122 protein-coding genes and 3 tRNA genes (2 of these 125 only partly in view) are annotated in these 114,798 nt (G+C 36.0%); 55 read left to right on the plus strand and 70 right to left on the minus strand.

The window, feature by feature from the left end:
* The 5 genes from BBI01_RS15560 to BBI01_RS15580 form a co-directional block, all read left to right on the plus strand.
* Window positions 1–187: the 3' portion of a uroporphyrinogen decarboxylase gene (locus BBI01_RS15560; RefSeq protein ID WP_065395570.1), read on the plus strand. It extends 38 nt beyond the left edge of the window; 187 of the gene's 225 nt are visible here — the last part of the coding sequence; the start codon falls outside the window, past its left edge; the stop codon is at window positions 185–187.
* Window positions 187–1,287, plus strand: a complete 1,101-nt coding sequence (locus tag BBI01_RS15565) for a glycosyltransferase family 4 protein (RefSeq protein ID WP_065395571.1) — start codon at window positions 187–189, stop codon at window positions 1,285–1,287. Before BBI01_RS15560 ends, BBI01_RS15565 begins: the two co-directional genes overlap by 1 nt.
* 104 nt (window positions 1,288–1,391) lie before the next feature.
* On the plus strand, window positions 1,392–1,811 hold the full coding sequence (locus tag BBI01_RS15570; RefSeq protein ID WP_065395572.1) for a SufE family protein: 420 nt from the start codon (window positions 1,392–1,394) through the stop codon (window positions 1,809–1,811).
* Between the two features lie 2 nt (window positions 1,812–1,813).
* Window positions 1,814–2,782, plus strand: a complete 969-nt coding sequence (locus tag BBI01_RS15575; RefSeq protein ID WP_228394018.1) for a glycosyltransferase family 9 protein — start codon at window positions 1,814–1,816, stop codon at window positions 2,780–2,782.
* Window position 2,783: 1 nt separating this feature from the next.
* Window positions 2,784–3,701 (plus strand): glycosyltransferase family 2 protein, encoded by a 918-nt coding sequence (locus tag BBI01_RS15580; protein WP_065395573.1) that lies wholly within the window; start codon window positions 2,784–2,786, stop codon window positions 3,699–3,701.
* Window positions 3,702–3,765: 64 nt separating this feature from the next.
* On the opposite strand, the gene BBI01_RS15585 is transcribed toward BBI01_RS15580, so the two are convergent.
* From BBI01_RS15585 to BBI01_RS15600, 4 genes are all read right to left on the minus strand, one after another.
* Window positions 3,766–3,840 (minus strand) — tRNA-Val (locus BBI01_RS15585).
* 33 nt (window positions 3,841–3,873) lie between these two features.
* A tRNA-Val gene (locus BBI01_RS15590) sits at window positions 3,874–3,948 on the minus strand.
* Between the two features lie 33 nt (window positions 3,949–3,981).
* Window positions 3,982–4,056 (minus strand) — tRNA-Val (locus tag BBI01_RS15595).
* 49 nt (window positions 4,057–4,105) lie between these two features.
* Window positions 4,106–5,350, minus strand: coding sequence for a bifunctional folylpolyglutamate synthase/dihydrofolate synthase (locus tag BBI01_RS15600; RefSeq protein ID WP_065395574.1), 1,245 nt, complete (start codon window positions 5,348–5,350; stop codon window positions 4,106–4,108).
* Between the two features lie 96 nt (window positions 5,351–5,446).
* On the opposite strand from BBI01_RS15600, the gene BBI01_RS15605 reads away from it, so the two are divergent.
* Genes BBI01_RS15605 through BBI01_RS15625 form a run of 5 tightly spaced genes read left to right on the plus strand, consistent with a single transcriptional unit; the run spans window position 5,447 to window position 9,649 of the window.
* Complete coding sequence (locus BBI01_RS15605) at window positions 5,447–6,772, plus strand: TolC family protein (RefSeq protein WP_065395575.1); 1,326 nt, start codon at window positions 5,447–5,449, stop codon at window positions 6,770–6,772.
* Between the two features lies 1 nt (window position 6,773).
* Complete coding sequence (locus tag BBI01_RS15610) at window positions 6,774–7,364, plus strand: SprT-like domain-containing protein (protein WP_065395576.1); 591 nt, start codon at window positions 6,774–6,776, stop codon at window positions 7,362–7,364.
* A gap of 2 nt (window positions 7,365–7,366) precedes the next feature.
* Window positions 7,367–8,449 carry a mannose-1-phosphate guanylyltransferase gene (locus BBI01_RS15615; protein ID WP_228394019.1) on the plus strand — a complete coding sequence of 361 codons (1,083 nt, stop codon included), beginning with the start codon at window positions 7,367–7,369 and terminating at the stop codon, window positions 8,447–8,449.
* Window positions 8,450–8,481: 32 nt separating this feature from the next.
* Window positions 8,482–9,147 carry a hypothetical protein gene (locus tag BBI01_RS15620; RefSeq protein WP_065395577.1) on the plus strand — a complete coding sequence of 222 codons (666 nt, stop codon included), beginning with the start codon at window positions 8,482–8,484 and terminating at the stop codon, window positions 9,145–9,147.
* Entirely contained in the window at window positions 9,116–9,649 is a 534-nt protein-coding gene (locus BBI01_RS15625; RefSeq protein ID WP_065395578.1) for a GNAT family N-acetyltransferase, read from the plus strand. Before BBI01_RS15620 ends, BBI01_RS15625 begins: the two co-directional genes overlap by 32 nt.
* Before the next feature lie 77 nt (window positions 9,650–9,726).
* On the opposite strand, the gene bcp is transcribed toward BBI01_RS15625, so the two are convergent.
* Window positions 9,727–10,176 (minus strand): thioredoxin-dependent thiol peroxidase, encoded by a 450-nt coding sequence (gene bcp, locus BBI01_RS15630; RefSeq protein ID WP_065395579.1) that lies wholly within the window; start codon window positions 10,174–10,176, stop codon window positions 9,727–9,729.
* A 33-nt stretch (window positions 10,177–10,209) separates the two neighbouring features.
* On the opposite strand from bcp, the gene BBI01_RS15635 reads away from it, so the two are divergent.
* Entirely contained in the window at window positions 10,210–10,830 is a 621-nt protein-coding gene (locus tag BBI01_RS15635; protein ID WP_065395580.1) for an endonuclease III domain-containing protein, read from the plus strand.
* Window positions 10,831–10,915: 85 nt separating this feature from the next.
* Here the strand turns inward: BBI01_RS15635 and BBI01_RS15640 are convergent, their stop codons facing one another.
* Entirely contained in the window at window positions 10,916–11,362 is a 447-nt protein-coding gene (locus BBI01_RS15640; protein ID WP_185114359.1) for a DinB family protein, read from the minus strand.
* Window positions 11,363–11,433: 71 nt separating this feature from the next.
* Window positions 11,434–13,230 carry a DUF885 domain-containing protein gene (locus tag BBI01_RS15645; protein WP_065395581.1) on the minus strand — a complete coding sequence of 599 codons (1,797 nt, stop codon included), beginning with the start codon at window positions 13,228–13,230 and terminating at the stop codon, window positions 11,434–11,436.
* A 170-nt stretch (window positions 13,231–13,400) separates the two neighbouring features.
* On the opposite strand from BBI01_RS15645, the gene BBI01_RS15650 reads away from it, so the two are divergent.
* From BBI01_RS15650 to BBI01_RS15665, 4 genes are all read left to right on the plus strand, one after another.
* A complete protein-coding gene (locus BBI01_RS15650) occupies window positions 13,401–13,862 on the plus strand; it encodes a hypothetical protein (protein WP_065395582.1) in 462 nt (153 codons plus the stop codon).
* A gap of 176 nt (window positions 13,863–14,038) precedes the next feature.
* Complete coding sequence (locus BBI01_RS15655; protein WP_065395583.1) at window positions 14,039–14,743, plus strand: MotA/TolQ/ExbB proton channel family protein; 705 nt, start codon at window positions 14,039–14,041, stop codon at window positions 14,741–14,743.
* A 12-nt stretch (window positions 14,744–14,755) separates the two neighbouring features.
* On the plus strand, window positions 14,756–15,154 hold the full coding sequence (locus tag BBI01_RS15660) for an ExbD/TolR family protein (protein ID WP_065395584.1): 399 nt from the start codon (window positions 14,756–14,758) through the stop codon (window positions 15,152–15,154).
* A gap of 24 nt (window positions 15,155–15,178) precedes the next feature.
* Window positions 15,179–16,069: a ferric siderophore ABC transporter substrate-binding protein gene (locus BBI01_RS15665; protein ID WP_065395585.1), complete on the plus strand. Its 891-nt coding sequence runs from the start codon at window positions 15,179–15,181 to the stop codon at window positions 16,067–16,069.
* Between the two features lie 15 nt (window positions 16,070–16,084).
* Here BBI01_RS15665 and BBI01_RS15670 read toward each other — a convergent pair whose 3' ends face one another.
* The 10 genes from BBI01_RS15670 to BBI01_RS15715 form a co-directional block, all read right to left on the minus strand.
* Window positions 16,085–16,477, minus strand: coding sequence for a hypothetical protein (locus tag BBI01_RS15670; protein WP_065395586.1), 393 nt, complete (start codon window positions 16,475–16,477; stop codon window positions 16,085–16,087).
* A 57-nt stretch (window positions 16,478–16,534) separates the two neighbouring features.
* Window positions 16,535–16,900: a four helix bundle protein gene (locus tag BBI01_RS15675; protein WP_065395587.1), complete on the minus strand. Its 366-nt coding sequence runs from the start codon at window positions 16,898–16,900 to the stop codon at window positions 16,535–16,537.
* 48 nt (window positions 16,901–16,948) lie between these two features.
* A complete protein-coding gene (locus BBI01_RS15680) occupies window positions 16,949–18,352 on the minus strand; it encodes a nucleoside recognition domain-containing protein (protein WP_065395588.1) in 1,404 nt (467 codons plus the stop codon).
* 315 nt (window positions 18,353–18,667) lie between these two features.
* Window positions 18,668–19,177 carry a DUF6973 domain-containing protein gene (locus BBI01_RS15685; RefSeq protein ID WP_065395589.1) on the minus strand — a complete coding sequence of 170 codons (510 nt, stop codon included), beginning with the start codon at window positions 19,175–19,177 and terminating at the stop codon, window positions 18,668–18,670.
* Window positions 19,178–19,231: 54 nt separating this feature from the next.
* The gene (accD, locus tag BBI01_RS15690) at window positions 19,232–20,086 is read right to left on the minus strand and encodes an acetyl-CoA carboxylase, carboxyltransferase subunit beta (RefSeq protein WP_065395590.1); all 855 of its coding nucleotides are present in this window, start codon (window positions 20,084–20,086) and stop codon (window positions 19,232–19,234) included.
* A 90-nt stretch (window positions 20,087–20,176) separates the two neighbouring features.
* Window positions 20,177–21,247 carry a class II fructose-bisphosphate aldolase gene (gene fbaA / locus BBI01_RS15695; protein ID WP_065395591.1) on the minus strand — a complete coding sequence of 357 codons (1,071 nt, stop codon included), beginning with the start codon at window positions 21,245–21,247 and terminating at the stop codon, window positions 20,177–20,179.
* Window positions 21,248–21,316: 69 nt separating this feature from the next.
* A complete protein-coding gene (locus BBI01_RS15700; RefSeq protein ID WP_065395592.1) occupies window positions 21,317–22,183 on the minus strand; it encodes an NAD kinase in 867 nt (288 codons plus the stop codon).
* A 1-nt stretch (window position 22,184) separates the two neighbouring features.
* Window positions 22,185–22,838 carry a CBS domain-containing protein gene (locus BBI01_RS15705; protein WP_065395593.1) on the minus strand — a complete coding sequence of 218 codons (654 nt, stop codon included), beginning with the start codon at window positions 22,836–22,838 and terminating at the stop codon, window positions 22,185–22,187.
* Between the two features lie 187 nt (window positions 22,839–23,025).
* Entirely contained in the window at window positions 23,026–23,556 is a 531-nt protein-coding gene (locus BBI01_RS15710) for an RNA methyltransferase (protein ID WP_065395594.1), read from the minus strand.
* 205 nt (window positions 23,557–23,761) lie between these two features.
* Window positions 23,762–24,658: a bestrophin family protein gene (locus tag BBI01_RS15715; RefSeq protein ID WP_228394020.1), complete on the minus strand. Its 897-nt coding sequence runs from the start codon at window positions 24,656–24,658 to the stop codon at window positions 23,762–23,764.
* Between the two features lie 234 nt (window positions 24,659–24,892).
* On the opposite strand from BBI01_RS15715, the gene BBI01_RS15720 reads away from it, so the two are divergent.
* Window positions 24,893–25,768: a cupin-like domain-containing protein gene (locus BBI01_RS15720; protein WP_065395984.1), complete on the plus strand. Its 876-nt coding sequence runs from the start codon at window positions 24,893–24,895 to the stop codon at window positions 25,766–25,768.
* Window positions 25,769–25,870: 102 nt separating this feature from the next.
* On the opposite strand, the gene BBI01_RS15725 is transcribed toward BBI01_RS15720, so the two are convergent.
* Window positions 25,871–26,401 (minus strand): GNAT family N-acetyltransferase, encoded by a 531-nt coding sequence (locus BBI01_RS15725; RefSeq protein WP_065395596.1) that lies wholly within the window; start codon window positions 26,399–26,401, stop codon window positions 25,871–25,873.
* A gap of 125 nt (window positions 26,402–26,526) precedes the next feature.
* On the opposite strand from BBI01_RS15725, the gene mutS reads away from it, so the two are divergent.
* Entirely contained in the window at window positions 26,527–29,115 is a 2,589-nt protein-coding gene (gene mutS, locus BBI01_RS15730; RefSeq protein WP_065395597.1) for a DNA mismatch repair protein MutS, read from the plus strand.
* A 40-nt stretch (window positions 29,116–29,155) separates the two neighbouring features.
* Here the strand turns inward: mutS and BBI01_RS22860 are convergent, their stop codons facing one another.
* The 4 genes from BBI01_RS22860 to BBI01_RS22870 all read right to left on the minus strand — a co-directional run bounded on the left by BBI01_RS22860 (window position 29,156) and on the right by BBI01_RS22870 (window position 29,997).
* Complete coding sequence (locus BBI01_RS22860) at window positions 29,156–29,311, minus strand: hypothetical protein (RefSeq protein WP_165602262.1); 156 nt, start codon at window positions 29,309–29,311, stop codon at window positions 29,156–29,158.
* 21 nt (window positions 29,312–29,332) lie between these two features.
* Window positions 29,333–29,497 carry a bacteriocin gene (locus BBI01_RS22575; protein ID WP_123862157.1) on the minus strand — a complete coding sequence of 55 codons (165 nt, stop codon included), beginning with the start codon at window positions 29,495–29,497 and terminating at the stop codon, window positions 29,333–29,335.
* A gap of 149 nt (window positions 29,498–29,646) precedes the next feature.
* On the minus strand, window positions 29,647–29,802 hold the full coding sequence (locus tag BBI01_RS22865) for a hypothetical protein (protein WP_165602263.1): 156 nt from the start codon (window positions 29,800–29,802) through the stop codon (window positions 29,647–29,649).
* Window positions 29,803–29,841: 39 nt separating this feature from the next.
* A complete protein-coding gene (locus tag BBI01_RS22870) occupies window positions 29,842–29,997 on the minus strand; it encodes a hypothetical protein (protein ID WP_165602264.1) in 156 nt (51 codons plus the stop codon).
* A 265-nt stretch (window positions 29,998–30,262) separates the two neighbouring features.
* Here BBI01_RS22870 and BBI01_RS15735 point away from each other — a divergent pair, with 265 nt between their 5' ends.
* From BBI01_RS15735 to BBI01_RS15750, 4 genes are all read left to right on the plus strand, one after another.
* Window positions 30,263–30,556, plus strand: a complete 294-nt coding sequence (locus BBI01_RS15735) for a hypothetical protein (RefSeq protein WP_065395598.1) — start codon at window positions 30,263–30,265, stop codon at window positions 30,554–30,556.
* 75 nt (window positions 30,557–30,631) lie between these two features.
* Window positions 30,632–31,120, plus strand: a complete 489-nt coding sequence (locus BBI01_RS15740) for a TlpA disulfide reductase family protein (RefSeq protein ID WP_065395599.1) — start codon at window positions 30,632–30,634, stop codon at window positions 31,118–31,120.
* Window positions 31,121–31,127: 7 nt separating this feature from the next.
* Window positions 31,128–31,784 (plus strand): thioredoxin family protein, encoded by a 657-nt coding sequence (locus BBI01_RS15745; RefSeq protein WP_065395985.1) that lies wholly within the window; start codon window positions 31,128–31,130, stop codon window positions 31,782–31,784.
* Window positions 31,785–31,859: 75 nt separating this feature from the next.
* On the plus strand, window positions 31,860–32,237 hold the full coding sequence (locus BBI01_RS15750) for a ribosomal maturation YjgA family protein (protein WP_065395600.1): 378 nt from the start codon (window positions 31,860–31,862) through the stop codon (window positions 32,235–32,237).
* On the opposite strand, the gene BBI01_RS15755 is transcribed toward BBI01_RS15750, so the two are convergent.
* Both BBI01_RS15755 and BBI01_RS15760 read right to left on the minus strand, forming a co-directional pair.
* Entirely contained in the window at window positions 32,234–32,665 is a 432-nt protein-coding gene (locus BBI01_RS15755; RefSeq protein WP_065395601.1) for an energy transducer TonB, read from the minus strand. The genes BBI01_RS15750 and BBI01_RS15755 overlap by 4 nt on opposite strands.
* Window positions 32,666–32,679: 14 nt before the next feature.
* Complete coding sequence (locus BBI01_RS15760; protein ID WP_065395602.1) at window positions 32,680–33,882, minus strand: BaiN/RdsA family NAD(P)/FAD-dependent oxidoreductase; 1,203 nt, start codon at window positions 33,880–33,882, stop codon at window positions 32,680–32,682.
* Window positions 33,883–33,998: 116 nt separating this feature from the next.
* Here BBI01_RS15760 and BBI01_RS15765 point away from each other — a divergent pair, with 116 nt between their 5' ends.
* From BBI01_RS15765 to BBI01_RS15785, 5 genes are all read left to right on the plus strand, one after another.
* Window positions 33,999–34,493, plus strand: a complete 495-nt coding sequence (locus tag BBI01_RS15765) for an acyl-CoA thioesterase (RefSeq protein WP_065395603.1) — start codon at window positions 33,999–34,001, stop codon at window positions 34,491–34,493.
* A gap of 87 nt (window positions 34,494–34,580) precedes the next feature.
* On the plus strand, window positions 34,581–35,633 hold the full coding sequence (gene thiL, locus BBI01_RS15770) for a thiamine-phosphate kinase (protein WP_065395604.1): 1,053 nt from the start codon (window positions 34,581–34,583) through the stop codon (window positions 35,631–35,633).
* Window positions 35,634–35,731: 98 nt separating this feature from the next.
* Window positions 35,732–36,553 carry a helix-turn-helix domain-containing protein gene (locus BBI01_RS15775; protein ID WP_065395605.1) on the plus strand — a complete coding sequence of 274 codons (822 nt, stop codon included), beginning with the start codon at window positions 35,732–35,734 and terminating at the stop codon, window positions 36,551–36,553.
* Window positions 36,554–36,720: 167 nt separating this feature from the next.
* Window positions 36,721–37,917 (plus strand): multidrug effflux MFS transporter, encoded by a 1,197-nt coding sequence (locus BBI01_RS15780; RefSeq protein ID WP_083190127.1) that lies wholly within the window; start codon window positions 36,721–36,723, stop codon window positions 37,915–37,917.
* Window positions 37,918–38,041: 124 nt separating this feature from the next.
* On the plus strand, window positions 38,042–38,950 hold the full coding sequence (locus BBI01_RS15785) for a DUF6268 family outer membrane beta-barrel protein (RefSeq protein ID WP_065395607.1): 909 nt from the start codon (window positions 38,042–38,044) through the stop codon (window positions 38,948–38,950).
* Window positions 38,951–39,034: 84 nt separating this feature from the next.
* Here BBI01_RS15785 and BBI01_RS15790 read toward each other — a convergent pair whose 3' ends face one another.
* The 5 genes from BBI01_RS15790 to pepT form a co-directional block, all read right to left on the minus strand.
* Window positions 39,035–39,769, minus strand: a complete 735-nt coding sequence (locus tag BBI01_RS15790) for a LytR/AlgR family response regulator transcription factor (protein WP_065395608.1) — start codon at window positions 39,767–39,769, stop codon at window positions 39,035–39,037.
* Window positions 39,759–40,610, minus strand: a complete 852-nt coding sequence (locus tag BBI01_RS15795; protein WP_228394021.1) for a sensor histidine kinase — start codon at window positions 40,608–40,610, stop codon at window positions 39,759–39,761. Before BBI01_RS15795 ends, BBI01_RS15790 begins: the two co-directional genes overlap by 11 nt.
* Before the next feature lie 284 nt (window positions 40,611–40,894).
* Entirely contained in the window at window positions 40,895–41,491 is a 597-nt protein-coding gene (locus BBI01_RS15800; protein WP_065395610.1) for a porin family protein, read from the minus strand.
* 191 nt (window positions 41,492–41,682) lie between these two features.
* Window positions 41,683–42,249, minus strand: a complete 567-nt coding sequence (locus BBI01_RS15805; protein WP_123862158.1) for an energy transducer TonB — start codon at window positions 42,247–42,249, stop codon at window positions 41,683–41,685.
* Window positions 42,250–42,254: 5 nt separating this feature from the next.
* Window positions 42,255–43,502, minus strand: coding sequence for a peptidase T (pepT, locus tag BBI01_RS15810; protein WP_065395986.1), 1,248 nt, complete (start codon window positions 43,500–43,502; stop codon window positions 42,255–42,257).
* Between the two features lie 189 nt (window positions 43,503–43,691).
* Between pepT and BBI01_RS15815 the strand changes: the two genes are divergently transcribed.
* Entirely contained in the window at window positions 43,692–44,540 is an 849-nt protein-coding gene (locus tag BBI01_RS15815; protein WP_065395612.1) for a hydroxymethylglutaryl-CoA lyase, read from the plus strand.
* A gap of 29 nt (window positions 44,541–44,569) precedes the next feature.
* The gene (locus BBI01_RS15820) at window positions 44,570–45,406 is read left to right on the plus strand and encodes a sulfurtransferase (RefSeq protein ID WP_065395613.1); all 837 of its coding nucleotides are present in this window, start codon (window positions 44,570–44,572) and stop codon (window positions 45,404–45,406) included.
* 47 nt (window positions 45,407–45,453) lie between these two features.
* On the opposite strand, the gene BBI01_RS15825 is transcribed toward BBI01_RS15820, so the two are convergent.
* The 4 genes from BBI01_RS15825 to BBI01_RS15840 are packed head-to-tail and all read right to left on the minus strand — an operon-like array spanning window position 45,454 to window position 47,355.
* Complete coding sequence (locus tag BBI01_RS15825) at window positions 45,454–45,780, minus strand: SUF system Fe-S cluster assembly protein (RefSeq protein WP_065395614.1); 327 nt, start codon at window positions 45,778–45,780, stop codon at window positions 45,454–45,456.
* A 3-nt stretch (window positions 45,781–45,783) separates the two neighbouring features.
* Complete coding sequence (locus BBI01_RS15830; protein WP_065395615.1) at window positions 45,784–46,485, minus strand: 3'-5' exonuclease; 702 nt, start codon at window positions 46,483–46,485, stop codon at window positions 45,784–45,786.
* Between the two features lie 16 nt (window positions 46,486–46,501).
* Complete coding sequence (locus BBI01_RS15835) at window positions 46,502–46,849, minus strand: tRNA-binding protein (protein ID WP_065395616.1); 348 nt, start codon at window positions 46,847–46,849, stop codon at window positions 46,502–46,504.
* Window positions 46,846–47,355 carry a hypothetical protein gene (locus BBI01_RS15840; RefSeq protein WP_065395617.1) on the minus strand — a complete coding sequence of 170 codons (510 nt, stop codon included), beginning with the start codon at window positions 47,353–47,355 and terminating at the stop codon, window positions 46,846–46,848. Before BBI01_RS15840 ends, BBI01_RS15835 begins: the two co-directional genes overlap by 4 nt.
* Before the next feature lie 217 nt (window positions 47,356–47,572).
* Here BBI01_RS15840 and BBI01_RS15845 point away from each other — a divergent pair, with 217 nt between their 5' ends.
* A complete protein-coding gene (locus BBI01_RS15845; RefSeq protein WP_065395618.1) occupies window positions 47,573–48,442 on the plus strand; it encodes an ATP-grasp domain-containing protein in 870 nt (289 codons plus the stop codon).
* 191 nt (window positions 48,443–48,633) lie between these two features.
* Here the strand turns inward: BBI01_RS15845 and BBI01_RS15850 are convergent, their stop codons facing one another.
* A complete protein-coding gene (locus BBI01_RS15850) occupies window positions 48,634–49,458 on the minus strand; it encodes a universal stress protein (protein ID WP_065395619.1) in 825 nt (274 codons plus the stop codon).
* 289 nt (window positions 49,459–49,747) lie between these two features.
* Here BBI01_RS15850 and BBI01_RS15855 point away from each other — a divergent pair, with 289 nt between their 5' ends.
* From BBI01_RS15855 to BBI01_RS15900, 10 genes are all read left to right on the plus strand, one after another.
* A complete protein-coding gene (locus tag BBI01_RS15855; protein ID WP_228394022.1) occupies window positions 49,748–50,806 on the plus strand; it encodes a sensor histidine kinase in 1,059 nt (352 codons plus the stop codon).
* Window positions 50,803–51,567, plus strand: coding sequence for a LytR/AlgR family response regulator transcription factor (locus BBI01_RS15860; protein WP_065395621.1), 765 nt, complete (start codon window positions 50,803–50,805; stop codon window positions 51,565–51,567). Before BBI01_RS15855 ends, BBI01_RS15860 begins: the two co-directional genes overlap by 4 nt.
* A gap of 395 nt (window positions 51,568–51,962) precedes the next feature.
* Window positions 51,963–53,084 carry an efflux RND transporter periplasmic adaptor subunit gene (locus BBI01_RS15865; RefSeq protein ID WP_065395622.1) on the plus strand — a complete coding sequence of 374 codons (1,122 nt, stop codon included), beginning with the start codon at window positions 51,963–51,965 and terminating at the stop codon, window positions 53,082–53,084.
* A gap of 29 nt (window positions 53,085–53,113) precedes the next feature.
* Window positions 53,114–56,272, plus strand: coding sequence for an efflux RND transporter permease subunit (locus BBI01_RS15870; protein ID WP_065395623.1), 3,159 nt, complete (start codon window positions 53,114–53,116; stop codon window positions 56,270–56,272).
* Entirely contained in the window at window positions 56,259–57,674 is a 1,416-nt protein-coding gene (locus BBI01_RS15875) for an efflux transporter outer membrane subunit (RefSeq protein ID WP_065395624.1), read from the plus strand. The genes BBI01_RS15870 and BBI01_RS15875 overlap by 14 nt, the downstream gene beginning before the upstream one ends.
* A 248-nt stretch (window positions 57,675–57,922) precedes the next feature.
* Window positions 57,923–58,498, plus strand: coding sequence for a DUF4840 domain-containing protein (locus BBI01_RS15880; protein ID WP_065395625.1), 576 nt, complete (start codon window positions 57,923–57,925; stop codon window positions 58,496–58,498).
* Window positions 58,499–58,592: 94 nt separating this feature from the next.
* Window positions 58,593–59,159, plus strand: coding sequence for an RNA polymerase sigma factor (locus tag BBI01_RS15885; protein ID WP_065395626.1), 567 nt, complete (start codon window positions 58,593–58,595; stop codon window positions 59,157–59,159).
* The gene (locus BBI01_RS15890; protein WP_065395627.1) at window positions 59,152–60,549 is read left to right on the plus strand and encodes a porin family protein; all 1,398 of its coding nucleotides are present in this window, start codon (window positions 59,152–59,154) and stop codon (window positions 60,547–60,549) included. The genes BBI01_RS15885 and BBI01_RS15890 overlap by 8 nt, the downstream gene beginning before the upstream one ends.
* 29 nt (window positions 60,550–60,578) lie before the next feature.
* Window positions 60,579–61,544: a T9SS type A sorting domain-containing protein gene (locus tag BBI01_RS15895; RefSeq protein ID WP_065395628.1), complete on the plus strand. Its 966-nt coding sequence runs from the start codon at window positions 60,579–60,581 to the stop codon at window positions 61,542–61,544.
* A 167-nt stretch (window positions 61,545–61,711) separates the two neighbouring features.
* Window positions 61,712–61,939: a hypothetical protein gene (locus BBI01_RS15900; protein ID WP_065395629.1), complete on the plus strand. Its 228-nt coding sequence runs from the start codon at window positions 61,712–61,714 to the stop codon at window positions 61,937–61,939.
* 79 nt (window positions 61,940–62,018) lie between these two features.
* Here BBI01_RS15900 and BBI01_RS15905 read toward each other — a convergent pair whose 3' ends face one another.
* From BBI01_RS15905 to BBI01_RS15965, 13 genes are all read right to left on the minus strand, one after another.
* Window positions 62,019–62,594 carry a Crp/Fnr family transcriptional regulator gene (locus BBI01_RS15905; protein WP_065395630.1) on the minus strand — a complete coding sequence of 192 codons (576 nt, stop codon included), beginning with the start codon at window positions 62,592–62,594 and terminating at the stop codon, window positions 62,019–62,021.
* Between the two features lie 10 nt (window positions 62,595–62,604).
* On the minus strand, window positions 62,605–63,285 hold the full coding sequence (locus BBI01_RS15910) for a siderophore-interacting protein (protein ID WP_065395631.1): 681 nt from the start codon (window positions 63,283–63,285) through the stop codon (window positions 62,605–62,607).
* Between the two features lie 44 nt (window positions 63,286–63,329).
* A complete protein-coding gene (locus BBI01_RS15915; RefSeq protein WP_228394023.1) occupies window positions 63,330–64,883 on the minus strand; it encodes a DHA2 family efflux MFS transporter permease subunit in 1,554 nt (517 codons plus the stop codon).
* 6 nt (window positions 64,884–64,889) lie between these two features.
* Entirely contained in the window at window positions 64,890–65,948 is a 1,059-nt protein-coding gene (locus tag BBI01_RS15920) for an HlyD family secretion protein (protein WP_228394024.1), read from the minus strand.
* An 8-nt stretch (window positions 65,949–65,956) separates the two neighbouring features.
* Window positions 65,957–67,303: a TolC family protein gene (locus BBI01_RS15925; protein ID WP_065395633.1), complete on the minus strand. Its 1,347-nt coding sequence runs from the start codon at window positions 67,301–67,303 to the stop codon at window positions 65,957–65,959.
* Between the two features lie 72 nt (window positions 67,304–67,375).
* Entirely contained in the window at window positions 67,376–67,813 is a 438-nt protein-coding gene (locus BBI01_RS15930; protein ID WP_065395634.1) for a universal stress protein, read from the minus strand.
* An 84-nt stretch (window positions 67,814–67,897) separates the two neighbouring features.
* Entirely contained in the window at window positions 67,898–68,650 is a 753-nt protein-coding gene (locus BBI01_RS15935) for a siderophore-interacting protein (RefSeq protein WP_065395635.1), read from the minus strand.
* Window positions 68,651–68,662: 12 nt separating this feature from the next.
* Window positions 68,663–69,337, minus strand: coding sequence for a 3,4-dihydroxy-2-butanone-4-phosphate synthase (gene ribB / locus BBI01_RS15940; protein WP_065395636.1), 675 nt, complete (start codon window positions 69,335–69,337; stop codon window positions 68,663–68,665).
* 168 nt (window positions 69,338–69,505) lie between these two features.
* Window positions 69,506–71,104 carry a Na+/H+ antiporter gene (locus tag BBI01_RS15945; RefSeq protein ID WP_065395637.1) on the minus strand — a complete coding sequence of 533 codons (1,599 nt, stop codon included), beginning with the start codon at window positions 71,102–71,104 and terminating at the stop codon, window positions 69,506–69,508.
* Between the two features lie 148 nt (window positions 71,105–71,252).
* Window positions 71,253–71,804, minus strand: coding sequence for a hypothetical protein (locus tag BBI01_RS15950; RefSeq protein WP_123862159.1), 552 nt, complete (start codon window positions 71,802–71,804; stop codon window positions 71,253–71,255).
* Between the two features lie 6 nt (window positions 71,805–71,810).
* Window positions 71,811–72,635 carry a hypothetical protein gene (locus BBI01_RS15955; RefSeq protein ID WP_065395639.1) on the minus strand — a complete coding sequence of 275 codons (825 nt, stop codon included), beginning with the start codon at window positions 72,633–72,635 and terminating at the stop codon, window positions 71,811–71,813.
* A 28-nt stretch (window positions 72,636–72,663) separates the two neighbouring features.
* Window positions 72,664–73,857, minus strand: a complete 1,194-nt coding sequence (locus BBI01_RS15960; RefSeq protein ID WP_065395640.1) for a LicD family protein — start codon at window positions 73,855–73,857, stop codon at window positions 72,664–72,666.
* Window positions 73,841–74,536 carry a 2-C-methyl-D-erythritol 4-phosphate cytidylyltransferase gene (locus tag BBI01_RS15965; RefSeq protein WP_065395641.1) on the minus strand — a complete coding sequence of 232 codons (696 nt, stop codon included), beginning with the start codon at window positions 74,534–74,536 and terminating at the stop codon, window positions 73,841–73,843. The genes BBI01_RS15960 and BBI01_RS15965 overlap by 17 nt, the downstream gene beginning before the upstream one ends.
* A gap of 148 nt (window positions 74,537–74,684) precedes the next feature.
* On the opposite strand from BBI01_RS15965, the gene BBI01_RS15970 reads away from it, so the two are divergent.
* The 4 genes from BBI01_RS15970 (at window position 74,685) to BBI01_RS15985 (ending at window position 80,928) form a co-directional block, all read left to right on the plus strand.
* Window positions 74,685–76,904 carry a peptidase domain-containing ABC transporter gene (locus tag BBI01_RS15970; RefSeq protein ID WP_065395642.1) on the plus strand — a complete coding sequence of 740 codons (2,220 nt, stop codon included), beginning with the start codon at window positions 74,685–74,687 and terminating at the stop codon, window positions 76,902–76,904.
* A complete protein-coding gene (locus BBI01_RS15975) occupies window positions 76,864–78,165 on the plus strand; it encodes an HlyD family secretion protein (RefSeq protein ID WP_065395643.1) in 1,302 nt (433 codons plus the stop codon). The genes BBI01_RS15970 and BBI01_RS15975 overlap by 41 nt, the downstream gene beginning before the upstream one ends.
* Window positions 78,166–78,214: 49 nt before the next feature.
* Window positions 78,215–79,174, plus strand: coding sequence for a hypothetical protein (locus BBI01_RS15980; protein WP_065395644.1), 960 nt, complete (start codon window positions 78,215–78,217; stop codon window positions 79,172–79,174).
* 218 nt (window positions 79,175–79,392) lie between these two features.
* Entirely contained in the window at window positions 79,393–80,928 is a 1,536-nt protein-coding gene (locus BBI01_RS15985; protein ID WP_065395645.1) for a YifB family Mg chelatase-like AAA ATPase, read from the plus strand.
* 24 nt (window positions 80,929–80,952) lie between these two features.
* On the opposite strand, the gene BBI01_RS15990 is transcribed toward BBI01_RS15985, so the two are convergent.
* Together BBI01_RS15990 and BBI01_RS15995 are read right to left on the minus strand one after the other, a co-directional pair.
* Complete coding sequence (locus BBI01_RS15990) at window positions 80,953–81,429, minus strand: YdeI/OmpD-associated family protein (RefSeq protein ID WP_065395646.1); 477 nt, start codon at window positions 81,427–81,429, stop codon at window positions 80,953–80,955.
* A gap of 78 nt (window positions 81,430–81,507) precedes the next feature.
* Window positions 81,508–83,715, minus strand: coding sequence for a S46 family peptidase (locus BBI01_RS15995; protein ID WP_065395647.1), 2,208 nt, complete (start codon window positions 83,713–83,715; stop codon window positions 81,508–81,510).
* 86 nt (window positions 83,716–83,801) lie between these two features.
* Here BBI01_RS15995 and BBI01_RS16000 point away from each other — a divergent pair, with 86 nt between their 5' ends.
* Window positions 83,802–84,239, plus strand: a complete 438-nt coding sequence (locus BBI01_RS16000) for an META domain-containing protein (RefSeq protein ID WP_065395988.1) — start codon at window positions 83,802–83,804, stop codon at window positions 84,237–84,239.
* A 109-nt stretch (window positions 84,240–84,348) separates the two neighbouring features.
* On the opposite strand, the gene BBI01_RS16005 is transcribed toward BBI01_RS16000, so the two are convergent.
* The 4 genes from BBI01_RS16005 to BBI01_RS16020 all read right to left on the minus strand — a co-directional run bounded on the left by BBI01_RS16005 (window position 84,349) and on the right by BBI01_RS16020 (window position 88,645).
* Window positions 84,349–84,762: a hypothetical protein gene (locus BBI01_RS16005; RefSeq protein WP_065395648.1), complete on the minus strand. Its 414-nt coding sequence runs from the start codon at window positions 84,760–84,762 to the stop codon at window positions 84,349–84,351.
* Window positions 84,763–84,768: 6 nt separating this feature from the next.
* Window positions 84,769–87,291 carry a beta strand repeat-containing protein gene (locus tag BBI01_RS16010; protein WP_065395649.1) on the minus strand — a complete coding sequence of 841 codons (2,523 nt, stop codon included), beginning with the start codon at window positions 87,289–87,291 and terminating at the stop codon, window positions 84,769–84,771.
* A gap of 5 nt (window positions 87,292–87,296) precedes the next feature.
* Entirely contained in the window at window positions 87,297–87,773 is a 477-nt protein-coding gene (locus BBI01_RS16015; protein ID WP_065395650.1) for a T9SS type A sorting domain-containing protein, read from the minus strand.
* A gap of 164 nt (window positions 87,774–87,937) precedes the next feature.
* Complete coding sequence (locus BBI01_RS16020) at window positions 87,938–88,645, minus strand: LytR/AlgR family response regulator transcription factor (protein ID WP_065395651.1); 708 nt, start codon at window positions 88,643–88,645, stop codon at window positions 87,938–87,940.
* Between the two features lie 195 nt (window positions 88,646–88,840).
* Between BBI01_RS16020 and hflX the strand changes: the two genes are divergently transcribed.
* The 6 genes from hflX to BBI01_RS16050 all read left to right on the plus strand — a co-directional run bounded on the left by hflX (window position 88,841) and on the right by BBI01_RS16050 (window position 94,207).
* On the plus strand, window positions 88,841–90,064 hold the full coding sequence (gene hflX / locus BBI01_RS16025) for a GTPase HflX (protein ID WP_065395652.1): 1,224 nt from the start codon (window positions 88,841–88,843) through the stop codon (window positions 90,062–90,064).
* Window positions 90,064–90,699: a DUF4919 domain-containing protein gene (locus BBI01_RS16030; RefSeq protein WP_065395653.1), complete on the plus strand. Its 636-nt coding sequence runs from the start codon at window positions 90,064–90,066 to the stop codon at window positions 90,697–90,699. The genes hflX and BBI01_RS16030 overlap by 1 nt, the downstream gene beginning before the upstream one ends.
* Window positions 90,700–90,715: 16 nt before the next feature.
* The gene (locus BBI01_RS16035; protein ID WP_065395654.1) at window positions 90,716–91,996 is read left to right on the plus strand and encodes a cation:proton antiporter; all 1,281 of its coding nucleotides are present in this window, start codon (window positions 90,716–90,718) and stop codon (window positions 91,994–91,996) included.
* A 25-nt stretch (window positions 91,997–92,021) separates the two neighbouring features.
* A complete protein-coding gene (locus BBI01_RS16040) occupies window positions 92,022–92,741 on the plus strand; it encodes a DNA alkylation repair protein (protein WP_065395655.1) in 720 nt (239 codons plus the stop codon).
* Window positions 92,741–93,070, plus strand: coding sequence for a DUF6122 family protein (locus BBI01_RS23100; RefSeq protein WP_228394033.1), 330 nt, complete (start codon window positions 92,741–92,743; stop codon window positions 93,068–93,070). The genes BBI01_RS16040 and BBI01_RS23100 overlap by 1 nt, the downstream gene beginning before the upstream one ends.
* Window positions 93,071–93,136: 66 nt before the next feature.
* A complete protein-coding gene (locus BBI01_RS16050) occupies window positions 93,137–94,207 on the plus strand; it encodes a calcium:cation antiporter (RefSeq protein WP_065395657.1) in 1,071 nt (356 codons plus the stop codon).
* Between the two features lie 80 nt (window positions 94,208–94,287).
* On the opposite strand, the gene BBI01_RS16055 is transcribed toward BBI01_RS16050, so the two are convergent.
* Together BBI01_RS16055 and BBI01_RS16060 are read right to left on the minus strand one after the other, a co-directional pair.
* Window positions 94,288–94,701 carry a fascin domain-containing protein gene (locus BBI01_RS16055; protein ID WP_065395658.1) on the minus strand — a complete coding sequence of 138 codons (414 nt, stop codon included), beginning with the start codon at window positions 94,699–94,701 and terminating at the stop codon, window positions 94,288–94,290.
* 301 nt (window positions 94,702–95,002) lie between these two features.
* The gene (locus BBI01_RS16060; protein ID WP_065395659.1) at window positions 95,003–95,383 is read right to left on the minus strand and encodes a group III truncated hemoglobin; all 381 of its coding nucleotides are present in this window, start codon (window positions 95,381–95,383) and stop codon (window positions 95,003–95,005) included.
* Window positions 95,384–95,484: 101 nt separating this feature from the next.
* Between BBI01_RS16060 and BBI01_RS16065 the strand changes: the two genes are divergently transcribed.
* Window positions 95,485–95,973 (plus strand): YkgJ family cysteine cluster protein, encoded by a 489-nt coding sequence (locus tag BBI01_RS16065; RefSeq protein WP_065395660.1) that lies wholly within the window; start codon window positions 95,485–95,487, stop codon window positions 95,971–95,973.
* 249 nt (window positions 95,974–96,222) lie between these two features.
* Window positions 96,223–96,525, plus strand: a complete 303-nt coding sequence (locus BBI01_RS16070; protein ID WP_065395661.1) for a RodZ family helix-turn-helix domain-containing protein — start codon at window positions 96,223–96,225, stop codon at window positions 96,523–96,525.
* 45 nt (window positions 96,526–96,570) lie between these two features.
* On the opposite strand, the gene BBI01_RS16075 is transcribed toward BBI01_RS16070, so the two are convergent.
* The 4 genes from BBI01_RS16075 to BBI01_RS16090 form a co-directional block, all read right to left on the minus strand.
* The gene (locus tag BBI01_RS16075) at window positions 96,571–96,939 is read right to left on the minus strand and encodes an iron chaperone (RefSeq protein ID WP_083190128.1); all 369 of its coding nucleotides are present in this window, start codon (window positions 96,937–96,939) and stop codon (window positions 96,571–96,573) included.
* 131 nt (window positions 96,940–97,070) lie between these two features.
* Window positions 97,071–98,429, minus strand: a complete 1,359-nt coding sequence (gdhA, locus tag BBI01_RS16080) for an NADP-specific glutamate dehydrogenase (protein ID WP_065395663.1) — start codon at window positions 98,427–98,429, stop codon at window positions 97,071–97,073.
* A 190-nt stretch (window positions 98,430–98,619) separates the two neighbouring features.
* Window positions 98,620–99,729 (minus strand): DNA-processing protein DprA, encoded by a 1,110-nt coding sequence (dprA, locus tag BBI01_RS16085; RefSeq protein ID WP_065395664.1) that lies wholly within the window; start codon window positions 99,727–99,729, stop codon window positions 98,620–98,622.
* A 34-nt stretch (window positions 99,730–99,763) separates the two neighbouring features.
* A complete protein-coding gene (locus BBI01_RS16090; RefSeq protein ID WP_065395665.1) occupies window positions 99,764–100,531 on the minus strand; it encodes a rhomboid family intramembrane serine protease in 768 nt (255 codons plus the stop codon).
* 251 nt (window positions 100,532–100,782) lie between these two features.
* Between BBI01_RS16090 and BBI01_RS16095 the strand changes: the two genes are divergently transcribed.
* Both BBI01_RS16095 and BBI01_RS16100 read left to right on the plus strand, forming a co-directional pair.
* Window positions 100,783–101,709 (plus strand): DUF3078 domain-containing protein, encoded by a 927-nt coding sequence (locus tag BBI01_RS16095; protein ID WP_065395666.1) that lies wholly within the window; start codon window positions 100,783–100,785, stop codon window positions 101,707–101,709.
* A 227-nt stretch (window positions 101,710–101,936) separates the two neighbouring features.
* Window positions 101,937–102,860, plus strand: coding sequence for a DUF3078 domain-containing protein (locus BBI01_RS16100; protein WP_065395667.1), 924 nt, complete (start codon window positions 101,937–101,939; stop codon window positions 102,858–102,860).
* 68 nt (window positions 102,861–102,928) lie between these two features.
* Here the strand turns inward: BBI01_RS16100 and sufD are convergent, their stop codons facing one another.
* The 5 genes from sufD to BBI01_RS16125 form a co-directional block, all read right to left on the minus strand.
* Window positions 102,929–104,236, minus strand: coding sequence for a Fe-S cluster assembly protein SufD (sufD, locus tag BBI01_RS16105; protein ID WP_065395989.1), 1,308 nt, complete (start codon window positions 104,234–104,236; stop codon window positions 102,929–102,931).
* 165 nt (window positions 104,237–104,401) lie between these two features.
* On the minus strand, window positions 104,402–105,145 hold the full coding sequence (gene sufC, locus BBI01_RS16110; RefSeq protein WP_065395668.1) for a Fe-S cluster assembly ATPase SufC: 744 nt from the start codon (window positions 105,143–105,145) through the stop codon (window positions 104,402–104,404).
* A 30-nt stretch (window positions 105,146–105,175) separates the two neighbouring features.
* Window positions 105,176–105,586 (minus strand): hydroxyisourate hydrolase, encoded by a 411-nt coding sequence (uraH, locus tag BBI01_RS16115; RefSeq protein WP_065395669.1) that lies wholly within the window; start codon window positions 105,584–105,586, stop codon window positions 105,176–105,178.
* Window positions 105,587–105,608: 22 nt separating this feature from the next.
* Window positions 105,609–107,057, minus strand: coding sequence for a Fe-S cluster assembly protein SufB (gene sufB, locus BBI01_RS16120; protein WP_065395670.1), 1,449 nt, complete (start codon window positions 107,055–107,057; stop codon window positions 105,609–105,611).
* Window positions 107,058–107,124: 67 nt separating this feature from the next.
* The gene (locus BBI01_RS16125; protein WP_047098035.1) at window positions 107,125–107,454 is read right to left on the minus strand and encodes a HesB/IscA family protein; all 330 of its coding nucleotides are present in this window, start codon (window positions 107,452–107,454) and stop codon (window positions 107,125–107,127) included.
* 145 nt (window positions 107,455–107,599) lie between these two features.
* On the opposite strand from BBI01_RS16125, the gene BBI01_RS16130 reads away from it, so the two are divergent.
* Window positions 107,600–108,448, plus strand: coding sequence for a GLPGLI family protein (locus tag BBI01_RS16130; protein ID WP_065395671.1), 849 nt, complete (start codon window positions 107,600–107,602; stop codon window positions 108,446–108,448).
* Window positions 108,449–108,503: 55 nt separating this feature from the next.
* Here the strand turns inward: BBI01_RS16130 and ypfJ are convergent, their stop codons facing one another.
* The 6 genes from ypfJ to BBI01_RS16160 form a co-directional block, all read right to left on the minus strand.
* A complete protein-coding gene (gene ypfJ / locus BBI01_RS16135) occupies window positions 108,504–109,361 on the minus strand; it encodes a KPN_02809 family neutral zinc metallopeptidase (RefSeq protein WP_065395672.1) in 858 nt (285 codons plus the stop codon).
* 128 nt (window positions 109,362–109,489) lie between these two features.
* A complete protein-coding gene (locus BBI01_RS16140) occupies window positions 109,490–111,568 on the minus strand; it encodes an LTA synthase family protein (RefSeq protein WP_065395673.1) in 2,079 nt (692 codons plus the stop codon).
* 213 nt (window positions 111,569–111,781) lie between these two features.
* A complete protein-coding gene (ribH, locus tag BBI01_RS16145; RefSeq protein ID WP_065395674.1) occupies window positions 111,782–112,300 on the minus strand; it encodes a 6,7-dimethyl-8-ribityllumazine synthase in 519 nt (172 codons plus the stop codon).
* A gap of 3 nt (window positions 112,301–112,303) precedes the next feature.
* On the minus strand, window positions 112,304–113,011 hold the full coding sequence (locus BBI01_RS16150; protein ID WP_065395675.1) for a YfgM family protein: 708 nt from the start codon (window positions 113,009–113,011) through the stop codon (window positions 112,304–112,306).
* A gap of 206 nt (window positions 113,012–113,217) precedes the next feature.
* The gene (locus tag BBI01_RS16155; protein ID WP_065395676.1) at window positions 113,218–113,754 is read right to left on the minus strand and encodes an adenine phosphoribosyltransferase; all 537 of its coding nucleotides are present in this window, start codon (window positions 113,752–113,754) and stop codon (window positions 113,218–113,220) included.
* Window positions 113,755–114,798: the 3' portion of an NTF2-like N-terminal transpeptidase gene (locus BBI01_RS16160; RefSeq protein ID WP_065395677.1), read on the minus strand. It continues 162 nt past the right edge of the window; only the last 1,044 of its 1,206 coding nucleotides appear in the window; its start codon lies off the right edge, out of view — the gene reads right to left on this strand; it ends in the stop codon at window positions 113,755–113,757.

Genomic DNA, 114,798 nt, shown 5'->3' on the forward strand with positions numbered 1-114,798 from the left:
CTCAGTTTTTATCGTATTGAGTTTCATATTGAAAGATGTAAGAAAAATCAGAGTCGTTAATATGATCGGGTGTATCTGTTTTGTCATTTATGGCTTCTTTAGCGGACCATTGTGGCCGGTTATCATCCCGAACGGACTTATCTGCTTTATTCAAATCTATCATTTATTGCTTGGTAAAAAAGCTTGATGAAGAAAAAAATAATTACATCTGCCTTCAGTAATTTGTATACAGATCAGCGTATTGAAAAGGTTTGCCATACTCTTTATAGAAACGGATATGATATAGAACTTATTGGAAATGACTGGAAAGGAGCGAAAGAAATGCAGCGTCCTTATCCCTTCTCACGTATTCATTTAATTTCAAAAAGCCTGAAAACAGCTTATTTTGAATTTAATTGGAAGCTGTACCATGAGTTGATCAAAAAAGCAGACCGTAATACAATTCTTCACGCAAATGATGTAGATGCATTATATCCAAATTATCTTATTGCCAAAAAACTAAACATTCCGTTGGTTTTTGATAGCCATGAAATCTTTTCAGAAATGCCTGCGATTCAGGGCAAAATGTCACAAAAATTGTGGCGTTATGTCGAAAAAACTGTCATTCCGGATCTGAAATGGATGATCACAGCAAGTGGAAGCTATGCAAAATGGTTTCAAAAAAGCTATGGAATTCTGCCGGTTGTTGTTCAGAATGCACCAAGAAGATTAGATACTAGTATTGATATTCCTGAAAATAATCCTAAAATACTTTTGTATCAAGGAGCGATCAATCCATTTAGAGGGATAGATAAAGTGATTATGGCTATGCATCACCTTGAAGGTGTTATTTTAAAGATAGCTGGTGATGGTCCAAGAAAACAGGAATTTGAAGCCCTTGTGATGAAGGAAAACCTTCAGCATAAAGTTCAGTTTTTGGGAAAATTGATGCCTGAAGATCTGAGAAACGTTACATTGACAGCAGATTGTGGAATGAGTATTGAAGAAAACGGGGGAGATAGTTACCTTTATTCGTTACCAAACAAAGTTTTGGACTGTATTCAGGCTCGTGTTCCTTTGATTCTGTCAAGCCTTCCCGAAATGCAGAATATAAAAAGTCAATTTGATGTTGGCGAAATCATTAAAGATCACCAACCGGAAAATATTGCAGCAGCTGTTAGACAAGTTTTAACCAAAGGGAGAATCAATTATAAATCTGAATTGGAAAAAGCATCTAGGTTTCTTTGCTGGGAAAATGAAGAAATAAAGCTGTTAGAGGTTTTTCAGAAAGCATCTGACACACTATAGGAGTATTCTTTAAGGTGATGATATTTGCTCAAGTAGACTTATGGTTTACTGCTGAATGTCTAAAGCATAATTTCTTATCTTTGCACAAAGAAATTTGATTTAAAATGACCATTAAAGAAAAACAGCAGGAAATAATCGACGAATTTGCGTTTCTTGATGACTGGGAGCAGAAATACGAATACATCATTGACCTTGGAAAGGAGCTGAAGGGGCTTTCTGAAGATAAGAAAACAGATGATAACCTGATTAAAGGCTGCCAAAGTAAAGTATGGATCGACGCTGAATTTAAAGACGGTAAACTTTTCTTTAATGCAGATTCTGACGGAATTTTACCCAAAGGTATTGTTTCACTTTTGGTGAGTATTTACAGTGGACATTCTACTCAGGAAATCCTTGATTCTGATTTTGAATTTATCTCTGAGATCGGATTACAGGAATTTCTTTCACCATCAAGAGCCAATGGATTGATGGCAATGACTAAGCAAATCAAATTTTACGCAGTAGCCTATCAACTGAAATCATAACTGTGACTAGAATTTTAGCATATCGTTTTTCTGCATTTGGAGATGTTGCGATGACAGTTCCTGTTTTTAAGGAATTTCTTGAGCAAAACCCAGGTGTGGAGATTGTCATGGTATCCAGAAAAAACTTTGAAGCTTTATTTGCAGGAATTCCTAATGTTATATTTAAAGGAATTAACCTTGATGATTATAAAGGTTTTTTTGGATTAAGAAGGTTGAGTAACGAATTGATAAAGGAGTTTAATCCTCATTACGTTGCTAATCTTCATGATGTGATCAGAACCAAAATTTTGGATAGATTATATCGAAGAAAAGGATTAAAAGTTTTTAAAATAAATAAAGGAAAAGAGGAAAAAGAACACCTCACTGATGTATGGAATCTGGATAAAGTTCAATTGAAAAAAACAGTTGAGCGTTATGCTGATGTGTTTAGAGAAATGGGTTTTAAGATAGAATTATCTCATCAGCTCAGACCAATCTCCAATAATAAATCAGGTATAGGTTTTGCTCCTTTTGCCCAACATAAAGGAAAAATGCTTCCTCTTGAAAAGTCCTTTGAATTAGCTCGTATTTTAGCTCAAAAACATACAATATACTTCTTTGGGGGAGGAAAAAAAGAAACGGAAACCCTTGAAAAATGGGAAAGTTTGATTCCCAATACTAAAAGTCTTTCCGGAAAGCTAAGTCTTACTGAAGAACTTCAGAAAATTTCAGAATTGGAAGCGATGATCTCCATGGATTCTGCCAATATGCACCTTGCCAGCCTTGTGGGAACAAGATGTGTTTCTATTTGGTGTGCTACACATCCTTATGCCGGATTTTTAGGGTTCGGGCAGAAAGAAGAAGATGTAGTTCAGGTAAAGGATCTTTCCTGTAGGCCATGCTCTGTTTTTGGAGATAAAGAATGTTACAGGGGAGATTGGGCTTGTCTTGAAGAATTTACCATCCAAAAAGTCATAGAGAAAATCCGATGAAATGAAGCTTTCTATCTGCATTCCTGTCTATAATTTCGACGTTCGTGAATTGGTTTTTGATTTAAAAAGAGAAATTGAAAACGAAGGGATTGATGCGGAAATTATTTTGATTGATGATGCTTCAAAAGATAGCTTTAAAGAGATTAACCAAAGTTTAAAGAATACTGTTCATCATTTTATTTTTCTTGAAAAAAATATTGGACGTTCCCGTATCCGTAATCATTTTCTGACGTTTTCAACAGGAGAATATCTGTTATTTCTAGATTGTGACGGAAAAGTTGTTGGTAAAAACTTTCTGAAAGATTATATTCAATTTATACAAAATAACCCACAAACAGAAGTTATGTACGGAGGTAGAACGGTTTCCGGATATTTACCTGATCCTGACCATTACTTAAGATGGAAATTTGCTGTAGAAAGAGAAAACCTTCCTGTTGAATCACGCATAACGAAGCCTTACTTAAGTTTTCAGACTAATAATTTTGTGATCCGTAAAGATATATTGGAAAAGAATTGCTTTAATCCTGAATTTCAAAAATATGGATATGAAGACCTTCTTTTTGCAATGGATTTAAAGACTGATAATATAAAGATTGATCATATTGATAATCCGATTTTTAATAATGATCTGGAGAGTAATGTCATTTATCTGGAAAAAGTAGAGGAGTCGGTGGAAAGTTTATCTCATATGCTAAAGGACGAAATACTGAGATCAAAACTGTCAGAGGTAAAACTGGTGAAGATATATAATAAGCTGGCAAATTCGCCTCTAAAATTCATTTTAAATATTTTCTTTAATATGAGAGGGGAGAGTATAAAAAGGAAGCTTTCTAAAGGAAATGTGAGTCTTCGCTATCTGGATATATATAAACTAGGGCTTCTTTTCAGGCAGATGAGTAAGGGGAAAAGTGATAATTAAGAGTTTAAAAAAAAATTGAGCTTTAGAAATAAAAAAATCTCTCAGAAATCTGAGAGATTTTTTGTGGGTCCTGAGGGATTCGAACCCCCGACCCTCTGGGTGTAAACCAGATGCTCTGAACCAACTGAGCTAAGAACCCGAATTTTTTTGAAAGGTTTCGTTTCCTTTTCTGTGGGTCCTGAGGGATTCGAACCCCCGACCCTCTGGGTGTAAACCAGATGCTCTGAACCAACTGAGCTAAGAACCCGAATTTTTTTAAAAGGTTTCGTTTCCTTTCTTGTGGGTCCTGAGGGATTCGAACCCCCGACCCTCTGGGTGTAAACCAGATGCTCTGAACCAACTGAGCTAAGAACCCTCTAGACTTTGAGGTCGTTTTCTCGTTTAGAGTGGTGCAAATATACAACTTATTCTTTAAACTCTAAATTTTTTTCTAAAAAATCTCCAACAACAAAGTTACTTCCGCCAATAAAAATCATTTCTTCGCTCGTACATTGTTCTTTTGCAGACAGATACGCTTCTTGTACGGAGTTGAAAATTTTATAAAAAATTTTCGCTTCCTGAAGTAAATTTTCGTAATCTTCGGGGTGTCTTCCCCTGTTGATGGATGGTTTGGCAAAATAAAACTCAGAATTTTCCGGAAGCAATTCCATTACTTCATCTATTTTTTTATCATTTACAAACCCCAAAATGATGTGCTTGTGTTTATCAATTGAATTTAATTGGGAAAAAACATACTCAAGCCCTGCTTGATTATGCCCCGTATCACAAATCGTAAGCGGGTCTTTTGAAAATTCAAACCAACGCCCGATGAATCCTGTATTTTTATGTACATTCAATAATCCGTTTTCAATATGTTCATTTGGAATGTTTACCTGAAGTTTCTTCAATTCTTCAATAATAGCAAGCACTACCCGGATATTTTTTTTCTGGTAATTTCCTTTTAAATCAGAAGAAAGATCTGTCTGAAGTAGGGTAGCATCAATAAAAGGAGCGTTTTCATGAATCGCTTTTTCTTTAATAATGTTTTTTACCACTTCATTTTCATCTCCGGAAATAATAGGGATATTCTTCTTAATGATTCCTGCTTTTTCCATTGCAATTTCTTCTATAGTATCTCCTAAAATGTTCTGGTGATCAAGTTGAACATTTGTAATTGCAGAAACCAAAGGATTGATAATATTGGTTGAATCTAACCTTCCGCCTAAGCCTACTTCAATAATGGCAAAATCAACTTTCTGATGATAAAAATATTCAAACGCCATGATGGTGGTAAACTCAAAGAACGACGGACGAATATCTTCCGGGATATTTTTAAGTTTTTGAATAAAATCAAAGACAAATTCTTTATTACAATTTTTTCCATTGACCTTAATTCGCTCGGTAAAATCTATAAGATGGGGAGAATTGTATAGTCCCACTTTATAGCCTGCTTCCTGAAGGACTGAAGCAAGCATATTACTTGAAGAACCCTTTCCGTTTGTTCCTCCGATATGAATACACTTTATTTTATCCTGAGGGTTTCCAAAATATGCGCAAAGCTTAGTAATATTGTCAAGCCCGGGTTTGTAGGCTTTTTGCCCATCTATTTGATAGTTGGGCATCTGTACGAAAAGCCAGTCAATAGCCTCCTGATATTGTTCATTTGTCATGATACAAAATTCTCAAAAGTTTTATGAAAAAAAAACAATTTTTTTCAATCTGTAACTTTTTTATATTTACTTCGTCTAATAGGGAAAAATCTTAACATGAAAAAAACTTGGATTATCGTTTTCGGATTAGCTTGCTTGAGCATGAATGCTCAAAAGAAATGGTCCTTAAAAGAATGTGTAAGCTATGCGGTGGAGCATAATCTCCAGGTTATCCAAAATCAATATACTAAGCAGAATCAAGATTATAACCTTAAAGCTGCCAGGAAAGAGTATCTACCTTCTGTATCAGGAAGTGTATCAAACGGAGTAAGTTTTGGGCAGGCATCATTGGGAGCCGGAAGTTTTAGGAATGATAGATTTAATAACAGCGTAGGAGTAGGTGCAGATATTTTAATTTATAATAACGGAAGACTGGAAAAGAATGTAAGAAAACTTCAGTTTGATGTAGAAGCTAGCCAATACGATATTGAAGCAATTAAAAATGATATCTCTGTACAAATTGCGCAGCAATATCTTACAGCTTTATTAAACAAAGAAATTGTTAAGATTTCTCAAAGCGCTGTGGAAAATGCTAAAAAGCAATATGACAGAGCAAAGATTACCACACAGGTTGGGACAACAGCTCAGACTGTTTTGGCTGAAGCAGAGGCTGCATTGGCTAGAGAAAAACAAAATCTTAAAACAGCAGAAGTTAATGTAGGAAGAGCATTATTTGCTATTGTTCAGCTTCTACAGCTTCCGGATTATAAAGATTTTGATGTAGAAAACGTAGATGTTCCCGAACAGTTGGATTCACAGTTGGTAACCACAGATGAGGTTCTTACAAAAGCTTATGATTTACAACCCCAAATAAAAGCTGCAGAAAGCAGAATAAGATCTGCTGAAGCACAAACAGAAGTAAGTAAAACAGCTTTTTGGCCTACATTGTCAGCAAGTGCAGGGCTTTCTACATTCTATAACAATATATTAAACGGAGGTCCGGTAAGTAGTAATCAGGACGGATTTTTTAAACAATATAAAGATCAGTTTGGACAAAATGTAGGGTTATCCCTTAATATTCCTATTTTTAATAAAGGAAAAACAAAATTGCAGGTAGAGCAATCCAGGCTGAATGAAAGTGTAAGTAAGATTACCCTTGAACAGCAGAAACAATCTGTAAGACAGAATATTCAGAAGGCACAGTTTGATGCTGATGCCAACTATGAATCATATCTTGCTGCAGTAGAGGCAGAAAAGAGTTCAAAATTAGCTCTTGACTTTGCTGATAAGAGCTATACTGCAGGTAAAACAACGATTTATGACGTAAATGTTGCCAGAAATAATTATGCAAATGCACAGGGATCAGTAGCGCAGGCAAAATATAATTATCTTTTTAGTCTTAAACTATTGAATTTCTATGCAGGAATTCCATTAAGTTTGTAAGATGTCTATTCAATCATTAGAAAAATATTTACCTCAAAATACACTTAAATATTTAAGAATTTGGTTTTCAGATTACTATATTCACATAAAAGTCACGAGAAACAGAAATTCTAAACTGGGAGATTACAGAAAGCTCCCGGATAATTCGCATGAAATTACGGTAAACTCAACGCTTACCCCACAACTTTTTTTCTTTGTGCTTACCCATGAACTGGCACATTTGATTGCTTTTGAAAAATATGGAAGGAAAATCTCTCCTCATGGTAATGAGTGGAAAGAAACCTTTAGAAATATGCTTATCGAAAGCCTTGAAGTATATGATGAAGATCTGAAACCCATCATCGTAAAATTCTCAAAATCCCCTAAGGCAAATTTCATGGCTAGCCCTGATTTGGTAAGATATTTTCATACTGAAAAACAAGATGATAGCCTTCGGTTTATTGAAGAACTTAAGAAAGGCGAATTTTTTATATACCGCAACGAAAAGTATTTATTGGAAGGTCTGATTAAAAAAAACTATCTTTGTAAGAACCTGGCTACTGGAAGGAAGTATTCTTTCAAGCCTTTAGCAAGGGTAGAAAAATGTAGCTAAGAATGTTAAAATCAGATAGATACTGTGTAATAATGGCGGGTGGAATCGGCAGCCGGTTCTGGCCGATGAGTACACAGAAATTTCCGAAGCAGTTTCAGGATATTTTAGGAACAGGACGTACAATGATTCAGCAAACCTATGACAGAATCAGCAAGGTTATTCCTAAAGAACAGATATTTGTAATTACAAATAAAGAATACGTGGCGCTGTCTCATCAGCAGCTTCCGGAAATTCCTGAAGAAAATATTGTAGGTGAACCTCTGATGAAAAATACAGCGGCTTGTAACCTGTATATGGCAAATAAGATCGCTGAAATTAATCCAAATGCTACTATGATCGTTCTTCCGGCAGATCATTTGATTTTAAAGGAAGATGTATTTTTAGAAAAAGTAGAAGTTGCTTTTGATCTGGCTTCTAAGCATGAATATTTGGTAACATTAGGAATTACTCCTACAAGACCTGATACAGGATATGGATATATTCAGTTTGTAGAAAAGAAAAATTCTGAATATTTCAAAGTAAAAACTTTTACAGAAAAACCGATTCTTGAAATTGCTCAAAGCTTTTTAGAAAGTGGCGATTTCCTTTGGAATGCAGGTATTTTTATCTGGAGTGTAAAAAGTATTCATCATGCATTTGAGATGTATCTGCCAGAAATGATGCAGCATTTTATGGCATGTGAATATAATTCTGAAAAAGAAAATAACTGTATAGAGCTTATTTATCCTAAAGTTCAGAAAATATCTATTGACAACGGAATTTTAGAAAAAGCGAAGAACGTTTATGTTATTCCATCAGATCTTGGATGGAGTGATTTAGGAACATGGACTTCCGTTTATGAGAATACAGAAAAGGATAAAAATGGAAATGCTGTAAAACTGAAACATCTTCTTGCATATAATTCAAAGGGAAATATTATCCGTTTAAAAAATAACAATAAGGCTGTTATCATCGACGGTCTTGAAAACTTTATTGTGGTAGATACAGATAAGGCTCTTCTGATCTGCCCTAGAGATAATGACCAACTTATCAAAGACTATGTTCTTGATCTGAAGAATTTTAAGAAAGGAGATAAGTTTATGTAATATTTGGTATCTTTTATGCTTATTTTTAGGCTATGATTAAAATTACACTCCGATTAACGACTCTTACTCTCTTACTTTTTTCAGTTCTGGGTTACGCTCAGGAGAAAAAGAAGTTTTCAAGTATTCCGAATATTTTACAAAAAATAAGCCCTGATGACAGAGTCGATTCCTGGGTTTTAGTATATAATAATTACGGAAAAGGAGAGGAGATAAAAACATCAGGAGGTAAATTGAATTATACCCCTCAGTTTTCCGGATTTAATTTATTTCCAAGCGAGGACAGTTTTTATTATATCGCTTATTCTTTAGGAGGAAAAATCAATTACGTTATAGATGTAGAGGCACTTAAGAAGTTTGTAGGAAAGATAGATAATCCTCAGGAAGCTGCAATAATATTGACCGCAGACGGTTATATGGTTGATGAAGAATTCAAAGATCTTGCAGGTAATTATCATGAAGATCAATCGAATTACTACCTGGATCTTGGAAAAGTAACATCAAAAGAATGTCCTTATCAGAAAACACATTATACATTAACGGTAAATAAGTCTAACGGGCTTGTAACCAATGTAAAAGATAATGGAACTTATATTGAACTTTACAATAAAAAATGTGCTAATAACCCGAGACTTTTAAAAGTCGAGAAAAAAGAAGAACCAAAAAAAGATGAGCCTAAAAAAACACCAAAGCGCAGATAATACTTATGAAACTGAGCGTTTAATACTTCGTCCAATGTCTGCTGAAGACAGAGATTTTGTTTTTGAACTCTATAACAGACCGAAATTTATTCAACATATTGGCAACAGAAATGTGAATAGCGTTGAAGACGCAGAGAATTATATTCTGAATAGATTTGCTCCACAGATTGAAAGACTGGGATATGGAAACTATCTTTTAGTGACTAAGGATAACAATGAAAAAATAGGAGCTGTAGGAATTTTTGAAAGAGAAGGGCTTGATGTAGTAGATATCGGATATTCTTTACTGGAAGAATTTGAAGGAAAAGGTTATGCTTTTGAAGCTGCTCAAAAGGTAAAATCAATAGGAATGGATAATTTCGGATTATCTAAAATATCTGCAATTATTTCAAAAGAAAACGTTTCTTCACAAAAACTGATTGAAAAATTGGGATTAAAATTTAAAAAGCATGTAACGCTTCCGGGAGAAACCGAAGAATTAAACTATTACGAAACAGAATAATAAAAAATATTCACAAATAGCACCATCTATTTATTAGTGTTATTTGTGAATACTTTTATGTTATTTGTGTTTAAAAACTATCCTTCCAGGATCTGATCAGCAGCTGTTTTTGAAGTTACTTTTTCAATCACTCTTGTACAGATTCCGTTTTCATCAAAGATAAAAGTAGTTCTTACAATTCCCATATAGGTTTTGCCAAATGTTTTTTTCTCCTTCCAAACGCCAAATTTTTCAATAATATCACGATTTTCATCAGCGATAAGGTCATAAGGAAAAGCGAACTTGCTGTGGAAGTTTTTCTGCTTCTTTATAGTATCTCCACTCACTCCCAATAGTTGAAATCCTGCTTTCTCAAGCATCGAATAATTATCACCTAGATTACATGCTTCCACTGTACATGTAGGAGTACTGGCTTGCGGATAAAAGAAAACAACCAGCTTTTTCCCGATTAATTGTGAGGAGGTTACTGTTTCTCCATCCTGATTGAATCCTTCAAATTCAGGTAATTTGTCTCCAACTTTCAGCATAATGATTTATTTTTGTTCAAATTTAAGGGTAAAATGACAAAAAAGCAAAGAGCGGAACTCGTTCAGATAGAATTGGATAAATTATATCCTACCACACCTATTCCGTTGGATCATACCGATCCTTATACGCTGATGGTGGCAGTAGCACTTTCTGCACAAACGACAGATAAAAAAGTAAATGAAGTTACCCCAAATCTTTTCGAAGTGGCTGGAACCCCACAGAGAATGGCAAAGCTGGAAGAATTTCAGATTAAGGAACTCATTAAAGAAATAGGATTATCCAATACCAAAGCCAAAAATCTGAAGAGAATGGCTGAACTTTTACTGGAGAGGCACAACGGCATTGTTCCTCAGACTTATGAGGAATTAGAGGCACTTCCAGGTGTAGGGCATAAGACTGCTTCAGTAGTGATGAGCCAAGGTTTCGGATTCCCTGCGTTTCCGGTAGATACTCACATCCATCGTCTGATGACCCAATGGAAACTGACTTCTGGTAAAAACGTGGTGGAAACAGAGAAAGATGCTAAGAAATTATTCCCTGAAGAGGTATGGAATAAACTGCATCTTAAGATTATTTTTTACGGTAGAGAATATTCTCCGGCGAGAGGAAAAGGGGAGAAGGATTTTATTACTAAAATGATGTTTGAGAAGTAAAAACCTGATGTTTTACCGAGCAAAATTCCCCTTCTTTGAAGGGGTGGATTTTTGCGCAGCAAAAAGACGGGGTAGTTTATAAGGATTATATATCCAATAATCTTCTATGATAATTGATCTGTCCCAAGTGATAATCTAAATGAGATATCAGGTGAATCAGAAAATAATCTGTAGTCATTGTATCCTCAAAAACTATAAGCGGATATTCTTTTTTCAGATCTTCTTCCGTTAATTGGTTAAGTGCAATATCTATCATTTTGATAGTTGCTTCAATTTTTTCTATCAATTCTGTTCTTGGAACGTCTTTTAATGAAAATTCAAGCTCCCTATGCCTTATATAACTTGTATTTCCGAGTTGTCCTCCTATAAAATGATTAAGATTTCCAATCAAATGAAGACATAGATTTCCCGCAGAATTGGAAATGTTTTTGTCAATCTTCCAAAGGTTTTCTTCGTTTTGATAAGCTTCGATTTCAATTTTTAATTTATTTAAATCCCTATCATAAAGAGATTTTAATGATTCAGTTATCATTGTGATTGTTTTTATGGTAAGTTTATTCAATAAAAAAAGGGACATTATGCTGCCCCATTTATATATCAATATTATTTTTGTTTTTTAGCCCAAAGCTCCATCTTTCTGTTCAAAACATCTAATGGAAGACATCCTTGGCTTAATATTTCATCGTGGAAGTTTGCCAGATTAAATTTATTTCCAAGTTCTTTCTGATATTTCTCTCTAAGTTCTCGGATTCTTAAAGACCCTATTTTATATCCTAAAGCTTGTCCCGGCATTGCCATATATCTTTCTACTTCAGCTACACCAGCCGCTTCATCATAAGAAATATTACTTAGGAAATACTTAATAGCTTCCTCTCTCGTCATTTTTCCGGTATGTAAACCTGTATCCACCACCAATCTTACTGCTCTCAGCATCTGATCGCTTAAATAACCCATTTTTTGATAAGGATCTGTATATAATCCAAATTCAGGACCTAAAGTCTCACAATAATGTGCCCAGCCTTCACCATATGCACCAAACCAACCGAATCTCATGAATTTTGGGAGCTTGGTATTTTCCTGTTGTAAGGAAACCTGATAATGATGCCCCGGAATAGCCTCGTGTAAGAAAAGAGATTCCATTCCCGAAGTAACATTGAACTTGGTAGGATCTGGAAGCGGAACATAGAATATACCTGCTCTTTTTCCATCAGGAGTTCCCGGAATATATTCGGCACTGGCACTTGCTTCTCTGAATTTTTCTGTTTGTCTGATCTCGAATTTGGTTTTCGGGGTTACATTAAACATTGTTTTCAGTTTCGGAGTGATCTTAGTGAGAATGCTGTTAAATCCATCTAAAACCTCTTTAGAAGTCTTGTAGGTCATCGCCTTTGGATCTGTTTTTACAAAAGTGATAAATTCTTCCAATGTTCCCTTAAAACCAACTTGCTGCTTTACCTTTTCCATCTCTGCGCGAAGCATTGCTACTTGCTGCAACCCGATTTTATTGATTTCTTCAGGAGATTTCTTTGTAGTCGTCCAGTTTTTTACATAATAGCTGTAAATTTCATTTCCGTTGGGAAGACTGTTATATCCGTCCGTATCACGCCCTTTTGGCAAATATTCTTTTTCCAGGAAAGTACCCATTTTGGTATAAGCCGGAATTATTTTTTTAGTAATAGCGTCTTTGTAAAGTGCTGAAAATTTATCCTTCTGAGCCTGAGTAAAGTTTTTTGGAAAACTCTTAATAGGTCCATAGAAAATGTTTTTATCCATATCTGAAGTCGTGATCTCCTCGGCTTTCATTTGAGGAATCATTTTGACAATCAGTTTTTTAGGAAGAACGATTTTATTGTTAATTCCTTCACGGAAATTTTCAGTAGCGGCATCCATCCATTCAGGGAATTTTTCCATTCTTTTTAGCCAATCGCTGTAATCTTTTTCAGTTTTGAAAGGCTGGCTTCCTTGTCCGCTTCCATATAACGGGAAATTTAAAGGCAGACCTCCGAACTGTGTGAAAGGAATGTATTCCGGATGATAGGCATAAGCTTCAATTTTATCTTTCAAAGTATAATCCAGCACATCATAAACCACTTTATCTTCATCAGATAGAGCTTTATAGTCTACATTGTCTAATTGCTTTTGTACCGAATTGTAAAAACCAATCTCTCCAGATATAAAATCTTTATCAATATTGATGGGAAGCTGATCATTGTATCTTAGGTCTCCCTGAGCTGTAGCATCTAAAGGATAGAGCTTAAGATATTGCTCGTAATAATTGGATGCAATAGAATCCAGGTTAGTAGGCGTTACCTTGGTAAGAGGAGAATCGGATTTTTTGCACGAGGCAAGACCCACTATTAATCCCAGCCCCAGAATACTTTTCGATATAATACTTTTCATTTTCAGAATCTTTATGATAACAAAAGTAAGTATTATTGGGAGATTCATACTCATTGGCAGTATTGATTTTAAAAAAATTATTTTCAAAATCCTTTTCACTTTAAATCAATTTTTTATCTTTGTCTAAAACGTTTAACAATCATATTATTACAGTTCTTTTTTAAGAAAAAATGAAAGGGATTTTAAAAATTTACCATCCGGACGAAACGCTAAAATACAATATTAGAAATACTTATTGTAAAGCAGTTTACAGCAACCAGCAACATTTTTTAGAGGTTGAAATTATTACGGATGACAGTTTGGATCACGTAGATGATGATTCATTACAGTACAACTTTCCTCAGCTTTCACTTGAGGTCTTCGATTTCCCAATAGATACGGCGGAAATAGAAGGAAAAACATTCAAAATCAATGATTCTGATGAAGACTCCTATACAGAGGTAGACCTTTTTGATGATGAAGATGCCTATGTGTATGATAATGAGCTTCTTTTTGAGAAAAATGAAGAAGGAGAGCTTCAGGTAATCTGGAAGGGAACCATTGACGATTTCTACACCGGATCAGATACACCGATTCCTTTTAGGTTAAAATGTGAATTCGGGCAGGATGATATCGAGGTAGACGAAGATTAAGAACAGTCTCCCATCTTTTTATAAAATCAAATTTCTTTTCAAAATTTCTTTTTGGAAAGAAATTTGCTGTTTGGTAATTCTAACAAAATTTAAGTTGTTTTTAAGCAATTTTTAAGATATCAATTCATAATATTCCACTACATTTGTCGTTGAAACTTTAATAAAATTCACATTTAATGCTGTTAACGGAACTTTCTCAGATTTTATTTGCACAAATCACTACGCCTGCAGTTGCCGCAGACAATTTAGAATTTTCATTTTGGAAAATCATGTTCCACGGGGGAGCTTTCGCTAAAATAGTGATGGTGACCGTATTATTGCTTGGAGTATTTTCCCTGTACCTGTTTTTTGAAAGGTTTTTCTTTATTAAAAGACTTACATCAAAGACAGATTCGAACTTCATGAATAATATTGAAGATTTTATCAAAGAAGGGAAGATAGAAGCAGCGGCTGACTATTGTAAAACACAGAACTCTCCAGAAGGTAGAATCCTTGAAAAAGGAATTTCAAGACTTGGGCGTCCTGTTTCTGATATTGTAAGTGCTATGGAGTCACAGGCACAGGTAGAAGTTGCCAATATGGAAAAAAACCTGAACCTTTTGGCGGTAGTTCCAAGTATTGCGCCAATGTTAGGACTTTTGGGAACGGTAATCGGGATGATTATCGCATTCTTCAACCTTTCTCATGCCACAGGATCTTTCTCTCCAAAAACACTTTCTGAAGGTATTTATACTGCGTTGGGACAAACAGCGGTAGGTCTTGCTGTAGCAATTCCAGCGAATTTCTGTTATAATATTCTTTTAACAAGAATTGACAAGTTTGTGTTGAAAGCACAGAATATGTCAGGAGAATTTTTAGATCTTATCAACAAACCTTTATAAATCTGTCTTAAGATGAAAATTCAGAGAAGAAATAAAGCCAATCCGGAATTCAGTTTAGCAGCGATGACAGATGTTATCCTGTTGATGCTGATCTTCTTTATGATCACATCTTCAGCAGCCAATCAAAGTGCTATTGATGTGAATCTGCCGAAAGCCGGGGCTGTGGATGATAATATTCCTAATCCCGTCATCGTAAGTATTAAGCCGGACGGATCTTACTTTGTAGATGATAACCCTGTGAATAAAGGTGAATTGGAACAGATTATTGTAGATAAATTAACCAATCAGACTAATAAATCCTTCACAATCAGAGCGGACGAAAATACAATGCATAAAGATGTGGTTTTTGCAATGGAAATTGCTGAAAAGCATAAGTTTAACATTGCAATAGCAACCGTTAAGGATAAATAATAAATAGTAAGAATCATTTTTCAGATGAGAAGCTATACTGCAAACAAAAACGAAGAAAACCGAGACAGAATAAAAAGTGCTTTACTTTCTATTCTGATTTGGTGTGCTGTTTTGCTTTTTGTTTTTTATTATAAATTAAAACCTGAGCTGGATAAAGAACCTGAAGTGGTTACTACGATGCTTGTAAATTTCGGAGATAACAGAAACGGAAACGGTGTTGAAGAACCAGCCGAACAGCCGGGAAGTTTAGCTGCGGCTACAGAAGAAGTTACTCCAGATCCGGTAGAAGTACCAGCTCCTGAAACGAAAACAGAGATCAAACCAGAACCTGTTCCAGTACCGGAACCAAAGAAAGTTGAGGTTAAAGAAAAGGTAGTTACAGGAAACAATACCAAAAACACAGTTCCTAAAAAAGAAGAATCTAAAAAAGCTGAAAAAAAGGAAGCTACAAGTACAAGTGCTTCTAAAAATACTAAAAAGGCAGGTGCAACGACCGCCAATTCCAAAACAGGAAACGGAGACGGAAAAGGGAATGCAGCCATAGGAAATCTAATCAAAGGAAGAGGAACAAAAGCAGGAAGCCAGGGTACAGGAACCGGAATTGGTAATGCGGGAGATCCTTTAGGGGGTGATGGAAATGGAGACAGTAAAGTAGGTATCGACAGAAAATTGGTTGGATATATTCCGGGTACAATGGGAAGAGGAGGAGCCCAGCCATCTCATAGTTGTACTGCAAGCGGATCTATTACTGTTGCTTATACAGTAGATAAAGCTGGAAATGTAGTGTCAGCGAGAAGAGCGGGAGGAGTTTCAGATCCTTGTGTGGCATCTACCTCTGTAGCATGGGTGAAGAAATATGTAAAGGCAGAGAAAGCCAATGTATCTTCCACCGGAACTTATAAAATAACATTCTAAAAATATAAAAGCACTTTATTCAAGTGCTTTTTTTAATTCGGTGATTCTATTGATGATCGGAAGCGCAAATATGCCACTGGTCTGGAGATACAGTTCATAAAACGTTTTTGCCTTATCCTGAAAGTCTTTATCTTGTGCTTCTCTGCTCTTGAAGTAAAAGAGATTACCAAGCATTTCATAATAGTCTTTACGGTCTCTTTCCTGTCTTTCATTTACAAGAGCAATCATCTCTTCCTTAGACATTGAGGACACTTCTGTGAAATTCATTTTGAAAATATCTCTCATTAAAGTATCAAAATCCAGCTCTTTCTGCATTAAACTTTCTTCCGGTTTATCCAGGATAAGCTTTTCCAATGCCTGGCTTAGCTGGCGTATAAGTCTTAATGTAAATTCTTTATCTGTAATCATAATGGGTAATTTTGTTGCTAGTTGCTAGTTGCTAGTTGCTAGTTGCTAGTTATTGGGTTATGTACGCCAATTTAGCTGAACGTATTTTATAAAGTTATTTATTTTTCCTCCTAATAGATTGTATTGTTCAGATTTCTCTTTAAATTTTGAGCTCAATTCTGGGTAAAGCCTTGTGATTTTTGATAAGTGACATACAGTTTCATCACAACTTGCCTGAGAGTACGTCAGGAATTTAACAAAATCTCCTTTATAGTTATTTCTTCCATAGCCTTCTGCAATATTTGTAACAACTGAGTCTGCTGAGCGCCTTAATTGACTGCCAAGTTCATATAGTTCATATTTTGGTAGTTGCAGTGACAGTTGATGTGTTTCAATAAACAATTCAAAAGCAATATTGTAAATATCAAGTTTGTTGTAGCTCATATATCATTTTTAGTGGTAAAAACTAGCAACTGACAACCAGAAACTAAATTAAGCAAAGAATAAATAAGCCAACGCAATAGAAGTAATAATACCCACTAAATCGGCAAGAAGCATAGCAATTACCGTGTATCTTGTATTTTTAACAGCTACAGCTCCAAAATATACTGCAATGACATAAAACGTCGTATCTGAGCTTCCTTGAAGTACTGCAGCCAGCTTACCCTGAAAACTATCTGCCCCGAAAGTTGCCATAGTGTCTACCATCATTCCTCTGGCTCCTGAACCGGATAAAGGTTTAATGAGCGCAGTTGGAAGACCATCTACAAATCTTGGATCCAGATGAGCAACATTGGCGATCCATTTCATTCCGTCAATAATAACATCAAAAACACCTGATGTTCTCAATAATGAAATAGCGATCAGCATTCCAACCAGATAAGGAATAATCTTTACACAGGTAGTAAAGCCTTCTTTAGCACCTTCAATAAAGGCATCAAAAACGTTGATCTTTTTATAAACAGCTCCAAGTACAATGGCAAGAAAAATAAAGAGAATAAGCCCGTTACTTAATACCTTACTGAAGTCATCAAGTTCGTCTTTGCTTAACTGTACCAAATAAACTACCAGTAATCCGATAATCGCTGAAATTCCTCCTACATAAGCAATAACAACCGGACGAAGAAGATTGATCTTCTGATAAAGGGATACAATGATCATCGCTGCCAGTGTTGCGGCAAAAGTGGCAATCATACAAGGCAGAAAAATATCTGTGGGTGTTTTAGAACCCATTGATGCTCTGATAGCAATGATAGATACTGGAATAAGTGTCATTCCGCCCGCGTGAAGACACAGGAACATGATCTGTGAATTACTGGCGGTATCTTTATTAGGGTTTAAAGTCTGCAGGCTTTCCATTGCTTTTAATCCGAACGGAGTAGCAGCATTATCCAATCCCAGAAGGTTGGCACTGAAGTTCATCAGCATATGCCCGAAAGCCGGATGATTTTTTGGAATGTCTGGAAATAATTTTGAGAAAAAAGGTTGAATCAATCGACTTAAAAGATTAATTCCGCCTGCTTTTTCCGCAATACTCATGAATCCCATGAATAAGGTCATGATTCCAATTAGCCCAAGACATATTTTTACCGCAGTTTCTGAAGTTCCGATAACACCATCTGCTTCCTGTACACGGTAAACTGCTACATTTTGTTTTAAAGAATCTGTTTTATAGTGAATTCTGCTGTCTGCAAAATCATTTTTCTTCATCAGACTGTCCTTCACAACAGGAGAGAGGGCGTTCATCGGTTGAGTCGCGATCTTCACCGTATCACCACCTTTTCCAACAACCATATCATTGAATATGGTTTTGTAATGACTTGATGAAATGTATTTTATACTGGCAATGGCAATGGCAATGATAATGAATGCCGACCAAATTCTGCTGAGAACCATTTGATTGATTTAATTGTTTAAACTTATCAAAAATACTTTAAACCACAAAAGCTACAAAAGAATTAAGCATTTAAGTTTTTGAGTAGTGACGTGAATTCTGTTGATAATAGTCTCAAGCTTTTGAAAATCATTTGTTTTAACGCAATGTTCGCAATGATTTATTTTATGATGTAGATTTTCCGTTCGCAGCGGCGTTAGCACTTAGCAAAGAACACTAATTAGAGCACGTTGCTGAATGAAATGCCTTTGCACTCAAAAAATATGCATAAAGTTTTATAACACCTTTGCGTATTCTTAGCGTTAAAGAAAATATACTTAGTCTTCTAAATAAACAAGATATCCTTCAAAATCATCATCCAGATTTTTTAAGACTTTAGCATCATCCATTTTTTTGACTAATCCATCTACAAAAAAGCTTTTTTCAAAGAATTGACGGTGGATTCCGGGTAAAAGCTCCATAAAATAATCCATGCCAAGCTTATTGTTGTGAAGATCCATTTTAGTTTCCAGAGGTTTATTAGGAAACAATTCTTCGTGAAGATCCGTCATTCTTTTGCAGAAGTCTAATGCTTTTTCAGGTGAGGAAATTTTACAGCAATACATCATAATAAAGCAGCACCAGAGAGCATGTCTGAAAGCATTTCCAATTCCGTTATTGGAGGCTGTTGCAGGGAATTTTGTCTGTGCAATCGTGAATGCTTTTACGGTAGCATGAAAACTCAGTATGGCAAATAGAGGATGGGGAAGAACCAACGACAAAAGACGCATGATCTTTTTAAAGCTCATACTTCTGATGGTATTGAAAAAAATCTTAAAAGTTCTCATAAATAAAAATCTCTCCCCAATTAGAGAGAGATTGTATTGTTTTTGTTACAGGTGCTATGCTTTTACGGCTAATAAATTAACAGTTTTAGCAACAGTATCCTGAATTTCTGTTCTCTTCACAATAAAGTCAACAAATCCTTTTTCCTGTAAGAATTCAGAAGTCTGGAATCCTTCAGGTAAGTCTCTACCGATCGTTTCACGGATAACTCTTGGTCCCGCAAAACCGATAAGAGCTCCCGGCTCTGCCATGATGATATCAGCAGTCATCGCGAAAGATGCTGTAATTCCACCAAAAGTCGGGTCACAAAGGTAAGCAATGTATAAAAGTCCCGCTTCTGAAAGCTGAGCCAGTTTAGCCTGTACTTTAGCCAACTGCATCAAAGAGTAAGTAGCTTCCTGCATTCTTGCTCCTCCGGACTGACAAATGATCATATACGGAAGTTTGTGCTTAATACAGTAATCAATAGCTCTTTTGATCTTTTCACCCATTACAGAACCTAAAGATCCGCCAATAAAAGCAAAGTCCATACAAGAAACTACCATTTCAGTTCCTTTTACAGTTCCTACAGCATTTCTGATGGAGTCTGTAAGCTTAGTTTTTGCTTTTACTTCTTTTAAACGGTCTTTATAAGGTTTTGTATCCTTAAAGTTTAAGATATCAATACTTTCAACATTGGCATCCAGTTCGGTAAATTTACCACCGTCAAAAAGGATGTCAAAAAATTCAGCACTTCCTATTCTCACATGAAACCCATCTTCAGGAGAAACATAGTTATTTCTCTTTAATTCATCATGTTCCACAACTTTTCCGGATGGAGTCTGATGCCAAAGACCTTTGGGAACGTCCTTTTTCTCATCAGTAGAAGTGGTAATGTTTTTTGCTTTTCTTTTAAACCAGTCGAATGCCATTTTTAATTGTATTAATGTATAAATGTAAAATGTATCAATGTAAATGCACTCTTTAGGAATACTTTTTATATTGATACAAATGTACAGTTCTTATTTTAAAGTATTTACGTTATTTAAATCTTCAAATGCTTGTACCAATCTTGTAGAGAAAGTATCTTCACCTTTTCTTACCCAAACTCTTGGGTCATAGAATTTCTTGTTAGGTTTTTCTTCTCCTTCAGGGTTTCCGATTTGAGTTCTTAAATATTCAACATTGTTAACCATATAATCTCTAACACCTTCTGTATATGCAAACTGAAGGTCAGTATCAATATTCATTTTGATTACTCCATAGTCAATTGCCTCTCTGATTTCTTCCAAAGTAGATCCTGAACCTCCGTGGAATACAAAGTTGATTGGCTTATCAGCTGTTCCGAATTTCTCCTGAACATATTTCTGAGAGTTATCAAGGATTTTCGGTGTAAGAACCACGTTTCCTGGCTTGTAAACTCCGTGTACGTTACCAAATGCCGCTGCAATAGTAAAGTTATCAGAAATAGCTTTTAGTTTTTCATAAGTATACGCTACGTCTTCAGGTTGAGTATATAGTTTAGAGTTATCAACGTCTGAGTTGTCAACACCATCTTCTTCACCACCAGTTACCCCGATTTCTACTTCAAGAGTCATCTGAAGCTTAGCCATTCTTTCGAAATATTTAGCTGAAATCTCAAGGTTTTCTTCTAAAGATTCTTCAGAAAGATCCAGCATGTGAGAAGAGTAAAGAGATTTTCCTGTCTGCTTGAAAAATTCTTCGTTAGCATCCATTAATCCATCGATCCAAGGAAGTAATTTCTTTGCACAGTGGTCTGTGTGAAGAATTACAGTTGCTCCGTAAGCTTCTGCAAGAGTGTGAATGTGTTTTGCTCCTGCGATAGCTCCTAAGATTGCAGACTTTTGTCCGTCATTGCTTAATCCTTTCCCTGCATTGAAAGCAGCACCTCCGTTTGAAAACTGAATAATTACAGGAGAGTTTAATTTCGCTGCAGTTTCCATTGTAGCATTTACGTTGCTTGATCCAATTACGTTTACTGCCGGTAATGCAAATTTGTTTTCTTTAGCATACTGAAAAATATCAGTAACTAACTGACCTGTGGCAACTCCTGCCGGAAAAATTCTGCTCATGTTTTACTTTTTATTATAAATTTATTAGGTGTTTAATTTCGTGTAAAGGTAATCATTTTTAAGAAATCATTAATTTCTTTTGTCGCGTCCCCAAAGTAGCTTCTGACGGATGGTTTCGTAGAAACTCAAATTGTTGGGCTGTACCAGAAGAAGCTGAAAGTCTGCTTTCCTGATAATAATTTCCTTATCTGTTTCAATATGAATAAGTCTGGAGTCTAACGAAAGTGAGTATTGTGAAACACGGCTTTCAACTCTGAACTTTATTTCTACCTTGTCATTTACCACTAAAGGCCTCACGTTCAGGTTGTGAGGTGCGATAGGAGTGATGACGAAGTTTTCGTTATTGGGCGAAATGATAGGACCTCCACAACTTAAAGAATAAGCTGTAGAACCTGTAGGTGTTGAAATAATAACTCCGTCTCCCCAGAACACATTTAGAAACTCATTGTTGATATAAGAATCTACTGTGATCATAGATGTTGTTTCTTTTCTGGAAACGGTTACATCATTCAATGCGTAAGGAAAAAATCCTTCCAGGTTTGGAGAAACTACTTCGATTACTGAACGACGGCTGGTTTTTACATCACCTTTTAAAATAGAATCAAGCTCTTTAAAAGCTTCTTCTTTTGTGAAAAATGCTAAAAATCCAAGTCTTCCGGTGTTGACACCAACTACAGGAATCTCAAGATCTTCAATAAACGTTAAAGAATTTACAATAGTTCCGTCTCCACCAAAGGTAAAGAACAGGTCTACTTCTTTGTCTATAAGGTCCTGTTTATTATTGAAAGTTTCGAATATTTTCGAAAACTGAAGGGCTTCAGCCATTTCATCGTACAGAACAGATTTTACACCTCTGGTTTCAAGTTCAGAGATAAACTTGCTTAAATATAAAAAAGTATCAAGATCTTTTTTCTGAGAATAGATAGCTGCCTTCATGTTATATTTCTATGAATTTTTGGAAAAAACCGAATCGGTCCTTAAACAGATCGGTTCTCTCATCAGAATAGTATTTTTCTACAATTCTGTAATCATACCGTTCAAAAGTTGCGTCTATCGAGGCTAGATTTTCATTGCCGATCTTTATGGTAACATGAATGACTTCATCAGACATAAAGCTTATAAAACCACCATAAAACTTAGAATTGTTACCTTCAACAATATTCGCGATTTCCGTCATGGAATATTTTCTGGCAGGAGTTTCTACAGTAAGAATAGCTCCGGATTCTGAAAATAAAGGATAACGGGAAAGGTCCTGGAAAATGTCTTCACAGGTAATATAGCCGAGATATTTTTCATTCTTATTGATCACTGGGATCACATTAGAATTGAAAGTATAAAACAGGCGGATACTATCCATGATATTATTATCTTCCAGAATGGCAAATCGCTCAATCTGATGCTCAAGATCCTTCAAAGTTCCTCCATCTTCTTCATACAGGAAGTCTTTGGCAAGTGCTCCGTAAAAATGATGGGATTTTTTGATGAAAACATGAGAATATCCGAAGTCCTCCAATGTATTTCTTGCCGATTCTATTGAATCCGACAGGCTAAAACATGGGAAATCTTTTGAGATATAGTCCTTGATAAACATTGTGCTAATTTATAAAAAATTAAATGAAACTGTTTCTGAAAACACGACTTTTTTTGAGTTTAAATAAAAAAAGTGACTTCAAAATTTGTTTGTAAAGAAAAAAAAGGTACCTTTGTCGCCTTTCATTTTTACTTTTTATTAGATTTATTTCAAACTGCACTGTCTACTAATGACATATGCAGTTTTTTTATTTTAGGGCTTTTGCAAATTCCCACATCACAATTCCCGCGCATACACTTACGTTAAGGGAATGCTTTGTTCCAAGCTGTGGAATTTCCAAAAATACATCAATATTGGGCAGTACTTCATCACTGATTCCTTCTACTTCATTTCCTAAAATAAGAGCATATTTTTTTGATCTGTCAATAGCGAAATCGGTGATCAGCTCGCTGCTGGTAGTCTGCTCGATTCCTATAATCTCATAACCTTTGCTTTTCAGATCTGAAATTGCAGTGTTTGTATCTGCTTCATGATACCAGTCTACACTTTCCGTAGCTCCTAATGCTGCTTTGTGAATTTCACGATGGGGTGGTTGCGGTGTAATTCCGCAAAGAATGATCTTTTCAATTAAAAAGGCATCTGCCGTTCTGAAGGCCGCACCTACGTTGTGCATACTTCTGATATTGTCTAAAATGATGACCAACGGAATTTTTTCAACTTTCTTAAATGTTTCTACATCTATTCTGTTAAGTTCTTCCAATTTTAGTTTCTGTACCAATGTATTATTTTGTTGAGATTAATTTTCCGTCTTTGTAGACCTCTGTTTTTTCAATGTTTCCGTTTTCACGATATAGGTTCTGTTGCCATTTCGTTTTTCAATGGCAAGTTGGTTTTATGTAATATTATATCAAAAGTAGTAAAATACTTATACTTAAGCTCAAAATATTCTAAGAAAAAATAATTCCTTTTGTTTCTATGGAATTTTATTTTTTGCTCATAATCTGATGAACGTTTTTCTCAATATTCTGAGCTAATGTTTCCATTGGAATATCATTCTCATCGTTGTTAAATGGATCCTCTATTTCTTCAGCAATAAGCTCAAGACTCATTAAAACATAGTATACAAAAACCGTAAGAGGAATCATGAAAAGGCCAATAGTGATTACGTAAGCAATGGGAAGAGCAAATACATAAAGAATAATGAATTTCTTAATAAATGATGAGTAAGAATAGGGAATAGGTGTATTCTTAATTCTTTCACAGCCGCCACATACTTCAAGAAATCCGGAAAGTTGAGTATCCAAATACAACATTTCAACCTCTGTGATTTTTCCTTCTTTTTTTAATTGATTAAGCTTGTGGGTCAGGAGAATGATAATTTCACTCGGTCCGTGGTTCTTTAATGTTTTCTCAATCTCAGAATAGTCTTCATCCAAAGCAAGTCGTGTAGATTCCTTAGAAAGGTGTTTAGCTAAAAAGTGAGGGAAATATTTTAAATACCTTGCAATCTGTTCTGTATCCTGACGGTTTTCTCCAAGAATAGTATTGATTTTTATGGCAAAATTTCGGGTGTCATTCACCAGTTTTCCCCAAAGTTTTCTTCCTTCCCACCATCTGTCATATGCCGTATTGGTCCTGAAAACAAGAAGCAAGGAAAGCACAAAACCAAGCAAAGAATGAATCATTCCAACATTACTGATTCCGGACTTTGCTGTAAGGTGAAAATATTCTACTTCTAAATATTGAATTCCCCACGAATAAAGTCCTACCATGATCATGCTTGGAAACAGGATTTTCAGGGTATCACTTTTGTGTAAACTGAACAGTATTTTAAGGAAATGTTTGGTATTGTAGGCTCTCATAAATTCACTTAATACCACAAATATAAATTTTTCAGAATAAAGTAGGGAAGCCTGAAACTTGAAGAGGGAAGCTATTGAAACCGAAAAATAAATTTAGGTTTTTCATAAAAAGATTTTTATGAAATGATGCATAGAGGTTTATATACAAATAGTAATTTCCTGCCTCTTTCTTCCAACTTCCATGCTTTTTGTCTTAATTTTCGCTGTTTTCAAAAAAAATATTATTTTTATTTCACATTAAATACAAAATACATGATCCTCGAAAACGTAGATGTAGTCAATGATATCAGTAAAGAAGATTTTCAGAAGAGTTATTTCAAGAAGCAGAAGCCGCTTCTCATTAAGAATTTTGCAAGCCGCTGGGATGCTTTTGATAAATGGAATCTTGCTTATATCCGTGAGAAAGCGGGCGATCAGGAAGTTCCGTTGTATGACAATAAACCTGCAGATGCTGCTAAAAGTTCGGATGCTCCGGTAGCTAATATGAAGATGAAGGATTATATTGATACGATAAAAAGCAAACCCTCAGATCTTCGTATTTTTTTCTACATCATTACAGACAGACTTCCGGAATTACTTAAAAACTTTACATATCCTGATCTGGGAATGAAGTTTTTCAAAAGACTTCCTACTTTATTTTTCGGTGGAAGTGATGCACATGTTCTGATGCATTATGATGTAGATCTTGGTGACTTTATGCATATTCATTTTGAGGGAAAAAAGAGAATTTTATTATTTGATCAGGAGCAGTCTCCGTTCTTATACAAAGTTCCTCTCTCTGTACATACCATTTACGATCTGGATTATGAAAATCCCGACTATGAAAAATTCCCGGCACTCCAATACGCAAAAGGTTATGAAATTTTCATGGAACATGGGGATGCTCTTTTTATTCCTGGGGCATTCTGGCATTTCAACAGATATCTTGAACCTGGTTTTTCATTATCATTAAGAGCTTTGCCCAATAAGCCATCAGTTTTTGCTAATATGCTGTATCACGTTTTTATTATGAGATACACAGATAAGCTGATGCGTAAACTTTTTAAAGCGAAGTGGATAAATTATAAACAAAAATGGGCTTATAAAAAAAGCACAGAGGCTTTGGAAAAGTATTTGAAATCAGAATGATAGGGGGTAATCATTTTAACAGGAAAACGCTAATTGAAACGTCTTTGTGCACAAAGAATATGAAGAATCAATATTGATTGTCTTTGCTTTTTAGCGTTAAATTTACCTATTAATGAGTCCGAAAATTGTAGCATCTACAAATTTGCCTTTTTCAAAAAAATAATCCTTTAAAGTTCCTTCTTCCTGGAAGTTTAATGAGGTTAAAAGTTTTTCGGAGGAAATATTGGCTGGATCAATAAAAGCATCTACCCGATGTAATCTCATACTTTCAAAACCAAATGTAAGAATAGGAAGAATAGCTTCTTTCATATAGGATTTCTGCCAGAAAAGAGGGTTCAATTCGTATCCTATTTCCGCTCTGAAATGTTCAGGAAACCAATTGTGATAGCCACATGTACCAATCACTTTTTTTTCCGATTTTAATTCTAATGCCCAGCGGAATCCTTTTCCTTTTTCAAACTCTTTATTGAAGTGTTGGATGATTTGCTGTGCATCTTCGGATGTTTTGAAAGTTTCAAGGTCATAATATTCCATTACTTTATCTTGCGAAAAATACTCAAAAAGATCTTCAGTATCGTTTAGCGTAAGCTGTCGTAAAATAAGCCTTTCAGTTTGTAAAACAGGAAATTCCATGGATTTGATTTTATGGTGAAAATACGATTAATTCCTGATAGGGAAAAGTTTATTTAAGGATAAAACCGGCAAACAATTCCCCAACCCTGAATTTATTTTTCTAAATTTGGAGCTCATTTTTTAATATGGCAAAATCGAAGAAGGAAACTCCGTTAATGACTCAGTACAACACCATCAAGGCAAAATATCCTGATGCACTTTTACTATTCAGAGTAGGAGATTTTTATGAAACTTTTGGGCAGGATGCAGTGAGAACATCTCAAATATTGGGTATCGTTCTTACCAAAAGAAATAATGGTGAAGGAAGTGTAGAGCTTGCAGGATTTCCGCATCATTCCATAGACTCCTATCTTCCGAAGCTGGTAAGAGCCGGGATGAGAGTCGCGATCTGTGATCAGCTTGAAGACCCGAAAATGGTGAAAGGAATTGTGAAAAGAGGAGTTACAGAACTGGTAACACCGGGAGTAACATTCAATGATCAGGTTTTAAATTCCAAGAAAAATAACTTCTTACTTTCCTTACACAAAGAGAAGGAAAAATATGGAATTGCTTTAGTTGATATTTCAACAGGAGAATTTTTGGTAAGCGAAGGAAACCTTGAAAAGCTCTTGCATATTGTCAATACCTTTGATCCGAGCGAGATTATTTTCCAGAGAAGCGTACAGATTCCGGAACAAATCAAGAATAAAAATGCCTTTAAACTTGAAGATTGGGCTTTTCAATACAATTTTGCCTACGAAAAACTGACCAGCCATTTTAAAACAAATTCTTTAAAAGGGTTTGGAGTGGAAAATCTTCCATTGGCTATCACTGCTGCCGGAGCTATTTTTGCCTATCTGGTTGAAGATACACATCATAATTTACTTTCGCATATTACAAGGCTTCAGGTTATTCCACAGGAAGATTACCTGATGATGGATAATTTTACGTTGAGAAACCTTGAGATCGTTTATCCAAGCAATCCACAAGGAAAATCTTTACTGGATATTATCGATAAAACATCTACTCCTATGGGAGGAAGATTATTGAGAAGAAGAATTATTCTTCCTTTAAAATCTGTGGACGAAATTTCCAGAAGACTTTCCCTGATTGATTTCCTTAACGAAAATGATCACCTGAAATATGAAATCGGACAATTATTAAAGTCTATTTCTGACCTTGATCGTTTAATGGGGAAACTTGCTGCAGAAAAAATTTCTCCAAAAGAATTAGGGTATCTTCGCCAAAGCTTGATCAATATTCATAAAATCAAAGCTTTATTGCATCCTCATGCTGATGTTTTGGCTTGGCTTGAGCCATTATTTGACCTTGAAGAACTGATTAATTTCTTACAAAATCGTCTTAATGAAGAGCTTCCGGTGAGTATTGCCAAAGGAAATGTTATTAAAGACGGGGTATCGGAAGAATTAGACAGATTGAGAAATCTTCAGAGCAAAGGACGTGGATTTTTGGATGAAATGTGCCAGAGAGAGATCGAAAGAACAGGAATCACAAGCCTTAAAATTGATTTTAATAACGTTTTCGGATATTATATTGAAGTCCGAAATACACATAAAGATAAAGTGCCTTCAGATTGGGTAAGAAAACAAACCCTTGTGAATGCAGAGCGATACATTACCGAGGAATTAAAAGAATACGAAAACCAGATTCTGGGTGCTGAGGAAAAAATAGGTGTTCTTGAAAATGAGCTTTATAGAAATGTATGTTCAGAAACAATGGTTTATATAGATCAGATTCAAGGGAACTCAAATATCATTGCACAACTGGACGTTGCAGCCGGTCTATCAGAACTGGCGGTTTCAGAAAGCTATACAAAACCTATCCTGAATGATGGTTATGCAATTGATCTGAAAGAAGCAAGACACCCCATCATCGAAAATGCTCTTCCCTTGGGAGAAAAGTATATACCGAACGATATTTTCCTGGATAAAGACTCTCAACAGATTATCATGGTTACAGGTCCTAACATGGCGGGTAAATCAGCGATTCTGCGTCAGACTGCAATTGTTTGTCTTTTGGCTCAGATTGGAAGTTTCGTTCCTGCTAAACATGCGGAAATCGGACTTTTGGATAAGATCTTTACTAGAGTAGGAGCTACCGATAATATTTCTGCAGGAGAATCTACTTTTATGGTAGAAATGAATGAAGCCGCGAATATTTTGAACAATATTTCAGAACGAAGCCTTATTCTTCTGGATGAAATTGGACGTGGAACTTCTACTTATGACGGAGTTTCGATTGCATGGGCTATCGCAGAATATCTTCATCAGCATACTACTCAGGCAAAAACTTTATTTGCCACACATTATCATGAGCTGAATGAAATGACTGTGAACTTTGAACGAGTGAAAAATTTCCATGTTTCTATTCAGGAAAATAAAGGGAATATCATTTTTATGAGAAAGCTTGTTCCGGGGGGTAGTGAACACAGTTTTGGTATCCATGTGGCGAAGCTGGCGGGAATGCCTTCAAAAGTAGTGAACAGAGCAAATGAAATCCTTAAAACGCTTGAAGCGAGCAGAACGCAGGATGGAGGTACATCAGAGAATATCAAAAGAGTGACTGAAGAGAATATGCAGCTTTCTTTCTTTCAATTGGATGATCCGGTTTTAGAAAATATCCGTGAAGAATTAAAGAAGATAGATATTAATACTTTAACGCCTATCGAAGCTTTGATGAAGCTGAATACGATAAAAAAAATGATTGGAGGATAATCCAATCATTTTTCTTTTTATAGGGTTTAAAAACATGTAATTAGCAACAATAACCATCTTTACCTCTCGGTCCGATGATAAGAAAATGACTTACTCCTCTGAGTTTGCATAAACCTTCTGCACAGTTGGCAGCACCTCCGTTAATCTCTTTTAACTCAGCCTTCGTGAGCTTTCTTTTTTGAATATTGTTTTTCATATTGCTTTGGTTAGGTTGTTATTAACAGCAAAGTCCATCCTGGATGCCGGGAACCCCTGAGCGTTCTTCGCCAGTATAGCGGTCTGTACAGCTTATTACTCTTGGGCAGACAGGTCTGAATCCGCCACTGATCTCTTTCAGCTCATTTTTAGTAAGCTTTCTTTTTTGTGTGTCTGATTTTTTCATAATAATTTTAATTTGGTGAATGAGGTATGTTTTATAAACGTAATTTATTGTAATGTTGGATTTTGTGTTGCTTGATGTAATGTTGGATTTGCTGTAAAAACAAAAATGATTGAAGATTACTCTTCAACCATTTTCTATATCGTTATTTACTAGCAGCAATATCCGTTTTTGTCGCCGGCACCAAGTTGCCATTCTTCAAATTCTCCTGTACGACAGAATCCTTCAAAGCAAAGTCTACCACTACCGTTGACTTCTTTCAACTCTTTTTTAGTCAGTTTTTTCTTTTGAATGTTTGATTTTCTCATAATAATTTGGTTTTAAATTTGAGATTTTATGATGTTGGATTAGCAGCAACGTCCGCCTTCTCCGATAAGACCCGGCTCAAGCAATCCTGAATCCGCTATGCAGAAACCAGCACGGCATCTTATACCAGCACCACCATTAATTTCTTTTAATTCTGTTTTTGTCAATTTTCTTTTTTTGTTCTCTGAATTTTTCATGATTTTTTTATTTAGTTTATACGAATATACAAGAAAGTTTTAATAAATCTATAATTGGTGAAAAGTTTAACAGTTGATTATTCTCTGTTTTGTGAAAAATAAAACATTTTTTCCTTTTGTAATAAGTATTTGTATTGTAGATGATTGTACTTTATTGTTGTAAGAGATATTGAACTTGTTATTTTTGTATTGCCTTTACGATGTATAATAGGATTTTATACCAATAAATCTAAAATCGTATCTTTCGAATTAATAAAAACCAATCATGAAAAAAATATTTTTAGTATCCTTATTAATTTCATTATCCTCATGCAATAAAGCTGCAAAAGAAAGGGAAGAACAAAGAATCCATGATTCTGTAGCAGTGGTATATAAAGCGTATATGGATTCATTAGCAATAGTTAAGAGACGTAATGATTCTATTAAAAAAATAGAGGAAGAGTTTGACAAAACACACCCTAGACCAGCAGGATCAAGATATTGTGTTAACGGAACAATGGTTCATGTTGGAAGAGCTCCTGTTTCTAAATCAAAAACGAAATCAAAAAGTAATAAATAAACATCTTTCACTAAATTTTCAGTGTGAGAATGATTAGGTAGCTTTCTGAATTACAATTATTTATTAATTTTGAATATGAAGAATTTATTAAAAAGCTTGGTTGTTTTGCTATTTTTCTCAGTTTGTAATGCACAACAGACAGATGTTTCAGTTTTGAAATATGAAGAGCTGGAAAAACGTATTCAGGAAGAAAAGGGCAAGATTCTTGTGGTTAACTTTTGGGCTACAACCTGTGCGCCTTGTGTGAAAGAACTTCCTCATTTTATGGAAATCAATAATAAATACAAAGAAAATGCAAACTTTAAAATGATTTTGGTTTCTCTGGACAGGCTTGTAGATAAAGAAAGAGTTTTGAAATTTATTAAAAATAAAGATCTTACCGCTGAGGTTCTTCTGTTGGATGATATTAAAAGCATGAATACCTGGATTCCGCGTTTTGAAAAAGACTGGGATGGAAACATTCCGGTAACTTTATTTTATAAGAGCGCAGAAAAAGTATACTTTAATGATGGTGAGATGAGTAAAGAAGATCTTGAGAAAAAAATTACTGAAAATTTACAATAACAATATTATGAAAAATCTGAAAATTTTAGCAACTGCTCTTATTGCCGGGCTGGGGATGTTAAGCTTTACATCAGTAAATAACGACGAAAATAAACCTCAGAAAGAAATAACCGCTGTTGCAAAAGGATACGAAGTAGGAGATGAAGCCACGGATTTTAAACTAAAAAATATCGATGGTAAAATGGTTTCGTTGAGCGATTTTAAAACAGCAAAAGGATTTATCGTGATATTTACCTGTAATCACTGCCCTTATGCTAAGAAATATGAAGACAGAATCATTGAGTTGGACAAAAAATATAAGAGTCAGGGATATCCTGTAATCGCCATCAATCCGAATGACCCTAATGCACAACCAGAAGATGGCTATAAGCAGATGATTGAAAGGGCAAAGCAGAAAGGCTTTACATTTCCTTATCTGGTGGATGAAGGACAGAAAATCTATCCACAGTATGGAGCAACAAAAACACCACACGTGTTTATCCTGCAAAAAGAAAACGGTAAAAATATCGTGAAATACATTGGAGCTATTGATAATAATTATGACAATCCGAATGATGTATCAGAATATTACGCTCAGGATGCTGTAAATTCCTTGATAAAAGGAGAACCGGTGAAAACCACAAAAAGTGTTACTATCGGATGTACAATCAAAGTAAAGAAATAATATATTTGCCAAATAACAATCGGTATTCTTCTGAATACCGATTTTTTATGCCCAAAATCGAATAAAAACAATCCCATGAAATTCCAATTTAGCCTGAAATATTTCCTGATCTCTATTTTTATTTTCCTGATCGAAGTCCTGATTGCAACTAAACTGAAAGATGTCTTCTTTGTACGCGCTTATCTTGGGGATGTAATTGTCGTAATGCTTCTTTACACTTTGATTAAGAGTTTTTTCAGCGTAAATAATGAAAAACTTATCCTTGGAATTTTAATTTTTTCCTGCCTCTTGGAGTTTGCACAATACTTTAATATTGCAGAAAAGTTAGGCTTCCGAAAGGGAAGCCTGATGTATATTATTATTGGAAATTCATTCTCGTGGATTGACATCCTGTGTTATGCGGTGGGATGTCTGTTGCTTTATCTTTTTGTAAGGCTTAAACCAAAGTTTTAATTAAGTAAAAAAACTAAAGGCTGTCTCATTACCGCTCTTACCGGAGCACCGTTTTTTTCAGCAGGAGTCCATTTTTTATTGATCTTTTTCAAGGCTCTCAGAAATTCTTCTTTGACAACATCATTTTGGGAAGATTCTATCGCAAACTGTTTCATTACACCGTCTGTATCTACAATAAAAGTAGCCGTAGCCTCAGCTCTTTTAATGTTTAAGCTGGCAGGAACAGAGGTGCGGAAATACCTGAGAACCTCTTGTGTAAAAGCTGCATGCCCACCAGGAAACTCTGGATTTTTAAAGGTCCTTGCAGAATCAGCTACCGGAATGCTTGAAGGTTCTTTTTGAGCAGAAACAGACACTGAACATAGGAATGCACTAACAAAAATTATTGCCAGAAATCCCTTATATAGAATTGAATTATTTGTTTTCATAAATATTTTACTTTCTATAAGCTATTCAAATCCTGTGCTATAAGCCATCCTTCACTCCAGCATGCCTGGAAATTGAAACCACCCGTCACAGCATCTATATTTAAAACTTCACCGGCAATATAAAAATTAGGAAGAAGTTTTGAAGACATATTTTTGAAGTTAATTTCTTTTAAATCAACACCTCCGGCTGTTACAAACTCATCTTTAAAGGTAGACTTTCCTGTAACCTGGAATTTTTTTCTGCAAAGATTCTCAAGAATTTTCTGCATTTCCTTTCCTGAAATATGGGCAACCTGTTTATTAAGATCAACCTTTGAAATCTCAAGAATTTTCTGCCAGAACCTGTTCGTAATATCAAAAATCTTAGATTGCCCGATCGTTTTCTTAGGATTATTCTGTTTAAACGATTGAAAAGCTTCTTCTGCTTCGTCTATATCAATTGAAACGAAATTAACCTCTATTTCAAAGTTGTATTTAAGTTTTGCAAGACTTATCGCTTCCCATGCAGAAATTTTCAAAACGGCAGGACCGGAAAGTCCCCAGTGAGTAATCAGTAAAGGTCCGCTTTCCTCTGTTTTCAGTTTAGGAATAGAAATACCCGCATTTTCAAAACTTGTCCCAGGAAGATCTTTTAGCAAATCATCTTTGATATTGAATGTGAAAAGAGAAGGCACCAGATCTACAATTTTATGTCCCAGATTTTCAACCATTTTTAAAGATTTGGGGGAACTTCCGGTCGTGTAAACGATGTAATCCGCTTCAAAATCTCCGGAATTGGTTTTTACAAGATATTTTTCATCCTGTTTCTCAATCTCTTTTACCGTACATTTTGTTTTTACTGTGACATTTTTCTTCTGAGTTTCATTCAAAAAAGTATTGATGATGGTCTGTGAAGAATTGCTTTCCGGAAAAGTTCTGTTGTCATTTTCTATTTTTAATGGGACATTGCGTTGGTCAAACCATTCCATAGTATCTCCCGGCTGAAATTTGGTAAAAACACTTAATAGTTCTTTGTTTCCACGAGGATAAAACTGTACCAGTTCTCTGGGATCAAAGCATGCGTGGGTGACATTACATCTGCCTCCTCCCGAGATTTTTACTTTCTGAAGTACGTCAGAGTTCTGTTCTAAAATCGTAATTGTGTATTTCTTTTCGTCAAGGTTGGATGCGCAGAAAAAGCCTGCAGCACCGCCTCCGATAATAATGATCTGTTTCATGTATATTGTAATCCTATGCTGAAGATTATTTTTTCAAAAGTACAATTTTTATAAACCATCTTATTTGAGTATTTTTGAAGATTATTATTTTTAATGATACCAAAAACGATTTTCATATGACTTTCTACCATAAATTTGAAGTGCGATGGAGCGATCTTGATGCCAACAAGCACTTAGCTAATTCATCGTATGTACAATATTGTGCACAAGCCAGAATGGCTTTTATGACCAAAGAGAAAATGGGAGTTACCCAGCTAAGCAGATGGGGAATCGGTCCTGTTATTCTGCATGAAAGGTATTCTTTCTTCAAAGAGATCTATGCAGATCAGACGGTAATTGTAAGTGTGGAAATAGACGGATGTTCAGATGATTCATCCATCTATCGTTTCGTTCACAAATTCTATACGCCGGATGGAGTACATTGTGCGACTTCTGAAGCAACCGGAGTTTGGATTGATATGATGCTTAGAAAAATGACAACTCCACCAGATGATGTAGTGGAAGCAATGAATAAATATAAAACCCCGGAAACAGTAGTGCTATCGAAAGAAGATTTCAAAAAACTTCCTTTCCACCCACACAATATTGATCCGGAGGAATTTACAAAGTAATTCAAAGTTTAAAGTTCAGGGTTCAATGTTATGAAAGACTTTAAGGTCACGAATACGTTTTACATTGCACATTAATACAACAAAAATATGTTTGAAGATAAATCACAGGAGCTGACGCCCATTTCAAAATTAGGAGAATTCGGTCTTATTAAGCATTTGACTGAAAGTTTTCCGTTATCCAATGAATCTTCGGTGCTTGGAGTAGGAGATGACGCGGCAGTTATTAATCCTGACAATAAAAAAGTGGTTCTTACAACCGATGTTTTGGCAGAAGGTGTACATTTCAATCTTGGATATGTTCCGTTAAAGCATTTAGGCTATAAAGCTGTGGTTGTGAACCTGAGTGATATAGCAGCAATGAATGCTGTTCCTACACAAATTTTGGTTTCTCTTGCTGTTTCCAACCGTTTTCCGGTAGAAGCTCTGGAAGAGATTTACGCAGGAATTCAGGCAGCTTGTTCAAGATATAAAGTAGACCTTATCGGAGGTGATACTACTAGTTCAAATGCAGGATTGGTAATGAGCATCACAGCTGTAGGAATTGAAGCTGAAGAAAATATTGTGAAAAGAAGTGGTGCAAAACCAAATGATCTTCTTGTGGTTACAGGAGATTTAGGAGGTGCATACATGGGACTGCAGATATTGGAAAGAGAACATGCTGTTTATCTTGCCAATCCGAATATGCAACCTGAAATGGAAGGTTATGACTATATTTTGGAAAGACAACTGAAGCCTGAAGCAAGAACAGACGTTAAAACGATTTTGGAAGAACTGGATATCAAACCAACTTCTATGATAGATATTTCAGATGGTCTGGCTTCTGAGATTCTTCACCTTTCCGATCAGTCGAAAGTAGGATTCAGATTGTATGAAGAAAAAGTACCATTAGACAGTCTTACAATCTCTACAGCAGATGAAATGAACTTAAATCCTGTTGTAACAGCATTAAGCGGAGGAGAAGATTATGAACTTCTGTTCACCATTTCTCCAAATGATTTTGACAAGATTAAAAATCACCCTGATTTTACCATCATCGGACATGCAGTAGAAAAAGAAGAAGGAAACTTTATGGTAGCAAGAGGTTCTAACCAATTAGTAGCTCTTACAGCTCAAGGTTGGGATGCCTTTTTAAATCAATAAACCCGAAAAATTATATTTAATTTTAAATATTGTAGAAAACCGCAGCACTTTTTTTGCTGTGGTTTTTGTTTATTACCAAACGATTTAAAAATACAGTGATGATTACCCCAGAAAAAGAAATCCCTGTTCACCATCTTACATCTGAAGAGTTTCAGATGAGTACTCTGAGTGCTGCTGGACCTGAAAATTTTCACGATGTTCACCGGCATAATTTTTTTGAAATCATCTGGTTCAGAGAAGTATATGAATACAGCCATCTGGAACTAGATTTTGAGAGTTATAAGCTTGATAACAATCAAATCTGTATCATTGCGCCAGGGCAGGCATTTAATATGAAAATAGAAGGTGAGGAAGGATATGCAATGGCAATCAGCAGAGAAATCTTCAATGAGGCATGTGATATAGAATCGGTGCTCACAGGAGGTGTGCTTCCCTTTTTTCTAGATCCTAAGAATGAAAAAACCTGTAATACAATCATTTCACTGATTGAGCAGGAATATAAAGCAACCGCAAGAAAGGAACTTTTAAAAGCATATCTGAAAGCTTTTTGTATTATTATCGGAGAACAGATTAACCCTGAGGAACCTTTGCTGAATGACCGCCAACGTGTTCAGGAACTGGTGGGGCTTATCGAGAAGCATTATATTGTACATAAAGAAACCAGCTTCTATGCTGAAAAATTAAAAATAACCACCCATCATCTTAATGACATTCTCCGTGTTTTGAGAGGAACTACGGTGAAAAAAATGATTTCGCAACGTCTTATTCTCGAAGCTAAAAGAGAACTCAGCTTTGGAGCGCTTACTGTGAAAGAAATTGCTTTCAAACTCGGTTTTAACGATACTTCATATTTTTCAAGATTTTTCAAGAAACATACAGGGCAAACGCCAGATTATTTTAAGAATAATGAAAAAAGATAATCTTCAATATTTACAATATTTAAAGGTTAAAATCAACAGTTTTTATCTTTTTTTATGATTGAATCTTCAGTTTGTCCTATACTTCCTTCAGTTCTTTTATTGTAAGCACTTACTTTTTAAGGCAATTTTGCATCCTGAAAAAAGTCGCCTGTGAAGGCTTATAATTTATGAAGAAGTTAGGTATTGTAGTGTTTATTTTAGCGCTACTCAACACGTTAGAATCGTTAAGTATAGATCTTTATCTCCCAGCTTTCCCAAGCATGGCAGAAATTTTTAATACTGATATCGGGCATATCCAGGTGTCTATTTCGGTTTTCTTTGCCGGGTTTGCATTCGGACAATTATTATGGGGTCCTTTGTCTGATAGAACAGGACGTAAGCCGATGTTATACTGTGGGCTTTTCCTTTTTATCATAGGAGCTGCTGCTATTTATTTTACCTCAAATATTTATGTTTTATGGGCAATGCGTTTCCTTCAGGCATTCGGAGGAAGTGCGGGAATTGTTATTGGTAGAGCAATCATCATCGATCTTTATGATAAGCAAAAATCTGTAGCAATATTTTCCCAACAAACTCAGATCAGTGGAGTAGCGCCTATTATTGCGCCTTTGTTGGGAAGTGTATTTCTAAAATACTGGGGTTGGAACAGTTCGTTTGCCTTTCTGGTAATACTAGGGATTATTACATTTATTCTTGTATATAAATGCGTTCCTGAAACTAATGCCAGATTAGTGTCCAAAGATGCTGAAAATGCAGAAAAAAGAACAAATCTGATGGAGCAACTTAAAGTAATTATTGCCAATAAAGACTTTATAAGCAATACCATGGTAGGAAGTGTAGCTTTTGCATCTTTGATCATCTATATCTCTAATGCACCTTTCCTTTTTATGGAATTACACGGTTTTTCCAGTGAAGTTTTCGGGCTTATATTTGCCTTCAATTCTGTAGCATTGATCCTGGCTGCTTATATTACTCCGAGACTGATCAAAAGAATTGAGGAAACCAGACTGAAGTTTATTGCAACGGTTATTTTGTTTTCTTCATGTTGTCTGCATATTCTGGTTTCTACGTATCAGCTATCAGTAGGATTGGAAATTATACTGTTACACATTTCATTACTGGCGATAGGAATCTTATTCCCGATAACCTCTGCTCACGCTTTATCATCCTTTAAAGAAGGTCGTGGTACTGCTGCAGCACTGATGGGCTTTATGCAGCTTATGGTCACCTTTATTATTTCGGGTATTGTAGGACTAATGGAAGCTCAATCTATCATTCCGATGGTGGCTACAAGAGCTTTAATTGCCATTATTGCAGTATGGTTTGCCTATCGTTCTCTGAAAAGTATCAGAGCATTTGCTTAGATATTCAAAAGTACTTAAAGACATTATCCTGTTACTTTATCTGTTGGTCATCATAGACCTGCACTTAATCAAGTAATTTTTGTAAAAAACCGTCAAAGGATTCTCTTTGCATAAAATTTAGAATATGAAAAGAAACCTTTTGACGGCTTTTTGCTGTCTGTTGCCGTTAGGGTATTGGATAAGCGCACAGTCAGGAATCTCAGCGGAACTTAAAACTGAATATATTCCTTCTTCCAATTACATTCGCCCTGAAGACAGCCTTAAAACAAATTCCAAAAGTGATTTTAAAAGAGCGACCCTGAATCTTAGCATCCCTTTATCTGTAAAGAAAGACAGCGCAGGAAGAATAAAGGCATGGTCAATGCTGTTGAGTGGATCCTATGCAAAAATGTCTCATAAAAATTATGAAACACCTTTGTTTCCTGATCAAATGCTGAATGCACAGGTAGGATTACAACACATAAGACCCTTAGGAAAAAAATGGAGTATGATGATGATGGCATCTGTAGGGCTGTATACAGATCTGGAAAGAATAAGTTCTGATGATATTTTGGGACAGGGAGGGGTTTTGTTTATCAGACATTTTAATCCAAATTTAGCATTGGGTGGAGGGCCGGTGCTTACCACTGCATTTGGACCGCCGATGGTTTTACCCTGGATTTATTTCGACTGGAAAACAAACGGAAAAGTGAAGTTTAAGCTGAACTTCCCCGAAGGTGCTGAAGCCGGATACGAATTTTCAGATGCACTCACTTTAAAAGCTGTGGTAAACCTCAGTGGAATGGTTGTAGAGAGAAATAAAGATGGGAAATCCACTATGTTTGGCTATCAGCAGATTACGGCGGGGCTCAGACCGGAAATCAAAATTACGGATAAACTAAGCTTAGGAGTTACAGGAGGCTCAACTTTGGTGAGAAGCTTTAGCGAAAGCGAAAGAAAAATTAAAAGCATTTTTAAAGATAAAAAAATGGCAGACCCAAAGTTTGCCAGTACTTTTTATGTAGCTGTTTCTCTACGTTGGAATTTACCATAAAATAAGGAGAAAAGAAGCTGGAGTGCTTTTGAGATGTTTTTTTAACTTCAAGAATTTCCCCGCCCAGTCTCCAGCTTCCCTCTTTTATTTACTGATCAGCTTTTTATATACCACCTGATTCAATAGTTCTTCCTTACGGGTACGGGAAATAGGAAGCTCCGTCTTATTAATGTATAAACGCCCTCCGGAAATCATATCAATGTGAATGATATTGATCAGAAATGACTTATGAATTCTGAAGAAATGTTCGGAAGGGAGTGATTCTTCAATTGCTTTCATCGTCTGATGGATGATCAGCGATTTATCCTTAAAATGCAGCTTGGTATAGTTCTGCATACTTTCAATATATAAAATATCTACCCAGGAAACCTTAATGAAGGTATCGGATTGCCTTACATACAAAAAAGGATCATCCAAAGAAGTGTTTTTCTTTAGCTTTTCACTGATGATAAACTGCTGCTGAGCTTTATTCACTGCCTGATAAAAACGGTTAAAAGCAATAGGCTTTAAAAGATAATCCACAACCTGAAGACGGAATCCTTCCAGTGCATATTCGGAATAAGATGTGGTAAAAATACATAAAGGCGGGTTTTCAAGCTGCTCCAAAAAATCAATACCATTAAGATAAGGCATATTGATATCCAGAAAAATAAGATCGATTTCGCTTTCTTTTACTTTAGCATCAGCTTCCAAAGCTGTGGCACATGTACCTTCCACTGATAAAAAATCAATCTGGTCCGCAAGCTCTTTAAGATGGAATCTTGCCAAAGGTTCATCATCTACGATCAGACATTTCATTTTAGGGATATTACTGCTCATTTTTTTCTGAGAGTTTTAGGGTTAAATTTACTTTATAGACAAGATTATCGGTTTCAATTTTCAGATCATAGGCTTCTGGATATTGAAGCTTTAAACGTTTTTGTACATTTTGCAGACCAATTCCTCCATCCTTCTTTTTATGAATAGCAATATCAGAATATGAATTTTCAATATAAAAGAAAAGATTGCTGTTTTCCTCTTTACAAAAAATTTTAACATAGCCTATCTGTCCGGGTAGCCTACACACATATTTAAAAGCATTTTCAATAAATGGAATCAGAAGCAATGGCGCAATAAAAGCTTTATTATTACTGATTTCCAAGGTTGATTGTACATTCAGTTCATTCCCCCATCGTAACTTTTCTACTTCAATCAGGTTTTGCAGATATTCAATTTCCTTATCCAGCGGAACCAGATTTTGATTACAGTGATACAGCTGATATCTCAGAATATCTGAAAACTTCATCAGTAAAAAATCTGCAAGTTCCGTATCTCGTTTCATCAGGATATGGATATGATTCAGAATATTAAAAACAACATGCGGATTGATCTGATCCTGAAGAAGTTTAAGCTGATTCTCAAGATGTGCCTGCTGAAGAAGGATATGATCGCGCTCTATTCTTCCATGTTCTTTGTAGAATTTAATTCCACAGGCAGATCCGTTGATCAGGAAAGAAGCGGGCAAAGACATATAAAATCCCCGCCACAAAAAAGGTAAGTGATCTTTGAAATCCGGAGGAAGCTGGTGCTTGGGAGCTGCTTCTAGATAGGTGAAAATAACAGAAAAAATGGCGCTCAGAATAAAAATAACCATGACCGTCTGAACCAGAAACTGTTTCATTTTTTTTTCACGTAAAGCTTTTGGCAGTAGTTTACTGGTTAAAAAATGCGTGAACGTAAATGAACTGACAGAGATGATAATTGCCTGCACTATTGCAAGATATTTGTCTGTCTCAGTCTGAAAGTTACACCATAGTACAATCGTAAGGACAAGCCAAAAGATGAAAGTAAAAATATATTCTTTTAGAACAAAGGGTTTTGTCATGAGAGCAATCTGAAGAGAGTTTATAAAAAATTAGAAACTGCAGGGTTACAGTTTCTAATAAGTAAAGATAATTCAAGTTTTTAGAATAAGAAATAACCAATCCCAAGGGTGAAACTGTGGGGCTTAGATTTAAATTCCTTACTGATGTTTGACAATCCGTTTTCATATCGCAGATCTACAGTAAAATTTTTATAGTCTATTCCTATACCTCCTGTAATTCCGATATTGGATTTATCAAACTTTTTAAAGCCTTCCTGAATAGATTCGGAAGCAGATAGCTTGTTGTTGAATGCATAGCTGTAAACACCGCCGGCGAATGCTCTTAAATTGAAATCATCTGTGTTAATGATCTTATATCCTACTACCACAGGAATATCAATAGCATTCCATGTCAGTTTGGCGGAACCACCAGATTTTTCTTCGTACGATGCTTTTCTTTTGTTGAATAGCGCTTCTCCTTGTACATACAGGCTTCCAATATCTACTCTTGTCATTACCCCTGCCTGATAGCCAAAACCGTATTTCCCTTCCAAGGAAGAAGATTCCGTTGAGGTTTTTGTAAAATTTGTTCCTCCTTTCACTCCCACATGAAGAGCCGGTTTTTGCTGTGCCTGAGTTTCTACGGAACAGGTAATGCATAATAACAATGAGCAGAATGCTAAAAATTGTTGTTTCATAATTTTAATTATTGTTAGAAATTTGATGCAAAACAACAATTCTGAACGGAGGACAGAAATTTTATTTGATGAACGGTAAAAGGGTGTTGACGAGCTGTATATTTTTCAGGAATAGAAAGGTGTATCTATTTAATCTTAGAAGATTAGTTGGAGCAAAAAATAACCCCGGTTATCTGTACCGGGGTCATATTTTATTTTTTGAATGTTAAAACTAAAGGCATCATCACTGTAGATGATACCGGTTTTCCATTACTTTCTGCAGGTTTCCACTTGCCATTTTCTTTGATACGGTAGAAGGCTGCTTCAATAAATGCATTTACATCTTCATTATTTCCTTTTACATGAGCATCAAGAGCATTTCCTTTAGAATCTACTACAAAGGCTAATGTCGCTTTATAAGAATCTGAAGAGTAATTTAAAAAAGCAAGATCAACTGCCTGGGATAATGACTTCTGAAAAGCTGCTTTACCAGTTTCGTAATCTGCTTCTTTCGTCACTTTTGTTTTTACAGGCGGATCGTTATTTAACACCTTTTTCTCGTCTTCAGCAATTTTATCAAGAGCATTTTTGTAAGACGTTATTTTGTCTTCCGTAAGAAGCCACTCCAGCTTAGTTCTTAAATCGTTAGGCTTAGGATATTTGTTATACAGAGCCGTTTTCTTTCTTTCATATTTGGAATCAGCTTTTTGAAATGCAGATACCTGTGCACCCGCGAAAGCAAATGTAGATATGAACGCTAATGCTAAGAGTTTTTTCATCTTCATTATGCTTTTACGATGTTAATAATAACCTCAGTTGCTTTTTCCATGCTTTCTAACGCTACATATTCGTATGGTCCATGGAAATTGATTCCTCCAGCGAAGATATTAGGACAAGGTAATCCCATATAAGAAAGCTGAGCACCATCCGTACCCCCTCTGATCGCTTTGATCTTTGGCTCAATACCAGCTTCAGTCATTGCTTTTGCCGCAAGATCTACAATGTGCATCTTACCTTCAAACTGTTGCTTCATATTTCTATATTGTTCCTTGATCTCCACTTCAGCAGTTCCTTCACCATGTTTTTGGTTGAATTCAGCTACTTTTTCTTCCATGAATTTCTTTCTTGCTTCAAATTTGTCAGCATCGTGATCTCGGATGATATACTGAAGTTTCGCCTCAGAAATGTCAGCTGTAATGTCCATTAAGTGGTAGAATCCATCAAATCCTTTTGTAGTTGCAGGAGTTTCATTAGTAGGAAGCATTTGAGCAAATTCAGCAGCTAATAATGCCGCATTGATCATTTTACCATATGCATAGCCCGGGTGTACGCTCAATCCGTGGATTTTTACCACAGCTCCTGCTGCATTAAAGTTTTCGTACTCCAATTCTCCAACTTCTCCACCATCCATTGTGTAAGCCCATTCAGCACCGAATTTAGCTACATCAAACTTATGTGCACCTCTTCCGATTTCCTCGTCAGGAGTGAATCCTACAGCAATTCTTCCATGCTTGATCTCTGGGTGGGCGATAAGATATTCAGCAGCTGTTACAATCTCTGCACAACCCGCTTTATCATCAGCACCTAGAAGCGTAGTTCCGTCAGTAGTAATTAAAGTCTGCCCGATGTATTTTTTTAAACTTTCAAATCTTGAAGGAGACAAAGTGAATCCTGTAGTCTGGTTCAATAGAAGATCATTCCCATCATAGTTTTCCCAAACCTGAGGCTTTACATTTTCCCCGTTGAAATCTGGTGATGTATCATAGTGTGAAATGAACCCAATGGTAGGTCTGTCATCATTTTCAAGGTTAGAAGGAACGTAGCCCATAATATAACCGTGTTCATCAATTGAAACATTTTCCAGACCGATATTCTTCAGTTCTTCTGTAATGTAATTCGCAATATTCCACTGACGCTCAGTAGAAGGAGTAGACTCACTTTCTGCATCACTCGTTGAATATATTTTTACATAGCTAAGAAAACGGTTCAGTAATTTCTCTTTCCATAAAGGATTGAATTCTATTGTACTCATCAGATTTATCATAAATTTTAACAAAGTTAGCAAATTTGACGCTCAGAATGCATTATTTGATACTGAATATCAGTTATTGAAATTATAAATCAGTTATAAATATTTGAAAATCAAAATAATGTTAGCTTTGTATGTAGTAGATACTAAATAGTTTAGTTTTATTATATTTGAGAAAATCAAAAAGTAAAAATGTTTCTTACCGAATGTCCTAGAGATGCAATGCAGGGATGGGGAGAATTTATCCCTACCAACAAGAAGATAGATTATATCAACTCCTTGATGGATGTTGGCTTTGATGTATTGGACTGTCTGAGCTTTGTTTCTCCAAAAGCAATTCCCCAGATGGCTGACTCTGATGAGGTGGCAGAAAATATCGATAAATCCCGTTCCAAAACGAAAGTTTCAGCTATTATTGGAAACTATAGAGGAGCAGAAAAAGCATTAAAACATGAATCTGTGGATATCCTTGGATTTCCGTTCTCTATTTCTGAAACATTTCAGCACAGAAATACCAATAAGAGTCAGGACGAAGCTTTTGAGGAGATCATTAAAATGCTTGAGCTGGTAAAAAGCGAAGGAAAACAATTGAATATTTACTTTTCCATGGCATTTGGAAACCCTTACGGTGAAATGTGGAAGTGGGAAGATGTAGATCAATGGGCGCAAAGATTCTCTGATATTGGAGTAAAGGACATTCTGCTTTCTGATACAACAGGAGTGGCAACTCCGGAAACCATTGCCCTTTTATTTGAAAAAATTCCGTCTAAATATCCTGAAATCAACTTCGGAGGACATTTTCATAACCGTTATGAAGAATCTTATTCAAAACTGAAAGCGGCTTATGATCAAGGTTGTAGAAGATTTGATAGCGCGATTAAAGGAATCGGTGGTTGTCCTATGGCTAAAGACGATCTTGTTGGAAATATGCCTACAGAGCAGGTAATCAATTTTATGAGCGTTGAAAAAGCTGATCATAAACTGAATCTGCTGAACTTTGAAAGTTCTTATAATAAGGCGAAGGATATTTTTCATTTTTAAAATGATTTTTTAATCTAAAACAACAGAAAATGTCTCCAATCATACCATCATCCCAATTAAAAAATATTTCCAGTGACAATCTTATCATTCTTGATGCAAGAATCGGGAAAGATGTAAAACAAAACTATCTTGATAAGCATATCAAAGGAGCAAGATTCATCGATTTGGATACAGATCTGGCTGAAATAGGAGAAAATGCAGCTTTCGGAGGCAGACATCCGCTTCCGACTCCGGGAAAATTTGCAGAAACACTTTCCAATCTTGGAATAACTGAAGATGCTCATATTGTAGTTTATGATGATAAAAATGGTTCCAATGCAGCCGCTAGGGCTTGGTGGATGTTAAAATCTTTTGGCTTTGAAAATGTACAGGTTTTGGATGGCGGAATTCAGGCTGCTGAAAAAGAGAGTGTGGAATTTTCATCAGGAGAAGAAATCTTTGAAAAAGCTCCGCTGATTAATAGAACAGATTGGTCTTTGCCTGTTTCAAGCCTTGAAAACGTTGAAGATGAATTAAGAAACAATTCTTCTACCGTTATTGATGTAAGAGATGCTTACCGATACAGAGGAGAGTCTGAACCTATCGATCTTGTTGCGGGGCATATTCCTGGAGCTATTAATATTCCTTTTTCTGAGAATCTGGATGAAAACGGATTGTTCCTAAGTCCGGAAGTTTTAAAAGAAAAATACAGCCAATTATTGGAAAATAAACCTGAACATCTGATTATTCACTGTGGTTCGGGAGTGACGGCGTGTCATACGATTTTAGCATTGGCTCATGCAGGATTTGATATCCCCAATCTTTATGTAGGCTCATGGAGTGAGTGGAGCAGGAGAGAAGGAAAAGAAGTGGCTAAAGATATTTAAAATAAGAACCCCGAAAATTGCTCCGGGGTTTTATATTTTTTGTGGCATTAAAGCATTCCAAGCTCAAACTTTGCCTCTTCACTCATCATATCCTTATTCCAGCTAGGTTCGAAGGTAAGCTCTAAATCTACACTGTTTACATGTTCTACTTCCCCCACCTTGTCTTTTACTTCCTGAGGAAGTGTTTCTGCAACAGGACAGTTGGGAGTCGTAAGGGTCATGATAATTTTTACGTCAGCATCATCGGAGATCTGTACATCATAAATTAGCCCTAACTCGTAAATATCTACCGGAATTTCGGGGTCATATACGGTTTTCAGTACGCTGATGATTTCCTCACCAATGTCAGCAATTTGATCGTCTGTAAATTTCATTTTTTAATCTAAATTGATATTCCTTTTCAACAAATCTTCCTGACGCATACGTCGGAAAATATTTGCCAAAGTTAAGACATCTTTTTCACAATAGTCAACAATTCTCTGCAAGTCTTTTTCTATGTAGTAAATTGATGAAACCATTGAGCCGTCAATATCATCTTTCGGAGTGGGAATACCAAAGACATGAGCCAATAATTCCAATGATACAAAACTTTTATAATCCCCGAATTTCCACAGTTCCATCGTATCTATATGAGGAACCTCCCAAGGTTTTTTTCCAAACAATTGAAAAGGAGCCGGAGGTTGTATTCCATTGATCAGATACCTTCTTGCGATCCAGGGAAAATCGAATTCTTTTCCGTTGTGAGCACAAAGAATGACATTGTGAAGTCGTGGGCTGTTGAAGATTTCTCCAAATTCCTGAAGCAGTTTTTTTTCATCATGCCCGGAGAAGCTTTTGATCTTTAACGTCTCGTTCTTTTCCAACATTCCGATGGTAATGCAGATGATCTTTCCAAATTCAGCCATAATACCGGCTCGGTCATAAAACTCTTCTGCTGAAATTTCTTCTTTTCTCTGGAATTTGGTTTTTTTATCCCAAAGATGCTGATCGGTTTCAGATAAATCATCCCAGGAAGCTGCCTGAGGTACCGTTTCAATATCAAGGAATAAAACTCTTTCTAATGGTATGTTCTGTATCATTGTGTGTTTTGTTTTGCTATCCTACCTGCATTCCGTTTTTTGTAGGTAAAGAAGGGGTTAAAAGGGTGACGTCTTTTTTATCTTCACCATATAATCCTAAAACTAAACATTCACTGAAGAAATTGGCAATCTGCTTTTTAGGGAAATTCACTACCGCTAAGATCTGTTTTCCTACCAATTCTTCTTTTTGATAAAGAGAGGTAATCTGAGCAGAGGATTTTCTTATTCCTAAATCTCCAAAATCTATTTCCAATTGATAAGACGGATTTCTTGCCTTTTCAAAATCGTTTACCGAAATAATCGTTCCGCATCTGATGTCTACTTTTTCAAAATCTGCCCAAGTGATGTCTGGTTTTGTGGTCATGGTAATGTGTTAATTAAATGTTCTACTTCTGTTTTCTGTTCTGCATATTTTTGTTGTAAATCTGAACCTTCACCCATTCTTTTGTAATATTCCAGGGCTTTACCCCCAAAGAACTTTTTATGAAAATCCGAAACTTCAGGAACCTGTGGAAAAACTTTATGAAAAAGCATTTCATAATACGCCTGAAATTCACGTTCATTTTTGTCTTCAATGACTTGTCCGGGAGCTTTTTGCCTTACATGAAGCATTTCATGAGCAATCATATTCAGGACCAGGTTCAGATCAAAATCAAATAAATTCCTGGGAATCATTACAGTTTGAGGTCCTCCCAATTCACCTTCTGCGGTAAGAAGCATAGAGGTTGGAGAAAGCTCTTCCCTGAAACCAAAACCTGCAAAATTTTCATGCTCAAGATCAAAAGAATGAATCAGATATTTTGCGGCATCCAGAATTTGATTGTGTTCCTTATAGGCGTCAAGGTGTAAATGGATCTGCTCGAAATTCATTTGGAATATGTTTTATAACAAATGTATTAAAATATTGAGAATACGAAGACTGTTTGCAGGAATATTGACCTTTAAATATTGTTGAATTAATCATTTATATGATCATCTGCGACGAAAATGCTTTAATTGTATCCGTTTAAATTAAAAAAACTGTATCTGTGCTTATTCATACATTCTTCAGAACTTTACTTAAAGATAAATACATAATAACAGAAGCATGAAAATCACAATAGTAGGCTATAAAATGGAGAAAAAATTTTCTCAGGGTGTGGCGAATGATGAGGATACGGAACTAATTAATTTTTTGATCAGTAAAGGTTTGGACGTTATTCCTTCCATCTGGAATGATGAAAATATCGACTGGAGTAATTTTGACGTTGCGATTATTAAATCTCCGTGGGATTATCATAATCATTTAAATGAATTTCTGGATTGGTTGGAAAAGATTGATAAACTGGGTGTTAGAGTATTAAATCCGGTTGAAATTATTAAATGGAATTCAGACAAACATTACCTGAAAGATATTGCAGCCAAAGGACTTCCGGTAATTCCAGCAGAATATCTTGACAAAGACTCTTCTTTTAGCAATCATTTTTTTGATCTTTTTAAAACAGAGAAGCTCGTGGTAAAACCGTGTGTAAGTGCGGGAGCGCAAAATACAATTACCGTAAGCAGAAACAACTTTGACAAACATTCAGCAGAAATAGAACAGCTTTTGAGAGAGCAGGATTATATGGTACAGCCTTTTGTAGAGGAAATCCAAAATGGAGAATGGTCATTCCTCTTTTTTAATGGAAAATATAGCCACTGTTCGTTAAAAACTCCTAAACAAGGCGATTTCAGAGTACAGCATTATCATGGCGGAACAATCAGTTATCCTATACCGGATCCCTTGCATATAGAGCAGGCAGGTGCTTATTTAAAAAGTTTACCACAATCAACCCTTTATGCAAGAGTAGATGGAGTTCTTATCGATCACTCATTCAGATTAATGGAGCTGGAACTTATTGAACCTTACCTGTTTTTGAATGGAAACAATACTTTATTGGAAAATTATTATCAGGCATTAATGACCCTGGTTTCTTAATTTTTAAATTATTTTGTGATAGACCGTTTCTGCTTTGAGGCGGTTTTTTTTATTTAATAATTGAGAGTGATATCTTAAAATAAAAACAGGACCGGAGGGCAAATTCCGGTCCTGTTAAACAAGATTAAGTGTAAAATTTAGCCTTCTAAAGGCAAAAAAGGATACAAATGTGTACAGATTTTTATTGAGTCTTAATCTATGTTTAGGGGGATTGATAGTAATGGTACTTTATTTTTATACGCCATGATGGCTGTTTTGCTTCGGTGGAAAAGAGATTCTACGAGATTGTATCGATAAGGAATCATAGTTAAAAGATCAGCATTGGTCAGTTTTACTTCCTCTTCAATGGCTTTTACCACTTCCATAGACTGGATCATCTTAAAGCTGTATTTAATATCATCCATGTCATATCCGGAATTCAGATCTATATCTTGAATGACTTCCGTAAAATCTTCGAGACTCTCACTTACATTGAATACTTCAATTTCCGCATTGAACTCATTGATGAAATAATAAATATCATTCATCGCAGACCAGCTCATGCATTTATGAGTATCATAGGCAAAAAGTATCTTTCGAACTCCTATATACTCAATATGTCCGGGGACAATCAATATTGGTTTTTTGATTCTGTGGATGGCTTTTGTAACAGTATTTCCCAGCAGTCTCTGTTCAAGAGTCTTCTCTGCCATTCCCATAACAATAAAGTCACAGTTTGTGATCTTGATACAATTATTAAGCTCTTCAATGAAATTACCTGAGGCAAGATGAAACTTTGTTTCTATAGAATATATGGTATTGAGTTCATTTGCCTTATCAGACAGCTTTTTTTGATTTTTAAGAGTCTGTTCATAGAAAAAATCAGCAGAGGCTTGAGCATTCAGGGCGTGAATGGAAACACTCTGTAAATTGAACAGAACCAGATTATATTGGTTTTCCTTAGCAATAGACGCCGCATAATGAACGGCATTTTCAGCTTCTCGGGAAAAATCTGTGCAGACAATAATTGTTTTCATTGTACAGGATTTAATAAGGTAAAATTATGGAAGAAACAGATCTCTTGTCTTAAAAATATTGTGATGTTGCATAAAATGATGATGAAATGTATTTTTCAGGTGATGAAACGTCAGTCTTCATTTGAACACTTATATTTTACGTTTCATATACAGTTTTGGCGGTCTCGTCTAAAATAGAAGAGAGTCATCTAAAATCTATTTTTATATTTACACTCACAAAGCCCCGGAAATGAATAAGATTTCTACCATAAGAAAAAATTTAATACGCAGTAAAAAGATACTTTCCGCAATGAAAAGGAGAGTGGTGATTTGGGCAGTAGCAGTGGTGGCTTTCTGTGGGTTTTCCTATCTGATTGACCCTTTTGACCCTGTTTGGCAAAGTTATTTGGATACCCCATTAAAAATGGTGGTTGAAGATGCTTTATGGATCCTGCTTTTCTCTGTTATTATTTCTGAAGTAAGTATCCTTATTGATATGGCACTCAATAAATTGCTTCCATGGAAAGACAGGACGGTCAAGAGATTACTTATTCAGGGTTTTATTCAGATTGTAGGAAGTGTTCTTATTGTAGTGATTGTGAATGCTATTGTAGAGTGTACATCAGACAATTTACCGGAAATGGATTCCCGAAAAGAATATACCTTGATGGGGCAATGGGTAGCAACCAATATTGTAATATCATTGATCATAAGCGGCTTTAATACGGTGGATTATTTACTTCAAAACTGGAAAAGAACAGCCGTAGAAGCTGCTCAGCATAAAATAAGAGCTTCTAAACATAAACAGGCGGCAATGGCAGCAGAACTTCAGGCGCTCAAACTGCAGATAGATCCTCATTTTATCTTTAATAATCTGAGTGTACTTTCTGAGCTTATCCTTGAAGACCAGCAACTCGGATATGAGTATTCGGAGAAGTTTGCACGTGTGTACAGATACTTATTGGTTAATTCCAAAAAAGATATCATTGCGGTAGAAGAAGAATTGAAGTTTTTAGACTCTTATATCTTTCTGATTGAGAAAAGAATAGGAGAAGGGGTTATATTTAAAATAGACATTCAGGAAGAATATAAATCGATGTACACCCTTCCGTTATCCTTACAGCTGTTGGTTGAAAATGCCATCAAACATAATCAAACTTCTAAGGCAAATCCACTTGAAATTCATGTATATACAAACAAAGAAGGAGAGCTTGTGGTTTCCAATACGTTTTTACCTTTGATCAATAAGCCGGATTCCTCAGGAGTAGGACTTACCAACGTCATGACAAGATATGAGATCCTAGGATATGCAAAACCGATAATAGAAAGAACTGAAGATAAATTTATTGTAAAACTTCCATTGATATGAAGATAAATAAAATTTTAATTGTAGAAGATGAAAGACCCAATGCCGACAGGTTAAAAAGGTTGCTGTTAAAGCTAAGACCTCATATTGAAATACTGTCTGTAGAAGATTCGATAACCTCTACGGTAAATTGGCTGGAAAACAACGTTGTTCCGGATATCATCATGATGGATATTCGTTTAGCAGACGGAATCAGCTTTGAGATTTTTAATAAACACGAAATTAAAAGTGCAGTGATCTTCACAACAGCATACGATGAATATGCCGTGCAGGCTTTTAAATATAACAGTGTAGATTATCTTTTGAAACCAATCGACGAAGAAGAGCTGGAAGCAGCCCTGAAACGTTATGAAACCTTTATGGAAGCGGTTCCGGTAGTAGGTTCTGCTATTGAAGGATTATTAAATTATATCCAACCTAAAGACTATAGAAAACGCTTTTTAATTGTACATCGTGACGGATATAAAACGGTACTCGCCGAAGATATTCTCTATTTTTATACAGAATTGGGAATCAGTAAAGCCATGTTGAATACCGGTGTGGTAGAAAATATTCCTCAAACATTGGAAGAGCTTGAAAAACAATTAGATCCAAGATACTTCTTCCGTGCAAACCGACAATTTATTATCCATATTGATGCCGTAAAACAGATTTATAATCATTTTAATGGTAAACTGAAGCTGGAACTGAGAAAACAACCTGAAATGGAAGTAATTGTAAGCCGGGAAAAAGCTTCTATATTCAAATCCTGGATGGATTATTAATAAAGAAATTACATACTTAAAAGCTGTCTCAATGAGATGGCTTTTATTTTTTCTGTTATGTCCTTTATACTAGATTCTCTGAAATTGTAATTACTGAAAACTTAAATTATTGCCTTTTTCTTTGTTTTATTAATATCGTATAGCTATATCAAAATGTAGCCTGAATCATGAGTTTTAAAAGTGAAACGTATAAATTTAAACGTCAACCGGATTTTTGAAATACTAAACCGAAAACACTCTTTTTTATCGATCCAAATGGCAGGAATACCCGTCTTTCCTTTCATTTTTGGTATGCTACGTTTCACCTGCGATTAATTACGCTTCACCTTATTTTTAGATCAGTATCCTTATTATATGAACTTATTTTGCTGTTGTAAAATTTAAAATCAAATGTTATGAATTATAGAAAAGGATATCTGGCACTTTCACTCGCGGCTGCAGCTATATTGTATTCGTGTGGTTCAGGGAATGCTCAGGAAAATGCTCAGCAGATGCAGCAGGCTCTTCCTACAGACTTTATCCAGGTAAAATCCGGAAATGAAGATGTTTCCACAGGATATCCCGGAAGTATCGAAGGGCAGGATAATGTAGAAATTAAAGCTCAGGTAACAGGATATCTGGAAGCCGTTTATATAAAAGAAGGACAATATGTGAGTAAAGGGCAAACATTATTCAGAATCAATCCGTCTGTGTATAATGAGCAGGTGAATACCAATGCAGCAGCTTTGAAGTCTGCTTTGGCAGCTCAGGAAACAGCAAAACTGGAAGTGGAAAAATTAAGACCTCTTGTAGAAGGAAAAGTAGTTTCTGATATGCAGCTGAAAACAGCTCAGGCAAATCTAAAAGCAGCATCAGCACAAGTGGCTCAGGCACAATCTTCATTAGGCTCTTCAAAGATCAATGCCAACTTTACTTATATCAAGGCTCCTGTAAGCGGATACATAGGAAGGATTCCGAACAGAGTAGGAAACCTTATCAGCCCTTCTGATGCTTCACCGCTGACGACTTTATCAAATATCAGTACCGTAAATGTTTACTTCTCTATGAATGAAGCTGATTTTATTGCACACAGCAGAGCTACAGCTTCAGGTGAAAATGCAGAGAGTGTAGAGCTTATTTTGGCAGATGGTTCCACTTATGTCTTCAAAGGAAGATTGGAAAATGCGAGTGGAAACTTTGACAGAAATACAGGAAGTATCCAGATGAAAGCTGTTTTCCAGAATCCTGATAAACTATTAAGGTCAGGAGGAACCGGAAGAGTGATGATCCATAATGCTTTAGATGGAGTTATTAAGCTTCCGAAAACATCTGTAAAAGATATTCAGGATAAATTCTTTGTCTATAAACTTGCCGGTAAAGATAAGGTGAAGATGACCCAGATTAAAGTATCAGGAAGTACGCCTGAAGATTACTTTGTGAAAGAGGGTGTTGCCGCAGGGGATAAAATTGCTGTAAACAGAATAGATGCCCTTACAGACGGAGCACAAGTTATGGCTAAAGTAACTCCTTCGAAATAATTTTATAATCATTCTTAGAAAATTCGAAAATGTTAAAAAAGATAATAGACCGTCCGGTATTGGCGACGGTAATATCCCTTATCATTGTCATTTTGGGGATCATTGGATTAAACCAGTTGGCAGTGACCAGATTCCCGGATATTTCTCCACCTACTATTACAGTTTCAGGTTCTTATCCTGGGGGAAACAGTGAAACAGTGATCCGTTCTGTGGTAACTCCTTTGGAAGAGCAGATCAACGGGGTGGAAGACATGAGTTACATGAAATCCACGGCAAGTAATGACGGTACATTTACCATCTCAGTTATATTCAAACAGGGAGTGAATGCCGATCAGGCTGCGGTAAACGTTCAGAACAGGGTGCAGCAGGCAACTCCGATCTTACCTCAGGAAGTAGTAAGAATGGGGCTCACAACCTCAAAACAACAGAATAGTATGGTGTTGATTTTCAATATCTATACTGAAGATAATAAGCAATATGATGAAACCTTTCTTCAGAACTATGCCAATATCAACCTTATTCCACAGATCAAAAGGGTAAAAGGAGTAGGGCAGGCACAGATTTTCGGGGTAAAAGATTATTCCATGAGAATATGGCTTAATCCACAGAAAATGTCCTCTTACGGTCTTGAACCTTCAGATGTTTCCAATGCTATAGCTGACCACAGTTTAGAATCTGCTCCGGGTAAGCTGGGAGAGGAATCTGATGCAGCACTGGAATATGTAATCAGATATAAAGGGAAAAAGAATAAGCCAGAACAATACGAAAATATTGTTGTCAAAAATGACGGAACCAATGTGATCAGGCTTAAAGATGTGGCAAGAGTAGAATTTGGGTCTATCAATAACAGTGGAGATAACCTTTCTAATGGTAAAAATGCCGTTACTGTTGCCATTATGCAGACCACAGGTTCCAACGCGAACGAAATTGAAATTGGAGTAAATAAAGCGATTGACCAACTTTCAAAATCATTTCCTCCGGGTATCAAATATACCAAGGTGATGAGTACTAAAGAAAGACTGGATGAAGCAACAGGACAGGTAAAATCTACTTTGATAGAAGCGTTTATCCTTGTATTTATAGTAGTTTTCATCTTTTTACAGGATTTCAGATCTACGATTATTCCTGCGATTGCGGTTCCTGTAGCGATTATCGGTACATTCTTCTTCCTTCTGGTATTAGGATTTACCATCAACGTATTAACGTTATTTGCCCTTGTACTGGCAATCGGTATTGTCGTCGATGATGCGATTGTCGTTGTGGAAGCTGTTCACAGTAATATGGAAGGAACAGACCTTTCAGGAAGAGATGCTACCCATAAAGCAATGAATGAAATCACAGGAGCTGTTATTTCCATTACATTAGTGATGTCTGCAGTATTTATTCCGATTGGATTTATGTCTGGTTCTGCAGGATTATTTTACAAGCAGTTTGCTTACACATTAGCGATTGCGATTATTATTTCCGCAGTAAATGCATTGACATTAACGCCGGCTTTATGTGCGGTATTCTTAAAGAATCACCATGCAGAAGAAGGTGGAAAGTCAAAAGGATTCGGACAAAGATTCGCGGTTGCTTTTAATGCCGGGTTTAATAATATGACAGACCGTTATGCAAAAGGAGTAAGATTTTTGATTGGAAAAAAATGGATCGCAGCAGGCTTGGTAGCCGGAATTATAGGACTTTCAGCATGGTTGATGTCAAGCACAACCAAAAGTTTTGTTCCTATGGAAGATGATGGTTTCTTCATCTATTCTTTGAGTATGCCGCCAGGAACGGGATTGACAAAAACAACAGAAGTTTCCAATAAGATCAATGCCATCTTAAAAACTGTAGATGCGGTTCAGGAGAATACTTCCATTACAGGGTTTAATCTGTTAAGTAACAGTGCAGGACCTGCTTACGCAATGGGCTTTGTAAAATTAAAACCTAAAAAAGAAAGAGGAGCGGTCCAGAACATTGACGAGATCATGAATATTGTTAACGATAAACTATCCGTGATCAAGGAAGGAAGCGTGATGAGTTTCAGAATGCCTCCGGTAGAAGGATATGGTGTAACTAATGATGCAGAGATCGTGCTTCAGGATCGTATGGGTAGAGATCCGCAGGTTCTTAAAGCCAAAGCAGATGATGTGATCGGACAATTGATGCAGGTTCCGGAAGTTGCGTACGCATATACCATGTTCAGAGCAGATTATCCACAGCTTGAACTTGAAGTAAATGAAGATAAAGCGAAACAATTAGGAGTAAGCATTTCTAATTTATTGGGATCAATTCAGACCTATTTCTCAGGAGATCAGTCTCAGAATTTCTCAAGATTTGGGAAGTTCTACAGAGTGAATATCAAAGCTGATGGTGTTTTCAGAATGGATGAGCAGGCTTTCAATGATATTTTCGTAAAGAATAATAAAGGAGAAATGGTTCCAGCCAATACTTTAATCACCTTGAAAAAAGTATACGGTCCGGAATCAGTACAACGATACAATCTTTATAATTCATTGAACATTAACGTGGTTCCGAAACCTGGAATCAGTAACGGAGCCTTGATGGATAAAATAGAGCCAACATTGAATAAACTTCCTTCCGATTATAGTTATGAATGGACAGGTTTAAGTCTGGAAGAAAAATCAGCAGGAAATCAAACCGTGGTAATTCTTGGATTGTGTTTACTCTTTGTATATCTGCTACTTGCAGCCCAATATGAAAGTTACATTCTTCCGTTAGCTGTAATGCTTTCCATCCCGACAGGTATTGTAGGAGCATTCCTGGGAATCAAAGCCATCGGATTGGATAATAATATCTACGTACAGGTAGGATTGATCATGCTTATCGGTTTGTTAGCAAAAAATGCTATCCTTATTGTGGAATTTGCAGTGCAGCGAAGAAAATCAGGGCTTTCCATTCTTGATTCAGCATTGGAGGGAGCAAAAGCAAGATTGCGTCCGATTATCATGACCTCACTTGCCTTTATTGTGGGAATGATTCCATTGATGATCTCTACAGGAGGAATGGCTTCAGGAAACAAATCTATCAGTGTAAGTGCTGCCATAGGAATGTTGAGTGGAGTAGTGTTGGGAGTATTTGTAATCCCTGTACTTTATATGTTCTTCCAATATCTGGATGAGAAATTTTCATCCAAAAAGAAGTATCCTGTAATCCAAAATCAATTGACAAATGAGAATATTTAATATAAAGAACTTCCTTATTTCAGGCGCATTGGCATCAGTATTGGTGTCATGCGCCGTGGGAAAACCCTATGCAAGAACAGATCTTCAGGTGCCGGAAACCTATAAAGAATCCGTACAGGTAACAGGAGATACAGTGGTTCTTCCATGGAAAACCTTCTTCAAAGATCCTAAATTGGTAGGGTTAATAGATAAAGCTTTAACCAGAAACAATGAGGTAAATGTTGCTTTAAAAAATATAGAACAACTGGATCTGATCTACAAACAGGCTAAGCTGTCTCTCCTTCCAACGCTGGATTTCAGTGCAGGAGCCAACAGAAGCTGGGCTTCCACAAATACGCTTAACGGATCACTAAATGAGCAGTTCGCTGGAACAACTCATATGGATGATTTCAGTGCCAGTGTGAGACTTTCGTGGGAAGTAGATATTTGGGGGAAAACGAAAATGCAGAAAGAATCCGCTGCGGCAGAATACTTTGCTCAAAAGGAAAACCTGAATGCCATAAAAAGCAGAATCATCGTTCAGGTAGCACAGGCTTATTACAACCTGATCGGTCTGGACGAGCAGATGAAAATAGCAGAACAAAATATTGAGCTTAGCAATAATACACTTAAAATGATGGATCTTCAGTTTAAAGCCGGACAGATCAATTCATTGGCGGTACAACAGTCTGAAGCACAAAAGAAAACAGCTGAACTCTTGATTCCTCTGGCAAAACAGAATATTTCCATTCAGGAAAACGCCTTGAGTATTCTTTGTGGTGAGTATCCTGCTAAAATTGAAAGACAGGGCAGTCTGAAAATGATGATTCCTGAAAATAAACTTTCAGAAGGATTACCGGCACAATTGCTAAGCAGAAGACCAGATCTGAAAATGGCAGAATTTAATGTCATCAGCCTGAATTCAAAAACAGGATTGGCAAAAGCAGCCATGTATCCAAGCATCAGTTTAAGCCCACAAATTGGGGTGAATTCAAATAAATTCAGCTCATGGTTTGATATTCCGGGCTCTATTACAAAAGCTGTTGCGGCTAACTTAGCGGCACCTATTTTTCAAAAGAAACAGCTGAAAACAGCATATGAAACCGCTTTGATAGAACAGGAGAAAGCCGCTATCAACTTTAAGCAATCGGTAATGACGGCTGTAGGAGAAGTTTCTGACGCTATGGCAAAATCTCAGGGATCATCCGAAAGATTACAGCTTCTGGAACAGAGAACAAGCATTCTAGACAAAGGGATCAATGATGCATTGAAATTGTATAAAAGCGGAATGGCAACCTATCTGGAAGTCATTACAGCACAAAACAATAAGCTTCAGAACGATCTGGAAGCCATCAATGTTACCCTTGAAAGATTAAATGCTGAGGTTGATCTGTACAGAGCACTCGGCGGCGGAACAGAATAAAATTTTAACGATTAATACAGAAGAGGAAGTTACACTATGTAGCTTCCTTTTTTTAATGTGAAATAAGGAAGGAATATTAATTTCTGTTAGAAAAGTATTTATTTTAATTGAATTTTTAATTCATTAAATCAATTAGTTATGAAAAATGTTGTCTTTTTTAAAAAATATCATGCAAGATTTCCGGAAAAGACGATTTATATCAATGAGTACTCGAAATAATTAATGTTTAATGAAAAAAATAATGTGCAATGAAAAAATTTACAGTAACTCAACTTTTGACAGCCATTTTAATTGTATTGACAGGTTTCTCTTTGTATTCATGTAGCAGCGATGGTCCGGATATTCCACCTGTAAAACTGGAAGACGTTAACGGAAACTATAAAGGAAGACTGATTACCATACAAGGAAATGTGAAAACAGAAAAAATTAAAGATTTTAAAGTCAAAAAAGATACGATAACGTTTGCAGAGTTTCCCATACAGGAAATTGTAAGAACAGTGATAAAAGATCCGGCAAAGGCTGATGAAGCAGTCAAAACAATAGGAAAAGTGAAGTATAATATTAAATACACCTCATCAATAAATACAGCTAGTAATGTGGTAGAATTATCCCTTGCTCCCAAAGCTCTGGAAATAAGAATTCCGGTAGACGGAGTTTTAAAGAAGACAGAAGTAGCATTGGTAAGTAAACAGAAAGGGTTTTATGTGGGGATGGATGAATCATTGAGATTTGCATTGGTAGCAGAGAAGATTACGGTGGATGGTACGGTACTCGGTTCCTATGAAGCTATTAATTATAATTTTCCGTTCTGTGTAAAGAATTAATGAATAGATATTATGATAATGGATTGCATTTGTAAGATGCAATCTATTTTTGCCTTCAAATTTTAATTAATAGTCGAGGATACTGTAGCAGTACATGGAAGAAAGTAAAGAACAGATTTTGGTAAAACGCCTTCTACAGAAGGAAGAATCTGCCTGGAAAGAGCTTTTTGGAGCTTATTCCGGTAATCTGACCTATGTCTGTTCCAGATATGTATCCGAAAGAGAAGACGTTCATGATGTGCTTCAGAATAGTTTTATTAAAATGTTTCGTTCCATAGAGTCATTTGAATATAGAGGAGACGGCTCTTTGAAAGCATGGGTGACAAGAATTACCGTCAATGAAGCCCTGAAGCATATAAAACAGAAAAATGATTTCAGATCTACGGTTGAGGTGGAAGAGCTTCCGGATATTTTGGATGAAGAAGAACCTGATTTTGAAGAAGTTCCTAAAACAGATATCATGGAAATGATAAGATCACTTCCGGAGGGTTACAGAACCGTATTCAATCTATATGTATTTGAAAAGAAAAGCCATAAAGAAATCGCTGAATTATTGGGTATTGCAGAGAACTCTTCTGCATCACAGTTCCACCGGGCAAAGGGACTGCTTATTCAGAAAGTAAAAGAGTTTAAAATGTCAAAAAAAGCACAGTATGAGTAATGAATGGCTGAATAACCTGCGAAACAGAATGGACGACCATGAAGAGGAAGTCCCGGACGGGTTATGGAATGACATCAGGGATGAGCTGTTCTCAGAAAAAGACGAGAATGCCATCATCACCGGAAGCATTCCGACGGTAGGTAATGAAGAGGAGCAAAGTAATGAAACAATAGCCCCAAAATCAGGAAACAGATCTTTGTTTTATCGTATCGGAGGGGTAGCCGCAGCAGCTGTTTTAGTATTTACGATAATAAAGCTTTTGCCTGAAGATGATAATAAAATCTTTTCGAAAAAGAGCTCAGCTTTAAATAAGGAATTGAATAGCAATGAGCGTTTAAAAGATATTGAGAATCAAAATAATATAAATGTTGAAGGGAATTCTAATACAACCATTTTCTTAGCTCAACATCAATTAAATACTGTAAAATCAGAAAAAAATATAAAGGAAATAAAGTTTGAAAATGTAGAAAGAACAAAATCAGGAAGTGATGAAATTTTCCAAATGATCACAAAAGTTCCTGATGTTATAGAACCTGAAGTTCATAACGATAAAACTCCATCAGAAAATGCTTTGGCTAGTGAATCTCAGGAAAAAAAGATCAATGACAGGGAGGTAGAAGAGGATATTTTTAAAAAGGAGGAGTCTAAAAAGTTTGCAGACAATACAAAACATAAAACATCTGAGACAAAAAGAAAATGGATGCTGGGTATGCTTACCGGAAATGCGTCATCCAATGCTGCAGAACAACAGTTCCCAGGCTATGCTTCCATTAATGGAAAGCCTATGGATGTGGAAGAAGTGTGGAGTGCTTCTGAATTTGTAGAGGATCCTTTGACACAGATATTACTGGCAAATCAAAGCCAGCCTGTAGAGGCAAGAATCAGGCATAGACTTCCGGTAACGTTTGGACTGTCATTGTATTATAACCTTGGTAAAAGATGGGGAATAGGAACCGGATTGAATTATACAAAACTGGTATCTGAACTGCATTCAGGAAGTGATGAAAACTATATTAAAGGGGATCAGACCATCCATTATGTAGGAATTCCGGTGCAGGTCAATTATAATGTGATTCAAAAAGGGAAATTTACAGGATATGTGACAGGAGGAGCGCTGATAGAAAAACCTGTGTCAGGGAGTATCACAACAACGTATGTAGTGAATGATGAGGTAAAAGAATCTTCAAAAGAAAGCCTGAATAAAAAACCGGTGCAATTTTCTGTGAATACTGCAGTAGGAGTTCAGCTGAAAGTTATTGACCGATTGGGAATCTATGCAGAACCCGGGATAGGCTATCATTTCAAAGATGAAAAAGCTCCCAATACTTTTTATAAAGAAAAGCCATTGCATTTCAATGTGAAATTCGGGATCAGACTATTGATCGATTGAGTATAGAAATCAACCTTAAATGTCTACATATGAAAACAAAACTAATTTTTTTAACATTTTTATTGTTCGGTATTCTGAGCATAAAAGCACAGTGTAATCCTACCATTACCAGCCCAAGGCTCGGACTGAGAACACCGAATACCATCTTATTCTGTAGTGATGAGAATGAAATCCTTTCTACTCAGGCATTCGGAAGCTACCAGTGGTATAAGCAGGAATGGACGTGGCAGACTCCTAATAATAATCCCTGGGTTGCTATTCCCGGAGCTACTTCACAACAATTAACTCTAAATGGATATGACGACCAGCTTTTCTATTATAAAGTAGAGGTCACTCAAGGAGATTGCACAGCGGAAAGCCAAGCTATTTTTGCTGATGGATATATGTATGGGCTTCCGGCGATGATGTCTACTTATACACCGGGAACTTATCAGGAAGTGGATATGGGCGTGGTAAATGTATGTAAAGGAGCTTCTGTGAAATTTGATAACGTTTTTCCTGTGGTTTACGAAAATCACACCTGGTTTAAGTGTGTTCCTACCACAAACGCTCCATTTTCAGGAGATCCTTGTGTTGTAACCGGAGTGACCGGAGATACTTTAATTGCTACCGAATCTGGTAAATACGGGTTTTATGCATGTACAGAATATTGTCCGAGTCAGTGTGAACTTTTAGATCCTTTTTCATTCGTTCAGCTGAATTTTGGAGAGTGGGATTTCTGTGGCGAATTGGGAACCGGAGAAACTAAGCTTAAAGACAATAATCTTAAAGTATATCCAAATCCTACAGCACAATTACTTTACATCGGTAAAGAAACCGACAAAGCATATACTAAAGTTACGATCTTTGATATGTCCGGGAAACTTGTCATGCAGAAAAATGATCATAAATACAATCAGCCTATTGATGTAAGTGGTCTTACAGCGGGTAATTATATCATTGTTTCTGTAGCTGTTAACGGTACAGAATACAAGAATAGATTCATAAAGAAATAAGGATTTTAATTAATCTTTTCGTTAGTTTTTAATAATGGTTAGGTCGGTGCAAAGCAATTTGTACCGGCTTTTTTAATTGTATCAATCAAAGTGTGACAGGTGAAGAACCTTTAAAGCTTAGACGAAGGTATTATATTTGTAATTGATAACCTTTTTAATATTAAACTATGCTCAGCTCCGCCAATATTATTTCAGACGAATTTGTCTTTTTCCTCACTCTTTTGTGTTTCTTTGTTCCTGCGGTACTATACACAGTTTCTGTTTTGATCTATCATATCATTAAAAAAGAATTGAAAAGTTTTTTATATTACTTCTTATCCTTTATTATTTCAGGAGTTGTAGGGCTAGCTGTTATTGCATTCTTTGGTTATACTCTTTTGGTAGGAGAAGTTTAAAATCATCATCTTTTTATAATCAAAAAACCAGACCCAATAATGATGAGTCTGGTAAAAAAATAAAGATGTTAGTTGGCTATTATTTATAAAGTCTTCCTTTGAGTCTGCTTAAAGATTCTTGTGAAATTCCGAGATAATTGGCGACCATTCTGTTCGATAATCTTTGAACCACTGCCGGATTCTGTTCAAGGAGTTGCTTATATCTTTCCGTTGCATCCATAGTCAGAAAACTCATCAGATGACGGGTATTGTTCACATAAGCATTTTCCAGATAATAAATATAAAATTTCTCCCAACCCGGAACCCTGCCCAGAAGGCTCTGGAAATCCTTGAAATAAATATAAAGTAGCTCCGAACTTTCCAATGCCTGAATATATTCTTCAGAACCTTCACCGGTGATCAACCCCACAAGATTGCTGGCAAAATTATTTTCAAAAGCAATATATCGGGTTGCCTCACTTCCGTCAGCCTGAAGAAAATAGATCCTAAGGCAGCCTTTTACCACAAAATAGATCTTAGAAGAATTTTCCTTCTCATTCAGTAGAATTTCCTCCTTTTTGATCTGAAAATACCTGAAATATGATAAAACGATTTCCATCCCTTCATCATCAATGGAAGTAATTTGAGAAATTTTCTCAGCCAATAATGAATACATACTTAAAATATTAATGAAAATTGGAAATCTTAATTTGGCTATTTGTAGCTCCCCATTCCTTTTTAAAGTGATTAGAAAACAGAGTATTAACCTCTTGTTCGCAATAAAGCAGAATAATGAAATTTTCATTTTCCCTGACAAAATCTTTTTTAAAGAGATGAAGTACCCGCTCAGGGCTGAAAGGATAAATAATATGATAGTTGAGCGGATAACTTCCATCAGTATCCGGGAAAAATTCCCCCGTTTGCTTGCTATATATAAAACTATTGACTGTACTTGTAAAAGGAAGACTTCTGTTAAACTGATGGAAAAAAGCCTGTGCGTCAGCATTACCGATGAGGTAATATTGATCAGCGTTCAACCCTTGTATAATAATCTCTTCAGGATCAAGATATTGAATAGCTTTTCCCGAAGAAAGTTTTTCAAGCCATATTTCATTTTCTTTCTGTGCATGAATGATAACCTCTACCGTATTGCGTACTATATCATAGTTCCACAGCGTAGACCTGATGATCACAGAATCTGCTTCCTCTTCACCTCCGGACAATAATGGAATGATATACCCCGGGTTTCTGTCCATATCCAGTTCTATATAAAAAGGAACCTTTAATTTTATATGCCATGAAGTAGGGGTGATTTTTTTTGAAGAAATGATTTCACCGCTGTTGATATTATCTAATTTTGAATTCATTTTGTGACTGTTTTGGAGTGAGATAATTGTATTAAGACAAAACGTTAATGGGCATCTGCCGGGATTTCTGTTTTTTTCTTCTTAAAGCCTTGCAGCAATACGAACGGGATACAGCATAACATCGCAATTCCAAGAAGTTGATAAGCATCCGTGAATCCCATCAGCATAGCTTGTTTGTTAATTACCTTATCTATAGCATGTAAAGCCATTTCAGAAGCATCGGAATGAGAAAACCCCTTTGCCATGAAACCGGAAATATAATCCTGCGTTCTTTCCCAGTAAGCAGATCCATATTCATTAATGTTTTCCAACAGATAATTTCTATGCTGCCCCTTGCCAATATGAACCGTTGTCGCTAATCCTGCAATTCCAAAAGAACCTCCCAGCTGGCGCATCATATTGTATAATCCGGCTCCCTGCCCAATTTCAGGACCTTTAAGATCTTTAATAGCAAGTGTAATCAACGGAACAAACAGCAATCCGATCCCAATTCCTCTAAAATAAAGTGGGAAGTAGAAATCTGTATTTCCGGAAGATAGAGTAGCTTTACTCATAATCATCGGGAAAATAAAGAAGCAAAGGAAACCTGCAATAACAAAAAGCTGCGGCGGAACTCCTTTCTTCAGTAATTTACCAACCGTAGGCATCAGAGCAATAGTAAAAATCTGTCCGGGTAAAAGTAAAAAACCAGTCTGTTGTGCCGAAAACCCTAATAAGCTCTGGCAAAACTGCGGAAATATAAAAACCGATCCATACAATCCGATTCCAAACAGGAATGATGTGACCATACCCGCAGAAAAGCTTCGGTACCGGAATAGCTTAAGGTTCACAACAGGGTGTTCCGTAGTGGTTTCCCGCCAGATAAACAATAAGATACCAATTACCGAGGATACACTAAGAACTGTAATATAATTAGTTGCAAACCAGTCTTTTTCCTCTCCTTTTTCAAGAACAGTCTGCAAACTTCCCACAGCAATCGTTAAGAGCAGAATTCCCCACCAGTCAACAGGTTTACCCGTACTTTCCTTAGGAGTAGCCCTCACATACTGATACGTAAGAATAGCTGCTAAAATTCCTAAAGGAAGATTGATATAGAATACCCACGGCCATGAAAAATGATCTGTAAGGTAACCGCCCAAAGCAGGCGCAACCGTAGGTCCTACTACAGCTCCAAAACCAAAAATAGCAGTCGCTGTTCCTCGTTCTTCAGGAGCCCAAGTTTCAAGTAAAATAGCCTGTGCTGTAGAAATTAAGCCTCCACCGGCTAATCCCTGTAAAATTCTGAATACCACAAGTTCTGTCAATGTATGAGAATTCCCACAAAGCATAGACGCAATGGTAAATACAATAATGGAAAATAAAAAGTAATTTTTCCTTCCAAACCGACTTCCCAACCATCCTGACATGGGTAAAATAATAACATTGGCAACCGCATAACCGGTAGAAACCCAGGCAACATCTTCCAATATGGCGCCCATATTTCCCTGAATATGAGGGATCGCAACGTTCACAATGGTGGTATCCAAAAATTCAAGCATGCATGACAATACCATCGTAAACGTGATCACCCATTTTCTAAATCCTTTCTCAGCCATCATGTTGAGTTATTTAGTTAATACGCTTACCTCCACATTCATTCCCGGACGAATCTTTTTAAGCAATTCTGGAGTCGCTTTGATTTTAATTTTCACAGGGATACGCTGTACAACCTTCACGAAATTTCCGGTAGCATTGTCCGGTGGCAATAAAGACATTTTTGCCCCTGTAGTTCCGGCAAAATTGTGTACAACCCCTTGAATCGGCTCATTAGGATAAGCATCAACAATCACTTCTGCTTTTTGCCCCGCACGGATGTTCTGCATCTGAGTTTCCTTAAAATTAGCCGTTACATACAGGTTATTTTCATCCACAACTGCAAATAATGTTTGCCCAGCCTGAAGTAATTGTCCCATCTGAACACGACGCTTCGTAACAATTCCTGAAACCGGTGCTTTTATCGTGGTGTAAGACAGAAGTAGCTTGGCATAATCTACATCTACCTGTTGTTGTCCTGTTGCCGTATTCGTCACATTCAGTTCGGAACGGCTGTTACCGATCTGGGCAATAGCAGTTTTATATTGTTCCTCTGCGGATTGTAATGCTGCCTGGGCGATTTGACGATCTGCTTTAGCCTTATCAAAAGTTTGCTGTGGAATAGAGCCATTCTTAATCAATGCTGTATAGCGCTCATAATCCTGATCAGCTTGCCATAATTTTGCTTTTGCTTCATCTATTTTTGCTTTAAAGCCTAATGAAGCCGTATGGGTAGTAGAAACTTGTGTTTCGGAAACCCCGATTTTAGAACCTGCCGTTTTCTGTGCCGCCATTGCCTGTGCCAGTTTTATACGGTATTCGTTGTCTTCTAATTTGACAAGAACCTGTCCTTTCATCACCCTTTGGTTATCTTCAAATCCGATAGAATCGATATAACCGCCTACACGGGTTACCACAGCACTCAGATCTCCGTCTATCTGTGCATCATCGGTATCTTCATGGTTTTGATGATAATAATATTGTTTGATTCCGAAAATACTTCCTGCGACAATGACAACCAGCAGGATGACGGGAACGATGTATTTTTTCTGTTTTTGTGGAGTAGTTTCCATAGTATTGTTAGTGTTCATAATTGATATTATTGAGTAATCGTTGAAATTTTTCCTGAAACTTTCAGGAGGTTATACCATGCAACAGAAGCATCTGCGCGAGCAATTTCTAGGTCCGTAAGTGCCTGATAAAGTTTAGCATCTGCATCAATACGGTCTGTGACTGTGGTGACATTATTTTTGTAGCGGTCTGCCTGCATACGGTCATTTTCCGTTGCTTCTTCTATGGAAGAGTGGAGAAGATTTACTTTATTCAAAGCCCTTACATACAGTTGATAAGCCTGGTTTACTTCTGTACGGATTCTGTCTGCCCAGATATTCTTCTCTATTGATGTTTGCTTTTTATTGATTTGAATTTCAGAGAGTTTGTTTTTATTCATCCACAAGGTGGAAAAATCCCAGGAAACCGTTGCTCCCAAAGAAAACGGAGCGATAAAAGTTCCGTTGGAAGGAATAAATGTAGAACCGGCATGATTGTATCCCATCCCAGCACCTATGGATAATTTAGGTAACTCATCGGATTTCAGAGATTTAAAAGAAAAATCATGAATCTGAGACTGTAATGCGTTCTGTTCCAATTCCTTTCTTTTGGAAAATGCCATTTCAAGATATTGTTCTAGTGAAAAAGGCGTTTCTTCTTTTAAAAGGACCGAATCTGTCTGGAGGTCAAGGTTGTCCGGAAGTCCCAGAAGGACTGTCATGTTATAGCATACGATTTTGCGATTGGCTTCAAGGTCTGAAGCGGTGATTTCTATTCCCGATCTTTGAAGTTTAAAACGCAGGACATCATTTTTAGTCACGATACCATAGCGGTAAAACTGCTCGGATTGTTGGATAAGGTTATCAACTGCAGTCAGGTTTTGCTGTACAATTTTTTGGCTTTGAGAGATTTTGTACAGATCAAAATACATCTGAACGGCAGTATAGATCACCTCATCCTCGGTAAGAGTTACATTTGTTTTCGCAATTTCAGAAAGGAGTAGGGTGGACTGTCTTGCATACTTCAGCTTAAAACCATTGAAAACAGTTTCATTAAGTGAAGCATTTCCTACATAGGATTCGGCTCTTTTAGGAAGTATCCAATCAAGAGATCCCAGCTTGATATGGTTCGCAATATTTTCTGTGTGAGAAAATGTTCCGCTGACGCTTCCCGTAGGAAGTGACTGATCTTTGACCTGGTTATATTTATTGATGGCAAGTTCTACAGCAGATCGTTTCATTTTCAGAGTGTTGCTGTTGGAAAGAGCCATTTCCACGGTTTGATGTAAGGTAAGCAAACGGGTTTGAGCATATACTCCGGAAATCCCGATACCTGTACCTATACATATCAGGAGTGATTTCCAGAGAAGTTGTAATGGATGAATAAATGTTTTCATTGTTGTAAGGCATAGCTCCGCCAGGCAGGCGATTGGCTTGCTTTATTTAGGGTTAGTTATTATGAGTGAGATTTAGTGTGTTTCGTGGTTATAAGGGATAACCAATACGGGAATGGTAGAGTGACGAATGATATATTCCGCAATGCTGCCACTTATTAAATGATCAATTCCTGTTCTTCCGTGAGTGCCTGCAATCAACAGATCTGCGTTGCTGTGAGTCATGAATTGAATAATCTGTTCCTGAGGATCTCCGTTCAGTATTGTTGTTGAATGTTCTACAAGATGATATTTTTGGGTAACCTGTCTGATGTTACTCATTTGTCTTTCCATGGTGTCATCATTTTCTATGGAAGTATTGGCTAATGAGGCATTGATAATGGCGGTATTGTTCCTTACGAGCAGTAATTCTACAGTAGCGTTGAAAAAAACGGCAAGTTCAAAGCCCCGGGAAGCTATTCTTGGAGAAAAATCGCTTTCATCCAGGGCAATGACAATAGATTGAATGTTCATAGTTTATATTTAAATGATGTTGCAAAATTCCGTTACCTGAAGGATAAAAACTTTGACTTGGGTTAAAAAACGACCTTCAGAAGATTATTTTTTATGAAGCCCAGCCTGATCTTCAGATTCACCGGCTTTCCAATAAGAAACGGCATGTAGAGATCTTGCATCAAGAGATTCATCTGCTTTGAAATATTCCCGAAGTTCTTTCACTGTAGTATATTCTGCTGCTACATACACGTACTTTTTCTGTGCTTTTTCCGGGAATTCAAATCTTTTAGCTATTTCTGCAATCCGGCTTCCTTTTTCCGGAGTAGGATTATGAATCCATTCAATATCCACGTTGGCAGCTGAGCAGGAGAGGATTTCGTCTTCCTTTCCGAAGATCTCCATGATCACTTTAGCTTCCACACCTGGGGGAAGTTGTTCTACAATAGCACTGATAACGGGAAGCGCCGTAGCATCACCCACCAAAAGATAAGAATCTGCTTCAGGAACCAAAGGTCTTGTGCTTTCTTTCATTCCTATACCCAGAAAATCTCCTTCCTGTACCTTTAATGCCCAGGCTGATGCAGGACCATTGTCTCCGTGAGCTACAAAGTCAATGCTCAGTTCCCTTTTTTCAAGGTCAATTTTACGGTTGGTATACGTCCTTACGATACCTAAAGAATCAGGTTCTCCGTTAGGAATAAAAATTTTGTTATTTGAACCAGATTTTACATGAGTGAGCATTTCTGCCTGATTATCATTTATATCGAAAATAACCCTGATGAAATGCGGCGTAAGATATTCCTTATGTTTCACATGAAACACTGAGCGTATTTTTTTTGTTTCGGTTGAGTTCATACTAATCAATTTTTATTGGAAAAGCTCAAATTTTACTTTGTTATTTGTTGTATGATGAAGTCTGTATTGAATGATATCCTCTATAGACAGAATCATAAGATCATTTTTGAGAGCAAATACCACAATCTGCGGAAATCTGGACATTGTTCCGTCGTCGTTCATAAGCTCGCAGAGGACGGACATGGGTTTTAACCCTGCAAGACGCATCAGATCTATACTTCCTTCGGTATGCCCGTTTCTGCCCAATACACCGTTTTCATGTGCTCTTAAAGGGAAAATATGTCCCGGACGAACCAGATCTTCGGGTTTAGCATTTACATTACAGGCTGCTTTGATCGCCGCAATTCTGTCTATGGCAGACAACCCTGTAGTAGCACCTTCTCTTGCGTCTATGGAAACCGTAAAAGGAGTCTGATAAGGACTCGAATTATCTGTTACCATATATGGGAGTTCCAGTTCATCAGCTTTTTCATGGGTAAGACAAAGACAAACAACTCCGCTGCAATACCGTATCATCTGGATCATATCGTCTACATTCATGTTTTCTGCGGAGAAAATAAGGTCACCTTCATTTTCACGGTCTTCGTTGTCTATTAATAAAACACCTTTCCCGGATTGTAATTCCTGAATTGCGTTTTCTACTCGTTCTTTGGAATTTTCGCCAAATATTTTCAACATATTTTCCATAAGTAAATATTTAAATTATATGTGTTAAATGATTAAGTGTGTTTGTTTTAATAATGTAAAGGAAGATTTATAAGATATCGTTCCTTACGGAGGATTAATTTGATGCTGCAAAGTTGGGCATGTCGAAAATGAAAAACTTTGACTTAGGTTAAAAAAGTAAAAAAATATCTACTTTTTATATTCCAGGGTTTCCATTTCATGATGTACTGTGGTTGCCCAAAAGTCTAATTCCCACTCTTTTTTGCGGATTACTTCAAGTGAATATTCACCTTTGTAATAATTTTTAATAAGTTCCTTTCTTTGAAATTCTATCAGCTGAAGCTCAATATTGAAATAGGTTTTTCGCCATTCTATACGGTCGGTAGATTGAGATATTTCATTTTTGGAAAGCTCAGTTTCCTCTTTTTTCAGTTTTTCAATCATTCCGGTTACAATTTCATCTGTCATTGTTGTACTTCCATTCATGCTTTTTAGGTATAAAAGGGATTGATCAATCAGAAGAATGTTCAGCTCTTTTTCGTTCTTTTCCTCTTCTTCAGCAGGTTTTACAAGTTTTATAAGATTAGGCAAAGTCAAACCCTGAATCAACAAAGTAAAAATGATAACCACAAAGGTGATAAAGAGGATGGTACTTCTTTGCCCAATTAAAATACCATTGTCATCATATAGTGGCATTGCCAGTGCGGCAGCCAGTGATACAACACCCCGCATTCCTGACCAGGATAAAATGATATATTCTTTCTTTGCCTGCGATAGAAATCCAGCGTCCTTTTTTACCTGATTCACAGAGAATAATGGGAAAGTGCAGATGACAAACAGACGGATAATGATTAAAACCCCAAAAATAAGCAAGCCATAAAAAATGAGAATCGGAATATCTGAATGCGGAATATCTGCAATGATCTGAGGAAGCTGCATTCCCAGAATAAGAAATACCAATCCGTTCAACACAAAGACAATAACATCCCAAAAATGACTCATCTGTATTCTGCTGCTGGAGCTGAAAAGAGAAAATGAATTCCATGAAAGAAACATTCCCAAAACAACAACCGCCAAAACACCTGAACATTCAAGATGCTCTGCCATACTATACGTAGCAAAAGGTAAGAGGATAATCACGAAAGTTTCTGCGTTACTGTTTCCATTAAGAAATCTGTGAAGTTTAAGGAAAACGTATCCGATGGCAAGGCCAACGATTATTCCTCCTAAACTGATTGTCACAAACTGAAATCCCGCTTCACGAAAAGAAAAAACACCACTTACAATAGCAATCAGGGCACATTTATAAGCAATCAGAGCAGAAGCATCATTCAGCAGACTTTCTCCTTCAAGAATGGTAACCAATTTTTTAGGCAATGGAAGTCCTTTGGTAATACTTGTGGCTGCCACAGCGTCCGGAGGTGAAATAATAGCACCTAGAATAAATGCCAATGACCATGAAAACCCGGGAATGATCGTATGAGCGATCAATGCAATGATTGTAGTTGTAAGAAAAATAAGCCCTACTGCAAGAAGAGATATTTTAGAGAATTCTTTTTTAAACTCAGGAATTGAAGTATTCCATGCTGCATCGAACAAAATTGGCGGTAAAACAACATAGAAAATCATTTCCGGGCTCATATCTATTGATGGAACCAATCTTGTAAGACTTAAAATAAGCCCCGCCAAAAGAAGTAAAAGAGGAAGCGCCAATTTCAGCTTTTCTTTTACCGAAATAATGACGATCAGAATAATAGAAATCCATATAATTTTTTCAAGTTCTGCCATGTTTTTTTATTATGGCGCAAAATTATAGAGCAAGGAAAAGCAAAACTTTGACTTAGATCAAAAACGGTAATAATGAAAAATAAGTAGACGAAAATATAAAATAAAGCCCTCCAATAAGCTGGAGGGCGAAAATGGCGATCATTTTTTATTATTTCTGTTGTAAAATAGAAGTAATAAATTCTTTGGAGTTATTAAATGAAGAGTCGATGATTTTATTTTGCCTTAGCTGGTAAAAATTATCAGTGATAATTCGTACTGCACTATTGGCTTTATTTCTTTTTTCAAAGATGATGTTGTATAACGAGTCTAAATTCTCCTTTTGTAACTTCTGTTCTAAAATATCATAGAAAAATACATCTCCAAAGACAACCTGCTTTGCACTAAAGTCTATTTTTTCCTGACGAGACTTATTTCGGGCAATCTTTTTTTGAAGAGCTTTTACAATTTTTTTTTGATCAGAAGGAGTAATGCTGGCATCATCCATTGTCTTTTTCAACATCATCATTGCCTTAGACATGTCTTTCCCATAGCGGTTATAAGAATCATAAAAATCCTTTATATCTGCTAATTGAGCATCAATATTGTTGATATTCTGTAGTTTGGTAAGCTTTTCAACAGCTGGTTGATTATGCTCTTGCTGTGCGTTATAACTTACTACAATAAACAGAAATACTATTGATATGACTTTTTTATACATCATACGAGATTAATAAATACTACAGTGAGTCCACCAATCTCCGGTATCAGAGGTGTACTTTGTTACAACACTGTTATTTTGAACACCTGTGATCGCATTGAGACCTGCAATATTAAGAGAACTGAATGCTACGGTTTCAAAACCTCCACCAGCCAATGAGTTTGCCATTGTTACCATACCGGTAGATACATCTATTCCTGTGATCACTGTTGCGTGAAGACCTCCATCCGGCATTATTAATGTTGTTAAAACAGGATGTCCCTGTCCTACATGGATGTTTATATCCGTTGGTGACGAGATATTAGTACTGGTAAAGAAAGAATTAATAGCCGTATGATATTGTGAAGGAGTTGTTCCGGGACCTATTTCAAAAGTATTGAAGGCTTCTGCAGGTGTTTTTGCTCCGAAAAATTCAGCGAAATCATCTTTATTTAAACCTGAAACGCCTAAATATTTACCTACCCAATCCAAAGCTCTTACAGCGCAACTTCCTGAATCTGGGTCCTGTTGGCACATTGCAGGAAGAGTTCCTGGAAGATTATTGGGTGGAGGTGGGGTATTATTATCATCAATACCACCTCCGTCTGGTGGAAATGGATCATCATTATCGTTCCATCCCGGTGGATCATCATCATTCCATCCTGGAGGATTACTTCCATCATCGAATCCGCCATCGCCATCGTCATTGCCACCATGATCTGGAGCTGGAATAATAACTTCAGGGATTTCGGTTTCACTCTGCCCTCCGGCAAGTCCGCCTTTGAATGAATACAATTCACTCTCATTCAACAGCTCTAATGTGCTGTTGAGTTCTACTACGTTTGAGTTTCTCATTTATTTAAAAGTTTAAAAAAGGTTATTATCAGTAAGTAATCAGTTTTCCCGTATTATCTGTTTTAATGGGAGCAATAATGCTGTCAATAGAATTTTCTTTTTGTCTGTGGGACCATGAAAAGACCTTTATGTATTTGTCCCAGTTTTTATACATTTTGTTCAAAATTGATTCGTGATTTTGAGGAAGCAGGAGAGGAGCCTGATGAAGACAATATTCTTTTCCAGGAAGATAATCGCTTGTATAGGCTTCATATCCATCAGAAGTAATGAACGAATTTTCTCTATGAAAAAGCAACCAGATATCTACAAACGGGAAGGTGTATTCATACCCGTTTTTGTATTCACCATTTTCATAAAAGAATTTATAATATTCGAATCCTGTTTTATGCCAGATGCTTTTAGTATATTTTATAATATTTTCTTCTTGAACCGCATCCAGAAGAGTCTGAATTTCTTGTTCATCCATACATAGATCTACATCATCATCCCAAGGCATGATATCCTCATGTCTTACAATTCCCAATAATGTACCTGCATGGGCAAAAAGGTTTAAATTAAGTTCTTTTGATTTATTGGCTAAATAAGTCATGATGCTAATAGCCTGTTCCTTATGATTGCTTTCCCATACATTAATCTCCTGTATTTTTTCAAGGAAGAAGGAACTTCGATTTTGATATACCGGACATTTTTTTTCATTAAACTCAAACCAATCCGTATCTATCAGAAGAGTCTTTAAGGTATTATTGAATGATGCTTCAAGAATTTCCTCATCTACAGGCTGTCTGATAACTTTTAGAGATAATAATTTCTCAATATTTTTACCATTAACAATATAAAAATAGCTGCCCCAATAATACCCAAGCCTACTTGGGAATATTTCATTCTTTAAATCATTTTCTACATTCAGTTTATTGTAAGGAATTACAATATCCCAATCATTGGAGGTAGATTCTGTCTCATGAACAATTGTCTTGTAAGTGCAATTTAATCTTACGTCATTTTCGATGATAACGCAAGGAGCTTCAATATTGTGTTTTAAAATATACTCCCAAATAAATATATGTGCAGAATAGTTTTGAATATCTTGCGGACACATTTCGAAGCCATACTTTTCAGTATGATAATGGGTATTGCTCTTTTGTAAAGGGATGTCTGAGGAAATTTCAATAATTTCATGATCATTATGAAGAAATACAGAGTCTTTATTAATTTGGAATATCATATTCTGGGGTTTTAGTTTTTAATGCTTTAGCAGTTATGTAGTCTATAGGAAGGGTTATTTTGATATTCTCTTCATTTCCCTCGATGAGTTTTATCGTGTAACCGGAATATTCAGCCACTGTGGCATCATCAAAAAAATGTGATTGGTAAGAGGTTTCGTAAGCTTTTTTTATCACCTCGGATCTGAATACCTGAGGAGTCTGAATGACTTTAAATTCATCCCGATTCATCCCCATATTACCTTTTTCATTTATCCTCCTGATTGTTGGAATCATTGATACAGCAGGAACAACGGCGTCATGCTCTCTTATCTCAGTAAAAACTGCATTGATCACTTTTTTACTTACAAAAGGTCTTACTGCATCATGAATTCCGATGTAACAATGTGGGTCTTCAATAGTATCCAAAGCATTTTTTACAGAATGAAAACGTTCCTTGCCACCTATCACAATTCTGAATGAATGGTCATAATTGAATAGTTCACAAAAGTTCTTCCATATTTGTATATCATCTTTGTTAAGGACGAGGATAATTTCAAAGTTATGATGTAGATTATTGATGAATTTATCAATAGTATGCATAAGGATAGGCTTGCCATTCAATGGGAGAAACTGTTTTGCCATTTCGGCTCCTAATCGGTTTCCTTTTCCGGCTGCCAGTATAATAATATAATTCTTCATGTATTTCAATCGTTTCCTGTTTTTATGGTCGGGTCAAAACTATGACATGTAGAAATTCTTTTTATTAATGGACTGTGAACATATCTTTAAATCTCTGGTAAAGGGTTTTTTGGTGTTTTTTAGTGTCCTTATTTTGCAAAAAAAACTAATGATAAGACGATTTCCGCAGGAAAGGCAGTATGATAAAATGGATTGCGGTCCCACATGTCTGAAAATAGTAGCCAAACACTATAGAAGATTTTACTCACTTCAATTTTTAAGAGAATTATGCAGTGTGACGAAAGAAGGCGTTTCACTTGCGGATTTGATTTACACCGCAGATAAAATAGGACTAAAGTCGCATGCCGTTAAATGTACCGTAAATGATTTAAAGACACAGATAAATCTGCCGGTTATCCTTCATTGGGGAGAAAGCCACTTTGTAGTTCTTTATAAAATTAAAAGCAATAAAATCTATATATCCGATCCGGCAAAAGGAAAAATCGTTTACGGATTAGAAGCTTTTCAAAAAAAATGGCTTAAAGAAAATAATAAAGGAGTTGCTCTTTTATTACAACCCTCAACTCATTTTAAGACGATCAACATAGAGGAAAGTGTTGAACAAAAAAACGGTCTGTTTGATTTCTTAAAATATTTTTCAAATTATAAACGAATATTATTCCTATTACTGCTCGTAATGGGTATAATAACAGTATTAAACCTGTTCTTACCATTTATTTCGAGATCCGTGATTGATATTGGAGTAAGTAAAAGAGATCTTAAGTTTATAGAGATGATTCTTCTGGCAAATCTGGCACTCATCGTGTGTTCTTTTTTTGCAACCGTTGTCAGAGATTGGATCATTCTTCAGGTTTCAAATAGAGTGAGTGTGAACATTATCTCAGACTATCTGGCAAAACTACTAAGATTGCCATTCAGCTTTTTTGAAAATAAACATCCGGGAGATATTTTACAGCGAGCACATGATCATGAGCGTATCCGAAGCTTTATTATGGGAAACTCTCTTAATATTATCTTCTCTTTGTTATCATTTTCAGCATTTATATTGGTGTTGCTGATCTATAATGTTCCTGTTTTTCTGATTTTTATGGGAGGTACCATAACTTATCTTGTATGGATATTTCTATTCTTTAAGGCAAGAAAGCAGGTTGATATGAACTACTTTGCATTAATGGGCAAAGATCAGGGATTTTGGATTGAAACAATCAATAATATTCAGGAAATCAAGATCAATAACCATGAAACCGCAAGAAAATTAAAATGGGATGAGATTCAAGCCAAAATTTTTAAACAAAACCTTCAGATGCAGTCTATTACGAATAGACAGAATTCTGGAGCACAGGTGATTGATAACCTTAAAAATGTGAGTATTACATTTTATTGCGCCATGCTGGTCATTGATTCCAAGATGACGTTGGGTGAACTGATTTCAATACAGATGATTTTAGGTTTACTTAATGGACCGATTCAGCAGCTTGTACAGTTTTTTCTGAGCTTTCAGATGGCTAAGCTTAGTTTTAACAGGATTCGCGAGATAAAATCATTGAATGATGAAGATCAAAATGAGAACAATAATAATGAGCTGCTGTTCTCTTCAGGGGCACTTCGTTTCTCAAATGTTTATTTTCAATACTCACCAAGACAGCCTTATGTGCTTCAAAATTTAAATTTTACAATTCCGGATGGAAAGATAACAGCTATCGTAGGAGATAGCGGAAGTGGAAAATCTACCATTCTGAAGCTATTGTTAAGACTGTATGAACCATCTTCAGGAGATGTGAAAATAGGAGATATGAACTATAAACATATTAATATTTCTCATTGGCGTAATCAGTGTGGAAGTGTGTTTCAGGACGGGAAAATCTTTAATGATACTGTTCTCAATAATATTGTTATGAATGCAGAGGATGTTGATTATGAGCTGTTAAAACAAGTGGTGAGTGCCGCCAATATGACTGGGGAAATTGAAAATATGCCGCTAGGTTATAAAACGAAAATAGGAGAAAATGGCAGAGGGATCAGCGGAGGACAGAAGCAGAGAATACTTATTGCCAGAGCATTATACAGAAATCCAAAGTATGTCTTTCTGGATGAAGCAACCAATGCATTGGATTCTATCAATGAAAAAAAAATAGTCAATTCTCTTTCCAAGCTTTTTATCAATAAAACAGTAGTGGTAGTTGCACATCGTCTCAGTACTATTGTAAATGCAGATCAGATTATTGTAATGAAAGATGGAAGAATCATTGAAAAAGGAAATCATCAAACTTTAATGGAACAAAAAGGATACTATTATCTATTGTTTGAAAGTCAAATAAATGTTTTAAATGGAGCTGAAAAATTATACACAGAAGTTGAAACAAACTAATTCGGAAGAGATCACGTTTTTGGTTTCAAAGATTCCCAGTAGTATCAATATTAAAATATTTACGCTGATTAGTATCCTGTTAATTATGATCCTCATAGGAGTATTCAGTATACGATATCCGGATTCATATAAAGGGTCAGTTACTATCATTGCAGATAACCCTTCTTTAAACCTGGTTGCCAGCTATCACGGACCTATCGTAATTCTTAAAAAAGACCATGAGATCGTAAAAAAAGGAGATGTGATTGCTTATATTGAAAATGAATCAACATTTGATGAGCTTATAGAGCTTGAGAAAACGATTTTAGCTTTTAATTCAGAAATGGATTATACCCATTATTACAATACACTTCCTAAAATTGTTCATCTTGGAGAAATAAACAGCAGTTACTTTACCTTTATGAATGCGTTGCAACAATATATATTCTTTGCAGAAAACAAATTGTATGATAAGCAGTATCAATTATTGAGTGATCTTGCTCAGAAGCAGGAGAAACAGCTTCAACTACAGCAGCAAAGAATCCATATATTGAATAAAAACGATAAGCTTGCTCATAATAAAGTAAAAAGAGATTCCCTATTAAAACAATCTCTCGTAATCAGCCAGGAACAATATGAAAATACGGAGCAAAATTATTTGAATTCAAGACAATATAAGAATGCGACACAACAGGATATCTATAAGCTGGATCAGGAAATATTGAGTACAAAGAGTAAAGGCAATGAGGCTTTAATTTTAAAGACAGAAAAGACGGAAAAACTGGCATCTGATCTGTATAATAGTTACAATGATCTGGTGAATAAAATTAGATCATGGAGAAGAACTTACCTCATTACTGCTCCTGTTCACGGGAGAGTACAATATTTGAGCTTCTTGAAAAACAGTCAGTTTATTAATCATCAGGAGCCTATATTTGCTGTAGTCCCTATCTCAAGTAAAATGAACGGGCAGATGCTGGTATCAGATTTTGGGATGGGAAAAATTAAGGAAAATCAGGATGTTTTGATAAGACTTAATAATTTCCCACATGAAGAATATGGCTCTATAAAAGGTAAAGTTTTGAAAGTTTCGTATGTAGGAAACCTTGTGAAAACAACGAATGGAGAAGAAAAAAGATACCTGATAGATCTTGCCATTTCGCCTTCTGATAATCATATTACATTAACGGATGGCGTGATGGGAGAGGGCGAAATTATGACAAATAATAAGAGACTTTATGAAAGAATTCTTGAAAGAATATTATTAAGTGTATATCGTTAGTTATCATTCATTTCAGTTTTTTCACGATATTTATCAAAATATTAAAACGATGAAACTGAATTTTAATAAAGTATTTTTATTTCTCATGGTATTTTGCAGCATGCTGATGTATGCTCAGAAAAATACGTCAAACTTTGACGGTGTTTATAAGTCCAAAGGAGCGGCTTTTGTGATCAATAAGAATAAAACATTTTTAGTTATTGCTTATGGAACCCTGATCAAAGGAACATGGACTGTTGAAAAAGATATTCTTCATCTTAAACCTAAAAACCCTGATGCAAAGTTTTACGTTTACGCCCGAAAGAATCCTGATATTAAAAAAGGGATGAGAATGAGTTTCATGGGAGACGGTGTTGGAAGTAATATTTTAGTAGGAGAGTTCCCGGATAAAATGCAGCCGCTTTTTAATGATGATGCCAATTGTATGGATTACCCTAATGTTCATATTTTTAAAGAAAAATTGCCTGCAATAACATTATTGGAAGAACAAAATTATGAAAATGGAAGGGGGGTAGATATTCCGAAGTTAATGTATAATTTTCCCACTGGTGAGTACAACGATTTTATTGTACAATACATGAAAGATAGCCTTTATTATAATGATTTTATTTTTAAAATAACAAAACAAGGATTATCAGAAATGAATGAAGGATCAGAAAAGCCCTTAAAGAAATCTTCTCAAAAAGAACTTTCCGATGAAAAGGAATTGAATTTTCTGAACCAATCTTTTGACATGGCATTTGATGCAGATTATAAACTGGTCAATAATGCCTACAATATGAATGATGATATGACTGAAAAAATAGATTTAGCGAGCTACAAATACGATAAACAAAGAAATGTCTACGTAAATCCTGCTGTTCCGGTAAAGGGACTGAATTATAAAAGCGATGATTTTCACTATAATGATGTCCTGATGAAATTTGATAAAATTACAGGTACTTCACAAGCACAAGTTGCTGTAAAAAAATTATCCAAACCTTTATTTGTAGCTAATTGTAATAACTAGGTATAGCCACGAAATAAATATAAAGCCATTGCATTTGCAGTGGTTTTCTTTTTTCTATTACTGAGAATATTCTATTCATATTAAATCCACGATAGGATTTTCTAATTTTCATTTTTCTTAAAAGTATTTTTATAATTTATTGTAGGATAGAATATTATGCATTTAATTGTCTTTATTTTAAAATAGTATATTCATTATTTTTACTTCAAAAACACATTATGCTGATTAAAATTTACGGCAGTGCGATTCATGGAGTTGCTGCACAGACTATAACCATTGAAGTAAATGTAGATACCGGAGGCGTAGGCTATCATTTGGTAGGACTTCCCGATAATGCAATCAAAGAAAGTAGCTACAGAATTTCTGCCGCATTGAAAAACGTTGGTTATAAAATTCCCGGAAAGAAAACTACGATTAATATGGCTCCGGCAGACCTCAGAAAAGAAGGTTCTGCTTATGATTTAAGTATAGCTATTGGAATTTTAGCCGCCTCAGACCAGATTCTTGCTGAAGAAATTCAAAATTATATTATTATGGGTGAGCTTTCTCTTGATGGAAGCCTTCAGCCTATCAAAGGGGTTTTACCCATAGCGATTCAGGCGAGAGAAGAAGGTTTTAAAGGAATAATTCTACCCATTCAAAATGCCAGAGAAGCAGCTATTGTCAATGATCTGGATGTATATGGAGTAGAGAATATTAAAGAAGTGATAGACTTTTTTAATGAGGGAAAGCCTATTAATAAAGTTATTCTGGATACCCGAAAAGAGTTTCATGAAAAGATCAATAATTTCCCTTTTGATTTTTCAGAAGTTAAAGGACAGGAAACGGCAAAAAGAGCCATGGAAGTAGCTGCTGCTGGTGGTCATAATATTATTTTAATAGGTCCTCCCGGAAGTGGAAAAACAATGTTGGCAAAACGTGTTCCCAGTATTTTACCTCCTTTGACCTTGAAAGAAGCTTTGGAAACGACAAAAATACATTCCGTAGCAGGAAAAATAGGAACGGAAGCTTCATTGATGACAGTACGTCCCTATCGAGCACCTCATCATACGATTTCAGACGTGGCATTAGTTGGTGGGGGAAGTTATCCCCAACCGGGAGAAATTTCTCTGGCTCATAACGGAGTCTTGTTTCTGGATGAAATGCCGGAATTTAAACGAACTGTTTTGGAAGTAATGCGTCAACCGCTGGAAGATCGGGAGGTCACTATTTCAAGAGCGAGATTTACCGTTAACTATCCGGCAAGTTTTATGTTGGTTGCTTCAATGAACCCTAGTCCGAGTGGATTTTTCCCGGATGATCCCAATAACACTTCCTCCGTGTACGAAATGCAACGGTATATGAACAAGCTTTCCGGACCGCTTCTTGATAGAATTGATATTCATATTGAAGTTCAGAAAGTAGAGTTTGAACAGTTGTCTGAGAAAAGAAAAGGAGAGAAGAGCGAAGATATAAGAAAACGTGTTTTAAAAGCTAGGGAAATTCAGAATGAAAGATATAAAAATCTCAATATAAGCAGTAATGCACAGATAGGACCTAAAGAACTTGAGGCTTTTTGTGAATTAGATGAAACCTCTTTACAGCTTATAAAATTAGCCATGGAAAAACTTAATCTTTCAGCAAGAGCATACGACAGAATACTTAAAGTTGCCCGTACCATTGCTGATCTGGAAGAATCTGAAAAGATACTTTCTCATCATATTTCCGAGGCAATCCAATATAGAAGCTTAGACAGAGAATTCTGGAATGCATAGTAAAAAAATATAGGGAGTAAACCCTTAAACTCCCTTTTTTCCGTCCAAGATCATTTGTATCATTTTGGTCTTTCTGTTCTCTCTGGTTTCCGGTTTCTTTGCTTCTTCTATCCAGCGGATATATTCTTTTTTGTGAGTATAGCTCATCTTATGAAATAATAATTTGGCTTCCGGATTATCATTAAAGATTATGGTAATGTCATCTGCAATTTCAACAATTCGTTCTTCTTTATCCTCAATAAGTGAGACAATTATTTCATCTCCAAAAGTTTTTCCAAGTTTCTTTCTGATCTCCTGTGTTATGCCTAAAATATGACAATCAGATTTCATTTTGACAAGACTTCCACGATATTTGATTTTATGATCAAATATTGCCTTCACTTTTACCAACCCTTTTTTATTGAACAGTTCTTCTGTGGAAAATGGGAATTCTACAAATGCGGCATTTATTTCTCCGTTTTGCTTAATAATTGCAGTAAAGTCTATAGATTGAAGCTCCATAATGGAATAAATTTTAATTCTCAAAAATAAAAAAACCGTGAAAGTAAATTTCACGGTTTCAAAATATATCAAAAAAGATTATTTTTTCTTTGTTTTCTTAGGTGTTGCTGTAGTTCCTGAGTTTTTAGTTTTTGTATCAGCCGGAGTATTTTCATCTCTTACAAGCTTTAATTCATCCACTAATCTTCTTGCACCAGCAAACTTATCAATTGTCCAAAGTACAAAACGAACGTCAACGTTGATTGTTTTCTGCCATTCAGGCTCGAATACGATATCTCCGCTTAATGCTTCGCTGTTTCCATCGAATGCGATACCGATAAGGTTTCCATCACCGTCAATTACCGGAGAACCTGAGTTACCTCCTGTAATATCATTGTTTGAAAGGAAGTTTACAGGCATGTATCCTTTTGCATCAGCATATTGTCCGAAATCTTTAAGGTTGTAAAGGTCAATCACTCTTTGAGGAAGATCAAATTCTTCATCACCTTTCTTGTATTTTCCAACAAGACCAGCCATGTCTGTATAGTAGTTATCTGTAACACCGAAGTAATTTCTGTCTTCTCTGATAGGAAGTTTATCTACTGTACCATAAGTTAATCTCATCGTAGAGTTAGCATCCGGGTAGAATTTCTTTTCAGGCATTGCTTTTACTAAACCAGCTAAGAATAGGCGGCTGTTTTTAGCAAAGTTATCATCTATTTTAACAAATCTCTCATTACTCATTTTCTGATCAGCAACAATACCGTTTGCAGCTTTCCAAAGTGGATCAGTATCCAATTTTAAAGCATCAGGGTTTAATAAGAAGTTTGTTGCAGAAGTTTTGTTCGCAAAAATAGAAGAATAAGCAAGGTTAGAAACTGTTTTAGCATCTAATCCTAAAATTGTAGCAGATGCCACTTCAGGATTTTTTACTCTTGCTTGATAAAGGCTAGTCATTGCAGCAAGCATCTCACCTTCTAGAGAAGGGCTGAAATTTTCATAAGCAGCTTTGATAGCAGCCTCAGTTTTAGCTTTCATAGCTAGTCTTCCCTGCATATCCTGAGCAGCATAAGCTTTTAAAACAGAACCTACTTGTAAAGCAAGAGAAATATACTTCGCGTTTCTAGAGAATTGAGCAGAATAATTTCTTTCAACATTTCTTTCAGAAACTTGTCTGTAATAAGCATCAATATCTTGTAAGATACCATCATAAGCATCATTGCCTGGCATTGCAGACCATTTCTTATAAATATCTTCAATTTTTTGTTTGTCAGAGATTGTACCATTCTTCAATACAGCATCAATAGTACCTTGTCTGTTTTTCCAGTAGTTTGCTACAGAAGCGTACTGAGAAGCATAGTTAAGCTGAGTAGCTTTATCTTTATCCATGTACTTCTTCATTACATCCATCGCTGTTTTAGAAGCCTCTACCCAAGCTGGATAGTCTTTGTTTACCATTTGCTGAATTCCGTAAGAAGTCAGGTAACGGTTTGTTCTACCAGGGTATCCCATGATCATTGAGAAATCACCAGGTTTAATTCCTTTAAGTGAAACCGGTAAGAAATGCTTAGGTTTCATTGGAACATTGCTTGGAGAATATTCAGCCGGGTTACCAGCAGCATCAGCATATACTCTGAAGACAGTGAAGTCTGCAGTATGTCTTGGCCACTCCCAGTTGTCAGTATCACCACCGAATTTTCCTAATGATGAAGGTGGAGCACCTACTAATCTTACGTCTTTGTAATCTTGGTATACAAAATAGTAAAATTCATTTCCGTTGAAGAAATCTTTTACTACTACAGTATATTTTCCGTTTTCAGAGTTTTCTGTTTGGATTGCTTTAGTTTCAGCATCAATAACAGCTTTTCTCTCTGCTCCGGTCATATTGTTGTTTAGCTTAGACGTGATTCTCTGAGTAGCATCATCCATTCTTACTAAAAATCTTACGTAAAGATCTTTTGCGTTGAATTCGTCTTTTTGCTTCATTGCCCAGAAGCCATTCTTTAAATAGTCTTTTTCAGGAGTAGAAGCAGCCGCTACAGCTCCATAACCGCAGTGGTGGTTTGTGAATAAAAGTCCTTTGTCAGAAACAATTTCACCTGTACAGAAACCACCGAAACTTACGATAGCATCCTTCATACTTGAATTGTTCACTGAGTAAATCTCCTCAGGCGTAAGATGTAGACCCTCCTTTTGCATATCAACACCGTTAAGTCTTTTGATGAGCATTAGCAGCCACATCCCCTCATCCGCCCTCATCTGAGCAAAGCTCAATAAGAAAGTGAATAGTAGAAATAGTCTTTTCATTTTATAAAATAATTTTTGTGACGCTAATTTACTAATTTTTACGAGATTCTGTGGCGGATTGGTATGAAAATGGGATGATAAAACACATGAAAAGAATACTATTACCTCTTTTGGCTGTTTTATTTTTAGGAGTTGTTCTAAACTGTTCAGCTGTCCCTCAAGTGAAAGATCATAAAATTCAGAGACAATGGATGTTGATTTCATTAGATGGATTTTCTAAAGACCAGCTTGTTGCTCATAAAGCAGAGCTTAATTTGACATCCCCGATGGAAGATGGTAAAATCCAGGGAAGTGTATATATGGGTTGTAATCAAATGTCTTATACTACTGAGTTTAAAGAAAACGGAAATGTGAAAATTTCAAATGGAGTAGGTACTATGAAAGCATGTAAGGATATGAATCTGGAAAATGCTTTTCAGAAAAATTTTAATACGATGACAAAATATACCGTAGAAGGACATTTCCTTACTTTGTCTGATGATGCAGGAAACTCAATGAAATTTGTTGCTGCAGACTGGGATTAATTTCTCTCAGCTTAAAAATATAAAAAGTCCGCTTGGTAGCGGACTTCTTTTTGTTTGAAAAATCTAGTTTGGTTATCAGCTTTTGAGAGTTATTAGTTTTTGAGGGTCATTAGTTTTTAGGGATTGTTTTTTTTATTTCCTCTAAAGTTGCCGTGTTTGGCAGTCCAATGGTTGTTTTGCTTGTGTTCCTAGAATTTATAGTATGAGATGCCTGTCTGTTGGGAATCGTTTTTTTGAGGTCTTCAAGACTTGCTGTATTGGGAAGCATTGTGCCTGAAGATTTGTCTGTAGACTTAGGTTTAGACTCTTTATTTTTAACTTCAAGTCCATGATCGGAAACAAATCCTGTTGGTGTCGTTTTTTTCTCCGCATTTTCTTTAGTCTCCTTCAATATCTTTGCTTCATGCTCTTTTACCTGTTTTAATGCTGATGCCTGATCTTCTACAGGTGCAGATTTTGTACTTTCCTGAGCGTAGGTGATTATGCTTAGAAATAATAACGGGATGATATATGCTATTTTCATGACGGTTTATTTTATGTTGACTAATACTTGAATTTTTCCAATCTCTTTTTGATCATAATCCTGAAGAGCTTTTCCGATGACCTGTCCTATTTTTACTTTTTTAAGATCAGCTTTCATGGCAACTCCAGCCTTTGATGAGGTAACTAAAAGATCTCCTCTTTTAATTTTACCATTCTCCAGACAAACTTTTGTTGGTATAACACCTATCACACCCATCGGAACTTTATTGGAAAGGTCTGTATCAATGTGTTCTTCGGTAAGAAGTACACCTGGTTTTGTAGCATATACTCCGGCTACAAGATTAGAATAAGGTTTTGAGGATTTTTCTACCGTTCTGTCTGCTGTTGTTGAGATAGTCAGAATATCACCCGGTTCATACTCGGAAATGTTTCCATTTACGTCAAATGCTTCTGCAACATCGGCACCACTATTTTGTGTTCCTCCGTTAAAAAAGCCTTTTCCTGTATTATCTATACGTGCTACGTTTACAGTTCCTGGATTTCCGGATTTGAATACGGCAATAGAACCAGCACTATGTGTTTCTGCTGTAAGGACAGGGTTGGTATTGGAGGTATTAAAATTAACAAGTCTTGCTGCTCGCCCGGTTGCAAAATTTGGAACCCAGGCAAAAAGAGCGTTTCCTGATCCATCTATTGTTGTTTCAACTCCGTCCCCTGTATTGGATGCATTGGCAGTGATTCCGTTTCCATTTCCATCCGCAATAGCTACTAAAGCGGGTCCGTTTCCGGCAGTATTACTTGCATGAAATAAGCCGGCAAATCCTCCTGTTCCTGAAGATATTCCATAAATACCGGCTGTTCCGAAATTAGCAAACTGTGAATTGACTTCTCCTTTTACAGCAGGAGATGTTCCGGTAACTCTGTCTACTTCAAAACTTCCGGCAGTACCATTTCCAACGGTTTTTACTGTTATGACATCATTTGTATTATTTTCATTGAAAATTTCAAATCTACCGGCTCTTCCGGTTGCAAAAGATGGAACCCAGGCATAAAGAGCATTTCCCGCTCCGTCAATATTGGTTTCTACACCATTTCCATCTTTTCCGGCATTGGCAGTAATAGCATTTCCGTTTCCATCTGTAAGAGCAATTAAAGAAGCTCCATTTCCTGCAGGGTTTGATGCGTAGAATAATCCGGCACGTCCTCCTGTTCCTGAAGATACTCCAAATACTGCTGCTGCACCAAAGTTTCCGAAAATAGTATTTACTTCCGCTCTTACTGCTGCACCCACGCTATTGGTATTATCAAGCAGGAAAGAAGAGGCATTTCCTTTTGTGTTATCCGGAATATTACCATTTCCATTTGATTTTACTTCAAAAGTATTGGCATCGGTATTAGATTGATTTGTATTTTCAAACCTACCAGCCCGTCCGGTACTGTTGTTGAGACCAACTTGCCCATATACACCAATTCCGGTTCCTGCTGTATTGGTTGCAATGAAACCTCGTACTCCATAACCTCCGCCATCATTTCTTCCCACGACGGCTCCGGCGATATCACTGGTAGTAAGCCCTACTACAGCTTCTCCATTTCCGTTGTTACTACCCAATACACCGGCAGAAGTCTGCGCACTGGTGGATCCTCTAAGAGCAATACCTGCTCCTGTAGAACTGGCTACACCATCACCATTCCCTGTAGTGGTTACATTTACAATGGTTCCGTTTCCTACACTGGAAACATTGAGGGCATTATTATTATTGGCATTGTTGAAAATAGAAATACTCGCAGGAATACCATTATTACTGGTTGCTGTAAGCCCCGTACCTGTATTACTGTTAGCATAAACTCCGGTTCCGTTTGTTGTAGCGTTGCCATAGACCCCTAATCCGTTTGGAGTGGTACCATAAACACCCCAGCCGCTTCCAGCCTGACTTCCCCATACTCCAATTCCAAGTCCTCCGGTTCCGTTATTAATTCCCCGAACACCGCTAGAGAATCCGCCAGGAGATGCATTGCTTACAATACCTCTTACGGCGGTAATACTTGATGTAGCTGTATTATTGACTCCTTCCAGTGAGGTTCCATCTCCATCATTTATTAATGAAAATAGGGTAGAAGCATTATTTGTTGTATTGGTGTAAGGAATGGTGAAACTACCACCGCCGCCCCCTGCGGATTTCGCATACATAGCATAAGGTACACTTAATAACTGGCTCGTTCCTGTTATCGTATAATTAGTTCCTCCAGCAGGATCGGTTTCTGTTTTTAAATAATAACTTCCTGAAGACCAGTCAATGGATGCAAAAGTTCCTGTAATTATAGTTCCCGTACCTATTTCCATGCTGATTAAACCATTGGCATTGGTATTTCCGGTAAGTCGTTCTGAATAAACGGCTGCGCCTGCTGGCGAACCTTGTAATACACTTACTCTAATGGCTATTGCCTGATTACCTAAAAGTTGTCCGGAACCATTTCTGATTACTGCTTGGTAGCTCATTTTTTCCGGAGCCTGTGAAAGTCCCATAAAGAAACCGGACAGGATCCAAAACATTGATAATATTTTTTTCATAGTGATTATTTTTTAATGATTTTAAAAGTCTTGATGTTTTCTCCTTTCTGATTGATCCTTATGATGTACATTGCAGATGGCAGGGAAGAAAAGTTAAGCTCGGATTTTGATTGTAAAATCATGTCTTTTTTTATCAGCTTACCTTGTGAGTCGAAGAGCTGATATTCTGAACCTTTATAATTATTTGTGGTAAAATCAAGGTACAGATAATCTTTGAAAGGATTAGGATAAATTAAAATACCTTCAAGGTTTGAGGACGATTCGAGGGTGGCAAGTGTAATGATTTCATAAGGTTGCTGTACTCCCTCCATGACCTGAGGATCAGTACCTTTGAAAAGATATGTAATCTGACCTACACTATAAGAGCTTGAGCCATTACCTCCTGAGGCATCCGTTCCAGTTGCTAATACTGCTGATTGTGCATGCAGAATCGAGGCGGGAAAGATGAACAGAATACAATAATAGATAGATATTCTTTTCATGAATAACAGTTTTAAGTTACTAATAAATGTCTTTTCTCAATGTGAAATTTGGGAAGACTAAATTACTGCCTATCAGAATCGAATAAGAGAAAAATAGACGAACGGCAGAAATAATCGACCAATGGCATTTGGGGAATTATTATAGGGAATTAATGCTTGATTTTTTAGGATTCAAAAAAGGAAAGATTATCCTTGTAGGTCCTTCCGATAGGAAGTTTGATCTGGTGTATCAGTTCTATTTCATGGCAGTTTTTTCCACGAATGAGATGGCGGGGTACGGCATAGCTCCGGTGAATTCTTACGAAAGAATTAAAAAAGCTTTTATGAAGAAGATTGCCAAGAGAATCCAGAATACAGTGTTTCTTTTCAAGAGTAATAATTCTGGTATAATCTTTTAACGCTTCCAGATAGAGAATATCTGTTTTTCTTACCTGAAAAATATTTCCGCTTTCTTTTAATTTGATAGAATCATGTCCCAGCATGGCATCATAGCATTCACACTTTTCTTTTATCTTAAAAAATTCGGAAAGTCTTTGCATAGAATAATGAAACCGTTCTTTAGTCAATGGTTTGGTAATAAAATCCAGCGTATCCATCTCAAAAACACATGCGGCTAGTTCGGGATAAGAACTTACAAAGATACATGCGGGTATTTTTCGTGCCAGTTTTCTGAATTCCAGACCACTCATGCCTTTCAGGTTTGTATTTGTGATAAGGAGATCAATGGGAAGTTCGAGATAAGGAATTGCTTTTTCTGCCGATTCAAAAGAAGCGACAATTTCAATATTTTCATATTGTTTAAGATAATGCTGAAGAACCAGCCTGTCCCGTTCATCATCATCAATAATCATACATTTGATATGGGTAATCATGATCTTCTGGGGTGTTAATTTTTAATTTAAATATTTAAAAATCAGAAAATTATTATATAAAGTTATCGATTTTTTACAAAACAATAAGCTCTTCAGCTTAAATTTATATTAAAAAGTGTTATTAAATAAAATTTGATTTTGTTTTTTTTCTGAAAAATATTATCTTGTAAAAATCATAAACATAGATAGAACTTAATGTTAGAAAAGAAAGAACATAATTATGAGAAAGCAGTCTTGGTGGGTATTGTAACTCAACATCAGGACGAAGAAAAACTTACAGAGTATATGGACGAACTGGAGTTTTTAGCTTTCACTGCCGGAGCAACTGTACAAAAACGCTTCACTCAAAAATTAACACAGCCTGATTCCAAAACCTTTATAGGAAGCGGAAAAGCACTTGAAATAAAAGAATACGTAAAAGAAAACGAGATCGGAACAGTAATTTTTGACGACGAACTGTCTCCTTCACAGCTTAAAAATCTGGAAAGAGAAATGGAAGTTAAAATTTTGGACCGTACCAACCTTATTCTTGATATTTTTGCCCAAAGAGCACAAACTTCTTATGCAAGAACACAGGTTGAATTAGCTCAATATCAGTATCTTTTGCCTCGATTGACCAGAATGTGGACTCACTTGGAACGTCAGAAAGGGGGAATTGGGATGAGAGGTCCCGGGGAAACAGAAATTGAAACTGACCGTCGTATCATTCGTGACAGAATTACCTTACTGAAAGATAAACTGAAGACGATTGACAAGCAAATGGCAACTCAGCGTAACAATCGCGGAAAAGTAGTTCGTGCTGCTTTGGTAGGGTATACCAATGTTGGAAAATCTACTTTGATGAATTCTCTTTCAAAGTCTGAAGTTTTTGCTGAAAATAAATTGTTTGCAACTTTAGATACCACGGTACGAAAAGTTGTAATCGGAAATTTACCATTCTTACTTACTGATACGGTAGGGTTCATCAGAAAATTACCTACACAGCTGGTAGAATCTTTTAAATCTACCTTGGATGAGGTACGTGAAGCGGATCTTCTGATTCATGTGGTAGATATCTCGCATGAAAGTTTTGAAGACCATATTGCTTCTGTTAATCAGATTTTAATGGATATCAATGCTCATCAGAAACCAATGATCATGGTGTTTAATAAGATTGACGATTTCAGCTATGAGAAGAAGGATGAAGATGATTTGACACCTAGTACAAAGAAGAATATTTCTCTTGAAGAATGGAAAAAAACATGGATGGCGAAATCCAAGTATCCTACTGTTTTTATTTCTGCACTTACAAAGGAAAATTTCCCGGAAATGAAAAAGATGATCTATGATGAGGTTATGAAGATTCATATTTCCAGATTTCCGTACAACGATTTCCTTTTCGAGTACTTTGATGACGAGGAGGAAGAAAATAATAAGTAATGAGATACCATTTTTTCCTTTTATTCATCCTGTTTTCGGTTTTTGGGTTCAGTCAGAAATCGAAAGTAGATTTTAAAGCTATTGAAAAAAGTCTGAAAAAGACCGATTCTCCGTACAATTACGAAAAACTGATCTTTAAATACAAAGGATATCCCAAGTCTTTAGACAGTATAGAATCGCAGTATCTTTACTACGGGAGAAATTTTAGAAATGATAAGATAACGACTTCGGACGATCGTTTCAAAAACCTGGCAGAGGCTTTTAAACAGAATAGTTTTGAGGAATGCATCAAGCAGGGAAAGGCTTTGTATGATAAAGACCCTACTAATCTTGATATTCTTTTAATTCTTCTTAGAGCATATGATTCTACGAAGGATGGTAATAATTTTATGCATCATCTTACTCAGTTCCGTTCCCTTGCGGAAGGTATAAAAAGCTCCGGAGACGGAAAATCTGAAAAAACAGCTTATTTGGTGAATTCTGTAGGGGATGAGTATATTCTTCTTAATATCTTGAATATTGGAAAGGATTACACAAGAGGTTCAAAACCATCCAAAGACGGGATGTATGATATCTGGGAAAAAGATGGTAACAAAATTTATATCAAAGTACTTTATTTAGAACTAACCAATTAATCTTAAAAAACACTTAGTGGAATTATATTATTCATTTTCAGCATTAATCGTATTAGCATCTATATTTGCATATCTTAACTACAGATTCTTAAAACTTCCAAGTACTATTGGGATTATGGTGATAGCCATTGTGGTTTCCATCTTTCTGGTATTGTTTGGAGAAACTGTATTACCAAGAACTTTCGGGCATCTTAATAGCCTTATGGAAAGTATTGATTTCACAGAAATTCTGATGGGAGCAATGCTTAATTTCCTTCTCTTTGCAGGAGGAATTCATATTAATATTAACGACCTAAAGGAACAGTTTCGTCCGGTACTGATATTTTCCACCGTGGGAGTGGTAATTTCCACTTTTGTGGTTGGTTTCGGGATGTTTTATTTGCTTCCTTATGTAGGTGTTAAGCTTCCGTTTATTTACTGTCTTGTCTTTGGGGCATTAATATCTCCTACTGATCCGGTAGCGGTATTAAGTGTCTTGAAACAGGCGAAAGTATCGAAATCTCTGGAAACAAAAGTTGCCGGTGAATCTCTTTTCAATGATGGTATGGCTGTTGTGGTTTTCACGGTAGTTTTACAACTTGCCGTTGGTAAAGAAGTAGATCTTGGGGTTGAAAGTATAGGTTTGTTATTACTTCATGAAGCTGGTGGAGGTATTCTGTTGGGTGTTTTGCTGGGATGGGTTACATCCAGATTGATGCGTGAAGTGGATGATTATATTATTTCCGTGCTGGTAACACTTTCTGTAGTGATGGGAGGTTATCTTATTGCCAGACAAATGCATATTTCAGGACCATTAACAATGGTTGCGGCAGGATTATTTATGGGGAATTTTAACAGAAACTTCAAAATGAAATCCGTTACTCAGGATTATCTGATCAAATTCTGGGAACTGATCGATGAAATTCTGAATGCTGTACTATTCCTGTTTATCGGGTTTGAACTTTTAATGATTAAGGATCTGAAACACTTCATGATTCCCGGGTTATTGGCGATTTTCGTAGTTCTGTTTGCAAGATTTATTTCAATATGGGGTCCTACCAAATTTACTTCTCTGAGAAAGAGCTTTAGCCCACAGACCGTGAAAGTATTGGTTTGGGGAGGAATTCGTGGTGGGGTTTCCATTGCATTGGCGATGTCTATTCCTAAAAGTGAGTATAGTGAGATTATCCTTAGTATAACCTATTGTGTAGTGGTATTTTCAATTATTGTTCAGGGGCTTACCATTGCTAAAGTGGCGAATCCCAATCAGATTGTAAAAGAAGAAGAGGAACAGGGAATTTTAGAAGATAAAGCATAGTTTTTAAAACTAGATTATTATTAAAATGAGTAGTATTGTTAAAGAAATTCAGGAAGCTCTTGCTGTATTATCCATTCCCGAAAAAGCGGAATTTTTTCCAAGATTTTTCAAAACAGGAAAAGGAGAGTATGGTGAAGGAGATCTATTTTTGGGAGTGAAAGTTCCTGATCAAAGGTCTGTCGCTAAAGAATATTACTCAAAAATCAATTTAAAAGAATTAAGCGAATTACTTTCTTCAAAATATCATGAACATCGTCTTACGGCCCTTTTTATGTTGATTTCAAAGTTTGAAAAAACAAAAGATATCGCAGTGAAAAAGGAGGTAGTAGAATTTTATCTTAAACACCTTTCTTATGTTAATAATTGGGATCTTGTAGACTCAAGTTGTTATAAAATTCTGGGGAGATATGCTTATGAAAATAAAAAAGAAAATCTTCTGAGAGAACTTTCAGAAGCTGAGGAAATGTGGCATAAGAGAATAGCCGTGGTAGGAACGATGCATTATATAAAAAAAGGTTCTTTTGAGCTTACCAAAGAATTTGTAACCAGAAATCTAAAGCATTCCCATGATCTGATGCATAAAGCCAATGGCTGGTTATTACGCGAAATGGGAAATATAAACGAAGGAGAGCTGATCTCTTATCTGAATTCATATTACAAAGAAATGCCTAGAACCTGCTTGCGATATGCTATAGAAAAATTAGATGAAGGGGTGAGGCAGGATTATTTAAAAGGGAGAATATGATGGATTGTCTTTTTTGGAAATCATTTACTCATTATTTTTTGCACTTTGGTTTTCCGATATTTATTGCATTGATATTTTATCGTAAGAATTGGAAAAAAACTTACCTGATTTTATTGGCGACGATGCTGGTAGATTTGGATCATCTTTTTGCTAACCCCATTTTTGATCCTTCAAGAAATAGCATCGGATTCCATATTCTACATTCATATTATGCTATAGCAATCTATTGTGCACTGCTATTTTTTAAAGGAAACGTCAGAATTATTGCTATTGGGCTTTTGTTTCATATGATCACGGATTTCCAGGACTTTACCTTGTGGTGTCATTAAAATATCATTAATATTTTCTTTTAATCTTGAGAAATTTATAGATTTTTTGTATTTTGTAGTCACTTTATGAGATTTAGAGAACTTTTACATTATACTTATATTTTTCCTGTCCTTGCGGTAGTTTACTATTTTTCAGGACTGATGGGTGGTGGTGTCATTTATGATATCATTGCCGGAATTTTGCTCATTGGGAGTGTTTTATCGGCAGTGCATCACGCTGAAGTTGTTGCCCATAAAGTAGGGGAGCCGTTCGGAACCATTATCCTCGCTCTTTGTATTACGATTATTGAAGTAGCCTTGATCATCTCACTGATGGTCGCCGGCGGAGATCAGGCGATCACGCTGGCAAGAGATACCGTTTTTGCTGCTGTCATGCTTATTCTTAATGGTATTTTAGGAATCTGTATCTTAGTAGGTGGCGTTAAATATCATGAACAGTTCTTTGCAAGAACTTCTGCTACAACATATTTGGTAAGTATTGTTTCTATTTTAATACTGACTCTGGTCCTTCCTAACTTCACTTCAAGTGTAAACGGACCCTTCTATAATGAAGCTCAGCTTATTTTTGTATCCATTGCTTGTCTTGTTATTTATGGGGTTTTCCTTATGGTGCAGACCGTAAGACACAGAAGTTATTTTATTGTTCCGGATGAACATCCTGAAGAGCATTATATTCCTTCATTATCTAAAACTTTAATAAGCTTTGGTTTTCTGGTTGTTTGTTTAGTCATTGTCGTTCTCATGGCAAAAGGCTTGTCTGATACCATTGAGAGCATGGTACAGAGTTTAGGAGCGCCAAAATCTTTAGTAGGAGTTATCATTGCTGCGGTAGTGCTTCTTCCGGAAGGGGTTGCGGCTATTCGTGCAGCAAGAGCCAACCAAATTCAATCCAGTTTAAATCTGGCACTAGGTTCAGCATTAGCGAGTATTGGGCTAACGATTCCGGCGGTTTCAACGGTTTGTATCATGTACGATATTCCATTGGTCTTAGGATTGGATAAAAAAGATGTGATTTTGCTTTCCCTATCAGTGTTTATAGTGATGCTTTCCTTAAGCCGGGGAAAAACAAATATCCTTTACGGAACCGTTCTTCTCGTGAATTTGGCAGCCTATATTTTTACAGTGATTGTTCCTTAAAATTGTAAATCAAATTTTTTTAAATAAAAAGAGTCTACAATATTTAAAATTGTAGACCCTGTATTTACTGTATTTATCTTTTAGTCTTGCATATCCCATAGTTCTCCTTCTCCTTGGTAACCATTCTGTAACCACATTTTGTCAAAAGCATGGCTAAGCGTTTTACCTTTTTCTTTGCCATAGCAATTGAAGGAAACTTTATTCGGGCTGTGTACTACCAGTTCCCATTCTTCACCTTCTCCCTGAATTCCGTTTTGTAACCATAATTTATCAAAAGCATGGCTTAAGTATAATCCTTTTTCTTTGCTGGTACATCTTAATGCCACTCTGTTGTTTGACAATTTTTCAAGAATGAAAACTTCGCCTAATCCTCTGATGCCATTTTGAAGAAATACTTCTCCATTTCCATGACTTAAGAATTGTCCTTGTTCTTTTCCTAAGGCTTGTAATAATACTACCTGAGCTGTTTCTACGTTTTCTTTAACTAGTTCCATGATTTCTGAGTTTTTAAAAATTTCCTACTCTGATTGCTTTTCGGATACCGCAGTCAAAATTTGTTTAAGACGTCTGTAGTAATTTTGATGAAGTAAAGGTAGATATTAAAAAAACGAATTCAATCAGTAGAAATACTTAAAAATCAACCATTTACAAATATAACCAAATAGTGAGTTATTTTATTTCTTCTGATTATTCATGGCGTTTTCCACTTTAAAATTAAAAATGCACCTATGTTTGATGACGAAAAAATCTGATAATTTTCAGGGGGAATGATAAGAAAATTAATGGAATATCTGCTTAAAGTCTTCTAGCCAATTCCATTTTGAAAGCCATAAGCTTAGCTATATTTTCAGATTTGTAGATTGCCATATCTGCGTTTTCACCTACGAAATTCTCTTCAATGGTAGTTCGCCATAGTTCCAGCCATCTGTCAAAATGCTTTTGTTCCATTGCCTGAATTTCATTAATGGGAAAATGTACCCCCATAGGATTTCCTTTATAAGTCATCTGCCCAAATAAAATGGATTCCCAAAAAGAATACATCTTTGGAAGGTGCTTATCCCAATCCACTTTTGCAATATCATTAAAAAAGAAGCTAATAGTTTCATCCTTAACGACTTTTGCATAAAATGAATTCACAAGGTGTTCAATGTCTTCTCTTGATTCAAGCTTTTTCATATTTCAAATGTACAGCAAAATCAAAAGATAAATCTATAGATTGGATTGATAAATTTCATAAAAACAATATTTTATCTTTGTACCCGGAGATGAAATAAAGAATGAATTTAGACTTTTATAAAAAACAGGCTTTACAAAAGCAGAAAGAACATAAAAAATTTTTGGACGGATTAAAGAAGAAACCGCCCAAAAATCTTGATTATATTGTACAGGAAACCCATGATGAAGTCTTTGATGAAATAGACTGTTTACAATGTGCTAATTGCTGTAAAACAACAGGTCCTCTATATACTGAAAAGGATATTGAACGTATTGCAAAGCACCTTCGCATGAAGTCGGCTGATTTTGAAGCCAAATTTTTAAGAGTAGATGAAGACAATGATAAAGTACTTCAGAACCTGCCATGTTTCTTTCTGAACAATGACAATACATGCTCTATATATGAAGTAAGACCAAAGGCATGCAGAGAATATCCACACACTGATCGTAAAAAGATTTATCAGATTAATAATTTGATGCTGAAAAATACGGTCATTTGCCCAGCTGCATTTGAGTTTGTAGAGAAAATGATGAAGAATATCGGGAAGTAATCAAGGTGAATAAGGAACCATAATTTATTTAACAGTTGTTATATGATGATAATGATCTTTAAAAACAATTATTAAGGCTAAGAAATAGCGATTTTTTCAGGTTTTAAAATTTTCATATACTTTTTTTTGATTTCAGTTATATATATAATTGCTCTTAAATAATTATAAAGTCCGTTAAATTAGTTTGTTACAAATAATTTTGTGAATAATGTAGCGTTTAGTTTAAACAATCATTTAAAATATTACATTATGAAAAAGTTATTTTTAACTGCTGCATTTACATTAGCAGGTGTAATCGCGGTATCAGCTCAAACGGAAACACAGAAGAAACCGGCTGAGACACCAAATACTACGCAAACACAACCAAAGACAGAAGAAGTGAAGACAGACTGGAACACTTCTACAACCACTCAGAAGCCTAATACACCAGCAACGAATGCTCCCACTACAGAGCCGACTGCAGATCCATCTGTAAGCCCGGGAACGACTCCTGAAGCTACAAAGCCTTCTGATGCCACCAAAGAAGAAAAGAAATCTAAAAAGAAAAAGTGATAGTACTTTAGTAAACAACTAGTCTGAATCCTGAAATCATATATTTCAGGATTTTTTCTTTTCTATTTCAGTAATCCTGAATTCAACAATTTTAGTAATCAAATCAAACGGAAGTTTTTCTGTGATGGGAAACTGTACAGCCCCTTTAGAAAATTTGTATTTCCTTTCTTCAAAATCCTTTTCAAAATTTATAATTCCTTCTGCACCCGGATAAAATCCGATATGTTTTTGATATGCTGCAAAGTAAACTAAAGGTTTTCCTTTATATTTAAAAGCAGGCATTTGATATCCTATATACTCCTCTAAATCCGGCATGACAGTATGGATTATTTTTCTCAGTTCAACCAGTTTTTCCTGTACATCTACAGGAAACAGGAGAATATATTCATCAGTATTTTTAAAGGTGTTTTTCATACACATAAAAATAAAAAAAGCGCTGCATATAGCAGCGCTTTCTCCTTTCACTTTTTACTTTTTTCCCATTAACCCCGGGAACAGGCTATATTAAAAAAGGTCGGGATTTTTCCCAACCTTTGTTTTGTATGTTACACAACTCCTTGAGCTAGCATTGCTTCTGCTACTTTCACGAAGCCGGCGATATTTGCACCTTTTACGTAGTTTACATAACCGTCCTCGTCTTTTCCGTAGTCTCTACAAGCTTTGTGGATTCCAATCATGATTTCCTTTAATCTTGCGTCAACCTCTTCAGAAGTCCAGTTAAGACGGATAGAGTTTTGCGTCATTTCTAATCCTGAAGTTGCAACACCTCCAGCGTTGGAAGCCTTACCAGGAGAGAATAATACTTTATTGTCTAAGAAATAGTTGATCGCATCAAGTGTAGAAGGCATGTTAGCTGCTTCAGTTACACAAAGACATCCGTTTTCAACTAATTTTCTTGCATCATCTAAATCTAATTCGTTTTGAGTTGCAGATGGGAATGCAACATCACACTTCACATCCCAAGGACGTTTTCCAGCGTGGAATTCAGCAGATGGATATTTTTTAGCATAATCTTCAGCTCTGTTGTTTCCAGAAGATCTAAGCTCTAATAAATAATCAATTTTTTCTCCGCTGATACCATCTTTATCATAGATGTATCCATCCGGACCAGAGATTGTTACAACTTTAGCTCCTAGCTCAGTTGCCTTCTTGATAACTCCCCAAGCTACGTTTCCGAAACCTGATACCGTTACAGTTTTTCCTTGGAAATCCTGTCCGATAGTTTTAAGCATCTGCTCAGCGAAGTATACAACTCCATATCCTGTAGCTTCAGGACGGATCAATGAACCTCCGTAAGCAAGACCTTTTCCTGTAAGTACTCCGGTAAACTCGTTTCTGATTTTCTTGTATTGTCCGAATAAATATCCGATTTCTCTTGCTCCTACACCGATATCTCCTGCAGGTACGTCTGTTTCAGGACCGATGTGCTTACATAATTCTGTCATGAAAGCCTGGCAGAAACGCATTACTTCCATATCAGATTTACCTTGCGGATCGAAATCTGAACCTCCTTTACCACCACCCATTGGAAGAGTAGTTAAAGAGTTTTTAAACACTTGTTCAAAAGCTAAGAACTTAAGAACTGATAAGTTTACAGTAGGGTGGAAACGGATTCCTCCTTTGTATGGTCCAATCGCAGAGTTCATTTGAATTCTGAAACCTCTGTTAACCTGAATTTCTCCTTTATCGTCAACCCATGGAACTCTGAAAATAATAATTCTTTCAGCTTCAGCCATTCTTTCAAGCAGCTTCATTCCGTTATATTCTTTTCTCGTAGCAATGAATGGAATTACTGTTACGGCAACTTCTTTTACAGCCTGTAAGAACTCCGGTTCGTTAGGATTTTTTGCTTCAATTTTTGCAATAAACTCTTGGATTTTCTGGTCAATATTATATTGTTCCATATATTAAGGTTGAATATTATTGTCAACAAATTTAATTTTTTTTTCAAGATTCACAATACTCTATTTTAACATTGTTGAAAATTAAATAATAATGTTTCGGAATATTATTAAATTAATAATTTGTGAGTAAAAATTATTAAAAATGAAATGTTATGTATGAAATAATGCAATATTAAGAAATCGTTAATTCTTAAATTGCTATAAATTGCCTCCCGGAAAATGATTTTACTTTCCCTAAAAGTTCCAATTCCAAAATTATTGGCAAAATTTTATGCGAAGAAACATTAATTTCCTGGGCAAGATCGTCTAATGAAATCTGTGGATTGTCTTTGATGGATTGAAAAATAATGTTTTGATTTTCAGTTAATTGAATCGAAGTCTCACTATAGGGAAACAACTCTTCAATTTTTCCCGAAAGATTGTTAAATCCCAATAGGTTGATAAGATCTTTGATTGTTGAAATAGCTGTTGCTTTGTTATGGAAAATCAATTGATTACAACCTTGGCTATACACGTCGGAAATTTTTCCCGGAAGCGCAAATACATCTCTGTTATAGTCATTGGCGAAAGCCGCAGTACTCACAGATCCTCCTCCAAAAGCTGTTTCCACAACAATAGTAGAAGGGGAGATTCCGGCTACAATTCTGTTTCTCTGAATGAAGTTTTCACGGTCCGGCTTTCGTGTTGAATTGAACTCTGTCAATAATGCTCCTCCCTCCTGAAGTATTTTTTCGGAAAGCTTCCTGTTTTTGGCTGGATATAGAAATTCAAAACCGTGAGCAAGGACAGCTATAGTTGGTTTTTGATTCCGAATTGATTGCTCATGAACTTCTTTGTCTACTCCTAAAGCAAGACCACTTACAGAAGCATATTTTGAAGATTTGCTTGTCTCAAAGAATTCTTCAATGAATTGTTTGCCATAAGAAGTCATATTTCGTGTTCCTACAATGCTTATTTTCGGAAGATTGGCATCTATATTCCCTTTTTGGTAAAGGATTGCCGGAGCATCTGTACATTCGTTTAAAAGAGAAGGAATTTCTCCATAATGTCTTAAACTTATCTGAATATTGTTCTTTTCACAAAACTCCAATTCTTTTTCAGCGAAGCGTAGATGGTCATCGTTCCCGATATCGGAAACAGTTTTAAGCCCCATTCCGTCTATCTTCTTATATTGCTTTTTTGCATGTGCCCATGCTTCTTTAGCACTTCCGAATGTTTTGATAAGTTTATTGAAATTAATATCGCCAATCTGGCTACATTCACGTAGGGCAATTGCATAAAAATATTCTTCGGTGATCATTTGTGTTTTTTTTCAAATGTAGTGAATTAAGTTTTTATTTTTTCCTTAATTCATCCAAATGATCCCAAATATCATCTCTCCTTTTATAAGGCAGCTCCAGGAAGTCTTCCGGGTGATTTTCTTTGTATTCCTGCCAAAGCTTATCATCTTTTTCGCTGTAATAATTAGGAAATTCCCAAATGTATTTTTTCTTTTTCTCACCTACATTTTTAAAGAGAAAAGCTATAATACTTCCGACCAAAGCACCGGAAAGGTGAGCCTGCCATGAAATTTTGCTTGGTTCCTGCATATTGTAGAAAAGTTCTTCGGGAAGCATTCCCCACACTAAACTACCATAATAAAGCACCACAAGTAATGAAATGGTAAGCAGCTTCATATTCCATTTAAACACTCCACTAAAGAAAAGAAAGAATGCAAGAACATATACAACACCACTGGCACCGATGGTACAGGTGTACATATATTCTCCGGTCATGATATCAATAGGAGGGAGAAGCCATACCAAAAGCCCTGTAGCGATCCATCCTGTAAAAAAAACTTTATTGGCTACCAATGGGTAGAATTGGTATAAAAGAAACATCAGGACCGCAATCGGAATTGAGTTTCCTATAATATGATCCATATTTCCATGGAGAAGAGGAGAAGTGATGATTCCCAATAGTCCTTCCGGAACAAGAGGGATGATGGCTCCGAAGCAACTTCCAAAAAAGCCATGCATTTGTAAAAAGTACCCGAACCACATTGCGGAAAGCATCAGCAATGGATATATAATTGCTCTTTTGGAAATTACATTTTTAAACATGAAGATTTTACGTCAAATCAAAAGCCAATGATAAATTTCGGAAAATTTGTCGATGAAAATGTTTCTATTGATCTGATTTTAAGACAAAAGTTGTCAATTTTAACGTTTAAGCTTTTTATTTTGGCATCAATTTTACTAAAGAACCTTATTGCTAGGTGATTAAACTTTACAGAATTGAATTCTTTAAGGCTCAATTTGCCTTTTAAAAAAAATTATATTAATATTTTTGCATTGAAAAATTATTTAGAGTAATGAAGAAGTTTTTATTGATTCTCACCTTTTTTACTGGGATTTATGCAAGTGCGCAAGAAGAGTTAAAGAAGGATTCCATCGTTGTAGACACGGTAAAGTACTGGTCGGTGTTAGGAAAGAACACTTTAATGATTAATCAGGCTGCCTTTTCCAATTGGGTAGGTGGTGGAGCCAATAACGTAGGTTGGCTTGCCGGGATTAACTATAATATTACTTATGAAAAAGATAAGGATCTTTGGGAGAATATTATTATTCTTGGCTACGGGCAGAATGACACCAAAGGACAAGGGATTAGAAAAACTCAGGATGTGATTAATGTTTCTACAAATTATGGGCGTAAGTTTTTGAAAAGTTGGTACTTTTCATTAGGAACAGGATTTCAGTCTCAGTTTGCCCCTGGGTATGAGGATGGTAATAATCCGGAATCTAAAAAGATTTCCAACTTCATGGCACCGGGTTACTTGAACGTCGGGATGGGTATCACTTACAGGCCGAATGATAATTTGACAGTAACTTTACGTCCTACCAACGCCAGATGGACTTTTGTCTTAGATAAAGACCTTCAGCTTGCCGGAAATTATGGTTTAAAAAGTGATGGAGATTCATCATTACTACAATTCGGTTTCTTGGGAACAGCGATATATAAGCTAAAAATTATGGAAGATGTTCATTTGACAAATACAGCATCTGTCTTTTCCAATTACCTGGATCGTCCGGACAGATTGGTTCTTGCGTATGGCGCTATCTTAAATTTAAAGGTAAATAAATATATTTCATCCAATATAACATTAGATGTACTGTATGATCATAATCAAATTGAGAAAACACAGTTAAAACAGACCCTGGGAATTGGTTTTGCTTACACATTAGATAATGGAGTAAAACGTTCCGATCGTAAAGACAGTCAATGGTGGATAAAAAAATAAACTAATAAAGTCATTAATAAGAAAGCACTTCAGGAATGAGGTGCTTTTTGCTTTAAATAATAATGCAATTTTAAGTTTCTTTAAGTTTGTTATACAATGAATGATTATTTAATTGCTTTAATTCTATTGTGTTAGGTAGGGTTTTTAACCGAATTTAAATTCATTTCAGGGTGAATTTTAGGAGGGTGTAGATTATTATTTTATACATTTGTAAAAAATCGTTGATTATGAAAAAAGTTTTATTGATCGCTTCCATTTCTTTTGGGGCTATTGTAACAGCACAAGAAACTAAAGCTGATGCTCCGGCAGCAGATACTGTTAAAGCCTGGTCTATTCAGGGACAAAATACATTGATGCTTAATCAGGCTGCCTTTTCAAACTGGGTAGGTGGTGGAGCCAACAACGTAGGATGGCTTGCTGGTGTTAATTATAACCTTACCTATGAAAAGAATAAAGATCTTTGGGAAAACATTATCATTCTTGGCTACGGACAAAACAATACACAGGGTACCGGAGTAAGAAAAACTCAGGATGTTATCAACCTATCAACCAATTACGGGCGAGAGTTTGCTAAACACTGGTATTTCTCTGCGGGTGCGGGTCTTCAAACTCAGTTTGCGCCAGGTTATGAAGATGGAAATAATCCTGATGCAAAGAAAATATCAAACTTTATGGCTCCGGGATATCTGAATCTAGGTGCTGGTGTTACTTACCGCCCGAATGATAATCTGACGGTAACTTTACGCCCTGCCAACGCAAGATGGACGTTTGTACTAGATAAAGATCTCCAGACAGCAGGCACTTATGGTCTTAAAAATGATGGAGATTCTTCACTGTTCCAATTCGGTTTCTTGGGAACGGCAATGTATAAGCTAAAAATTATGGAAAACATTACTTTGCTTAATACAGCTTCCGTATTCTCAAACTATTTAGATCACCCTGAAAGATTGGTATTAGGATATAGCGGAGTGTTAAGCATGAAAATTAATAAATATATCTCTACCAATGTTACTCTTGATCTTTTGTATGATCACAATCAGATCTGGAAAACACAGCTAAAGCAAACATTGGGAGTCGGTCTTGCCTATAACTTTGACAATGGAAAAAAACGTTCCGAAAATAAAGATAACCAAAGCTGGTTGAAAAAATAATCCGGAATGATATACATAAAAAAGCACTTCAATCTGAAGTGCTTTTTCTTTATCAATATATATAAATTTTAAAATTCTATATCTACTTCAAGTTTCTCTGCCAAAAGCTTTGAAATTTTCTCTTTTAAAGGCTCAATATCGATATTCTGCATCGCATCGTTTGCGAATGCATATAGAAGTAACGCCTGAGCTTCTTTTTTAGAAATCCCTCTGGCTCTTAAATAGAATAAAGCATCTTCATTCAGCTGTCCCACTGTACATCCGTGAGAACACTTTACATCATCAGCAAAGATCTCCAACTGAGGTTTAGTATCAATACTAGCTCCTTCGCTTAGCAACACATTATTGTTCTGCTGATAAGCATTGGTCTTCTGAGCGATTTTATCAACAAATACTTTTCCGTTGAAAACTCCGTGAGCATTACCATCAAAAATTCCTTTGTAGTTCTGGTAACTTTCACAGTTTGGTTGATTGTGATGAACCGCCGTATGGTGGTCTACCAACTGATCTTTTCCGATAATCGTAATACCATTCATGAATGAATTAATATTGGAACCATTCTGGATAAAATCAAGGTTGTTTCTTACTAACTTACCTCCGAAAGAGAATGTATTTACAGTCGTTAAACTGTCTTTCTCCTGTTTTGCAAAGGTATTGTCTATAAGGTAAGAAGTATTATTATCGTTCTGAAGCTTGTGCCAGTCTGCTTTTGCATTTGGATAAGTGAAAATTTCAGTCACAGAGTTTGTTAACACATAAGTGTCATCAAAATTGTGGTGACTTTCGATGATTTCTACTTTTGCACCATCTTCTACGATCAATAAATTTCTTGTATTGTAGAATGTATTTTCTTCCTGATTCTGAGAAATATAGAAAACGTGAATTGGCTTTTCAATCACTACATTTTTAGGAACTTTCAAAAAGAAACCATATTTGCAGTATGCAAGGTTTAAGTTTGTGAAAGCTAAATCCTTAGAAGCAATTGTATTGAAGTATTTTTCAAAAACCTCTTTATGTTTATCATCATTCAATGCATAATTGAATGAAAGGAACTCTACATTTTCAATAGAAACTTTAGAAAGTTCTTTGTGAAGTTTACCGTTTACAAAAACAATCCAATCGAAGTTTTCTTCACCCAGATGCAATTGGTCAAACTGCTCTTTAGTGATATTGTGGTGTTCATTCGGGAAGAAGTTGTAGCTTTTTTCCGTGATCTCCTTTAGATTGGTATATTTATATTCTTCGTCTTTTTTTGTCGGAAAACCAACGTTTTCAAACTTTTGAAGAGCAGCTTTTCTATCTTCATCCAGAAATCTGTGACGAAGGCTCTCCAAAAACTCATTATGGTTTTCGATGATTTGTTCTTTTAATGCCATTACTGGTATATCTGTGGTTTGCACCATTTTTTCTTTTTATTTTGAACTAAAAATATTGCTATTCCGAGGAACAGGTAATCCAATTTTTAATATTAGAGATTCTTTTTTGCTACGTTTATGAATACCAGCGAAAATTTTTAATCTCTGAAATAATACTTCTTATGATTAGTTAAGAAGCCAGTCGTACCCTTTTTCTTCAAGTTCTAAAGCAAGAGATTTATCACCAGTTTTGATGATTTTTCCATTAGCTAAAACGTGAACGAAGTCCGGTTGAATATAATTAAGCAATCTTTGATAGTGGGTAATCAAAAGAACTGCGTTTCCTTCATTTTTAAAAGCATTTACACCGTCTGCAACAATTCTTAGTGCATCAATGTCTAATCCTGAATCTGTTTCATCAAGAATAGCCAATTTCGGGTCCAGCATCATCATCTGGAAGATCTCGTTTCTTTTCTTTTCACCTCCTGAAAATCCTTCATTTAATGATCTTGAAAGGAAATCTTTTTTGATTCCTAATTTTTCAGATTTTTCACGGATTAAAGCAAGCATTTCTTTTGCTGGCATTTCAGCTAATCCGTTTGCTTTTCTTGTTTCGTTTAAAGCAGCTTTGATGAAGTTCGTTACAGAAACTCCCGGAATTTCCACTGGATATTGGAAAGATAGGAAGATTCCTTTGTGTGCTCTGTCTTCAGGAGCATCTTCAATGATGTCTTCTCCTTGGAAAATGATTTCTCCACCTGTCACTTCGTAATCCTCTTTTCCAGCGATTACAGAAGAAAGGGTAGACTTACCAGCTCCGTTTGGTCCCATAATAGCGTGAACTTCGCCTGGCTTTATTTCAAGGTTAATCCCTTTTAATATTTCTGCGCCGTCTTCAATTTTGGCGTGAAGGTCTTTAATTTGTAACATTCTTGCTAACTTTTTCTTTTTATAATTGTACTAGCTTCCTCTGTATGTGGAATATCCAAATGGTGATAAAGTAATCGGAACATGATAATGCTCGTTGTCTTTGATCTTGAATATTACTTCAATAGCCGGATAGAAGCTTTCTATATTTTTATGTTTGTAATAATCTTCTATGAAGAATACAAGTTTGTATTTTCCGTTATTATCGGTTTTTTGATATGGTAAAAAATCTGAAACCCTGCCATTATTATCAGTTTGCTTTTTACCCAAAGAAACCCATTGTTTTGTGGTTTCATTATATTTTTCCAGTTCTATTTCAACTTTTCCTGCTGGTTTCCCTTCTGAAATATCAAGAATATGACTTGATAATTGAAATCCTTTTTTTTCCTGAGCGGAGAAACTTAGAAAAATAAATCCAAAAAATGCCAATAAGAACTTTTTCATAGAGACTATCTTTTTCAATTGATTACCCAACTGATCCTTCTAATGAGATTTCTAATAGTTTCTGAGCTTCAATAGCAAATTCCATTGGAAGTTTATTTAATACCTCTTTACTGAAGCCGTTTACGATCAAAGCAATTGCTCTTTCCGTATCGATACCTCTTTGGTTACAGTAGAAGATCTGATCTTCCCCGATTTTTGAAGTCGTTGCTTCGTGTTCCAATTGTGCGGTAGGATCTTTGATTTCAATGTAAGGGAAAGTGTGTGCTCCACATTCATTACCCATCAATAAAGAGTCGCATTGAGAGAAGTTTCTTGCTCCTTTTGCAGAAGGCATTACTTTTACCTGTCCTCTGTATGAGTTTTGAGATTTTCCTGCAGAAATACCTTTTGAAATGATCGTTGATTTGGTGTTTTTTCCAATGTGGATCATTTTTGTTCCTGTATCTGCATATTGGTGGTTATTCGTTACCGCGATAGAGTAGAACTCTCCGATTGAATTGTCACCTTTCAGAATACAAGATGGGTATTTCCAAGTTACAGCAGAACCTGTTTCCACCTGTGTCCATGAGATTTTTGCATTTCTTTCGCAAAGACCTCTCTTCGTTACAAAGTTGAATACACCTCCTTTTCCTTCTTCATTACCTGGATACCAGTTCTGTACTGTAGAATATTTAATTTCAGCATTATCCATTGCGATCAACTCAACAACGGCAGCGTGAAGCTGGTTTTCGTCTCTTGATGGAGCTGTACATCCTTCAAGATAAGAAACATAACTTCCTTCGTCTGCGATAACAAGTGTTCTTTCAAACTGTCCTGTTCCTGCCTGGTTGATACGGAAATACGTAGAAAGTTCCATTGGGCATTTTACCCCTTTTGGAATATAACAGAAACTTCCGTCAGAGAATACTGCGGAATTTAATGCTGCATAAAAGTTATCTCCTCTAGGAACTACTTTTCCAAGATATTTTCTTACTAAATCTGGATGATTTTTGATAGCTTCAGAGATAGAACAGAAAATAATTCCTTTTTCCATCAATGTTTCCTGGAAAGTGGTTTTCACAGAAACTGAATCTATTACGATATCTACAGCTACTCCTGAAAGTCTTTTTTGTTCCTCGATATTAATCCCTAGCTTTTCGAAAGTTTTCAATAATTCAGGGTCTACCTGGTCAAGGCTTTCCAGTTCAGGTTTTGCCTTTGGAGCCGCGTAGTAACGGATTGCTTGAAAATCTGGTTTTTCATATTTGATATTTGCCCAGTTAGGCTCTACCATTTTCAACCAGATTTTGAAAGATTCCAAACGCCATTCAGTCATCCATTCGGGTTCTTCTTTTTTAGCAGAAATCGCACGGATGATATCCTCATTTAAACCAATTGGGAAGTCTTCGTAATCAATCTTGGTTTCCCAACCGAATTCATATTTTTTATTTTCTAGATCGACTCTTAAATCGTCTTCAGTATATTTACTCATTATAATTTTTTAGATTTCAGATTTAGACCTCATATTTTTCTGATGTCTAGGATCTTATGTCTTTTTTCTAAAGACTAAATGATTCTCCACATCCACATGTTCTGGATGCGTTCGGATTGTTAAAAACAAATCCTTTTCCGTTCAATCCTCCTGAATATTCAAGAGTGGTTCCTGCTAAATAAAGGATGGATTTTTTATCTATAATAATCTTAATATCATTATCTTCAAAAATCTGATCTGTGTCTGTTTTTTGGTTGTCAAACTTTAAAACATACTCTAAACCAGAGCATCCGCCGCTTTTCACCCCAACTCTTATATAATCTTCAGCAGGGTTAAAACCATCTTCCGTCATAAGTTGGATGGCTTTCTCCTTTGCATAGTCTGATACTTTTATCATTGTATTTATTTAGAATGATTTAATGAGGCAAAAATACGAACAAAAATCAGGATATAAAAATCAGCATTTTTATTTTATCGATTTTTATCATTGATGAGTTTAACCTTGGTAATCTTTTGAAATCCAAAACATAAATTGACTCATAATGAAAAAATTAGGCATTATTGCTCTGGCACTCTTTATACAGCAGGTTTCAGCACAGACAAACAGGTTTGTATATCAGGTAACGATGAAGCCGGATGCTGAAAATAAAACAGATATTAAAACTGAAAATGCATATCTCGATATTTCTCCTGAAAAATCTGTTTTTTACTCTGAGAACAGAATTAAAAGAGACTCAATCATGCAGAAAGCCTTTCAGGCAGGCGGTGGAAGAGGAAATATCAATCGAGAGCAGATGGAAAGTTTAAGGACCAATATCAATTATACTGTAGAAAAGGATAAGACGAATCAGAAAACTTATTTTAAAGACAGAATAGGGCGAGATTTATATTCTTATGAAGAGGACAGACCATTGGTATGGAAAATTTCTTCTGAAACTACAAAAATAGGAGAGTATAAGGTCCAGAAAGCGGAAACAGATTTTGCAGGAAGAAAGTGGACAGCATGGTTTACTACAGATTTACCGTATCAGGATGGTCCGTATAAGTTTGGAGGGCTTCCCGGATTGGTGGTAAAGGCAGAGGATGACAAAGGGGATTATTCTTTTGATTTAATGAAAAATTATAAAATTGCTGAGTTTCCAACGTTGAATCAGTTTGGTAATACTTTAAAAGTGAAAAGAATGGATTTTGTAAAGCAACAGCAAAAGTTCAAATCAGATCCAATGTCCTTTATGACTCAGGGAACGGGAGGAATATCTGCTCCAATGAGAATAGGTGGAGGAAGAGGTCCCGGCGGAGGTAACGAGAATCCTGCTGATATGAGAAAGAGAATGGAAGAAAGGGTAAAAGAGGAAGCCAAAAAAAATACAAACCCAATAGAATTACAATAAATGAAAAGACTGTCTATATGAGACAGTCTTTTTTATTTTTAATGGTGTAATTTACTTATTTTAAAAGCTGATTAAAAGTATCACCTTGTTTGATATCACCTGTATTATAACCTTTCATGAACCATTCTTTACGTTGTGCAGATGATCCATGAGTAAAGCTTTCCTGATTCACATATCCTTGTCCTCTCTTTTGAATATTATCATCTCCTACGGCTTCAGCAGCATCTATAGCAGATTGTATATCTCCGGGTTCCAGAATCTTTTTTGAATCATCGGTACGTCTTGCCCAAACTCCGGCATAAAAATCTGCCTGTAATTCTGTAGCAACAGATACTCTGTTCATTTCTGCTTCTGAATATCTTCCACTTCTTCTTAAGGCGTCTACTTTCTGTGTAGTTCCTAAAAGTGTTTGTACGTGGTGTCCTACTTCATGAGCAAGAACATAAGCCACTGTGAATTCAGTTACTTTAGCCCCAAACCTCTGTTGAAGTTCACCAAAGAAGCTCATATCCATATATACTTTTTGGTCGGCAGGGCAATAAAATGGACCCATTGCAGATTGAGCGGTTCCGCATGCAGAATTTGTTGTGTCTTCAAAAAGTACAATTTTAGGATCAACATATGTCATTCCGTTTTCTTTGAAAACCTGATTCCAGGTTTGGGAATTCCAAGCATCAAGCATATCTACCATTTGCCCGATTTGTTTTTCTTCTGCTGTAAGTTCTCTTCTTTCAGAATTACCGGAAGATTGTACGCTGCCGGAATTCAAAATACCGGAAGGATCTCCGCCTAAAAAGAAAACAATAGCTGCTATAATTAAAGTTCCGAGTCCGCCACCTACGATCATACCACCTCCGCCACCGGAGCCACGGCGATCATCAACGTTGCCGCCTCTGTCGTCTGTCCATCTCATAATAATATGTTTTTTTGTATCCGTAAATTTATAAAATTAAAGTTTACGATAATTTATTAAAGTTACATCTGGTTTACTGCTCATTGAACTTTTCTGAAAACGAATATTTCATATTCTAAAATATAAAATTATCGGTTAAGTTGTTTGGTCTTCAGCCAATAAGATGTTGATTGATATGCTGAAATGGCATCATCTACCAGCTTCTGATCTTTATCTTTTAATAACTTCTCGTCATAGTATAATTTAAATTCAGGTGCTAAATTACTTTTTTCCAGTTCCAGAGAGTACTGTTTTGCTTTCTTAACCGGAGAAATGATTGTTAAACGATTGTCTTTTACGAAACCAAGATCTTGATATGTAGCAATATAAGCCTTAGGCTGAAATTCCGGTTTGAAAACATCTTGTCCCAGAAACTTAGATTTATAGCTGAAGTTCAATAATCCGAAAAGAGTAGGCATTAGATCAATCTGTGACATCAATGCATCAAACTTTTGTGGCTGGATAAATCCTTCTGAGAAGATCATTGCCGGAATTCTGTATTTGTCCATTGGAAGTTCTGTTTTTCCTGCACTGGATGCACAATGATCCGAAACAATTACAAAGACCGTATTTTTATACCAATCCTGCTTTTTTGCCATATCGAAAAACAGCTTTAAAGAGTAATCAGTATATTTTACCCCTCCTTCACGGGATTTGGCTGTTCCCGGAATATCAATTCTTCCATCAGGATATGTAAAAGGTCTGTGGTTGGAAACTGTCATCCAGTGATTAAAGAATGGTTTTCCTGATTTCGCTTCAGCATTCATTACCTTAATCGCTTTTCTTGCCATATCTTCATCCGCAACACCCCAAACGTTGGCAAAGGTGATTTCTTCCGGTTTAAAGTTATTTCTGTCTACAATATCATATCCATTTCCTCCAAAGAAGTCCTGCATATTATCAAAATAACTATATCCACCGTAAAGATATTTAACGTCATATCCTTTTGATTTGAAAACGCTTCCGGTAGTGAATTTATTCTTGTTATCATCTCTTTTAATGATACTTTCTCCAGCCGTAGGAGGAATGCAAAGAGTCAAAGCTTCCAGACCTCGTACTGTTCTGTTTCCTGTAGCATAAAGATTGGTAAACATAAGTGACTTTTCAGCAAGGCTATCCAGGAATGGAGTAATCTTCTGAGTGTTTCCATAATGTTCAAGGAAATCTGCGGAAAGACTTTCAATAGAGATTAAAACAACGTTTTTCTTTACTTCAGGCTGTTCTGCTACAATATTTCGGGATAATGTCTTCTGTGGATACTGGCTTAAGAAGTTCTTTTCTGCCTGCTGTTGATCAAGTTGTGAATAGAATTGGAAATAGTCCAGTTCATTATGAGTAAACGCCCAATAGAACTTAGGAATTCCGTTAGCTTCAATTTCATCAGCAAAAACGTTATCAGACTTTATTTGCATTAATGAAGGAATTACCATTAAACTGACAGCGCAGAGAATTGTAAATGTCCCCAGTAAGATCAATTTTTGTTTAAAATTGGGCAATTCAAGCAATTCATTTTTTGTTTTTTTATAGATGAACCATGTAATAGCAATAGTTACAGCTAAGATTGCAGAAAATAATGGAACTACAGGGTAACTTTCCATGATGTTTCCAATCACTTCATTGGTGTAGATCAGGTAATCTACGGCGATAAAGTTGTAACGAACTCCAAATTCATTGTAGAAGAAATATTCACTTACTCCGTTGAATATGATTGACAGCACATATAGAAGTAATGTGATAAAGTATAACACATTACGGATTTTGATTCTTTGTGTAGGAAGAAAAAGCATTAATCCGAACAGGAATGTTTTTAATCCGACAAAAGTGAGTGCAATTTCCGTTATGGAACCACCATATTGTTTGAAAATGTTATTGGGAATCAACCAAATGTAAAGGAAAAATAAAACCAAAGTACCAAAAATAATATAGCCATACGGTTTCTTATATTTCGAATTTGAAAGAAACAAAAAGTAGAGGGCTAATATGGCACTGGCTAAGGTAAAGACAAAAAAGTCATTGACAATACCTACAAAGAGTACTTTAATTACCTCAAAGAAGCTGAAACTTGCCGTTGTAATGGGGTGAAAAAAGAATACTGTCCTTATGATCAGAGACAGAATAAGATAAAAAACTCCTAAATACAGGAATGGTTTTACTTTTTTTAGAAACATGGATTTATGGTCTATACGATTTTCGCAAAGATAGTTGTTGTATATAACTTTTAGCTGAAAAAAAGTAAAACATAATATTTATTAATAAGATTTTAAGAATATAAGGCAGTGATTTAAACAAATGTTTAATGAATTTTGCATTATTCTAAAACCTTTCAACAAAAAAAGGACTATTAAAAAATAGTCCCATATATTGTTAAAGTATATCAAAGGTTAAGAGTGTCCGAAACCGATATTTCCTTTTTTATCAGATAGATTCTTTTTGAAATCAATCATTCTTAAAGCTGTAACTGCTGCTTCCACTCCTTTATTACCAAGGTCGCCTCCGCTTCTAGCGATAGATTGTTCCTTTGTGTCATCTGTTAATACACAGAAAATAGTAGGAGTATCCGTCATGATGTTACAATCCTTAATACCTTGTGCTACTGCAGAGCATACATAGTCGAAGTGAGGCGTTTCACCACGGATTACACACCCGATAGAAATTACTGCATCATATTTTCTTTCTTTGCAAAGCTGCATACTAGCATAGCTCAATTCAAAAGCTCCGGGAACAGGGAAAAGTTTAATGTTTTCAGGTTTTACGCCTTCTTTTTCAAGAATTTCCAAAGCTGCGTCACGAAGATTGTACGTTACAAAATCATTCCACTCAGAAAAAACAATGCCGATAGAAAAATCTTCGGCATTAGTTATATGAAGTGGCTTGTAATCGGAAAGATTAACTGTTGCCATTTTTTAATAATATTTAGTCATTTCAATGTAAGAATCAGACATTCCGTTGTCATAATCCTGATATTTCTCGTCAATTGCAGAGAAGTATTTTTTAGCTTCTGCATTTTTCTTTAATCCTAATGCTACAATACCTGCTTTTCTTGTGAAGAAATAAGTAGTATATGGATCATCAGATGCAGTAGCTGCTTTGTCTAATAGAGATAAAGCTTCGTCGTTTTTATTCAATCCTGACTTTGCATCTGCCATAGCACCATATTTCATAGCTACTAACGTTTTGTTGTCTGAAGAGAATTTATCTAAAAGATCATAAGCTTCCTGGAATTTTCCTTCTTTGAACTTCAATAAACCAGCGTTATAAGCAGATAATTGTCCGATGCTTGTTCCGGAATACTCATTAGAAGTACCAATGAATCCTGGGTTAGCAGCAGATTTTCCACCTAAAGCTTCTTTTTCTTTATTTTCATTAAGGTTTTTCTGAGCAGCAAGGAAACTTTTTACAGCTTCAGCATTTTTAGGAGCAACTACAAATTGCTTATATCCAAAGAATCCTAAAACCCCTAAAACTAAAACTCCAAATACAATACCTAAAGGTTTTGAATATTTTTCAAGAAATCTCTCAGTGTTTAAGGCTTCTCTGTCAAGATCTTTGAAGAACTCAACCGTTTCTTTACCTTCTTGCTCGTTCTGAGCATTCTTTCCCAATTTTGCCATAAGTTTTTAAAAATTGAATTGCAAATTTAATTGTTTCTTAGAGATTTACAAAATACTTTATAGGTATTATTATTTAAATCTTGAGAATTTGCTTTTATTTATCATAAAAAAGCTTCGACTCTGCTCTGCGTGACATTTCTAAACCTGAAGTTTTTCCAGTAATTGTCATGCTGAGCGAAGTCGAAGCATATTATTTATTCTGAATTTTAATATTCTAAAATGTGGTAGACTTCTGCACCGAATTTTTTCAGTTTTTCATCTCCTTTCAAGTCTTTTAAACCAATCAGGAAACTGAATTGAGAAACAGTAGCACCTTGTTTTTCTACTAATTTAGCGGCTGCTTCGGTAGTTCCTCCTGTTGCCAAAAGGTCGTCGTGAATTAAAACTCTTTGTCCTGGCTTTATCTGCCCTTCACGGGTTTCAATGATAGCGCTTCCATATTCCAAATCATATTTTTCTGAAATAACAGGTGGTGGAAGTTTTCCTGCTTTTCTGATTAAGATAAAAGGAACTTCTAATGCTACAGCAATAGCAATTCCGAACAGGTAACCACGGCTTTCTATTCCGCATACTGCATCTACTTTTCCTTTACTGTTTGCTGCAAGGTCCGCAATTACATCTTCATAAAGTTTAGGATCTAAGAAAATAGGTGAAATATCTTTAAACTGAATCCCGGGAATGGGAAAGTCTGAGATATTTTCAATTGTTTCTTCTAATTTTCTGATCAGTTCTGGTGAAGCCATTTATGGATTGATTTTATAGCTGGAAATTTTCCAGTCTCCGTTTACATTTTTAAGTCCGAAAGTTACTTTCAGAGAGGTTATTTTCCCACTTTTATCCGTTACGTCGTAAGTAGCATTTACACTTGCTCCATTAGCATTAGCAGCACTTGTGGTAATGTTTTTTACGCTTACATTTTTTACTGCACCAAAACCAGAGTTAGGATTTGAGAAAGACTCATAGCTTCCCCAGCTTGGGTTATTGGATGCATCATAAGCTGCTTTTAGGTTTTGAGAACTTACACTGCTTAAGAACTTGCTAACTGTATTTTTAGGATCTGCTGTCGGCTGTTTTGGAGCAGCAGGAGCCGTAGGTGTTGTGGTACCTGGATCTGTTGTTGTAGATGGAGTAGTGGCGGATGGGTTATTTGGATCTACCACTGCGCTTGGCTGTTGTACCACAGCTGCTGTATCAGTTTTAGGAACAGCAGGAACTTTCAGAGCTGCAGCGTTTACATCCAATCCGATTTTTGACATTTTGAACGTTTTTGCAGTTGTTTTTACAGAAACTGTGATGTCGATTTTATTATCTACTACTTTAGATGCCGGAATAGAAGAGAATTTAAGGTTAAATCCTTTAAAGTTGTTATCCTGCATTAAGTTTTTGGCTGTAGAAAGTCTTACTCCGTTGCTGAATACTTCCAATGTAGCTTCAAGCCCAGCTCCTGTGAATGATACAGGATTTCCTGCGGCATCTACAAGTCTAGGTACAATTTGAATAGCGGTAGGCGCACCACTTCCATCATCACCTGTTGGTCTTGTCACAATGCTTAAAGCTCCGGCTTTTACATCATTCGGATCGCTTTCTTTAGCTTTATCATCCCCGAAGATATTCATTTCACCTAGAGATGGCGGGTCAGTACTTACCCATTCTATACCGTTTTTTTGAGCGACTTCGTCAGCAAGGGTCATGATCTCAGGAACTTTCTTCCCGTTAATCAGTTTTCCAAGAGCTTTTAACTCATTTACGTCACCGTCAGCCTCTACACCAAATGTTTTAAGGATATA

This window comes from Chryseobacterium artocarpi, assembly GCF_001684975.1.
Taxonomy (GTDB): Bacteria; Bacteroidota; Bacteroidia; order Flavobacteriales; family Weeksellaceae; genus Chryseobacterium; species Chryseobacterium artocarpi.

Bases quoted from the DNA above. Each gene is read 5' to 3' on its own strand.
- BBI01_RS15565 (WP_065395571.1), top strand. From the start codon at position 187: ATGAAGAAAAAAATAATTACATCTGCCTTCAGTAATTTGTATACAGAT.
- BBI01_RS15570 (WP_065395572.1), top strand. From the start codon at position 1,392: ATGACCATTAAAGAAAAACAGCAGGAAATAATCGACGAATTTGCGTTT.
- BBI01_RS15580 (WP_065395573.1), top strand. From the start codon at position 2,784: ATGAAGCTTTCTATCTGCATTCCTGTCTATAATTTCGACGTTCGTGAA.
- BBI01_RS15600 (WP_065395574.1), bottom strand. From the start codon at position 5,350: ATGACAAATGAACAATATCAGGAGGCTATTGACTGGCTTTTCGTACAG.
- BBI01_RS15605 (WP_065395575.1), top strand. From the start codon at position 5,447: ATGAAAAAAACTTGGATTATCGTTTTCGGATTAGCTTGCTTGAGCATG.
- BBI01_RS15610 (WP_065395576.1), top strand. From the start codon at position 6,774: ATGTCTATTCAATCATTAGAAAAATATTTACCTCAAAATACACTTAAA.
- BBI01_RS15615 (WP_228394019.1), top strand. From the start codon at position 7,367: ATGTTAAAATCAGATAGATACTGTGTAATAATGGCGGGTGGAATCGGC.
- BBI01_RS15620 (WP_065395577.1), top strand. From the start codon at position 8,482: ATGATTAAAATTACACTCCGATTAACGACTCTTACTCTCTTACTTTTT.
- BBI01_RS15625 (WP_065395578.1), top strand. From the start codon at position 9,116: ATGAGCCTAAAAAAACACCAAAGCGCAGATAATACTTATGAAACTGAG.
- bcp (WP_065395579.1), bottom strand. From the start codon at position 10,176: ATGCTGAAAGTTGGAGACAAATTACCTGAATTTGAAGGATTCAATCAG.
- BBI01_RS15635 (WP_065395580.1), top strand. From the start codon at position 10,210: ATGACAAAAAAGCAAAGAGCGGAACTCGTTCAGATAGAATTGGATAAA.
- BBI01_RS15640 (WP_185114359.1), bottom strand. From the start codon at position 11,362: ATGATAACTGAATCATTAAAATCTCTTTATGATAGGGATTTAAATAAA.
- BBI01_RS15645 (WP_065395581.1), bottom strand. From the start codon at position 13,230: ATGAAAAGTATTATATCGAAAAGTATTCTGGGGCTGGGATTAATAGTG.
- BBI01_RS15650 (WP_065395582.1), top strand. From the start codon at position 13,401: ATGAAAGGGATTTTAAAAATTTACCATCCGGACGAAACGCTAAAATAC.
- BBI01_RS15655 (WP_065395583.1), top strand. From the start codon at position 14,039: ATGCTGTTAACGGAACTTTCTCAGATTTTATTTGCACAAATCACTACG.
- BBI01_RS15660 (WP_065395584.1), top strand. From the start codon at position 14,756: ATGAAAATTCAGAGAAGAAATAAAGCCAATCCGGAATTCAGTTTAGCA.
- BBI01_RS15665 (WP_065395585.1), top strand. From the start codon at position 15,179: ATGAGAAGCTATACTGCAAACAAAAACGAAGAAAACCGAGACAGAATA.
- BBI01_RS15670 (WP_065395586.1), bottom strand. From the start codon at position 16,477: ATGATTACAGATAAAGAATTTACATTAAGACTTATACGCCAGCTAAGC.
- BBI01_RS15675 (WP_065395587.1), bottom strand. From the start codon at position 16,900: ATGAGCTACAACAAACTTGATATTTACAATATTGCTTTTGAATTGTTT.
- BBI01_RS15680 (WP_065395588.1), bottom strand. From the start codon at position 18,352: ATGGTTCTCAGCAGAATTTGGTCGGCATTCATTATCATTGCCATTGCC.
- BBI01_RS15685 (WP_065395589.1), bottom strand. From the start codon at position 19,177: ATGAGAACTTTTAAGATTTTTTTCAATACCATCAGAAGTATGAGCTTT.
- accD (WP_065395590.1), bottom strand. From the start codon at position 20,086: ATGGCATTCGACTGGTTTAAAAGAAAAGCAAAAAACATTACCACTTCT.
- fbaA (WP_065395591.1), bottom strand. From the start codon at position 21,247: ATGAGCAGAATTTTTCCGGCAGGAGTTGCCACAGGTCAGTTAGTTACT.
- BBI01_RS15700 (WP_065395592.1), bottom strand. From the start codon at position 22,183: ATGAAGGCAGCTATCTATTCTCAGAAAAAAGATCTTGATACTTTTTTA.
- BBI01_RS15705 (WP_065395593.1), bottom strand. From the start codon at position 22,838: ATGTTTATCAAGGACTATATCTCAAAAGATTTCCCATGTTTTAGCCTG.
- BBI01_RS15720 (WP_065395984.1), top strand. From the start codon at position 24,893: ATGATCCTCGAAAACGTAGATGTAGTCAATGATATCAGTAAAGAAGAT.
- BBI01_RS15725 (WP_065395596.1), bottom strand. From the start codon at position 26,401: ATGGAATTTCCTGTTTTACAAACTGAAAGGCTTATTTTACGACAGCTT.
- mutS (WP_065395597.1), top strand. From the start codon at position 26,527: ATGGCAAAATCGAAGAAGGAAACTCCGTTAATGACTCAGTACAACACC.
- BBI01_RS22860 (WP_165602262.1), bottom strand. From the start codon at position 29,311: ATGAAAAACAATATTCAAAAAAGAAAGCTCACGAAGGCTGAGTTAAAA.
- BBI01_RS22575 (WP_123862157.1), bottom strand. From the start codon at position 29,497: ATGAAAAAATCAGACACACAAAAAAGAAAGCTTACTAAAAATGAGCTG.
- BBI01_RS22865 (WP_165602263.1), bottom strand. From the start codon at position 29,802: ATGAGAAAATCAAACATTCAAAAGAAAAAACTGACTAAAAAAGAGTTG.
- BBI01_RS22870 (WP_165602264.1), bottom strand. From the start codon at position 29,997: ATGAAAAATTCAGAGAACAAAAAAAGAAAATTGACAAAAACAGAATTA.
- BBI01_RS15735 (WP_065395598.1), top strand. From the start codon at position 30,263: ATGAAAAAAATATTTTTAGTATCCTTATTAATTTCATTATCCTCATGC.
- BBI01_RS15740 (WP_065395599.1), top strand. From the start codon at position 30,632: ATGAAGAATTTATTAAAAAGCTTGGTTGTTTTGCTATTTTTCTCAGTT.
- BBI01_RS15745 (WP_065395985.1), top strand. From the start codon at position 31,128: ATGAAAAATCTGAAAATTTTAGCAACTGCTCTTATTGCCGGGCTGGGG.
- BBI01_RS15750 (WP_065395600.1), top strand. From the start codon at position 31,860: ATGAAATTCCAATTTAGCCTGAAATATTTCCTGATCTCTATTTTTATT.
- BBI01_RS15755 (WP_065395601.1), bottom strand. From the start codon at position 32,665: ATGAAAACAAATAATTCAATTCTATATAAGGGATTTCTGGCAATAATT.
- BBI01_RS15760 (WP_065395602.1), bottom strand. From the start codon at position 33,882: ATGAAACAGATCATTATTATCGGAGGCGGTGCTGCAGGCTTTTTCTGC.
- BBI01_RS15765 (WP_065395603.1), top strand. From the start codon at position 33,999: ATGACTTTCTACCATAAATTTGAAGTGCGATGGAGCGATCTTGATGCC.
- thiL (WP_065395604.1), top strand. From the start codon at position 34,581: ATGTTTGAAGATAAATCACAGGAGCTGACGCCCATTTCAAAATTAGGA.
- BBI01_RS15775 (WP_065395605.1), top strand. From the start codon at position 35,732: ATGATTACCCCAGAAAAAGAAATCCCTGTTCACCATCTTACATCTGAA.
- BBI01_RS15780 (WP_083190127.1), top strand. From the start codon at position 36,721: ATGAAGAAGTTAGGTATTGTAGTGTTTATTTTAGCGCTACTCAACACG.
- BBI01_RS15785 (WP_065395607.1), top strand. From the start codon at position 38,042: ATGAAAAGAAACCTTTTGACGGCTTTTTGCTGTCTGTTGCCGTTAGGG.
- BBI01_RS15790 (WP_065395608.1), bottom strand. From the start codon at position 39,769: ATGAGCAGTAATATCCCTAAAATGAAATGTCTGATCGTAGATGATGAA.
- BBI01_RS15795 (WP_228394021.1), bottom strand. From the start codon at position 40,610: ATGAAACAGTTTCTGGTTCAGACGGTCATGGTTATTTTTATTCTGAGC.
- BBI01_RS15800 (WP_065395610.1), bottom strand. From the start codon at position 41,491: ATGAAACAACAATTTTTAGCATTCTGCTCATTGTTATTATGCATTACC.
- BBI01_RS15805 (WP_123862158.1), bottom strand. From the start codon at position 42,249: ATGAAAAAACTCTTAGCATTAGCGTTCATATCTACATTTGCTTTCGCG.
- pepT (WP_065395986.1), bottom strand. From the start codon at position 43,502: ATGAGTACAATAGAATTCAATCCTTTATGGAAAGAGAAATTACTGAAC.
- BBI01_RS15815 (WP_065395612.1), top strand. From the start codon at position 43,692: ATGTTTCTTACCGAATGTCCTAGAGATGCAATGCAGGGATGGGGAGAA.
- BBI01_RS15820 (WP_065395613.1), top strand. From the start codon at position 44,570: ATGTCTCCAATCATACCATCATCCCAATTAAAAAATATTTCCAGTGAC.
- BBI01_RS15825 (WP_065395614.1), bottom strand. From the start codon at position 45,780: ATGAAATTTACAGACGATCAAATTGCTGACATTGGTGAGGAAATCATC.
- BBI01_RS15830 (WP_065395615.1), bottom strand. From the start codon at position 46,485: ATGATACAGAACATACCATTAGAAAGAGTTTTATTCCTTGATATTGAA.
- BBI01_RS15835 (WP_065395616.1), bottom strand. From the start codon at position 46,849: ATGACCACAAAACCAGACATCACTTGGGCAGATTTTGAAAAAGTAGAC.
- BBI01_RS15840 (WP_065395617.1), bottom strand. From the start codon at position 47,355: ATGAATTTCGAGCAGATCCATTTACACCTTGACGCCTATAAGGAACAC.
- BBI01_RS15845 (WP_065395618.1), top strand. From the start codon at position 47,573: ATGAAAATCACAATAGTAGGCTATAAAATGGAGAAAAAATTTTCTCAG.
- BBI01_RS15850 (WP_065395619.1), bottom strand. From the start codon at position 49,458: ATGAAAACAATTATTGTCTGCACAGATTTTTCCCGAGAAGCTGAAAAT.
- BBI01_RS15855 (WP_228394022.1), top strand. From the start codon at position 49,748: ATGAAAAGGAGAGTGGTGATTTGGGCAGTAGCAGTGGTGGCTTTCTGT.
- BBI01_RS15860 (WP_065395621.1), top strand. From the start codon at position 50,803: ATGAAGATAAATAAAATTTTAATTGTAGAAGATGAAAGACCCAATGCC.
- BBI01_RS15865 (WP_065395622.1), top strand. From the start codon at position 51,963: ATGAATTATAGAAAAGGATATCTGGCACTTTCACTCGCGGCTGCAGCT.
- BBI01_RS15870 (WP_065395623.1), top strand. From the start codon at position 53,114: ATGTTAAAAAAGATAATAGACCGTCCGGTATTGGCGACGGTAATATCC.
- BBI01_RS15875 (WP_065395624.1), top strand. From the start codon at position 56,259: ATGAGAATATTTAATATAAAGAACTTCCTTATTTCAGGCGCATTGGCA.
- BBI01_RS15880 (WP_065395625.1), top strand. From the start codon at position 57,923: ATGAAAAAATTTACAGTAACTCAACTTTTGACAGCCATTTTAATTGTA.
- BBI01_RS15885 (WP_065395626.1), top strand. From the start codon at position 58,593: ATGGAAGAAAGTAAAGAACAGATTTTGGTAAAACGCCTTCTACAGAAG.
- BBI01_RS15890 (WP_065395627.1), top strand. From the start codon at position 59,152: ATGAGTAATGAATGGCTGAATAACCTGCGAAACAGAATGGACGACCAT.
- BBI01_RS15895 (WP_065395628.1), top strand. From the start codon at position 60,579: ATGAAAACAAAACTAATTTTTTTAACATTTTTATTGTTCGGTATTCTG.
- BBI01_RS15900 (WP_065395629.1), top strand. From the start codon at position 61,712: ATGCTCAGCTCCGCCAATATTATTTCAGACGAATTTGTCTTTTTCCTC.
- BBI01_RS15905 (WP_065395630.1), bottom strand. From the start codon at position 62,594: ATGTATTCATTATTGGCTGAGAAAATTTCTCAAATTACTTCCATTGAT.
- BBI01_RS15910 (WP_065395631.1), bottom strand. From the start codon at position 63,285: ATGAATTCAAAATTAGATAATATCAACAGCGGTGAAATCATTTCTTCA.
- BBI01_RS15915 (WP_228394023.1), bottom strand. From the start codon at position 64,883: ATGATGGCTGAGAAAGGATTTAGAAAATGGGTGATCACGTTTACGATG.
- BBI01_RS15920 (WP_228394024.1), bottom strand. From the start codon at position 65,948: ATGAACACTAACAATACTATGGAAACTACTCCACAAAAACAGAAAAAA.
- BBI01_RS15925 (WP_065395633.1), bottom strand. From the start codon at position 67,303: ATGAAAACATTTATTCATCCATTACAACTTCTCTGGAAATCACTCCTG.
- BBI01_RS15930 (WP_065395634.1), bottom strand. From the start codon at position 67,813: ATGAACATTCAATCTATTGTCATTGCCCTGGATGAAAGCGATTTTTCT.
- BBI01_RS15935 (WP_065395635.1), bottom strand. From the start codon at position 68,650: ATGAACTCAACCGAAACAAAAAAAATACGCTCAGTGTTTCATGTGAAA.
- ribB (WP_065395636.1), bottom strand. From the start codon at position 69,337: ATGGAAAATATGTTGAAAATATTTGGCGAAAATTCCAAAGAACGAGTA.
- BBI01_RS15945 (WP_065395637.1), bottom strand. From the start codon at position 71,104: ATGGCAGAACTTGAAAAAATTATATGGATTTCTATTATTCTGATCGTC.
- BBI01_RS15950 (WP_123862159.1), bottom strand. From the start codon at position 71,804: ATGATGTATAAAAAAGTCATATCAATAGTATTTCTGTTTATTGTAGTA.
- BBI01_RS15955 (WP_065395639.1), bottom strand. From the start codon at position 72,635: ATGAGAAACTCAAACGTAGTAGAACTCAACAGCACATTAGAGCTGTTG.
- BBI01_RS15960 (WP_065395640.1), bottom strand. From the start codon at position 73,857: ATGATATTCCAAATTAATAAAGACTCTGTATTTCTTCATAATGATCAT.
- BBI01_RS15965 (WP_065395641.1), bottom strand. From the start codon at position 74,536: ATGAAGAATTATATTATTATACTGGCAGCCGGAAAAGGAAACCGATTA.
- BBI01_RS15970 (WP_065395642.1), top strand. From the start codon at position 74,685: ATGATAAGACGATTTCCGCAGGAAAGGCAGTATGATAAAATGGATTGC.
- BBI01_RS15975 (WP_065395643.1), top strand. From the start codon at position 76,864: ATGGAGCTGAAAAATTATACACAGAAGTTGAAACAAACTAATTCGGAA.
- BBI01_RS15980 (WP_065395644.1), top strand. From the start codon at position 78,215: ATGAAACTGAATTTTAATAAAGTATTTTTATTTCTCATGGTATTTTGC.
- BBI01_RS15985 (WP_065395645.1), top strand. From the start codon at position 79,393: ATGCTGATTAAAATTTACGGCAGTGCGATTCATGGAGTTGCTGCACAG.
- BBI01_RS15990 (WP_065395646.1), bottom strand. From the start codon at position 81,429: ATGGAGCTTCAATCTATAGACTTTACTGCAATTATTAAGCAAAACGGA.
- BBI01_RS15995 (WP_065395647.1), bottom strand. From the start codon at position 83,715: ATGAAAAGACTATTTCTACTATTCACTTTCTTATTGAGCTTTGCTCAG.
- BBI01_RS16000 (WP_065395988.1), top strand. From the start codon at position 83,802: ATGAAAAGAATACTATTACCTCTTTTGGCTGTTTTATTTTTAGGAGTT.
- BBI01_RS16005 (WP_065395648.1), bottom strand. From the start codon at position 84,762: ATGAAAATAGCATATATCATCCCGTTATTATTTCTAAGCATAATCACC.
- BBI01_RS16010 (WP_065395649.1), bottom strand. From the start codon at position 87,291: ATGAAAAAAATATTATCAATGTTTTGGATCCTGTCCGGTTTCTTTATG.
- BBI01_RS16015 (WP_065395650.1), bottom strand. From the start codon at position 87,773: ATGAAAAGAATATCTATCTATTATTGTATTCTGTTCATCTTTCCCGCC.
- BBI01_RS16020 (WP_065395651.1), bottom strand. From the start codon at position 88,645: ATGATTACCCATATCAAATGTATGATTATTGATGATGATGAACGGGAC.
- hflX (WP_065395652.1), top strand. From the start codon at position 88,841: ATGTTAGAAAAGAAAGAACATAATTATGAGAAAGCAGTCTTGGTGGGT.
- BBI01_RS16030 (WP_065395653.1), top strand. From the start codon at position 90,064: ATGAGATACCATTTTTTCCTTTTATTCATCCTGTTTTCGGTTTTTGGG.
- BBI01_RS16040 (WP_065395655.1), top strand. From the start codon at position 92,022: ATGAGTAGTATTGTTAAAGAAATTCAGGAAGCTCTTGCTGTATTATCC.
- BBI01_RS23100 (WP_228394033.1), top strand. From the start codon at position 92,741: ATGGATTGTCTTTTTTGGAAATCATTTACTCATTATTTTTTGCACTTT.
- BBI01_RS16050 (WP_065395657.1), top strand. From the start codon at position 93,137: ATGAGATTTAGAGAACTTTTACATTATACTTATATTTTTCCTGTCCTT.
- BBI01_RS16055 (WP_065395658.1), bottom strand. From the start codon at position 94,701: ATGGAACTAGTTAAAGAAAACGTAGAAACAGCTCAGGTAGTATTATTA.
- BBI01_RS16060 (WP_065395659.1), bottom strand. From the start codon at position 95,383: ATGAAAAAGCTTGAATCAAGAGAAGACATTGAACACCTTGTGAATTCA.
- BBI01_RS16065 (WP_065395660.1), top strand. From the start codon at position 95,485: ATGAATTTAGACTTTTATAAAAAACAGGCTTTACAAAAGCAGAAAGAA.
- BBI01_RS16070 (WP_065395661.1), top strand. From the start codon at position 96,223: ATGAAAAAGTTATTTTTAACTGCTGCATTTACATTAGCAGGTGTAATC.
- BBI01_RS16075 (WP_083190128.1), bottom strand. From the start codon at position 96,939: ATGAAAAACACCTTTAAAAATACTGATGAATATATTCTCCTGTTTCCT.
- gdhA (WP_065395663.1), bottom strand. From the start codon at position 98,429: ATGGAACAATATAATATTGACCAGAAAATCCAAGAGTTTATTGCAAAA.
- dprA (WP_065395664.1), bottom strand. From the start codon at position 99,729: ATGATCACCGAAGAATATTTTTATGCAATTGCCCTACGTGAATGTAGC.
- BBI01_RS16090 (WP_065395665.1), bottom strand. From the start codon at position 100,531: ATGTTTAAAAATGTAATTTCCAAAAGAGCAATTATATATCCATTGCTG.
- BBI01_RS16095 (WP_065395666.1), top strand. From the start codon at position 100,783: ATGAAGAAGTTTTTATTGATTCTCACCTTTTTTACTGGGATTTATGCA.
- BBI01_RS16100 (WP_065395667.1), top strand. From the start codon at position 101,937: ATGAAAAAAGTTTTATTGATCGCTTCCATTTCTTTTGGGGCTATTGTA.
- sufD (WP_065395989.1), bottom strand. From the start codon at position 104,236: ATGGCATTAAAAGAACAAATCATCGAAAACCATAATGAGTTTTTGGAG.
- sufC (WP_065395668.1), bottom strand. From the start codon at position 105,145: ATGTTACAAATTAAAGACCTTCACGCCAAAATTGAAGACGGCGCAGAA.
- uraH (WP_065395669.1), bottom strand. From the start codon at position 105,586: ATGAAAAAGTTCTTATTGGCATTTTTTGGATTTATTTTTCTAAGTTTC.
- sufB (WP_065395670.1), bottom strand. From the start codon at position 107,057: ATGAGTAAATATACTGAAGACGATTTAAGAGTCGATCTAGAAAATAAA.
- BBI01_RS16125 (WP_047098035.1), bottom strand. From the start codon at position 107,454: ATGATAAAAGTATCAGACTATGCAAAGGAGAAAGCCATCCAACTTATG.
- BBI01_RS16130 (WP_065395671.1), top strand. From the start codon at position 107,600: ATGAAAAAATTAGGCATTATTGCTCTGGCACTCTTTATACAGCAGGTT.
- ypfJ (WP_065395672.1), bottom strand. From the start codon at position 109,361: ATGAGATGGACAGACGACAGAGGCGGCAACGTTGATGATCGCCGTGGC.
- BBI01_RS16140 (WP_065395673.1), bottom strand. From the start codon at position 111,568: ATGTTTCTAAAAAAAGTAAAACCATTCCTGTATTTAGGAGTTTTTTAT.
- ribH (WP_065395674.1), bottom strand. From the start codon at position 112,300: ATGGCAACAGTTAATCTTTCCGATTACAAGCCACTTCATATAACTAAT.
- BBI01_RS16150 (WP_065395675.1), bottom strand. From the start codon at position 113,011: ATGGCAAAATTGGGAAAGAATGCTCAGAACGAGCAAGAAGGTAAAGAA.
- BBI01_RS16155 (WP_065395676.1), bottom strand. From the start codon at position 113,754: ATGGCTTCACCAGAACTGATCAGAAAATTAGAAGAAACAATTGAAAAT.